A 101,632-nucleotide genomic window follows, 5' to 3' on the forward strand; every position below is an offset into this window, starting at 1 on the left:
GCTGGTAGTCGTAGCTATGCGGTAAATGGGCACGTTTGCACTGGCGGAGTGCAGGTAGGCGGGGCACTTCGAGGGCGGTTGGGGCAGCGCGGAGTGATGGATTGACACTTCTCTCTCTACTACCTCTCCCATCTCTCAAAAATGCAAAAATACAACCTTTTTACAAATTTTTGGTTAGGATTGGTAAATGCGTGCAAATAGGCAACCTTTTTAATGTATTTCATGATAATCTCCTGAAATCACTCCAAATTGATGCCTATCTGCATCAATTTACAATAACGAAGGGGGAAACCCATTCGAAAAGTGCTTTTATGCATTTTTGACCGGGGTAGAGGACATGAGCTTGAGAGTTCTTAGAAAATCAAAACAACCATACTCCATCGGGCAATACATAGGTTACCTCCACTACCTACCTTGCTATATTACTCCACATTCTCCTCCTACTTCACATTACTCCACCTCGCCACATTCTTCTCTTTACCCTCACCACTCTCCAAATTACACTCATAACTCCATATTATGTCCTTATTACTCACTACTCATATGGGGGGGGGAGCCGTCGATGCGCTGCATGCATGAAAAGCATCATTACAGTCGGCGGAATCCGAGACAGTGTCGCAATAGTGATGAAAAGCATCGTTACAGCTGAGTTTCAGGTTGAATGTGTCGGGTACACATGCTGTAAGCATGAAAAACATCACTATACGTGGTTACGCCTATAAAGTATTTTTCTCCAGCAAGTGACATAAAATATGCCCTCAAGAGGAATCTTATGGAGAACAGAATGCCTGTGAAACTGGCAATGACAGAGGTTTCCCTTCTTTTAATGGCAGCAACGAAATAGTTTGCGTAATTTCCGAACAATTATACAGACACCCCTATAATCGTTCGTTTTTCATTGACTTTGGCATGGGGGACTGCTAAACTAAAGACGGTGAAAAAACCTTGATCGACAAGCCGGCCCCAGGCAGGTAACTCGAAATAAGGTCGTTTTTTCATGCCGAAGGGTGGGTTTCCTTCCTGCAGATCACTGCCGAAAGAGACCAGATGTTCCTTTGCGGTGAGTAAGTGAGAGTTAGCTCTCTTGTCTGTTGCCGCGTGTAGCAGTGAATAGAGGTAGTTGCATCACCAGAATCGCCAGAGGGAAAGTGCAATGGACGCTGAACGCTTTAGCGCTTTAATGAAGTCCAACTTTCCTCTGTGGTCTTACAGCCATAACGGCTCATTATGGGTGACTAGTCACCGTACGGAGGTAAGTGCATATGTCAACGGTTGTTGTTGTCGGTACGCAATGGGGAGATGAAGGGAAAGGTAAAATCACGGATTTCTTAGCGGAATCTGCTGAGGTTGTTGCGCGTTACCAAGGTGGTAACAATGCAGGCCATACGATCATTATCAGCGGGAAAAAGTACAAGCTGACGATGATTCCTTCCGGTATTTTTTACAGAGATAAAGCTTGTGTGATCGGGAATGGGATGGTTATTAATCCGGCTGCACTCATTGAAGAAATTAATTACATTCATGATAATGGTTTTACAACAACGAACCTGAATATCAGTGATCGCGCGCATGTTATTATGCCGTATCATTTGGTGCTTGACGGTCTGGAAGAAGATCGTAAAGGTGATAGCAAAATCGGTACGACCCGCAAAGGGATCGGCCCTTGTTATATGGATAAAGCAGCTCGTAACGGTATTCGTATCGCGGATTTGATGGATGCGGAAGAGTTCGAATTGAAGCTTCGCCGTATCGTTGCTGAGAAAAACGTATTGATCGAGCAAGTCTACGGTTCGACAGGTCTTGATGTGGAGCCAATCCTCAAAGAATACCTGGCGTACGCAGAAATCATTCGTCCATACGTGAAAGACACATCCGTTATCCTTAACGAATATATCGACCAAGGTCGCAGAGTGTTGTTCGAAGGTGCGCAAGGCGTTATGTTGGATATCGATCAAGGGACATACCCGTATGTTACTTCTTCCAACCCAACAGCTGGCGGTGTGTGTATCGGTTCAGGCGTAGGCCCGACGAAGATTCACAACATCATCGGTGTGGCTAAAGCCTATACGACACGTGTCGGCGACGGTCCTTTCCCAACGGAATTGGATAATGAAATCGGCGCTTGGATTCGTGAAAAAGGCTTCGAATACGGAACGGTAACAGGTCGTCCGCGTCGTGTTGGCTGGTTCGACAGTGTTGTTGTGCGTCACGCAAGACGCGTTAGCGGCATCACGGGCTTGTCCTTGAACTCCATTGACGTTCTGACAGGTCTAGAAACGGTCAAAATTTGCACAGGCTACATGTACCGCGGTGAGTTGATTGAGCACTACCCAGCGAGTTTGAAAGCTATCTCCGAGTGCGAAGCCGTATACGAAGAGCTTCCAGGTTGGACAGAAGATGTTTCTGAAGCTCGTACGCTGAGTGATTTGCCAGAGAACGCAAGACACTATGTAGAGCGTGTATCTCAGCTTACAGGCATCCCGATCGCAATCTTCTCCGTAGGCCGTAACCGTGAACAAACGAATTTGGTTCGTCCTATCTACGCTTAAATCATAGATAACCTAAACAATCCTCTAGGCTGCTTTCGCAGCTTAGGGGATTTTTCTTTTTGCCTACAGGGATATAATGGCAGGGTTTTCGTCCATACTGGGAGGAGAAGCATATCTAGCCGTAAGCAATGTTAGGAGTGATATAAGTCGTATGAAACTATTAACTTGGTTAAGTAAAATCGTCATAAGTACCGTCCTTATTACATCAATTACGATGTTTACAACATGGTACGTGGTGAACATGTACGTGGAGGATATATTTCGACAATATCAGCTACCCGCGATGGGTAAAAAGATTCAATTTGGTGAATTTGCGTCAAGATTGGCGGGCGAGCTGAATATAGTTAAGGGGAAAGACGGGGGGAAGACGGCTGCAGCAGGAGAAAGCCCAACGACGAAGCCTTCGCCAACTCCTAGTCCCAACCCGTCAGGGGCGTTTCCAAGCCCGAGTTCAAGTCCAAATCCGAATGATCAACAACCTGTAGGCGGAATTAGTTCGTCAAGCGGCGGTGTAGACACACCGACTGTGAATCAAGATGATGCGATAGCCGTGATGGGAAGCGCTCGAACGGAGGAGAGCGAGAAGAAGGAGCTTGTCATGTCCACAGAGGATTTTGCGAAAAAGAAAGAAGCCCTCTCGAGCGATGATAAAATGAAAATATTTTCACTTGTTGTCGCTAAGCTGCCGCAGACTGAGGTGCAGACACTATCCGCGATCCTGGAAGATGGGATTACTACGCAAGAACTTGATGAAGTCAATGCGACACTTAAGAAATATTTGAGCGACAAAGAGCTATCACAATTAACAGATATATTAAATAAGTACTAGGCTCAGGGGAAGTTGCTGACCAATGGATCTCAATCCGTAGCTTCCCTTCTAAGTTTCATGCCTTTTCGTCAATTCTCTTAACTAGCAGGCAAATCAGTTGGGATTTCGTACAAAAAAATAGACTTTTAGCGGCTTCTTTTGGTGGTGGACACGAATCTATCACATGGTGATCGAGTATTTTGTTGAAATAGGCACGGAAAGTGTGTTAAATTTAACAAAAGAAAGACAACATAATGGATATTATGTCTAATCAAGGTTTATTTATGCATCTACGAGTATTACTAGGGATGCAAAACCGTTCAAAGGGAGAAGATCATGACAGGTTTCAGGGGAATGCGTTTTGTCATGGATCTCGTTAAGAGATTCACGCCTAAGCGAGAAAGCTTGACCGGAAATGAATCATTATCAGACAAGCAGCTAGAGGAAGTTCAGCCAGTCGATGTTCAGACATCCACGACACTAACGGTAATCAAACGACATAAATGGTCTCTTGCAGTAGGCGTAGGTGTTATTGCACTTACGGGAGTGATTACGTTTGCCGGACATGAGTATGTAGAAGCGGGCATGGACGAAGTTTATCATGTGATGCTTAACAATCAAGAAGTGGGTATCGTAAGCGATACTAAGATAATTGATGAATATAAGAAGAACAAACCGTTAGATGTTCAGAAGAATTTTCCAGATGTTCATGTCGTGCTCAAAACAGACGGAATCACCTACACGTCTGAAAGGGCTTACAATATGAAAACGGACGATTCTGCTGTTATTTCCTCCTTGGATCAATTGCTCATACCGCAACCTGTGGGTGTGGCACTGAAAGTGGATGGCAAGACGGTAGCGATTGTGAAGGACCAGGCAACAGCCGATCAGATTCTGAATCAAGTCAGCGAACCATTTACACCCAAAGGGAAGAATAGCGAAAAAGTAGCTGCCTTATCTACCGGTCTAGGTGAGGATATCTCAACAGCACCATCCGAGCTTGAAAAGGTGGAATTCGTTCAAAAAATCGATAAAGAGGAAGTTCCTATCGATCCAACGGAGTTAGCCAAGCCAGAAGATGTCGTGAAGACCTTACAAACTGGCAATGTTGCACCAGCGAAGTACACCGTTGTTGAAGGTGACTGTGTTTCTTGTATTGCGAAGAAATTAGGCATCACCAAGCAATTTATTTATGATAATAACCCAGGCATTCAAGATGATAAGCTTAAAATCGGGAATCAATTGGACGTTACCGTGCTGAAGCCAACGCTTTCTGTGAAAACGACGGAGAAAATCGTAAAGAATCAAGAGATTCAATACGATACCGAGTATGTGAAAGACGATTCGATGCGCTTAGGCGTCGTCCAACCGATTTCACCAGGAAAGAATGGGCTTAAGAAAGTAACGATTCAAGTGACGAAGGTCGATGGTTTAATGACCGAAGAGCAAGTCGTGAATGAAGAAATCATTGATCAACCCGTCACTGCCAAGGTGAAAAAAGGGACGAAAGTCATCAAAGGTGAAGGTACAGGGAAGTTCGCTTGGCCTGTTATTTCTCCTAGTATCTCAAGTACATTCGGTTATCGTTGGGGCAAGTTACATAAGGGCATCGACATCACAGGTAACAGAAATATTATGGCAGCAGATAATGGCAAAGTCATCGAAACGGGCTACAAGTCAGATTACGGCAATTATATTATTATTAACCATCTCAACGGATATGAAACACTTTATGGACATTTAAGTCAAATTACTACGAAGTCAGGCACCATCGTCGAAAAGGGCGAGAAAATTGGAATTATGGGGAGCACGGGCGACTCTACTGGTGTGCATTTGCATTTTGAAATCCACAGCAGCGGTAGCTTGGAAAATCCTTTAAAATATTTGAACCGTTAATTAGAGATAAGAGGCAAGGTCGAACCGGACAACTCGGGGGCCTTGTCTCTTTTTCATTCAATGTATGTTAAAATAAAGAAGAGTATGTAGGAAATAACTGGGCTGAAAAAATGGATCTAACTCTGGCAGTGGCACGCGATCAGGCGTGTCAGCGTCAGTTACTTTATAGTAGGCGGTGGTCACATGTTTGGGAAAATTCTCGTGGTGGATGACGAACAACCAATTGCAGATATTTTGAAGTTTAACCTGGAGAAAGAGGGCTACCAGGTCATCTGTGCATACGATGGTGGAAGCGCTGTAGAGCTTGCGTTCTCGGAGCAGCCGGACCTGATCCTGCTTGATCTCATGCTGCCTGTGAAGGATGGCATGGATGTATGCCGTGAGGTGCGTTCTAAGCTCAATACGCCGATTATTATGCTGACAGCGAAGGATACCGAGCTGGACAAGGTGCTGGGCTTAGAGATGGGCGCAGACGACTATGTGACGAAGCCATTCGGCACCAGAGAACTGCTGGCCCGAGTAAAGGCGCACCTACGCAGACAAACAAAGGTGCAAACGGCACCGAACGAGCCGGAGGCGCAGCGCAATGGGATGCGCATTCATGCGCTTTTTATCGATAACGACATGTACATGGTTTACAAGGATGGAACACCCCTTGATCTGACACATCGGGAGTTCGAGCTCATTCAATATTTGGCCAAAAACTCAGGCAAAGTGATGACCCGTGAACACCTGCTGCAAGCGGTGTGGGGATTTGAGTACTTCGGCGACGTACGGACCGTCGATGTGACGATTCGCCGCCTGCGCGAGAAGCTGGAGACAGATCCAAGTCGTCCCGAATATATCATGACGCGCAGGGGTCTCGGCTATTTGATGCGCAGTCCTAAAGCCGGAGGCTTCTGAACATGAAGGGCATCCGCTTCTTTCAATCGATTCAAGCGAAGCTAATTATTATTTATGTTCTGCTGATTCTGATCGCGATGCAGCTCATTGGGGTGTATTTCTATAAGACAGTAGAAACATATTTTAAGAATGATTTCCTAGCATCCCGCAATAGTCAGGTCACGCTGCTTGCTGGCTTCGTTGAATCGTATTTGACGGGGGACCAGGAGAGCAAGAATGCGACCGAGGGTAAGAAAACCTACGCGGATTTAAATGAATTCGTGAGCAATCTTTTTTCCATTAATAATGCGGAAATTCAAATCATTGATGCGAATGGTAACGTGATCTCCACGTCGGTTGCGAGTCATTTGAAGCAAAAAAATACACAGCCGGAAGTCATTCGGGCCCTACAAGGGATTAAGGATAATCAGCGGATCTTCACGGACGAGGATGGGTATCGGAAGGTCATTATCGCAAAGCCAGTCGGCAGCGGAGCTCGTGTCTTAGGGGCGGTGTACATTATTGCCTCCATGGAAGATGTGTACAAAACGATTCGTTCCATTAACCGGATTCTCATTTCGGCGACGTTGATTGCGCTGGGCTTGACTGCCTTATTAGGTGTTCTCCTAACGAGTACGATTACGAACCCTATTAAAGAGATTACGAAGCAGGCAACTGCAGTAGCTGAGGGGAATTTTGATCAACAGGTCATCATTCAAGGGACTGATGAGATCGGGCAGCTGGGGCAGACCTTTAATTTTATGATGAATCGACTGAAAGAGGCGCTCTCGCTCAATGAAGAAGAGAAGGAGAAGCTTGCTTCCATTCTAACGAATATGAATGATGGCGTTATCGCTACGGATGATAGAGGACAAGTCATCGTATTGAATCGCCGGGCGAAGCAAATTTTGCAAGTGGAAGAAGAAACAACGCTAGGATTGGATATATCCGAAGTCATCGGGATTCCGATAGATACGATCCGCGGCTTGGTCACCGGGCAAGTAAATACGACATTGCTGGATATTCAACTGCCTGACGACGAGGATGAACAATTGTCGGTTCGTATTACTTTTACGCCGATTCATAAGCGAGGCGAGGGCCAGCATGGGATCATTGCGGTGCTGCAGGACGTAACGGATCAGGAGAAGCTGGAGCAGGCCAGACGAGAGTTCGTAGCGAACGTGTCGCATGAGCTGCGCACGCCGTTGACGACGATCAAGAGCTACCTCGAGGCGCTCGATGACGGAGCGATCGAGGAGCCTCAGCTCGCCTCACGCTTCATCAGCGTGACACGCAGCGAAACCGAGCGGATGATCCGCTTGGTGACGGATCTCTTGCATCTGTCGCGACTGGATTCGAAGCAGTCGATGATGAGCAAGTCCTCGACGCTCGTCAGCGAAATGCTGGAGGAGGTCGCGGACCGGTTTTCTTTTCAGCTGCAGCAACGGAAAATTCGAATTATGTTACACGTGGAACATGGTGTAACCAGTTTACTGCTTGATCGGGATAAGATTGATCAGGTGCTCGATAATTTGGTATCCAATGCGATTAAATATACCGGTGATGAAGGTACCATTCGCTTGGAAGCTCGCAAGATAGATAAAGAGATGCTGGAAATATCCGTGCAAGATAACGGAATGGGGATTCCGAAGAAGGATCTTTCTCGGATTTTCGACCGGTTCTATCGCGTTGATAAAGCACGCTCTCGCAACATGGGGGGGACTGGTTTAGGTCTGTCCATTGCCCGGGAAATAGTGAAAGCACATGGTGGAACGATTGCCTTAGAGTCAGAGTTGGGTCAAGGAACGCGCGTCGTATTTACGTTGCCTATTAGGCAGGAAGAGGAGGGGGAAGTATGATAGAGAGCCTGAAATCGGTCCTGCTCGTTCTATTGATTGGAACAAGCTTGTATCAGAGCTTTATCCTAGCTTCTTACAGCCCTCCGAAGATCGAGCCGATAAGGCAAAGCAACTATGTACAAACAGAGACGCTCGGTAAGCAAGCGGAGCTATCTGACATGCTATTCCCGGATCAACTGATCATTCACTTAGGAAATCAGCAGCATTCCGTGTTGTACCCAAGTAATTACTACTACACCAGATTGCTGGATAATATTAAGCAACGTAGCTTCAAAGGCTTTCGCAAGACGTCCATGTATCTCGTCAATGTGAACTGGGAAGAAGTTCGGACCAAGCAGCTTGGTGTGGAGATTCGATTCCGGGAAGGGATTCCCTTCTCCATTCTGCAGCAGCTATTCCGAATTGAAGGTGAAATGCCCGTTGAAAATGATAAAATAACGAAGATTTGGATCTACTCCAAAGGGACGAATGATGAGGTTCGCGCATTCTTTTTCACGGATTCGCCAGGTGTTGGTTATGAAGTCATTGGGGCGGATTTCACGAGTAAAGACGTTGAGAATTTCGTGGCCTATGGGGAGCCAAGCAATTTATACAAGACGATGAATGGCGGCGATTATTATCTACCGTTGAAATCGCTCCATCTACCTAGCTTTACATTCACGTATACCCAGCTAACGGCGGATCAATTGAAGCAAAGTTTATTCGTAGACCCTGGCATTACGCGCTATCTGAAGGAACGGGATGGGTCGGAGATCTACACGGATAGCAAGCGTGGCTTTCAACTGAATCGAGACCAACGGTGGGTGACGTATTTCGATCCGGTAGCACCAGCGGCTAGTAAAACCGAGGTGTTGGAAGATTTGATGGCTGGCATCAAATTTATCAATCAGCATATTGGTTGGGACGGCAAATATATGGTAGCCCGCACCCCAGAGAAACAACTGGACAACCAGACGTTCATATTCCGCCAGTACTATGAATCACTTCCGATTGTAACCGCACAGCCAGAAGGTTTTGGAACGATGAACATGCAAGTGCAGAAAGGTGTTATCTCAGGATTCGAACGGTCCATGGTGATTCCTGATCTGAAATCGGGGCAACGCAAAGAGAATGAATTGATGTCAGGCGAAGCCATAGAGCAACGCTTACAGTACTATCAACGTCGCTCTAGCATCGTTTCTATATTCCCAGCGTATCGTCCGGTTATTTCGGATAAGACAGTAACATTAACAAGTACGTGGGCTATAGAGCTGCGTGATGGTACCTATGATTTTATTGAATAAACAGAATGACAGGGATTGGTTGGTGAGATTATGAATTGGAGTAGGGCCAAGACGATTTTGATCGCTTCATTTTTACTGTTGAATATGATTCTCGGCTTCCAGCTGTGGTCCACCAATCGTTCCAATCAGACTGGCGTATCTTTGGATCCATCTAGTACTGTGGAGGATTTGAACCGTGCGCTCCGCAATAAAAATATTCGGCTTACGGACGAGCTTCCATCAGATCCGCCTAAGTTGAAAGTCATCACGGTGAAATATGATGATAGTATCAAGCCGGGCGAGGAGAAAACGCTCAAAACACCAATATACATGAGTGCGCTGCTCGGTAAAGGCGCAAGTAAGGAAGTTCAGACGCTTTCGGAGATTCCTAACTTCACGATGTATCAGCTAGACTCAGCGATTAGTCGAGACGGAATCTATGTATTCTCGCAATTGTATGGCAAGATTCCACTTTTTGATGTGATGGTCGAGTTGAATGAGAAAAATGGAGAAATTACCAGTTACCGTCAAGCTTTCGTTGAAGTAGAATCAGAGGTAGAACAGACGGAGCAGAAGATGATTTCGGCCCAATTAGCGGTCCGCAGCTTGGTGGACAATTATTTAAGCGATGGTTCCATCATTACCGAGGTTCGGTTGGGGTATCACGGACAACCTTATAACTCGCAAACACAGCCTATGTATCCGCACTGGCGGGTAACGATTGATAACGGAGATATTTATTATTTACAAGCCTTCAATGGTGCGGTGGAGAAGGGGGCTGCGCTTACACCCTTTGGTCTGAAAGGTGATGGAGAGGCATCCACTGCTTCTCCAGCCACAGGTGCAAAGAACACGCCGAAGAAGTAACAATAACAAGGAATAACCAACTGGCACACAGGTAGGCATAGAGGAGTAGGGAAGATGGGAATTCGATTTACGGTGTTATCAAGTGGTTCAACGGGGAATGCAACGGTTGTCGACAACGGTGAGGTTAAGCTGCTAGTTGACGTAGGCTTCAGTGCGAAGAAGATGGAGCTGTTAATGAAGGAGCGGGAACTCGCCGCGAGTAGTATTGACGGCATTCTCGTCACGCACGAGCATTCTGACCATATTAAGGGACTCGGTGCGTTCGCTCGGAAATATGATGTGCCGATATACGCCAATGAGAAGACGTGGGTGGAGTTAGATCGTCAAATTGGTGTGATCGCCGAAGGCAACAAGCGTGTGATGGAGACAGGCGGCTTAGAGGAGTTCGGTTCTATGAAAGTGGAATCCTTCGGGATTTCGCATGATGCGGCGGAGCCGGTGGGTTACGTCTTTTATGAAGGCGAACAGAAGTTAAGTGTTGTAACGGATCTCGGATATATGAGCGAAAAGGTGAAGGAAAAGATCTCGGATTCGGATGCCTTGGTTCTGGAAACGAACCATGATGTGGACATGCTGCGCGTGGGGCATTACCCATGGAGCATTAAGCGACGCATTCTCGGAGACAAGGGACATTTATCCAACGAAGCCGCAGGGGAAGCGCTCTGTGATATCATGACGAATAAGACGAAATCTGTCTATATGGCGCACCTTAGCCGTGATCATAACTTAATGGATTTGGCCAGGCTAACCGTGAATAGCATAGTACAAGAGCGAGCGCCCGAGGCGAAACAGCTGCGGCTGATGGATACGTATTTTGACCGTTCTACGAAATGGGATGTATTGGATTCGGAGTAAGTGCAGCGTCGAGTTCCTGGGACTTGAGCTGGATTTCTTGTGCGGTGATAAGACCTTTATCAATCAACACCTGAATGAGAGATGAGAGGACGAGCGACTGGTGATAGTGGCTTTCCTTAAGGTCTGCAAGCTTACCAATCATATTAATTTCTTCAAAATGAGATGGAATACGGTTCATAGTGGCATTCTCCTTTAAAATAAGGTCTACTAAAGTTTCCTAATACTCTAGTAATTCGGTGAGAGATTTGGTTTACTATTATTGTAGGCAAGAAGCGAGTGAAACATTCCTATTATTTGAAATAAACGATTACACCATCCAACTTGGATAGGAGCGTTTATCGAAAAATATAAGAATCGTATAAAGTGAAACAGATACATCTTATATTTTGCAAAAAACCAATCACAGGGCGACGATGTGTTCGAGACCCATCCATGGTTTGAAATAAAGCAAGGCGAGTGAGCTTCAAACCCCGTCAGCGAGGAGGGACCTGAAATGAGTTTGTTTGATGATGATTTTTATTCGACCAAAAGGTCCAGAAGGCGCGAGCCGGTTTGGCGTCCCAAAGGGACAGGGAATTTCACGAGTTTCACAAACATCGCTGGTCGAAGACGGTATGTAGCCCTCATCGCAGGATTCATTGGGGCAATAGGCATGCTCATCGTGGTAGGAATCGTTCACGCTATTGGCGGAAGTACCTCATCAGAAAACGCACTTGCGATTCCTGTAGTGGCCAAAGCGGACGTACATCCGATGAATAGCAATGATTCGGTTGTTGCGGCAACGGACAAAATAAAACCAGCCGTGGTCAGTGTTATCTCTTCAAAGAAGGACGATGCGGGGCAAGAAACGGGCATTGGCATCGGATCAGGCGTCATGTTCGCACGCAGCGGGGATAAAGTTCGCATTGTGACGAATAGCCATGTTGTGGAGAACGGAAACCAATTCGAAATCGTGAACTTCGAAGGCGAGCACCGCAAAGCGACGTTGGTTGGCCGCGATCGGATTACCGATCTGGCTGTATTAGAGGCGGATGGCAAAGATGTGAAAATACTTGCTGAGTTCGGCGATTCCGACAAACTAAGAGCGGGCGAAATGGCGATTGCCGTGGGCAATCCGTTAGGTCTTGGCTTCTCGCCAACCGTGACGCAAGGCATCGTTTCTTCCCCGAAGCGGACGATACCTGTCTCGCTTTCGCGGGAAGGCACCGATTATGACTGGGAAATGGATGTCATCCAAACGGATGCCGCGATTAACCAAGGCAACAGCGGGGGACCTCTGGTCAATATCGAGGGCAAAGTGATCGGCATCAATTCGATGAAGATTTCGGACACAGGCGTTGAAGGATTAGGATTTGCAATCCCGATTAATAGTGTGACACCGATTATTGATAGTCTCATCAAGGACCACAAGGTGAAACGACCGTTGATTGGTGTGTCGACGCAGGAGCTGCAAGCATTTAAAGGGACGGATGTATTAAAGCTACCTGCAGATGTCAAAACTGGAGTTATCGTCTTTGATGTGTCAGGACCTGCGAAGGAAGCGGGATTGAAGGCGCAAGATGTGATCGTGCAGTTGGATGATCGAAAGATTGAGAGCACGATAGGGCTTAGGAAGTATCTTTACAACGAGAAGAAGATCGGCGATAAGATCAACGTGGTGTACTATCGCGGCGGGAAGAAGCTGACGACGGTGTTGACGTTGGTTGAGGCGACGGATAAGTAGTGGAAGCGTAAGTGTAAGAACAGGGTCAAGTGAAAGAATAGAAATCTACAGAGCCGCCAGCGGATGAGAGGTACTAAACATGCATGTCGTTTGTAAAGATCATGTGGAAATAGCCATAGATGAATTTGTTGATGAGTATGAGGAAGCGCCAGATGTGGTGGATTTGCAGAAAACCCACTTTGCCCACTGGGCACCGCCTGAGCACTGCGAGCATTGCCAGTCATTATCACGTTTTCTAATCGTATGAGGGAGGCCTAAGGGCCTCTTTTTTCTTTGTCCTATGCCAGGGGATAGCCCCAAACAAACACGCTAATGTTATTGAGCTTCTTGCATAAGCTCGATAAAATGCTGGGCTGCATTGGATACATGGCGATCCTTCAGCCATATTAATCCGGTTGCTAATTTGAGCTGACTGTCTGCGATTTCATAAGCTTGGAACGCATATTCGCGATGCAATTTAACAATGGATTCCGGTACAATCGTAGTTGCATCCCCAGAGGATACCCAGTCCAATAGCGTGACCATATCGGAACATTCCCCGATTACGTTAGGCTGCAAGCCGCGTTCGGTGAATTGATCGATGATACTATGATACAGCCCAAGCCCCTCTGTACTAGGCAAAATGAGCGGATAACGATGAATATCAGCGTAAGTGAATGCCTGTGATTCCGACGCGAAGGACTTAGCTGTAACGAAATAAAACGGTTCAGATTGCAGCTGGATGACTTCAAAATCACTTAATTCCATCGGGAGCCGGATGATAGCAAGCTCGATGGTATGTTCTCGAATAAGCCGAAGCAGCTGCGCAGATTCATTCTGTTGTATTTTATACGTAACCTCTGGATAGCGGGTTTTAAAAATACGCAGCAATTGCGGCAGTTGGGCCGAGGACAGTGTGTTAACGCCTATTCTTAACTTGCCGCGCGTACCTTTGCCGATCTCTTTTACATCATTCTCCGCTTCCTCGATAAGCTTCGTTAAATGTAGGGCGTGCTTATATAAGGCCTGTCCGGCTTCGGTCAGTTCGATGACTTTACCTGTTCGTAGAATAAGCTCGACGCCGAGCTCTTGCTCCATGAGCTTCAATTGTTGTCCTAGCGGGGGTTGTGTCATGTGCAATCTTTGGGCGGCAGCTGTAATTTGCTTCTCTTCAGCGATTGCGATGAAATAGCGAAGTTGGCGAATATCCATCGTAGTGACGATTCCTTTCCAAACGATAAAAGTATGAAAACCAAAGGATATAGATATTTTTCGTATGCTTATCGATATGATACCATAGAACCCGATAGAAAAGGGGGAGCGTTTATGCTTCGAAAGTATCATTCCAATCCGTATTTACATGTTCTACAATGGTTTATTTTTATGACCGCTAGTTCCGTGGCACTTCCTATCGTAATTGGTGGTCTTTTTCATTTGTCTCAAGACGAAATTGCCTCGTTGATGCAGCGTACATTTTTCGTAGTCGGGCTCAGTTCAATGCTGCAAGCAGCACTCGGGCATCGGTTTCCGATCGTGGATGGTCCAGCAGGCTCATGGGTAAGCGTGTTTGTCATGATGGCCGGTATCTCCGTGAACCAGGGTCACACTGCCAAAGAAGCGCTGCAGGTTCTAGAAGGCGGGCTGCTAATGGCCGGTGTGTTGTTGTTTTTACTGGGCATAACAGGCCTCTTTTATAAACTCCTTAATCTATTTACACCACTGGTGACGAATTTATTCTTGTTCATCTTGTCTTTGCAGCTGAGTGGTGTGTTTCTAAAAGGCATGTTCGGCTTGAAAGCAGGGCAAGGGGCCGTAGATTATGGAACGATTCTGATCTCGTTAGCGGTATTCGGTGGCGTAGTGTTCCTGAATGTAAAAGGGAAAGGATGGACGCGTAACTATGCCGTACTGCTAGGGATTACCGGCGGTTGGGTGCTTCAAGCATTGGCCGTCGGAGGGGGGACTAGTGCTGGATCGGCTTCTGTTGCTTGGATTAAACTTCCCGATATATGGGCGTGGGGATCCCCCCAGTTGAATCCAGGCATGGCTTTAACGGCCGCGCTATTTACACTAATCCTTGTTTCAAATCTTGTTGCAGCTATTACAGCGGCTCAGCAGGCCGTACCGAGGAAGGAACTCCCTGGCAAGGATGTCTACAATCGGGCTAGCCTAATTGCAGGCGTTTCTCACGGACTTTCAGCTTTATTTTCCGCTGTCGGCGTCGTCTCACTCCCGGTTACGGCGAGTTTTATCAAAATGACGGGGCAAACGAGAAGAATGCCGTTCATCATCGCATGTTTGGCACTCTCAGCAATTGCACTTGTCCCTTCGATCGTTCATTTTCTTGCCCAGTTGCCTACGTCAGTAGCCAGTGCAGTCTCATTGGCGACCTTCGTGCAAATGACCAGTAACTCGTTCTCCTCCTTGTCGCGCGTCGTTCAAACACAGCGTCAGTTGACGATTCTGGGAATCGGAATTCTTGTCGGTGCCGGATTCACCCTCATCGCGGCTTCACCTTTGCCTGAGCTTCCTGTAGTCATGCAATATGCGTTTGGTAACGGGCTGTTAGTTGCCACTGTAGTGGTCATGGCCCTTGAGCGTTTCTGGCAGACGGACCACAGATTGATCGTTTCGAACTAAAAGAAAGAGCCAAGTTCCTCTATGGGAGGAAACTGGCTCTTTGTTCTGTTTATCGGGCTTTCAGGTAATCAATCAGAATGTTCTTGAGAATAGTCAACTGCTGCTCGTTGTCCAAATCGGACTCCAGTAGGAGAATGTTTTTCTGCAGTGACAGTTTTTTGGAAAGAGACCGAAGGTGTTAATGATAGTAGTCAAGGTCTCCTTAACCGGAAGATCGGATCGACGATCTGCCTATGGCGCTTCCAAAGCAGCTGTTGTGAACCTCACTCGATATATCGCCGCGCAATATGGCAAAGATAAGATTCGCTGCAGGGCAGGCCATCCAAGTTGAGTCTGGAGTTGGTATAACTCTAGGCTTTTTTGGCGTGAAAGGGTGCTATTGGTACGCATATGCATCGAGTGGTATGATGGGAGGAATGAATGATTACATGAGAGAAAAGAATGAATATTGAATGATTTTGAAAGAGATAAAAATAAATGGGATAAGTGAAGGGGTACGTTATGCATATACAGATACTGACCGTTGGGAAATTAAAAGAGCGCTATCTCGTGGATGGGATCGCGGAGTACGTTAAACGTCTTGGCCCGTATGCCAAGATGCAGATGATTGAGGTGCCGGATGAGAAGGCACCCGAGAACATGAGCCCTGCTGAGGAGCAGCAGGTGCGGGATCGTGAGGGCGCGCGGCTGCTGGCTGCGCTGCGTCCGGATGTGTACGTCGTGGCGCTGGCCATCGACGGCGAGATGTGGTCGAGCGAGCAGCTGGCGAGCTCGCTCGATAAGTTGGCCACCTATGGGCGGAGCCAGGTGGCCTTCGTTATAGGCGGCTCGCTGGGGCTGTCGAGCGAGCTGCTGCGCCGTGCGGATATGCGGCTGAGCTTCGGCCGCATGACGTTGCCGCACCAGCTGATGCGGCTGGTGCTGGTGGAGCAGATTTATCGCGCGATGCGGATAAATCGGGGAGAACCTTATCACAAATGACGCCAATCATAAATAAACAAAGGAATTACAAAAACCGACATGCCGTTACAGACAACGAAGAGAACGGTTTTATAAGTGATTAAACTAACATAAATTCCCAGTTGACATCAATAGAAATAGGTTGTAATTTATAATTACGTTCTTTATAAAGAACATATTTAAAAGTAATAACGAACAGTGTAACATTGTCCATTTTTGCAATCAAAAATATAAGGTGGGAAAATGCTTGAGCGCAATCAGTGGCATTTATTATATGGACAATGAGACTATGAAAATAGAAGATGGCGCAATTTTAATGAAAGGCTTAACGCAATATCCATCCGATGATATTCAAATTTGGCACAGTGACAACATTTTTTTTGGCTGTCATGCACAATGGATTACTCCTGAGTCGGTTGGTGAGAGGCTACCTCGATTTAGTGAAGAAAAGCATTTGGCGATTACCGCAGACGCGATTATTGATAATCGACAAGAATTGTTTGAAAGACTTCAAGTAGATCATACATCAAGAAAGAATATGACAGATAGTGAATTGATTTTACTAGCCTATTTAAAGTGGGAAGAGGAAGCTCCGAAGTATTTAATCGGTGATTTTGCCTTCATGATATGGGATTTGAGGAAAAAGCTGCTTTTTGGGGCTAGAGACTTTTCAGGGACTCGGTCACTTTTCTTTTATCGGGATCCCAATCGCTTCGCCTTTTGTACAACGATTGAACCTCTGCTCAATCTTTCATATGTTTCAAAAAGTATAAATGAGCATTGGTTTGCCGAATTCCTGGTTATACCAAGCATGGTTGATGCCGTAGATACTTCATCTACCGCTTACAAAAATATTGAACAAATTCCTCCTTCGCACAGTATCACCATATGTGATGGGAAAGTCAGACTTTCAAGATATTGCAAAATATCATTTCAAGAGCTGCTGAAGTTCAAGAAAAATGAAGAATACGAAGAAGCATTTCAGGCGGTATTCCAAGAGGCTGTTACAGCTAGAACTCGTACCCATGGCGAGGTTGGAGCACAATTGAGCGGAGGACTAGATTCTGGCGCAGTAGTAAGCTTTGCAGCAAAAGCATTAAGTGGGGGAAATAAACAATTACAAACCTTCAGTTACATACCAGAAGATCATTTTAGAGATTGGACACCCCATAGTTATGCAGCCGATGAAAGACCTTTTATAAAAGCAACGGTAGATTATGTAGGCAATATTTCAGATCATTATCACAATTTTGCAGGGGACAATCCCCTAACTGATCTTGATGATTCCCTGGAGCTTATGGGAGCGCCGTATAAGTTTTTCGAAAATTTTTTTTGGTTAAAAGGAATTCACGAGAAGGCCCATCAAAAAGGGGTAAAAGTACTGTTAACCGGAGCAAGAGGCAATTACTCCATTTCGTGGGGGTCTTGGAACATGACAGTTAACTACTACGCGTCTCTTTTTAAAAGGTTAAGATGGGCGCGACTTTATCAAGAACTTGATCAGTATTGTACGAACTTTAAAACAGGAAAATCAGTCATGCTTCCCGTCGTCTTGAAAAAAGCATTTCCGTCTATTTATCGAAGTTCTTCCCTACATGAGCCTTCTGACAATCAAAATCAAACACTCATTAGTGCATCATTTGCACAAAGAACAAATGTTTTTGCAAAACTTTTGGAAAATGGTATTGATATAACCGGGACGTCAAAAGAAGATCCGTATGAAATCAGGAAAAAGCATTTTGAACAGCTGTATTATTGGAATAAAAACGGGATGGCCACTACGAAACTATCTTTACGTTACTCCTTATGGGATCGTGATCCTACAAATGATTTACGAGTCATACGTTTTTGTCTGGCTGTGCCAGAAGAACAATACGTTCAGGGTGGCTTACAACGATCGCTAATTCGAAGATCAACTAAAAACATGCTTCCTGATAAGGTTAGATTAAACCAACAAGTTCGCGGCATCCAAGGGGCTGATGTCATACATCGTATAGCTTCAAATTGGCATGCTTTTATTGAGGAGCTAAACCAGCTTGTACGTGATCCCAGAGTTTCAGAGATGCTTAATATGGATGTAATAAAAAGGGCAATTACAAATATCGGGCATAATCCCCGCCCAGAACTCGCGTTTGATAACGAATTTAAATTGTTAACACGTAGTTTAATGGTTTATCGGTTTATTAAAAAGTTTACATGAGAGGGGGTGAGTACATGAAAAATAGTTGGGTAGCACCAGTATTGGAAGTTCTTGATGTTAGCTTTACAATGGGTGGACCAGGGAATGCGATCGCTGACAGTTATTGCACGAATAACCAGGATTTCGAAAATCATGACGATATGTCAAATAACAGCTGTCAAATGGGCAGCTAACTTATGCATAGTATCTGTAGCCCTTATACCTTACAAAGTATAGGGGTTTTTTACTAAGTATGACCCAATTAATCACTTAGGGAGAATTGCCTATATGATACATACAAATGAAAAAGCCATGTATAGAGCGTTTGGATTGAACGTAAGCAGCGAAATTAGCTTGCCTGAATTGACGGCTGCAAATCATAAGGACCAAAGTGATATTACGATCGAAATCGATGAGTTATCGCGTTTATGGTCAATATTAGCTGTTCCTAACGAGTCTTTTATCATTAGAGAGAACTTCGTTATGTTTGAAGTCCCTGATACGGCTATCTACGCGATAAAAAATGGAAGCAAGATTACGGTGGAACCTAAGGCGGGTTGTGACGAGGATGAGCTCCGCCTCTATTTGCTGGGGACTTGTATGGGCGCGATCATGATGCAGCGTAAAATTTTGCCGCTGCATGGGAGTGCCGTTGTTATAAATGGCAAGGCTTATGCTTTCGTAGGTGAATCAGGTGCTGGTAAATCTACTTTAGCCTCTGCTTTTCTTAGTGAAGACTATCAACTTTTGAGTGATGATGTAATTCCTGTGACGATATCGCCAGACCATATTCCTTATATTACACCAGCATATCCACAGCAGAAATTATGGTTAGAAAGTTTAAATGAGCTTGGTCTGGAATCAAGTAGGTATCGCCCCGTCATTCATAGAGCTACTAAATATGCCGTACCCGTACCAGCCCAATTTGCTTCGGAGCCAATACCGCTCGCGGGTGTATTCGAACTAGTCAAAACAGAGAATGAACAGATTGAATTAGTTCCAACCCCAAAACTTGAACGATTGCTTACCTTGTTCCGTCATACGTATCGAAATTTTATAATTTCTCCTTCAGGTTTAATGCAATGGCATTTTACTACTACTGCAAGCATTCTCAGAAAAATTGATGTATACCGGTTAAGCCGTCCAGGTACTGGCTTCACAGCTTATGAGCTTGCTTCCTTAGTCATAGAGACAATAGAAAACGAAAAACTGGCCCATTTATCTAGAGGCTTTATATAATAAGCAGGAAGGGAACAAAAATATGAAGCAAACGTTCTACTTTGTAAAAAAACTACATGCCTTTTCAGGGAAAATTTTATATATCAATCTCCTTGCCATGATTTTCATTAGTCTGCTTGAGGGAATCGGAATTTTATTTCTAATTCCAATGATAACGGCAAGCGGTATTGTAAAGTTAGACGCAACAGGGATCCCCCTTTCGCATTGGTTTGAGATATTTCATAAAGTTCCTGCTTTGCTTGAATTACCCCTAATCTTAGGGATTTATGTCTTACTAGTGATTGGACAAACCGTATTTCAAAATCATATATCGATTCGCAACGCAAAAATACAGCATGGCTTTACCAGACATCTACGATTAGAGACCTATGGTTCCATACTTCAAGCCAATTGGGATTTTTTCATGAAAAGTAGAAAATCGGATTTAATCAACTTGTTAACTTCAGAACTTGCTCGTGTTAGTGCTGGGACACATACCTTTTTGCAATTTATTGCATCCATTATTTTTACGTTAGCACAAGTAAGTCTTGCTTTCTGGCTCTCACCTAGGATCACTGTTTTTGTTCTAGTTAGTGGATTGCTGCTGATCCTCATCTCTCGTAAGTTTCTTGGAAGATCGCTAAAGTTTGGTAATTCGACATTCGAATTAGGCCAAAGTTATCTTGCGGGTGTCACAGACCAAATCAATGGAATTAAAGATATTAAGAGTAATCGATTAGAAAGAGCGAGAATGGATTGGTATGTTGCCCTGACCGAACGGATGCGGAATGAACAAGTGGCATATACCAAGTTACAGGCAGGATCCAGTAAAATGTATAAAGTGTCATCGGCAGTATTAATCGCAGTTTTTATCTATATATCTGTCAACTTATTTCGTGCACAGCCTGAACAGTTGTTGTTGGTTATTATCATTTTCTCTAGGCTATGGCCTAGATTTATTGGGATTCAGTCCAGTATGGCGCAAATTGCAGTGGTACTGCCATCCTTTAAGGCATTGGTAGAGCTGCATGAACAATGCGCGGTTGTAAGAGAATTTAAAGAGGGCATGGATCATGAACCAAAAGAGCAGAGGATTCATATGAAACAAGGGATTAACCTTGAGAATGTCTGCTTCCGCTATAATTTGGGGGAACCTGCATATGCTCTTCAAAAAGTTGATTTGCATATTCCCGCTAACCGCATGACAGCTATTGTAGGGCATTCTGGTGCCGGAAAAAGTACCTTAGTAGATGTAGTAATGGGATTGCTGAAACCAGAGAGTGGAAGCGTCATGATTGATGGCATCCCGCTAACAGATGATATCCTATTATCGCTAAGAGAGTCTTTAGGTTATGTTTCTCAGGATCCTTTTTTGTTTAATACGAGTATAAGAGACAATCTGCTCATGGTTAAACCGCATGCACAAGAGGAACAATTGTGGGAAGCTTTACAATTCTCATCCGCTGCTGACTTTGTAAGGAAATTACCACAGGGACTTGATACGCTCATTGGTGACCGGGGAGTCAGGCTCTCAGGTGGAGAAAGACAGAGGTTGATCCTCGCTCGAGCGATGCTAAAGAAACCTTCTATTTTGATTTTGGATGAAGCGACTAGCGCATTAGATAATGAGAATGAAGCAAAGATTCAGGAGGTCCTAGAACAGGTAAAGGGGAAAATGACGATTATTGTGATTGCCCATCGCTTATCGACAATAAGGGATGCTGATGAGGTTATTGTCATGGATGAAGGTAAAATTATTCAAGTCGGAAAATATGAAAAATTGGCAAAAGAGAAAAAGGGTGTATTCAGTTTTTTGGATAAATATGAGTTGATGACTGTCCAAAAAGCAGAAAATTTCAGTTGAGGAGGAATACTGCTAGTTGTTACGCACAACCGATATCTATTGAATCATTGTTTCAACAAAATTATACACCTTGAAAACTTGGAGATCCAAGAGTTTGATGGGCGATATATTGAATATAATTTCTCATTACTTCAAACAAAAATTGAGTTGCAAGAAATCGCAGTCGCTGAACAAGAAGAAATTGAGAGATACGATAACATTATTGATAATCTTAGAGCTATCGCAACGTATAATTCAGAAGCATCTAGAGGCAGAGCGTTAAAGGCTAGAGTTAGATTTCAGGAGAGATTGGAAGCGCGTAGAATTAAAGCGCCATTTGTTGATATTAAGCAACCTACAATTCGTTTTGGTATTGAAAATGAGATTGAGGACACGTTTGTAGTAAATGTTACTAATTATCGTGTTATGTTTGATGAGTTGCTTCTAGACAATGTTAACTTTGAGATAAAATCTACAGATAAAGTTGCCATTATTGGTCCAAACGGTACTGGGAAAACGACTTTACTCCGAGATATCTTTAAAAATAATCATGCTTCAATCAAAATACATGCTGATGTGAAAGTGGCTTATTTATCTCAGAATCAAGGCGAAGTACTAAAGGATTCTAATACAATACTAGAAGAATTCATCGAAGCTGGGTTTAAAACGTATGATGAGGTTAGATCGTATCTTTCAAACTATGGCTTTGAAGGAGAGATCGTTAATCAAAAGATAGCCTCTTTATCCGGTGGAGAAAAGAACATGCTTCAATTGGCTAAAGTTGCTGCCAGTAAAGCAAACGTATTGCTTTTTGATGAACCGACAAGCATTTGGACACCTATACACAAATAGCACTGGAGAAAGCCATTGAAGACTATACAGGTGCGATTCTCATGATTTCTATTCTGTTGTAAATGGTATGGATTATGTGTTAATCATTGACGATAAGACGATTAGAAAAATGAGTATGCGAAAATTTAGACAGATGATTTATGCGAGCCATTTTGATAGAGACTATCTAGAAAATGAACAAAATAAAAAATCACTCGAAATGAAAATAGAATTGGCTTTAAAAGATACTAATTTTGAACTTGCTAAAGTATTGGTTGAAGAGCTAGAAGAGCTGATTAAGTTGCTTTAAATGACAACCTTTGATTGAAATGAAGACCCCACTGGAATTAGTGCGACCTTGTTGGGTGATTCAAAAAAGCCCTTTACTCGATGAGCTAGGGCTTTTTGGGTTCGATTAATAACGAATACCTTCAAATGCGTTTTTTACTAAATTCTCGACATAGCTTTTGTCCAAGATTTCTCCTGTCACAAGCAAACGATAGAAAATCGGCCCGTAAATGAGATCGATGCATATGCCAATGTCGAGATTATTTTTTAATTCCCCGCGTTGAACCCCTTTTTCCAAAAGACCCCTGGCCTCCAGTCGGCGGGGACGGAAAAACCGAGCACGATAGGCCTCCGCCAATCCTGAATCAAACTGCCCTTCGCCTAATAACTCTGTAATGATGGTCCCCTCCCGGCTTGTCAAAAACCCGGTTAAATTCGTGGCGTGAATTAGAATGTCATTAAATGTTGTACCTGTATCAGGGATGGGTAATCTTTCCGTGGCAGCATCCATGAAACCATCCATGACCACGGCGGCCTTGTTAGGCCACCATTTATATATCGTGGCTTTGCTAACTTGGGCACGATCAGCGATTTTATCCACGGTGACGGCCTGAAAGCCATTTTCCAGCAATAACTCGTAAGATGCGGAAAGGATAGACTTTTGAGATTCAATATTCCGCGGCCGGCCTCTTTTTCCATTCATCATCTTCATCCTCTTTCATCCATACATATCTAATCCGATACAAATAAACTATACGTTCAGTATACCAATTATTAAAAAGAAATAAAGTTGCAATTACCCATTTACAAAACTATACGTTCAGTATATTATTTTGTTATATATTTAGCAAACTGTACGTTCAGTATTTAAAAATGAATAAGGAAGGATAGAATTGAAGTTGGCATGAAAACATGAATGTATTGTCTGTAGAACATTATATTTCTATATAAGGAGTTGTCTAAAATGACTACTTTAAAAAACCAAACGAACGAGAAGATTATCCCCTCATGGCTGATCCTGTTTTTGGCTGTCGCATGCGGCGTTATTGCAGCTAATCTTTACTACGCACAGCCATTGGTAGGGATCATCAGTTCTTCCATTGGGCTGTCTGCAAACAGTTCCGGCTTGATCGTGACGTTAACGCAGATGGGTTATGTAGCCGGCTTGTTATTTATCGTACCTATGGGAGATATCGTTGAAAATCGAAAGTTAGTTGTCTCATCTTTACTTCTTACAGGTGTAGCCCTTGCAATAACAGCAGTATCGAAACAAGCTGTGCTATTCTTGATGGCTTCTTTTGCCATCGGAATAGGGTCGGTCGCTGCGCAGATACTCGTTCCTTTTGCATCGTATCTTGCATCCGATTCTTCTCGCGGCCGAGTTGTCGGTAATGTCATGAGTGGTTTGTTGCTTGGCATTATGCTCTCGCGCCCGTTGTCGAGTCTGGTGGCCGAATTCCTAGGTTGGCATGCCGTATTCGCTTTGTCTGCCGCAGCTATTATTATTTTGGCGATCGTACTTTCAAAAGTGTTACCCCAAAGAATGCCCACGGCGGACACACGCTATGCCGCTCTGCTTGGTTCGATGTGGTACTTGCTGCGCACAACCCCGATCTTACGCCGCCGGGCAGCTTATCATGCATTTGTGTTTGCATCTTTTAGCTTATTTTGGACAACAGTTCCGTTACTGTTATCTGGCCCGGTCTTTCATTTTTCACAGATAGATATTGCGTTGTTCGCGCTTGTAGGAGTTACGGGGGCTATAGCTGCGCCTGTGGCTGGACGGTTGGCGGACCGTGGTTGGACTAAACCCGCAACAGGGATTGCACTCGGCACTGTCATCATCTCGATGTTGATACCGCTTATGATCCGCACGGGTTCAATTACCGGAATCGTTATTCTCGTCGTTTCAGCTATTTTATTGGACGCCGGCGTATCCGCAAATCTTGTGCTTGGACAACGTGCGCTCTTCTCACTGAGTCCGGAAATTCGCAGTCGGCTGAATGGCCTTTTTATGGCTATCTTCTTTTTTGGCGGTGCCATCGGATCCGCAATTGGTGGGTGGGCATATGCGACAGGAGGTTGGAGTGCCGTGTTATGGATTGGCATAGCTTTCCCGATTACAGCCGTCCTTTATTTTGCGACAGAGAAAGAGTGAAATGGCAAACCGCAAGGTTTACGCCTAGATGGATCAGAAGTATAATTATGGAAAACATGCGACCTGGCCTAGATAAACGATTCTCACAATAAGAAAGGAACTGATCCCCAGCCATGAACCGATTAATAGATCCATATAGCGATGAGATTGCCCGGATCTTCGGGGATACCTCGGCTCAATTGCAGACGCTTCCGGAGGAACTGAGGGAGCATGCTTTGGCGCTTCTGGGCGGGTGCTATCCTTTGGACAGGAAGGACAGCGAAGGACCTAATATGATCAGCTATCTGCTCCCGTATTGGGTTGGCGAGACCCTGGGGAGTCCGATCGAGCTGTGTCGCGAATTAGCGCTAGGGAATGTATACGGGATGTTGTCCTTTTTTCTCTTGGACGATGTAATGGATGAGAGGAGGGAGGTTCGGCGTTCGCTGGCCCTAAGCACGCTTTTGAATCAACGGTTCTTGGAGGCTTATCAGCGGTGTTTCTCAGGAAACGCTCAACTGTGGGTTTGTTATCATCGTTATTTAGCGGAGTGGGCAGATGCGATGTACCGCGAGGTGGACGAGCCAATGAACCCGCGGGATCCTGGCCGATTGGCCCGCAAGGCTGCCCCGGTGAAGCTGTGCGCCGCGGCATTGTTGCTCCAAGCCGGACGGGCCCAAGAGATTCGGGGTATGGAGACAGCCATCGATTTGGCTCTTGCGGTACTCCAACTCTCTGATGACTGGACAGATTGGCGGGAGGATTTGCCGATGGCATCCTGTAACGCTTTCCTAGTGTTGTTGCGGGAGAACCTTGCATTACATGCAGATGAGGTTTTGGATGAGAGTATGGTGAAACGCAGCATTTATCGTGAGCAGGCTTTAGGAGGGCTTGCGACCCTTGCAAACGATTATGCGGATCGGTTGAATGCCATGAAGGATGCTCCTGCATCTCTCCAGATTTTCGCATCCGCCATCGCTCAAAGCTTGCAGAGCAAGGCAAACGAGATCAGAGATCGTTACGATGCTTTGTTAAATAATGGGGGATTTTCAATTTATTTGACGATTAATGGTTAATACTGGTACAAAATGTCTAGTTCTATGGTAATAGGAAAATGGAAACTATCCTAATATTTGGAAGGTTGTGTTGTCATGTCCATGGATACGTTAAAAGTGAATATCATCAAGAAAGCTTGGGAGGACCCGGATTTCAAAGCACGTTTGCTGGCAGATCCCCGTAGTGCGTTGGAGCAGGACTTCGGACACAGTATTCCTGAAGGTATTGAGTTGCATGTGATGGCAGTAACACCCACTAAGTATGCGATGATTATTCCCCCGAAACCAGAGGAATTGGATGAGTTGACAGCTACTGGGGTACAACCGCAAATGGCTGCTTGGAGCTAGGTTGGAAACGAGAGGGAATCGGGCGAAGGCTTCGGTTCCTTTTTCTTTTTCACGATGGGATGCCAGAGTGGCAATTGTTCGCATCCGCGATCGTTCAAAGCGTGCAGTGCAAGGCGAACAAAATTAGAGAGCATTACGATAGTTTGTTGAATAGTGGCGAATTTAAAATTTATTTGTCGATAAATGGTTAATACTGGTACAAAAGATCTAGTTCCATGGTATGATGAAAATGCAGATATCCTATATTTTGAAGGGTTGTGTTGTCATGTCCATGGATACGTTGAAAGTAAAGATTATTAAGAAGGCTTGGGAAGATGCGGATTTCAAGGCACGCTTGTTGGCAGATCCCCGTAGTGCGCTGAAGCAGGACTTCGGAATTGAAGTTCCTGAAGGTATTGAGTTGAGTGTGCTGGCAGAAACACCAGCTCATTATGCACTAGTCATTCCCCCGCAACCGGAGGAATTGGAGCAATTGAAATCTACTGGGGTACAACCGCAGATTTCTTGGAACTAGGGTTTGAAACGAGAGGGAACCGGACGATTGCTTCGGTTCCTTTTCCTTTTTCACTATGGAATTCCAAGGTGCCCTCCATCACTTCGATGATACGAAAGGTAACCATCAGGCCGAGGCCAGTTCCTTTGGATTTCGTTGAGAAGTAAGGCTCTCCTAGTTTCGCGATCTGCTCCGGTTCCATGCCTTCGCCGTTATCTGCAATGCGGATGACAGCGGTTCCTCCTTCGGTCCAGGCGTTGATGGTAATGTGGCCGTCTTCGTGAAGGGACTCGATGCTATTCTTAATGATGTTGATCAATGCCTGCTTGAACTTGGATGCGTTGCCTAGAATGATTTGAGGTTCGGGCACGTGGACCTCCAGCTCCCCATTGTTTAGCAAGACCAGCGGTGTCATCATGGTTTCGATCTGTGCGAGCTCATGCTGCAAATTCAGCTCTACTAGGGTATCCAGCTCCGGTTTCGCAAAGGTCAGGAAGTCCGTTATAATGCCTGCCGCCCGATCCAGCTCCTGTATGGCCAAGGTAAAGTAGGACTTGTCGTGCTCCACTGATTTTCCCGAGAGCAGCTGCAAAAAGCCTCTTGTGACCTGAAGCGGGTTGCGCACTTCATGGGCAATGGATGCAGCTAGTTCGCTGATGATCTCCATTTTCTCCGTCCGCTGCAGTTGGTGATTATAAAGCTCCAATTCTTTGGAGTAGGATAGGAGCCGGGCATAGTCAGATGCAATGCGGCGGTTCAGGATCATCACCAGGGAGGCGATGAGAATAATGATGCCAAGTTTCCATAAATTTAACATACGGAGCGTATCTATTGCGTACATCAGCAAGAGATCCGTCACACCTGATAGGGCAAGGATCAGAATGCCCAGGGAGAGGATCAGGGAATTGGGATTCTGCATGGCATTCCGAAACGCGAGGATGCTGATGAGAATCAGTTGTCCGATAATGAGCGGTGCACCTAACCAGAGGGTCAGGAACGCGTAGAGAAAATACAAGGGACTTCCGATGATCTTATAACATACCATAACGCAGAAGCTAATCAAATAATAGACAACAAGCCAACGGAACACTCGCTTGATCCATGGATACCGGCCTTCGAATAGGTGGATGACGAAGTACAGCAGGGCAGGAAACATAATATAAATAGACGTATCAAATATAAATACGAAAAAGTGTCCAAGCTCAGGAAAATAGTAGTAAGGCATAGCCGAATAGGTCATGATGAGTATGCCGCTGCACATGACGAATAGGCTAAGCGCCAGGGCGGTACTGCGTTGGGCTCGGTTCAGGTACCAGGAACAGAGAAGCATCAGGAGCGATAGGAAAACGAAGCCTCCCCCTAGCAACAGGTTAGGCAGTTCCTTACGGACGGCTTGCCGGGAGTTTTCGGGAAGCTCGCCAAGCTGGACATCACTGGTGATGCCTGCCCGTTCTTTCGCCGTGAGCCGCAGATATAGATCGCTGGCTATCTCAGTATGGTCGAGCGGCAGTTGGAGAAGGGTGCGCTCAAAGTCAAAGCTGCGATCTACCTGATAGACGGGCTTTCCGTTCTCATAAATCTTTATGTTCATGGCGTACAGGCGTTCAATATACAGTCCCGGTTTGGATAGGTTAGAAGTAGGGGGGACAGTTAGGTGAATCCATGCGCCGACCTTCCCTTTAGGAATAGCATCAAAAGGGTGCTCAACTGTGGCAGACAGCCACTCTCCGTCTAAGTCAGGCGAGGCGTCTTCTGGAGCTCCAGCAGGAATCCATTGCACTCCCCATGTGGTTATTGGAAGATTGGTGGAATCCTTCGCTGAGCTTATGAAGGGATACAGGAGCAATACCAAGAAGGCAGCCCCGCCTAAAGTGAGTAGTAACAAGATCAAGTGGAAACGCTTCATTTGTGCACCTCGTGGGAACAACCCAATATGTCATGTATGCCTATAAATTCGACAAAATAGTGTATTAATCCTTTCGTTGCCGACAAATTTTTACAAATCACACGACATGCCAAAAGACCCACTTCACAACCGTAAACGAACGGATAGAAGAGGGTCTGTATTCAGATTAGGGTATTAAATTCTATCGGCCAGCCAGAATGGCATCAGCCAAGATATCGATCTGATTCTCGACGGCGAAGCTGATCGGTAGATGATGGAAAGTTCTCTATCAGATCCTCACTTTGTATATGAATGGACGTATGAGGCGGTAGGTTTACACAACCGATACCCTCAAGCCTATGTGTATGGTTGTTAATCGTAAGTATAACGGAACGTGCATGTATAAATAATAAACTATAGGTATCCCGATAATAGTGAAAGCCCTCGGTGTGCCCAGCTTCTGTGTACATTGACATAAGTTTGAGAACAGGAAGTCCTGAATGCTCCATAACGAGTGCCAGCTCCTCCTATGATGCTTCTTCTTCATTAATCCTTATTCGAGAAAAGAACCATTCTCTCCTGTAAACCTTCCATAACTTCTTTGGGTACTTCCCTAATCTTGATATCTCCACCTAAGAAAAGCAGCCAATTTGTGATTTCGGTCAATTCATCCGAGTGATGAATGTTGATGAAAGCCTTTAGAATAGCCGTAGACTGGTAAGGGTTCGTGTATGAAATTGACATTTTTAACGGATGGTATTTTTTGAACTGGGCAATCGCTTTTGGACCAAGTTCAAGGATAAGATTGAAGACTTTTTCCTGCTTGCTTAGTTGTTCTATAATCTTCTTCTTGCTTATTCTTTTTTTCTCAGAGTAAGGTGTAACATCAGTGAGATTGTCGACAGGAATAATCCGCCTCTTCTCTTCCTCTAGGTCAAAGCCTTCAATTTGCCAGGAGCTTTTTTCACGATATAAGTGCAACAGATAAATGGGATAAGTCTCTATTTCCCTCCCTACTTCGACGGAAACCACTAAGTAGCTATCCATAATAATGATTTGGATAAGTTGTTCTAACATAGGATGGGGCAGATCTGATAGATCAAGCAGGTCGGGATTGTGGGGGTTGGTGCCCTCAAATAGCAAGATTTGATTTAAGATAACAAGATCATCTTGCTGGTTTTCCGAGATGAGTCCGAGTAATTTTTCCGCTAAAGAGTGACGACTCTTGAGATAGGGGAGTTGTTGATTTCTAGTGGCCATGAAGGCAATAAAAAGGGCTTTGATCTCATTATCGGTAAAGCGAACAGTCGGTAGGACGGAATTTTTCATGACAAAATAACCCCCATCCCTGCCGACTTCAGCGACAAGAGGCATTCCCATCGTTTCTATTTCTCTGATATCTCTAATAGCTGTCGAACGAGAAATATTAAATTCCTGCATAATCTCAGAAATGGTGAAGTGAGCGCGGTTATTGATATACCGCATGATGATGTTAATTCGTTCCACTTTTTTCATTGGGTGTCCTCTAAACAGTATCATTTTTTGACATGGTTTATGGTTATTATAAACGTATCAAGTGAAAAAACAAATCACTTCATCCATGTGAATGCCGGTTGTTAAACAAAATTAGAGGAGGAATGAAAATGAGTACAATTATGAGGAATGAAAAAATGGCGAAAGTAGAGTCCCGCCCATTTGGCCGGGTGGCCGCTTATTGGGCCGTCACAATCCTACTTGCATTCTCAATTGCATTAAGCGGTATCGGGCAACTCATGCGATATGGGGGGAATGTAGATCTAGTGACCGATATTGGTTTTCCGTTATATATCACGAACATTCTCGGAACTTGGAAGTTGCTTGGCGTCATTGCAATCGTAATGCCAGGTTTCCCCCGGCTTAAGGAATGGGCTTATAGCGGTATCTTTTTTCTAATGACTGGTGCGGCCTTATCTCATGTGTTCGCTAACGATTACGGTAATTACGGATTCCATATTATTCTTCCGCTTTTCTATGCCGCGCTTAGTATCGCTTCTTGGGCGCTGCGTCCCCAAAGCCGCAAACTTTAATAAGGTAGTAGAGATGTCATCGGGTCTTCTAAACAGTATCACATTTTGACATGATTTAAGGTTAATATAAACGTATCAAGTAAAAAATATTTCATTAATTTGAAAAAAGGAGATTTAAACATGACAATGTATACACTTGAGGAAAAAGACAGCTTTATCGTTCTAGGTATTGGCACGGAGTTGAAGAGCAATTATACGGATTATGCCGGTATCAACAAGGAGAAGGAAAACTTTTGGAGGGCTGTAGAGCAAGATGGAAGGCTTGACGCATTAAAAGCGATTGCCACGAACGACTACATTTTTGCCGTGAACGAAGCCGTCAATCACAAGATGATGTACTATGCTGGTGTCATGACAGGAGCATCGGTACCGGAAGAACACCGAGTTATTCAATTCCCTAAGGGACAATACCTCGTGGTTAAAGGCGAAGGGAAGACGGCGGATGAGTTGAGTAACAGACTCACTGGTATTGCCTTTGGTCAAGTTCTACCAGAAGCCCAAAATTTCGCCTATGTAGGCGGGCCAAATACAACGGTTGAGATGGGGCAGCGTGACGGCCTCGTCTATGGTGAAGTATGGATTCCCGTTGTTGGGAAATAAGCGAGGTCATGGGAGGGATGAGCGTGTCTCAAATCGTTGATTTTAAAAATGTGTCTACGGTGGGTTTAGAGTCTTCACCAGTAGCAGAAGCGCTTGCTGGTTTACGTGCGAATGAAGCCCGTTACTTTATGAATAAATACCAACATGAATTTTCGGTTATACCCGCTAGCGAAAGTCAGGAGAACCTTGATTATGTGAACCGCGTTTTGAAAGAACGTGATATTGCGTTTGCGGCCAAACCGCTAGAAACGTCGCGTTTTCAAGTGGAGAATATCCAATTTACCTACGTCTTTTATGAAGATGGTCTGGGGATCAATGTCATGTATACAGTTGATGACCCTAAGAAGCGGGCTGTGGGTTTTAAGCTTTCTGAGGGGATGGAAGTACCTAAGGAATTGGAAGAGAAGAAATTTAAATTTGCTAGACAGAAGTCCAAGTTGGCTGGGACAATTCGAGGTTCGTTCTTTGTAATTAAAGGGCAATATTAAAGTAAGCAAAAGCGCAAATAGAAAAAGTCTGAATGAACTCCCACAGCTACGTTGCGGGGGATTCATTCAGACTTTTTTCTATCATATCAATAGACGTTGGACTAGCGTGTCCATGCTTCGCATTTTTATTGATTATGACGAATTGTTTGGCTGGATTAAGATTTCATCATCATCCCAAAACGAAGCCATTTTGAAGTAGGCCCCTTCCCGATAAGATGAAAATAACGACGGAGAAGGGAGGGAAGTGGAACGGCTGACGACCGAGTTAAGCGAACTGGTATAACTAGCGCAGGTGCAACCAAGCAAGTGATTTGCCAATAGGAGAGGAGACGATTGACAATGAGTAACGCTATTTCAATTCGTATGTCCAAGCTTGCGGTATCTTTGATGACAGCTACCCTACTTTCTGCCTGTTTCAATGTATCTTCATTCGTACATGCAACCTCCACCTACGACACGGCTGTACTGGCTGATAACCCCGTTGGATATTGGCCCTTATCCTCCGCGGTAACAGCGGATCAATCCGGTAACGGTATGAACGGTACGTTTACTGGAAGCCCGACCGACACGACGATGCCGAATGGGGATGCAGCTCCGGTATTCAACGGAACAAATCAATATTTTACAATCCCTGACAACGATTATCTGGAGGTTACGCGTACAGGTATCTTGACCGTTGAAGCCTGGATGCGGCCAGATACGCTACAATTTACGAACTATGAGAGCAGCGGCTATGTCCATTGGATGGGCAAAGGGACGTCTGGACAGCATTCTTGGGTGGCTAGAATGTACAATCAGACAAACACTGAAAACCGTCCAAATCGTATCAGCGGATATTCGTTTAATTTAAGCGGTGGCTTAGGCGCAGGCTCCTACTTTCAGGATACGGTGACCGCAGGTCAATGGATTCACTACACATTGGTTATTAACACCGTGAATACGAACACGACGTACCCGACAGGCTACACGAAGGTGTTTAAAAATGGCGTCCTGCGTGATCAAGACAAGCTATCTGACTACAGCATCGTACCCGGAAACGGCACGGCTCCAATGCGGATTGCTACGCGAGATCTGGCATCCTATTTCCAAGGCGCAATCGGCAAAGTTGCTGTGTACGATTATGAGCTGACGCCTACCAAACTGGCTGCGCATTACAGCACGATGACCAATTAAACGATAGCTGCGCACAAGGCAACTAGACAGTAAAAAGGACGATCCCCGAAAACATTTCGGTCAGGATCGTCCTTTTTTAGTTCATACGAGCTCGCCTGAACTCGCTCGGCGTAATGCCCGTATGCTTTTTAAACATGCGGTTGAAGGAGGCAATCGTGTAATAGCCGACAAGCGTAGAGACGTCCTGAATTTTGAGATCCGTCTTCTCCAGCAGCTCCATCGCTTTATTCATGCGCACCGTATTGACATAATCGCTAAAATTAATGTCGGTCTTTTCTTTAAAATACGTCGACAGATAAGCGCCTGTAATGTTGAGCTTATCCGCTAACAAGTCCAGCGATAGATCGCTGCCGAAATGCTCATTGACGTAGTTCGTTACGAAACTGGTAATGTGGTCGGTCGCTTCTTTCTTCTGACGAATATCGAAGGCGGACTGTGTCAGGATTTCCTTGAAAAACTGCTGAAATTGTTCAAGTGTGCGGCAATTCTTGAGAATATCCGCGGGGCTCCTTTTATCATCCAGCAAGGAAATCGGATTATGGCTGGAATAGAGCGTTTTAATAATTAAGTTGACGATTTCCTTGGCAAGGTCATGGATTTGCGCGTAGGAAGCGCCTCGTTTGACGGCGAGCTCTAACGTTTTTGAAACGATAGGAATTGTGATCGCGGGGTTACCGGAAGTCAAGTTCGCCGTAAATTCTTTCATATTAGCCGGTGTGAACCAGAGATCTGGAGGCAGCGTTTCCTTGTCCCGAATGATTTGGACACCTTCCCCAAGCTTCCGTTGTTTGGCTAACAGCAGCGTGTTCTCAAAAGCTTCGTTGAAAATAAACGCATTGTCATGGACAGGACTCACGGCAATGGTGACGGAACAATAGGAAGCATCCAGCTCAAATATTTTTTTGATATCGAGCAGTAGATTGTCTAATATGGAAAGTTCGGAATCGTTTGTAAAAATAATTGTTAGAATTTGATCCTTCTCAATTTGGAAGGTCAAGGCGTCTTTATAGGCCTGAATAAACTGCGATTGAACGAATTCCTTAATGTAATACGAGGCGCGATTAGGATCCATGTCCATGGCGGCTAACTGGTTGTCGATATACATGAGCTGGTAGAGAACGATGACATAGGGTTTTTCGGAATCAATGGATATTTTCGCGTCCTCAATATCGGTGTGAATCATTTTCACCTTATTTAAGTAGGCGTAGTGCTTGAGCAGGGAGTTTTTGCTTAGTAGGTCTCGGTTAATCGTTTCATTGGTCAGAAATAAATCATGCAGCTTCTGGCTTATGACGTTGAACTCGCGAATTGGACTGACAAAGGGAGCGGTTTGGTGACGATCCATCTGTTGAATGGAACTGATGATGGTGGTGAGCGGATTGTTAAACCGTTTGGCAAAGAGAATTGACATGCCGACTCCGATGATAATGGAAAGGAATATTAGCCCAACCATAAACACATTCAGCTTGAAGAACTGTTCGGAAATCGTAGCGAAAGGCACAATCAGCACATAGGTGTTGCCGGTCACTGCACCTTGCTTGTAGAAATAATAATTGGTGCCTTCCAAATAATAGCCGGAGCTGCCAGTATGCGGCTTTAATTGCAGTGGATCCTTCCGACTGGATACGGCGTACGTTGTACCTCCAGCGTCATCAAGGATGTAGAAGCCGGAATCTGCTTGAAAATGGCTGAAGGCCTCAAACATTTGATCACTATCTAGCAAGGCTATGATAGATAAGCCGTCCGTAGCGGCGCTTTTGAAAAGAACGGGATTAAAGTTCCCAAAGCTTCTAGTAGAGAAGCTTGTACTTTCTTGGAATTCCGCAGAAGGGTACACCCGGAAGGAGAGCGAAGATTTTCCGGTTTCCGTTGACCAGAACTGCTCTGGATAAGTGGGGGACGTATAAAATTTGCTGAACATCATTTGCGCATCTCGGGAGCCATCTTTATCGATAACAAAGTCACGGTTCGGAAAGTAATAGATGATGTTATATAAAGAAAGCTGATTGTTCGCTAACACATTTTGCAGCTCGCGTTGAACCTGACTTGAAATAATAAAGTCGAGCTTTTGTGGATTATTTTTGAGCGCTTCGGTATGAGTGTTGAAGTATAGGCTGACCAGCAGGCTTTTGATTAACGAAATATTTTTTTCATAGCTGGCTACGGTCGTCTCGAGATTCAGAGAGCTGTTCTTAATAATTTCTTCGCGAATGCTGCTTCGAAAGAAGGTAAAGGAGGCTACATTAAAGGATACGAGCAGCAAAATGATGATAATGAAACTGATCAATAGTCGGTAGAACAAGGAACTGCTGTATCTTTTTCTAGGGACATAGGTGGTTTGCATGGTCGTCTCCTTTCGCTCCAAGTAGTATGTGGAAATTATAGCATGGTGAAATTCATGGTGTAAGAAAAAATTAACAATTCCTTATATGAATTTTTACGATTCTTATTATTATTCTCGATTTTCAGAAATTTGCGAATGAGTCGATGAGGAAGTGGATAGTCGGCATGGTGTTTTTCCGATACGATGAGCTTGTCGATACAGAGCCTAATAACCAAGGGGCAACCCACATTGAGAAAAGGAGAGATGACTATTGCGTACGAGCCCATCGGCCGCCACGACACAGACGTCTGTTTCGCAAACGAATCTCCGGTCGAAAAGAAGTACCTATCTGAAGCAGTGGAAACGAGGAAAATACTTATTTCTCCTCTTCCTGCCTACCTTGTTATTTTATTTACTTTTTAAGTACGTTCCTATGTTCGGATTAGTTATCTCTTTAAAAAACTACAATTTGTTTAAGGGTGTCTGGGCAAGTGAATGGGTCGGATTCAAGTATTATAAGCTGTTTTGGGAAAATCCCGACTTCTTTAAGCTCATCTACAACACGTTTATGCTCGGGATCTACAGGCTAATCTTTGGCTTTCTTGCACCGATTCTACTGGCGCTGCTCCTGAATGAAGCGAGGCACGCATTCTTCAAACGATTTGTACAAACGGTCAGTTATTTGCCCCATTTTATATCCAATGTGGTGGCGGCGAGCATGGTACTCATGTTCCTTTCGCCTTCCAGTGGTATCGTCAACCACCTGATTCAAGTCTTCGGCTTTGAGCCGATTAACTTCATGGTGATGCCCGGGATGTTCCGTTCGGTCTATGTGATTTCGGAAATTTGGCAGCATGTCGGCTGGGAGACCATCATTTATCTGGCAGCTTTGACTTCGATTGATCCTCAGCTGTATGAAGCGGCAGAAATGGATGGTGCGAGCAGGTGGAGGAAAATAGCGAATGTCACGCTTCCGGGCATTACGCCGGCCATCGTGATCGTCTTTATTCTGAATGTTGGGCATGTCCTCGATATCGGTTTCGAAAAAGTGTTTCTCCTTTATAATCCCGCCATCTATGAAACGGCTGATATTATAAGCACTTATGTGTACCGCACGGGGATCGGTCAGGGCAATTACAGCTATGCGACGGCGATTGACTTTTTTACAGGGATCGTCAGTTTAGTCTTCATATACTCGGCCAACTGGATCAGCCGAAGAGTCGGCGAGACCAGCTTGTGGTAGAAAGGAGGTACGCTTTATGAAAACGAAATTTGGTGTGGCTGACCTACTGATCATCCTTGTGCTGTTTGGGGTGGTTGCTGCAACGCTGTACCCCTTTGTTTATATGTTGGCGGTCTCGTTCAGCGATAGTACGCACATTTTAAAAGGCGAGATTACGCTTTGGCCAAAAGGATTCAACGTGGACATGTACAAAATCGTCTTACACGATCCGCGTATTTCCTCCGCCTATATCAATACCATTCGATATGTACTAGTCGGGACCTTGGTCTCGCTAATTATGACATCCATGGGTGCGTTCGCGATCTCCAAGAAGGAGCTGCCGCATCACAAGCTGTTTACACTGCTCATTGTGTTTACGATGTTTTTCAGCGGTGGTATGATTCCGACCTTCTTGGTCGTCAAAAGCTACGGTTTGGTAGATAGCCTGTGGTCCATGGTATTACCAACGGCCGTCAGTACGTGGAATCTCATCGTGATGCGAACTTTTTTCTCCGCAATGCCCAAAGAGTTAGAGGAATCGGGTAAAATGGACGGATTGACCGATATCGGTATTTTCTTTCGGCTCGTGCTGCCGCTTTCCAAAGCGGTGCTTGCCACCATCGGACTTTTCTATGCCGTTGGCATCTGGAATAACTTTTATTCCGCCTTACTCTACCTGCGCAACCAAGATATGTTCCCACTGCAAGTTGTTCTACGCAATATCGTCTTGCAGGGGCAGATCAACTCAGCTAACGTATCCAGCGTAGGCGGCGATAATTTGGTTGTTGATGATGCCTTGAAGTTTACAACGATCCTTGTTTCCACCGTACCGATCCTCCTTGTGTATCCGTTTCTGCAAAAATACTTCGTCAAGGGGGTGATGATCGGTTCGGTGAAAGGTTAGTTCATATTCAGTAATAAAAAGGCTGTGGGTCTAAACAAAAGAAAAGGGAGATGGGTTCTATGAATAAAACAGTAAAAGGGTTGTCAATTTGTTTAGCTTTGGGACTATCTATGACGGCAATCGCCGGTTGTTCAACAAGTACGAACGAGACATCGACGGCAGCGCCTTCTGCCAGTACGGGGACAACAGCTTCAGCTCCTGCGCAAGTGGTCAAACAAACCTTTAACGTACTCAATTATTCGAATCCAAGCTGGCCTTACAATAAAGATAATATTTCCTGGAAATTAATCGAAGAGAAAACAGGTGTCTCCCTGAATGTGCAGCTGCCGTCCGGGAAGCTGGATGACGCACTAAGCGTTACAATTGCCTCGGGAAACTTGCCGGATATGATGATGACGCAGGACAAAAAGCTGGCAGATAAGTACGGACAGCAAGGTGCGCTGGTTAATATTCTGGATTATGTAAACGAGATGCCGAACTTGAAAAAATGGATGGAAAAGTATCCCGTTGATACGCAAAACACGATATCGTCGGATGGCAAAATGTATATGTTCCCGAATGCGGGAATCGGGGAAACGAATCGCATGATTTGGATGTATCGCGATGATGTATTTAAGAAGCTTGGGCTTTCCGAGCCAAAAACGTGGGATGAATTGTATGCAGCGCTTAAGAAAATAAAAGAAGCTTATCCGAAGAGCTATCCGCTTTCATTCCGGAACGGTTTGCAGCGTCTCTTGAATTTTGCTCCAGCCTTTGGCACCGGTTCTGATGTGTACTATGATTTTGATAAAAAAGAATGGCGCTATGGTCCGCTAGAAGACAATTACAAGCAAATGATTGTGTATTTAAATAAATTTTATAAAGAGGGCCTCATTCCTCCTGATTTCTTGTCTGCAGATACGAAGCTATGGCAGGACCTGATGTCTACGGAGCGAGCCTTCGTTACAGTCGATTACATCGGACGAATTGACTTCTTCAACTCGGCATTACGCAAGGATAAACCGGACTTTAATCTGGCTTTCATGGGAGCGCCAACCGGATTTGCAGGCGCACCTGCCAAAAATGCGTTCACGCAATATTTGGACGAAGGCTTCATGATCGCGACATCTTCGAAAAAAATCAAAGAGATTATGAAGTTCATGGATTTCTTCTATAGTGAGGAAGGTAAGACGCTAGCCAGCTGGGGGAAAGAAGGCGTTACTTACAAAACGGAAAATGGCAAAAAGCAGTTTATTGAGAAATATGCGGATGTTGCGGACATGAGAAAGAAAACCGGTATTTCTACGGACGGCACCTATGCATGGTTCGATTATGATGCTCATCTTTCCCTCTCATCGCCTGAGCTGCAGAAGGCTTATCAAGAAGCGCCGAAATATGATAGTCTGCAGCAGCCTCGTCCAGCTTTCACAAGCGCAGAGATGGAAACCCTCTCTCTTTCCGGGGATACAATTATGAAGAAACGCGATGAGAATATTTCCAAGTTCATTGTTGGTGAACGCAGTCTGGAAGATTGGCCGAAATATGTGAGCGACATGAAAGCGCTAGGTGTTGATAAAATGGTGGACATTTACAAAAAAGCGTATGATCGAGCTTTGAAAAAATAAAGTTGGAGGCTCCCAACTTACTAGAACAAACGACAAGAAACGCCGTTCTTTCAAAAAGAACGGCGTTTTCTTTTTGAGCTTAAAAAGTGACCATCAGTGGAACGCTATGACCGCAATATCGTGTTTGCGACCTTTTTCGGAGATTGATACAGAGCGTTGATGATTGATTATGTCATGTACAAATAATTTTTTCTAGCATATTGCTTCTTATTTTTATATAATACCACCAAATAATAGATGGGGGTGACAGGTGCGTGCAGAAACACTGGATCGAAATAATTGAAGCACAATTGCTTCCGAATTTGCAGATTGCCAGTGAGCGGCCTTATGACCCGATCGTCGTTTATAGTGTCCCTGAGCCTTGGCAGCTAGTTGGAGCGGGTAATTATGCGGCTGTGCTGATGCATCCAAGCTATCCGGATATGGTTGTAAAGGTGTACGCGCCTGGGCGGCCGGGCATAGAGGATGAGAAAGAAATATATCGACGTCTGGGCAAGCACCCAGCTTTTTCCGAATGCCTGCATGCGGGTGATACTTATCTTGCGCTGCGTCGATTGACCGGCGTAACGCTGTATCAAAGTTTGTTGCGCGGCATCCCGATTAAGCGTCAAGTGCTGAACGATATCGATGAAGCGCTGAAGTATGCGGTTAGCCAAGGATTGAAACCACATGATGTACATGGCAAAAATGTGATGCAGCATAACGGTCGAGGCTTGGTTGTCGATGTATCGGACTTCTTGAAAGAGGATGATTGCTCGATGTGGGACGATTTGAAGCGCGCCTACGATCGCTTTTATTTCCCATGGCTGCGCAGGATACCGCTTCCAGAGTTCTTGCTGCACTTAGTTCGGCGAGGCTACCGGAAATACCGCAGATGGGCGCGACCTTCAGGGGAGTTACACAAGAAGGGTATGTAAAATGGTATAATTGAAGGAGCTTGCCGCGGCCAGCTCCTTTTGTATTTTTACCGTTAGGATAGTAAAGTTCCGCTTAAAGCGGGTTGGATAGGAGAGACCATAATGGGAAATACGGATAAGTTTGAAATGATAGCTAATGTATATGACACGCCTGAAAGAATTCAAATTGCCAAGGTTTCATCAGATGCCATTCGTAAATTTGTAAATGACGCAAAGAGTAAGAATGCGATTGATTTCGGGTGTGGAACCGGTCTCGTCGGAATGAGTCTAATAAATGAGTTTAATTCGATGCTGTTTCTAGACACTTCACCAAACATGATTCATCAAATAAATCAGAAAATAGCTGATTTACATATTCAGAATGCAGATACATTATGTTTTGATTTTGAAAAGGAAGGTTTATCGGATTTGCATGCGGACTATATTTTTATGGCGCAGGTTCTACTCCATATTCCGGATGTTGAATTCGTTTTATCCAGATTATTTGCAGTTCTCAATGAAGGCGGACATTTACTAATCGTGGATTTTGATAAAAACGAAAAAGTGGTTTCCGATATAGTTCATAACGGATTTAATCAAGGGAAGCTAACGGACATCATGACTAAGATAGGTTACAAGAATATTCAATCGAAAACGTTCTATCAGGGAAGCAACATATTCATGGGACAAGATGCATCCATGTTTATTCTTGCTTCTCAAAAGTAATCGTTGAATCATTTCCCAAACGCAAACGTTTATATTGAATTCATTTTTGGTATAATAATAGGAAATAGTGATAGAAAACGAGGGATGTAAATGTCGTATGTCGTTGATTTTAAAAATGTGTCCACGGTAGGTTTAGAGTCTTCACCTGTCGTAGAAGCGCTTGCTGGTTTACGTGCGAATGAAGCCCGTTACTTTATGAACAAATACAAACATGAATTTACGGTTGTACCCGCAAGCGAAAGTCAGGAGAACCTTGATTATGTGAACCGAATTTTGAAAGAACGTGATATTGCGTTCGCGGCTAAACCGCTAGAAACCTCGCGTTTTCAAGTGGAAAACATCCAGTTTACCTACGTTTTTTATGAGGATGGTCTTAGCGTTAATGTCATGTATACGGTGGATGACCCTAAGAAGCGGGCCGTTGGGTTTAAGCTTTCTGAGGGGATGGAGATTCCCAAGGAGTTAGAACCGAAATTTAAGTTTGCTAGACAGAAGTCCAAACTAGCTGGAACGATTCGAGGATCATTTTTTGTAATTAAAGGCCAATATGATTTTTAAGAGATATGTGTAAATTAAAGTAGGTATTTCACAGCGCATGTGAGATATCTACTTTTTCACTGCAAAAAAGAAGGAATCCGGTTGAAAAACATAGAATGTTAATATTTGTAAGGTCTATTATGCAGGGGGAACACATCTATGGGATATCGAAATAAGCTTTTAAAAGTGTTGCTTGGCCTCTTTATTGCAGCTTCGGGATTGTGTATGGCTCAGCCACACGTGGAGGCGGCATCTTATTCTTCCTATTGGTATCCACAAGGAAAAGTTGGATTGATGAAGCCAACGATCGTGTTTGAATTTGTAAAAAGCGATATCACACCCGAGTTCAAAAGCTATACGATGAAAATCGATCAAGTCAAAGTAGATGCGCAATGGGACATTGGTAGAATGATCCTGTCTTATACGCCAACGGCGGATTTAAAAGCGGGAGAGCATACCGTTAATATCGTATTGGAACTTAAGGATGATGGCTATTTGCCGCTCGAGAAGAGTTGGACATTTCGTGTTGACGAGAAAGCCATTTCTGAGCTGCCTGGGGCTCCTACAGCCCAGCAATTAGAAGGCATTAAGGCGATTAACGATTACAGGGTTATGCATGGCTTGAATCCCCTTACCTTCAATAAGAACCTAACGTATGCGGCTAAACTGCATGCTCAATATTTAGAAACGAACAAGGTCAGCGAATCTGGGGTATCCATGCATGAAGAAAATAGTAAGCTACCCGGCTATATCGGAAGTAAGCTATATGAGCGTGGGATGTACGCGTCGTATGCTGGTAATTTCTCAGAAGACGTCTCTTACAATGGAAGCTCGCAAGCAACGATTACACAAGCGATTGATGGTCTTTTCGATGCTCCTTATCACCGTACGCCGTTCTTAACGCTGGATGCCATAGAAATTGGTCTTGATAAACAAGGTAATTATACGGTGATTGAATTCGGACTAACGAATGAATGGAACTCGCGATTAGTCGTTTCTCCGGCTCCAGGCGATCCCTATGTTCCGATTGGTTTTGATGGTCATGAATCACCAGACCCGATACGAAACCATGCTGGTACTAAGTACCCTGTCGGATATCCCATCATGGCGCAGCTATCAGGTAGATTTGTTAGAGATGTCAAATTAGTAGAATCCAAGCTGACGGACAGTACGGGCAAGGAGCTGGATCTATTGTTGAATACGCCGCTAGACGATGATCATCTGCAGAGTGAGGTTATGTTAATTCCGAGCAAGCCACTCTCCCCAGATACAGTCTATACGGCATACGTTAAATTGTCCGTCATTGAAGATAATCAACCCAAAATCTATGAAAAGAAATGGGATTTCCGTACGGAACCTATTGCGTATGTAGGGAAAAGTAAATTGCATAACGATTCTACCGCGTATTTGAAGAATATGAACCAACCTGGCAAGTTGCAGCATGTGGTTTCTTTTGGATTAGCAGATAATAAATTCATCTTGGATGATGTTAAGGTGCCAATGAAGCAAAAGCCGATTATTAAAGAAGGAAGCTCCTACCTTTGGATAAGAGATTTAGCAGGGGCACTCGGGGCATCCGTAGAATGGGACGATAAACTGAAGGCAGCTATATATACGAAACAAGGCAGAACCATCACCCTCTTTACGAGCAAAAGTGCTTATGCGCTAAATGGTGTAGAAGTTGCGACGGATTCGCCAGCTATTCTGGACAACGATTCTACGATTATCCCAGTGAGACTGCTATCTGAAGTGCTTGGCGCTAAGGTAGACTATGAGGACAAAACACGAACAGTTAGAATTAGTTATTAGCTTAACTGTCGTTACGAATTTTAGAGAATCCATATGATAGAGATCGTTGATCGTTGACGGTCTCTTTTCTTTTGCCTTGTTATCAGCAGAAAAAGTAGAGAAAAAGATCCCTTTACCGAAAGGCAGAAGGGACCATTGGCATAGATAAAGCCTGAACCGTGAAAGCACATGGTTGGAAATAATAGGATAACGGGCGCAGCACGCCTCACAGGTACAGATCAATCCGGCCTATGTTACAGTAGTCCACCAACTTAAAAACAACGATAAGTACAGTTGTCACTACTAAAAAGTAGATATATATGGGTCAAGTGTCACGCTTTCGTTCTATGTCTTGTTCAAGACGATCTCAGCTAGTAGAGAATATTACCCTAGGTCTTTCGAAACTGGCTAAACACTTAACAACTGGCTAAGATTGGAAGCTATAATCCGATTACAAAATGTGAGGAGAATCGACATGGTCATAACACAACAGTCCGTATGGGAAAAACTAACGGTAGATTCCCGCTTATTAAAACTGGTAGCTGTACTTGGATTCATGATAGTAGGGTTGGTTTGTACATTATCCTTTACAGGTAAAGCTTCTGCTCATGGCTACATGGAATCGCCTGCTAGCCGGTCGCTGCTGTGCCAACAGGGGACAAACGAAGCCTGCGGCGCTATTCAGTACGAACCACAAAGTGTGGAAGGCAAGGGGGGATTCCCAGCGTCAGGACCGGCAGATGGTCAGATTGCGGGAGCGAGCAAATATTTCGAATTGGATGCCCAGACAACCGACCGCTGGAAGAAAGTTGAGATGAAGGGTGGCGACAATTCGTTCACTTGGAAGTTCACAGCGAATCATTTGACGAAGGAATGGAAGTATTACATAACGAAAATCGGCTGGGATCCTAATAAGCCACTTACCCGCGATCAACTGGAATCGAAGCCTTTCTGTACAGTTGACGGCGGCAATCAGAAACCAGATATGACAGTAACCCATAAGTGTAATGTGCCGACAGATCGGACTGGTTATTATATCATTCTAGGCGTGTGGGAGATCGGCGACACGGGTAATGCCTTTTACCAGGCGATTGACGTGAATGTAACACAAGGCGGCACAACGACACCAGATCCAGAGCCACCATTTGTACTGCCTAACTTCCCAGCAAGTGCTTGGTGCTCTACGCATACGGAAAGCACCATAACGATGCAATGGACGGCATCCGCTGGTTCAGCAGGTATTAAGCAATATGAAGTTAGTCGAAACGGCAATGTCATCGGTACAACGACCCAAACCGAATATACCGACACAGGCTTGCCGGCTAACACCACATTTACGTATACGTTGGTAGCGGTGGATAACAAGGGTAATCGTTCGGGTTCAAGTGCCCCTGTATCGGCAAACACGTTGCCTGCAGTTGTAATACCAGTGCCAGATACGCAGGCGCCAACACGACCGACCGGAGTAACCTCCAGTAACTTGACAGAAACGGCTGCTACGCTAAATTGGGCGGCTGCAAGTGACAATGTCGGAGTGACGAAATATGAAGTGTATCGCGACGGTAAACTAATCAGCACAACGGCTTCAAGGACGTATTCAGATAGTGGCTTGAACGCTTCTACCGCGTACTCCTACACGGTTATTGCCTTGGATGCGGCGAATAACCGCTCCACAGCAAGCGCTGCGCTGACAGTTACAACGAAGTCTGCTGTGGTTCCGCCTGCACCGGGAACAGCTGCGGCTTGGGATACCGCCAAGATCTACTTGGCTGGAGACAAAGTCACGTTTAACGGCGTTGAATATACAGCGGGCTGGTGGACAAAAGGTGAACAGCCTGAAGTATCCGATGTTTGGAAGGCTTCTACCAAAGACGCTATGCCAACTTGGAACAATGTGAAAGCGTACAATGGCGGCGATAAAGTCGTGTATGCAGGGCATACCTACCAAGCAAAATGGTGGACCAAAGGCGAGATCCCTGGCAGTGCTGGGGTGTGGGCACTTATCAACAACTAATAGAAGCAAGAGAACCTCTATCCACATGTGGATAGAGGTTTTTTCTATGGATAGGCGTCGGCTTAAAACCGACAAATCGCAATAAGTGCAGCTAACGCGAAGAACACAATGTTCACGCCGATTTCTCGATATTCCTTTCGAGAAACATGGAATAGAGCGCCAAGAAGAACGATTGTGGCAAGCAGCGTGGAGCGTTACGGACTAATCTATATAAATTAAGCAATACGATCTCAGATAGGCAGATAATTACGTTTAAATCAGTAGATGTTATAGTGGATGATCAGATTAATATCGAAGATATAGCTGCAATCGCTAGTCGTTCAGAATGGCATATCGATGTAAATCGAGATGTGTTTTAGGAGATAAAGGAAAAGTCACTTCCATGAAGGAAGTGGCTTTCTTTGCATGTCAATATACGATCTTTCGCTGTGCCCAATAGCTGAATGAAAATAAGAGGGCTTCTGTTATAAGCTTTGAAGCTATGAGCGGTATGCCGATGTTTTCGTGAAACAGGTACATGAACCCGTAGTTCAATAACATGATAATGATAACGAGGGAGAAATACCGGAACAACGATTTGCGGATAGCCGTTCCGTTTCTTTTGGCAAAAACAAATTTGCGATTCATGGTGTAATTGAATATGGAACTGAACAGTCGGGATCCAATGATGGATACGAGCAAATTGGAGGTCATCCCTTGCAGTAAGAACAGCAGTACGAAATCCAAGATCGCGGCGAATCCCGAAGACGCACAAAATTTCAGGAAAGGATAGTAAACTCTAGCAGAATCGGCGAGTGGACGAAAATGCGAAGATTTATTGTCGTCCAGATAGATGGTGTCGATCGGTACCTCGACCAAGTCGTATCCTACATGAGGTGCCTCGAGAAGCATATTCATTTCATACTCGAAGCGATTGCCTGGAATTTGGCATAGCCAATCCAACATCTCGGAGGAATAGCCCCGCAGGCCAGTTTGCGTATCTTGTATGGGTTTACCCGTCGCCAGGGCGTAAACCATCCGCGTCGCCGAATTCCCGATGCGGCTGCGCAGGGGGACTTTGCCGGTGAATTGTCTGCTGCCCAGTACGATATGATTTCGGTGCTCGCGAACGACTTTCGTGAGTCTTAGAATATCTTCGGGCAGATGCTGTCCATCACTGTCGGCGCAAACAACGCCATCACTTCCACCTTGCTGTCGCACATAGTCAAAGCCCGTCTTCAATGCGCTGCCTTTGCCTTGGTTCATCTTGTGCGTGAGCACGGTACAACCTGCTTGCTTCGCTGAATCAAAAATACCGCGGTATTCTTCACTGCTGCCATCGTCAACGACAAGGATCGAATCGTCGCTAACTTCTTTTAGATGATGGATAAGAGAAATTAACCTTTCGTCCGGCTCGTAGGAGGGGATGAGAATGGTCATGGTATCAGTCCTCCTTGCTTAAGATTTAGGAATAAAGATAATGTCGCTTACGCCTCGTTCGTTGCCTTTACCAAGCGGATTATTAACGACTCTGCCCATAAAATACATCGTGGAAGAACCGCCGCCATCGAGATTATAAGCTTCGGTAGCGCCGAGTTCATGGAAAAGATTCGCAAATTCAGTTAACGTCATGCCACGGCTATAGTTGGTTTTTCGTCCGTCGACCACGACAAACACGAAGTGATTCGACGAGATCATCCCAATGCCGGTACGCGGATTGGCATCTTGAATCGATCGGTTTCCGAAGTTTTTATCAATTTGTACAGCGGAGAAATCTCCGGCTATCTCGCCATCCGTGACAAGGGTAGGGCCGAAGGAAAAGGTGTTTGTTGTTCCCTTAGCGAGTAAATCATCTGAAGAGATCTCCTCTTCGTTATAAGCTTGCAAAGTACCGTTGCTGAGTAAGGCGAGGCCATCACGTGCAGGTTCATCGCGGTAAACGGTACCGCCTCTAATGATGACGCCGTCGTTACGAAAGCCGTAATAGTCGCCGTTGATCGCGAATACTGCGTTGTTGCTTGCAGCAATCGTCGAAGTGTTTTCGATGATGTTTGTGCCGAAGGCATTTTTAGCGAATGCTGTGAGCAGGTTCGTGCTATTGTTGAACTTCACATCAGCAACGAAATAGGTGATCGCATCAGCTCCGGAGCCCGTTTGCACTTGTTTGATGCTAATCGTTTGGTTGTCGTCCTTATAATTCCAGTCATCGTATTGCGGTTGTGACGACGCTACTTGTTTCACGGGCAAATCTTGTGTTACAACGTTATTCGGGGCGACGACAACCTCAACGTGCTCGAATAAATAACGATTAGCAAGCCAATAAAGAATCGCAGCGATGATAAGTAGACATATAGCTATGATGGTGATAATTTTGATTTTTTTTCGCTGACGGAATATGATAATCACTCCTCTTCGGGTCATAAAACTATTTTAGTGCGGCAACCTTTAGCGAATCTTAAATGTCAGCAGGTAACGCAAGCGAGTGATTGTTATCACACTTACATAAAGTTCAAAGTGTACAATTTAACCACTAAAGTTTAAAGTTTAAACGTTAAATTTTAAACTTTAAACGCCAAACTTTACATGCTAAACTTCATTTCCTCCCCCAAATCAAAATTGTTAAAAATTCCTAGTAACCGTCTTAAATCGCTTCTATCAACCGAATCTATTTATAGTATCTATTAAGGTTGGGAGAGGAAATAGACATGGCTAAACATGATATTCTTACCACAACTATTCACTTATCCATTGATAACGGCAGCAGTCATATTAAAGGCATATATGACGATTTGAACAACAGCTTTATTTTCCCGAATGTTGTCGCACAACCTTTTGGGGAGCGCTTTTTGCTGATGGAACAAGGAGATCCCTTGGATTTCTTAGATGTGCAAATTACATCGCCAGCGATTGATACAGAGCAATATCGTCATGTCTACGTTGGAAACTTGGCTATTGGTGACGAAGGAATTGTGCATGAAATTGTAGGAGATAAAGCGGTCCAAAAGAAGGCTCAGCGGCCTGAAACCATGGTTACACTTCTAACGGCTGCGGCATATGCCATTGCCACGAAGCATGAGGATGCGATTAAACGCGGTAAGAATCGTATTAAGGCTACGGTGCACCTAGGAACAGGTCTGCCCATAAGAGAAATTACGAAGTTTAGCGAAGAATTCGCACAGAAGATAACAGGTGGTGTTCATTCTATTACGTTTGTTACGACACCAATGTTTAAAGGCGTAACGGTAGAAATGGAGTTTACGCTGCCATCGGATATCAGCATTGACGATGTGTCAGGTGTTTATGATATGGAGGCTACAACCAAGTCACAGCTATCACATAAAGGCTTCGGGATTGCGGATGTTGGCGGTGTCGATATGGATATTGCCTTCTTCAGACCGGGGCTTGATCTGGATCAACGGCATTCAACGGGAGCTAAAATCTACTTAAACGATGCGTTGGAAAGCATTCGTAATGAAATCAACGCCCAAGGAGAAGAGCTAATCTCAAGCACGGCAGAACTGACGATCATGCTAGTCAACAAGGAGTATGAAATTTACGCTGAGGGTAAAGTGGCTTTTGACATGACGAATCTCGTAAACCGTCACATGCGTATCCTAGCCGAAAAGGTGTTAAAATACGCTCGCAACTCGTGGAAACATGTTCGCTATGCCAATGAGTTTTGGTTTATCGGTGGCGGGGCTATCGTTCTGCAACCGTGGATCGAGAAATTAAATGCCGAATTAGGCTTGCCGATTCGATTTGATAAATCAGAGTACAGTCAATTCCGTAATGTGCGCGGTACTTTCTTTTTGCTGGAGCATGCCTTGAAACATACGAATAATGAAGCAGCGGCAAGCATGGAAACCCAGAAGGAAACTGAGGCTGGGAGCGGAGCGGATTGAAGAAACGGAGATCGACTGTTTTGGTGAGTCCGGGTAAGGATGTGACACTATACATTCCGACAGAAACACCGCCAGAGGTCATTGCGTATATGAACCAGTTAAAAGCTGAAGGCATGTTTAGTCATGGCATTATGGAGATTTTGACAAAGCATATCCTTCACGAACAATCGCTAGCTACGTTGGTAGGCGAAGAGGATCCAAATCACACTATCGAATCATTCGTAGAGGATGATCATTTCTATACCGCACCCATGGAACACCAGGAATCTGTGGATATCCCGGTTTCCAACAGACAGAAGAACTTCAGTTTAGAAGATATATTTCGGCAAGCTGGTCGCAATGCTGGCAAGCTTATGTAGGATTTAATGGGTGGGGTGAACTCCGATCATAATGAAAAGGAGGACATCGACATGTCTAACGGACAAGTAAGTGAGGGTACACGTAATTTTACACTGTCGGATGATATTTTCCGTCAACCAGGTCTAGATTTGTGTTCTCAAATGGTCTACATTATTCTGAAAAGCTTTGGCTCTGAGTCCAATTTCCCTGTGATATCGGAGATTGCCATTCTTGGGAGAATGACGGATAAGCAGGCGATGAAGGCGCTGCAAGACCTTGTTGATCTTAAAATCCTTCCGCACAAACTGTTTCGCCGGATGGTTGGCGATTTCCAAGATGACCGACTCTCATGGGCGGCTAAGGGTTTACTTATCTTTTGCAAAGAGAACCCGCATATTCAATTGCATGACCTGCTGGAGTTAACGAGCCAATCGGGAGAGGACGAACACAGCATTCGAAATTCGTTAAAAGAGTTGAGTCAATACGGCTACTTGGATGAATACCCCGAATGGCTACAAATCGTGAACTGAGATGAGTGAGGATGGTTTGGAGCCAAATGAGACACACTAAAGCGTATGCCAAGGCCAACGTGTCTGGTAATCGAACCATCAACGCAAAGAGGTGATCATGTGAGCGGAAGAAATAATAAGCCGGATAATGACGGCCCAGCAGGGCAGCCAGGCAGGCTTGACCAGTATGGTGACAAGCTGGGATCAAGCAATGAGGCAGAGTTTGAAGCGGCAGCCAATCAAGCATGCGACGTTCCCTCGACAGAGGATTTGAGCGATGAAAGGCAGCACGAATAAGGGGTTTCGTTCAAGGTTACAAAGCAAGGCCATCCTACTTAGGATGGTCTGTTTGATGTCTATCATTTATGGTAATTGAAGAAGATTCTTCATGAGCAGAACAAAAGGAGATCCATGGGTTTTGTCGAATCATGTACAAAAAGAGTCGAATGGGAGGCGGAATGATTCCAACGCAAACGTCAAAAATCACTGTACATAACTTACTAACTACGCCGGCGAATCGTTCCCAACGAAGATTAGCCTTTCTCATTGGCGCTATCGTTTGTTTTATTTCTCTGCTCTCCGTTCCCTTAGCTCGAATAAAACTATCGGAATTGCAAGCGTATCAACCTGCGATTCTGTCAACGGTCATTTGTTTCGAGTTCATAACGGCCTACGTACTATATAGTCAATTTCGGATTAACCGGACACCTTCCGTCATCGTGCTTGCTGCGGGGTATTTGTTCTCGGGTGGTATGAACTTGATGTATGTGCTTACCTTTCCAGGGACAGTGACTTCGTCAGGTTTGTTCCATGCTGGCATGCAGACGGCACCATGGATTTATTTGTTCTGGCATGCAGGTTTTCCTGTGGCCATTTTCTTATATATGCTGCTTGAATACAAATGGAAAGATGTACAGCTAAGCCCACAAATGGCCCGGTATGTCTCATCATTGGCCTTGTTGGCTGTTGTTCGTATCATTGGCGCATCTACCCTGCTTGCAACTTATTTTCATGATAGGCTGCCAATCATTTTACGAAATGGGAACCTTCCCCCGCTATTCACCTATGGAATTGGCTTGCCGATTGTTGCGATTAGCTTGATTGCCCTGGTGGTATTCTATCGGATGTCGAGAGGCAGCACGGTAACTGCTGCTTGGCTTTGTGTTGCCTTGTTGGCCTCACTACTCGACGTTACGATTGTTCTATGCGGTGGGAGCAGGTTCAGTGTCGGTTGGTATGTGGCCAAATGGAACACGTTTGTATGTGCGAATGCGGTCCTGTTAGGAATGATTTATGAATTTACTAGGATGTATATAAGCATGACAGAGTTGTATCGCAAAGTGACCGAGAGTGAGAATCAATATAAGGTTTTATTTTGTGAAAGTCAGCAGGCAGAACATCAAATTGCGAAGCAGAACGAAATTATAAGACAAATGCTGGAGTCAAGTCAAGAAGCCATTGTCATGTGTGATGTGGATGGTACGGTTGTTTTTTCGAATCGTCGATTGGAGCAGCTGTTTGAACAACCGTTGGCGAATGGACAGAAGTTAGCTGAGTATTGTGTCAATATGCACGCGGCGCATGGGACGCTGGCCGAAATCATCGAAAGCTATTTCAATGGCCAGTTGGAACCTTTCCGAGAGCGAATTTCAACGGTGACAAGTGATGGGAAAACGAGCTATTACGAATGTTATGTCAGTCCATTATCGGTTGAAATAGATGGGACCCTTCATGGGCATTTATTCGGTTTCTATAACCGCACGGATGAGGTACGGATGGCCTATTATGATGAGCTGACAGGACTTCCTAACCGAAGATTTCTAGGTGAGCGACTAAAGCAAGTATTGGAGCGTGCAAAAGAAACTCATACACTATTTTCGGTGTTCTTTATGGATTTGGATGGATTTAAACAGGTGAATGACACGCTGGGGCATGAGATGGGTGACAGGCTTCTTCAGGAAATTGCTGGCGTTCTTCAAGGGTGTGTAGGAAGCGATGGGATCTGCGCACGGTGGGCAGGCGATGAGTTTATCGTACTCGTAGAGAATATGGAGAGTAAGGAGAAACTAATCGAAATTGCAGATACAATCATTCAGGGAATCCAAACGTTACGTGAGATTGATGGCATGGAGGTCCAGGTGACGACGAGTATCGGGGTGGCCATCTATCCGAAGGACGGAGTCGAGGGTAAAACCTTGCTGCAGCATGCGGACCAAGCGATGTACGAGGCTAAATTGCGAGGTAAAAACAATTGGTGTATTTCCGGAAGTATATAGGGTTTTATTTCTTACTTTGATGCTGTTAGTGACCGTATGGCAGAGAGCGCTATCCTTTCGGGTGGCGCTTTGGTTTAATTCTTATTACACTGATTAATCACTCATTACTTATGAGAGGAGATTTTCACATGGCAAAAAAACGAAACCATTTCGGTCAATCGCCGAACTGATATTATATCGGCCGCAATTGAGGTTTTTGCGGAAACAGGCTATTATCACACGACGACAGCGCAGGTGGCGCAGCGAGGAGGCATTTCACAGTACCAAAGAGGCGTTGATGCTAGGGCACTGGAGGCCTCTTGGGCAAGAATTGCAGAGTCCTTCTGCCAAGTCATTGCCACCGCTTCACCGGATGGATTGGAGAGGGGCTGATCGCAGCCTATGAGGAGATCCTGACTACTCACAAGCCGGAAATGCTGCTTGAGATGCATGCTCAAACGATGCAGGAGGAATCGATCCGCGAGGCGATCCAGGGTGGTTTTAGAGAGATTCGCGGTATTGTGCTCGAAGCTTTCCAGAAGAACGCGATTTCGAATTCAGAGGAGCGGGCGCTGCTCTTTCTTGCGCGGAGCATGCTTTGCAATATTTCTATGGCACTCAGCTTGCCAGAACTGATGAAAAGTTAAAAGGCTGCAGGGCCGAATTATTTTGTTATTGATCAATCACATACTATCTGATATAGTGACATCATAAAGTTAGTGATTGATCAATTACACTTCAAATTGAGGAGATGTTGGATATGGAAAAAGCAATTGTTATTGGAGCTACTGGAGGAACCGGTGCTGCTGTCACGGAGGAATTAGTGAATAGAGGGATTCCTGTCATTGCCTTCGGGCGTTCGCTCGCCAAGCTAGAGCAGTTCGGTGCTCGGTTGGGCCATCCAGCACACCTGACACTTGCCGTAGGAGACGCTTTCTTAGCAGATGATGTGGCAGCCGCGGCCGTAGATGCCGATGTATTGTTCGATCCCAGCCGTCAGCTTTGAGGAGGGTATTGCGGCTACGATTCATCAGTTGAAGAGGTAGGCTTACTTTTCGTTCTATGTGCGGTCTTTCTTATGGCTTAAATGGATATTGTACATCTAATTTCGTGGAAATTTTATTTTCGGAGGTTTAGATGGATTTAATATTTAATACAGCTAATTTGACCCTAGTCGTACAATTTGGAGAAATAAGCTGAAACTAACATGAGGAAATCCATTTATTGGGTAAAATGAAGCAAAAGCTAAATTTAGATGCAAAAAATCTAATTATTTCGCGACCATTACCAGTTCTCCTGAAATGCAAGTGGATGTGAATCAGGATGGTGTTTTTGACCGCGAGGATGTGAGCAGGTTATTGAGCCAGATTTCAAAGGTAATCGAATAAGCGTTGCACTGCTAATTAGCCTACAAACGATTCAAATCGTTTGCCAGGCTTTTATTTTTTGGATCGTATCAAATTCAATCAATTGCTTATAATAAACTCGCATTGTCTCAAACCTACATCATAAGGAGTGTGAGCAACATGTCAGGTCACAAACAGCAAGGACAATCCAGAAAAAATACAACCACACGTACAGAGGACCAGAGCAGTAACAAGGGTGGAAAATGACGCTGATTGTACATGAGGAGGCTGGAATATGCTCGAAAATGTAGAAAGCAATTATGATTGCGCGAATGCAGGAGATGATTTGCACAATTTAATACAGGAACTTGAACAGTTCCAAGGCTCGGAAGAGCAGTGCAATCGTCTAAAAAATCAGATCCAATTTATACAGAATAAATGCTCCATCACGCATGAGCATAACCCTAAGTAAATAAAAGGTCTATGCCTCATATCAGAGGCATAGACCTTTTTAAATTTAACCCTTCGTCATCCGGTTGAGATCGGAAGTGAGCTTATCAAGCTGAAGGAAGCTCTCTAGGATGTCGCTAATGCGACTGTCTTGTGTCGTCATACTTGCGGACATTTCTTGGATGGAAGCCATGTTTTCTTCGGTAATACCAGCAATCGTGACGATCTGGTCCGTAATTCGCGTGTACTGTTGGTGAAGATTCTCCGCGGATTGTTCCACGTGAGCGGACTGACTTTCCAGGAGGCCCGCATCGGTCGCCAGTGCATGCATAACTTGTACAACTTTCTGCGCGGCATCACTGCCATTCGCTACGGATTGCTGCCCCTGTAAGACCTGCGCCGCGGCTTGCGTTGTTTTCGAGCGAATATCCTCGAGAATCTGCTCGATCTGCTCGGTAGATTGCTGCGAGGTTTCGGCCAATTTACGAATTTCGTGAGAAACAACGCCGAATCCTCTACCGTGCTCACCCGCCCGGGCTGCTTCAATGGCGGCATTGAGCGCGAGCAAATTCGTCTGCGTCGAAATATGCTTAATCGTTGCGACGATGTCGCTAATCCTCGAGTTCTGTCTGTCTAGATCGTTCATTAACTGAACGGAAGAATCCATGGTCTCGTGGGCACTTTTCATTTGAATCTCTAAGGACTCTGCTTCTTCACTCCCCACCTGGGTCAGTTGGGCAGAGCTTACGGATAGATCTCTCATTTCCGTTGAGCGGTCTGCCAAGGATGTGACGGATTGCTCGATCTGTTGAATGGATTCGCTGATATCACTAATACTGGATGTTTGCGTTTCTGTGCTTGCGGTAATTTCCCCGAAGGCTAAGGTGACTTCTCTAGAAATGGAGCCCGTAGCTGTCGCATTCTGCCTCAGATTCGAGCTGAACTGTGTAAGTGAGACTAGAGAGGAGGAGACGAGATTAACCAAATCGACAGATTTGTTTTTCTCCAGGACGGCCTGCTCCCGCTCAGAGAAGATATCTTTTTGTAATTTCTCGCTGAATTTCGTAGATACAAATAAAGGCACAGCGATTAACGCAAGGTACATATACATGTTTACCATATCGTTGTCGCCGAAAATCTCGGTTTTATAAGGGCTTAGGAAGAAGTAGGCCGTTAGAACAACACCCATGAAGCTGGAGAAGGCAATCGCGCGTGAGCTGCCATACAACGTCATAATAGCTAAATTCACGTAGACAAGGAGATAGGTTGTGAAGATGGGTCCCGTCAGTATGAGCAACCAGGTCAGTAGGGTGATAATGGCGGATATGATATACATGATGTAGGTGGTAAGCCAACGTTTGTAGGTAAGAATGGTTGCCAATCCGCTAGTCAATGTGCCAACAACGAGAAGGACAATAATCGAATCCATACCTGCAGCAGTCAGGAAATCGACAGCTATGCCAAGGGCCAGCATTCCCCAAATAATATTCACAAGCAGTTTGTTGCGGCGGTGCAATGTCTCTATGTAATTCATCATCCGTCCACCTTTTCCATATAAAGTTACGTTATGATGATAACATGAAACGACAAATTTTTACATGAGTTTAACGAGTACTAAACGGGTACTAATCCAACGCTTCCCGCCATTGGTTTAGCAGTTTTTCATGCAACTGAGCAGCTAGATCAAAGCGGTAAGTGGCAAGGAGATTCTCAAGCTTCACTGGCGCAAGAAGCGGATTCACAGGAATATTGGGCGCTACCGGGAAGGAAAAAGCTGTGTTCATATAATCGGTTTGAACCTCTTTGGAGAGCATGAAATCAACAAGCTGTTTCGCCGCTGCAGGATTGTTGCCTCCCTTCAGGATGGAGACAGCACCAATCTCCCAGCCTGCTTGTGGGGGAATAAACGAGCTTATGTTATAGCCCGAGTTTTTGAAACGCAGCTGGTCGCTTAGGAAGGAGACGGCTGCTGCCACTTCGCCTTCAGCTAAATGCTGTGCACTTGTGTTGCCGGCGAACGTCATGGAGGCGCTTTGCTTCTTCAACGCTTGCATGAGATCAATGGCTGCGCTATCCCCGCGCTGCTGGGCAACCGATGCGAGCAACGTGTAGCCTGTCCCCGACGTCTCGGGGTCGGGAATCTCAATCTTGCCCTTGAGCTCAGGGCGCAGCAGATCCTCGTACCGCTGTGGCAGCGGAAGATTCGCCAGCTGAGGATCTTGTTGCCAGACGGTTTGGTTGACGCCAATGGCAAGTGCACCCATGTAAATGCCGGTCCAATAACCGTCCGTATCTTTGTACTTGGAGGGGATGCTGCCAGCGGAGGCAGATGAATAACGAAGCGATTTACTCTTGTTTTTGAGCTGCTCGTGTAAATCCGCAGGGCCACCGAGCACGACGTCAATACCTGTTTTGCCCAGCGTCAGCAGGTGGTAGCTCGCTTCACCACTGGACATCCGGATGATATCATAGGGTTGATCCGTTTTTTCCTTGAACGTCTCGAGCAGAATTTTCCCTGCATCCTCCTGGAAGATGACGTATACCTTAAGAGGCTGGTTACTTTTCTTCTCCCCGAAGACTAGATATCCAAGGTACACTCCGATACCGACTATGAGCACGAGCAATCCTTTTTTCCACATGGCGAAACTCCCTCCTGAACAGCCGAAAAAGGAAACCAAAGTTTCCCTTTTCAACCTGCAGCTATTTCTTATGTTAAACTAACTTATTTTAATCAAATGAATTTTATCATCAGCTGCACTAATCGTGACATTCCCCTGATATCTTGTCAAACCGATATCATACGCATCGACAATCCATTCTTTCATATCATCATCTAGAATAAAGTATCGTTCCTTCTCGCCGAGGAACATGGAAGATTTCACGAAGCCGCTCACTATAAATTCGCCGGCATTCGTTGCATTAATACGCATGGACTCAGGTCGAATACTGAGCAGCACTTTCTCACCTGACGTCACAGCTTCATCAATCGTCACGCTTGCAGTACGTTTGCTCGTACCATATTCCACAGTGGCTTTGCCATTGGCAAAGTCACGTACAACGGCATCAACGAAATTCGTTGTCCCGATAAAGTCGGCGACATAAGGCGTGCGAGGCTTGTAATAAATATCATGTGGCGTGCCGTACTGATCAATCGCGCCTTTGTTGAAGACAACGATGTGATCGGACATCGATAAGGCTTCCAGTTGGTCATGAGTGACGTAAATGACGGTTAAACCAAGCTCTTGTTGGATGCTGCGCAGCTCCACACGTACTTCTTCACGCAGCTTCGCGTCCAAATTACTTAGCGGCTCGTCAAGCAGGATGATCGGCGAGTTCATGACGAGTGCCCGCGCCATAGCTACCCGCTGCTGTTGCCCCCCGGACATCTCATGCGGATACCGCTCCTCAAGTCCGGTCAGTTTCACTTTAGCCATCGCAGACTTAACGCGATCCTGTATTTCCGCCTCAGGGCGCTTTTGAATATCTAGCCCATAAGCCACATTATCGAATACCGTCATGTGCGGGAACAGGGCGTATTCCTGAAATACCATCGGTGTTCCGCGTTTGTACGGGGGCAAATCGTTGACGAGCTGGCCATCAATCTTGATTTCACCCTCATCAATGGTATAAAAGCCGGCAATCGAGCGCAACAAAGTCGTTTTCCCACATCCACTTGGACCGAGAAATGTAATGAACTTCCCGCGTTCAATCTGCAGATCGATCTGTTTGAGAACGTGGTTGCTGCCAAACACCTTACTTACATTTTTTAAATCTAACAATATATGTGAACTCATGATTCTCACTCCTTAGGACGTAAGTGTTACGTATAGTTAGAAATCGAAAATTTTGACCTTCGAACGGAAAATGAGCTTCATCACACCAAGCGTAGCCAGCGTTGTCCCCATCAAACCGACGGCAACAGCTGCTGCCCAGTAGTAAGTACCGGTCTCTGCATAATTAAAGATGGATACAGCGGCGACGACCCATTTGGGCGTAATAAGAAAGACGATGGTGCTTAGCGTGTTCATATTTTTCATAAATGCATAGACGAAGTTCGCAACGATGGTCTTTTGCAGCATAGGAAATACGATGGTTGTTAATGTGCGGCGGCTGTCTGCGCCAAGATTCGTTGCGGCTTCCTCAATCGATTTATCAACCTGCTTAAAGGAAGCGGTGAGCCCGCGATAGCCGACTGGCATCTGCTTAAGCAGCATGGCGACGATAATGAGAATGGCTGATCCTTGCAGCATAATCGGTCCATTGCTGAAAGCGACGATCAAGGCTAGACCAACGAATGTTCCTGGAAGAGCAATTGGCAATACGGCTGTGAAATCCAGCAATTTTTTGCCGGGGAACGGCTTGCGTACAACAACATAGGCCAACACAAGGGCGAAGCCAACAGCCAGAATAGAACTAATAAGCGACAAGACTAAGCTGTTCATGACAGCAGGGCTGGAGGGGTTAAACACGATTTTGAACATATGATCCAGCGTAAAGGTGTTGTCCCGTCCGAAGTTTTTGGTAAAAGCGAACAGGATGGTGATCGCGAACATGGACAAGATGAAGAGCGCCATCATGCTGTTGAATATGAAAAGGAAGATATCTGTCTTGCGGGAAGTTTTCACCCGGTTGAGTCCTGAAACAGGCTTTCCAGTGATGGTCGAGTAGGAGCCTTTGGACAGCAGCTTGGCTTGAATCATGAATACCAACAGGGCAGGAATAACTAGAATGATACCCATGACGGATGCGAGTCCAGGCTCGTTATTAATAATTTCTCCGTAGATTTCAACAGCCAAGAGAGAGTAATTGCCCCCAATCAGCTTGGGATTCCCAAAGTCAGCAAAGCAATTGATTGCGACGAGTAGAAAGGCATTAATGACGCCAGGAAGTGCTAATTTAAACGTAATAGTACGGAAAAGCTTGAAGCCGTGTGCACCAAGGTTCTGAGCAGCGATTTCCAGGTTTGGCGAAATGGAGCGAAGGACGCCTGTTATGGTCATGTAGGCAAGTGGAAAATACGAAATCGTTTGTACGATCCAGAGGCCCGGCAGTCCGTATAAGTCCAGTTCGACGTTAAACCATGCTTTCATGGTTTGTGATACCATACCTCCTCTGCCGAATAAAAGCAGAAAGGCTAGGCCGGTCATGACAGAAGGCGCGAGGATCGGGAGAAAGGCGATAAAGCGGAAAAACTTTTTCCCCACGATGTTGCTGTAATGAATCGAGTACGCATAAATAAAGCCGCAGATGGTTGCGGTTAGTGCGGATAGGGAGGAGCTGACAACCGTATTGAGCAGAGCCTTAGCATACCGACTTTTGCTGAAAAAAGTTGTCCAATCCGTTGCTCCTGGCAGCGCTATCACATAAATAAGCGGATAAATGACGAAGAGACAGAGAACAGCGAAACTGATGAGGACAAGGATCAGCGATGATGGATCTTTCATCAGTCTGCCGATCGACGAGCCCATACCCTTTTTTTCTATGATCATAAGGGGTTCACGACCACCTTCCAAATTCATTGTGTAGGAGGGCATTGATTAGCATAAGAAGCATGGCTTCAATGCCCTGTACATAGGCTTTTTCCACATAAGAAAGTTTAAGTTTTCGGCTTCCGAAAACGGCTTTCTTATTGGTAATAAAACTTACCTCTTAACGCGGTCGCTCATCTGGAATGGCCTCGTTAGAAGTTTTCTCATTTAAGATCTTTTAGTGCATCTTGCAGCTCTTTACGCTGTTCGGCAGCTTTCCACAAGCTGTAGGTGGTGTTATATTTCGTTGCTTTGATGTCAATGCCGCCTTTAGGGATCGGTACAGTAGGTTTCACGGAACTTGCAAATGCAGACTCGGTGTAAAGAAGTCCAGGTTCATTGGTTAACATGTAATCCATTAGTTTCTTAGCGCCCGCTGTGTTAGCGCCGCCTTTGACGACTGCCAGTCCACCAACTTCATAGCCTGCAGCTTCAGGGACTATACTAACAATCGGGTTGCCTTGATTTTTCATCTTTAACTGGTCGCCAAGGAACGTAATACCGATTGTGTACTCGCCTTTGGCTGCTTTCTGAATCGGCTCGATACCGGATTTCGGTCTTTCTTTAAGATTGGGAAGAAGTTTGGCAACATACTTCAGCATCTCATCTTTCCCCCATACTTGCGCAAGGGAAGCTACAGCTGTATAGGCTGTACCCGAAGTAGCCGGGTCGGACATTCCGATCTCGCCTTTAAATTTCGGATCTAGCAGCTCTTGGAAGGTCTGCGGGTAAGGAGCTGCAGCGTATTTCTCTTTCCAACGCTGTTCGTTGATACCAATAGCGATAGGATTAAGATAGAACCCGGTCCAGAAGCCTTCTTTGTCCTTCATATTGTCAGGAATATCTTTGGCATTCGGCGAAATGTAGGCTTCAAGCGCACCGGCTTTTTTCAGTACCTCATGCGAATCAGCGGGACCGCCCATCAGGAAGTCGGCCTGCGGCTTGCCCATCTCATTTTGTACACGGGTCACGGCCTCACCACTTGGCAGACGAAGGACGTCGTAGTCAATTCCCGTTTCTGCTTTGAATTTATCTAAGATCTTGCGGGCCTCTTCTTCTTGGAAAATGGAGTACACCGTAATTTTACCTTTCGATGTCCCGCCAAAAACACCTGATTTGTACAGGAAGAATCCTGCTATCAGTACAACAACAATGACAGACACGATCATAATGGAACTATTGCTTTTCTTTCTAGCCATTTCATCAACCATCCCCTCGATATGTTAGGAGGCATCACTTAACTTGAAATAGGCTTTATGGTTGGTTTCATCTAACAAATCGAAAACGATGAAGTAAGCGTTATCATACCGGTCAAGATGCAGCCAATGCTTTCCGTTCACCGCTTCGTCGGTCAATTGCACGACATAGTGGCTACTAGGCTGTTCAGCCATGAAGTCGAAATGACTGAAATCGATCAGCCTGACTGCAGATCGCATTTGCAACGTTAGCGCAGACCGATCCGCCTCGGAAAGTGCTGTGAGCAGGCCATCCTGCAAACGGAATACTTGATGGTTCCTGTTTGCAATAACGCCACTTACTGTATCCGCAGTGAGCGTCTTGTCGATGAGCATATTCTGCAGTTTCCGAATTTCAGCGCTAATTTCCAGTGAATTGACCGAGTCTGTTCCGAAGCGAAAGCCGCTGGTACCAATTTGGAATGGGATATCCTCCTGATCCAGATAGGCAATGGAGCCCGTTAACAACAAACGTGAAGCGTTTGCACGCGTTTGCGGCTTTCCCCCGTTTAATATACGGGTAAACGATGCTTTCCACGAAATAAGCTCTTTCGGATCATCAATGGTAATCGTGCCAACGCCAGGATACGTCACGTTCATGCGCATAGGAACACCGTCGAACATATCACGGCTGTTTGCTTCCTTAGGGACGATACGCACTTCATCGACGCCGATACGAAACACATAGGCAAAAATGCCGATCGACGTACAACCAATAACGATTTGTAGTAAGATGAGACGCAACCATGAAAGCCCTTTCTTCTCCTCTTGCATGTAGATTACTCTCCTTTTATCTCAGAAAAATCATCGATTTGTATCAATTTTGTAACAAGCCTTGCGTGAGGGTTGGTTCGTTTTGGAACATCAAAATGACTTCAGTACCTATTTTCTCACGGCTATGTATGGTAATGCTACCGCCTTGCAGCTCCATTAATTGCTTGCAGAGCAGTAAACCAAGCCCGTGGGAATGCGTCGAAATGGGACGCTTCTGATTGTGCTCAGAAGAAGCTAGGAACAGTGCGGCTGTATCTTGCTCGTTTAAGCCTTTGCCGTTATCCGAAATGCGGACATGGCAATGATATTCTAGCTGCTCTAGACGAATATGGAGATGTGTGCATTCACTGTGCTTAATCGCATTTTCAATGACGTTAAACAGGACCTGCTGTGTGCGCTTGGGATCAACGTAGACCTCGCACGGCTCGACCTGCAGCGTTGTCGTAATGGATGATTTATGCAGCGTAGGTTCAAGAATTCGCAGACTATCCGTTAGAATTGCCGCCAGATCTGCGCGCTCAAGCTGTACGCGCCAAGCTTCATCGCCTTTGAGCGATGTTTGCAGCAGCTCTTCAACCATTTGTAACAGACGTGTGCTTTCCTTGCGGATGTAGACATTGCATGTTCGAATATCTTCGACACGCTCCATTTTGTCAATCAGATCGGAGAAGCCAATGATAGAGGTTAGCGGTGTTTTAAGCTCATGTGTCACATTATCATAAAATTTCTTCTGTTTGCTTTGTTCATACTGAAGGAGACCGATATGCTCTTGGAGCGCTTCTGACATTTGATTGAAGTCATCGGCCAGTTCCCGGACTTCATCTTGACTAGTGACAACAATCTTTCGGCTGAAATCACCAACGGTTACTTGCTTTAGCGCCTGTTGGAGGGCGTGCAGGGGTCTCATGATAAAGAAGGAGAAGGAGTAGCTTGCAAGCAACGCGATGAGTAAGCAGCCGAGCGCAACGCCAATAAACCAAGAGCGCATCTCAGATAGCGTTTCTTCGTGCTTATTCAGATCTAGCAGGTAGCGGAATCCGCCTACAATTTTCCCCTCATAGGTGAAAGGAGAGGCATAAATAAGAATTTTGTTGTTCTCACCTTCGGTAATGACAGTTGCCGATTGTCCAGCTAATGCAGCGTCAATATCGCTTCGTTTCATCAAGTCTTCTTTGTTGCCGCTATCGCCGATAATGGTACCCTCCGGATCAAATAGCTGTACTTGGAAGTTGCTGTTAGCCGCAAGGTGGGAGGCAATTAGCGGAGCATAAGTCCCAGAAAAGAGCTGTTCAATACTAATTTTTTTATCGTTAACAATTTTTAAAGCTTCAATGCGGTGCAGACCATAGTACTGGGCCAAGGTTTGGGTATCCCGCTCAATCATGCTTTTACTCAGTGTATAATTCACAACAACATACATCGAGGCAAGCAGCATAATGATCGTTATAGAGTGCTGGATGAACAGTTTGTTGCGAAGCTTCATGGCTTAAACCTCCAGTTTATAGCCCGTCCCATGAACTGTGGCGAGCACGTGGTCGTAGGGTTTGATTTTTTCCCGCAGACGATTGACCATCATATCGACAGACCGCGTCTGTCCGTAATACTCAAATCCCCATACTTGGTCCAAAATGTGCTCGCGGGTAAAAACTTTCTTAGGATTTCTGCATAGCAGCCAGAGGAAATCAAATTCCTTGCTGGTCGTTTTAATAGATTTGCCAGCCAGTTTTAAAGATCGCTCATTTCTATCAATCTCGATCATGCCAACTTGAAGGACGTCAGCAGATTGTGCGGTTGTATCCGATGTTACACGGCGCATGACAGCGCGAATCCGCATAATAAGTTCACGTGTTTCAAATGGTTTAGTTAAATAATCGTCGGCTCCGAGCTGGAAGCCTAGTATTTTATCATTCATTTCATTTTTGGCCGTGAGTACAATGACGGGTATTTCTTTATGAATTTGCTGGAGTGTCTTCAGGAGCTCAAAGCCTGACTGATCAGGCAGCATCAGATCCAGCAAGATGAAATCGATAGGCTCTGAGGCGAGTACCTCAAGACTAGAAGCTACGGTGCCAGCAACAACAGGATGAAACCCCTCTACTTCAAGGCTTAATTTGAGCAGCATTTGAATGCTAGAATCGTCTTCGATAATTAAAATATTCATAGGAAAAGCTCCTTTCCGATTACATTTTGCCTACCTCATTCACTATTAATGAGCATGTTCCTTGTGTATCCATTCTACACAAGGAAAACGACAAGTAAATACGTGAATAAAATGTGGCCCACAAAAACAAGGAGGAATGCACATCAAACATGGGGGGATGGGGGTGGAAGCAGAAGAATGAAAAGGAGCTAAACGCATCTAAGCCGCTTAGCTCCTAAAAATCCACTTATTTAACTGCTGAGAATGAACGATACCAATAATGCTATGAAGGGAGCTGCACATAGAACGACGTTGTCTCCTGCAGCACACTTTTGGCATGAATTTTGCCTTTATGCTGCTCGACAATGGACTTGGCGATGGCTAATCCAAGCCCGTAGCCGCCGTGCTTGCGTGAACGCGATGGATCCGCACGGTAGAAGCGGTCGAAGATCCGCTCCACATGCTCAGGTGAGATACCTTCACCGGTATTGGTCACGGTGAGAAGCGTGTCGCTATGATGTTTCTTGAAGGTGAGCGAAATGGCTCCCTTCGGCAGCGTATATTTGATCGCATTGTCCATAAGAATCATGACAACTTGTTTGATTTGCTCGCTATTGCCGTGCAAGGTTAAGTCGGGCTGAATCTCGTAATCCAGCGTAATATCCTTCTCGAACACGACGGCTTCCATCGTGAGAAGGACACTTTCCACAGACTCACTCACGTTGAATTCGCTGTACAAGATTCCCGCTCTAGTATCATCCATTTCCGTGAGATAGAGGAGGTCGTTGGTGAGCGTCTTCATGCGTTCCGTCTCCGATTTGATGCGATGCAGCCATTTCGATTGGCTATCGATGGTATCCTCGCTATTCGCTAGGAGAACATCCGCATTGGTATTGATGACGGCTAGCGGTGTTTTCAACTCGTGAGATGCATCCGCGATGAATTGTTTTTGTTTCTGGAAGGCCTCGCGGACTGGTGCGATGGAACGATTCGCGAAATAGCGGCTCGTAAAGAAGATAACGATCAGCATCACCAAGCCGACGAGTGTGAAGGTATAGACAAGATTCGTCAGGATGGTCTTCTGAGCCGTAACATCGAGATAAACGACGTTATACCCGGTGTCATTCTTTTGCACCATAAATGCCCATTGGTTGCCATCCAGCGTAAACTGGCCGATATCCGATCTGTTGGTGGAGGCTTCCTTAATAGCTGTTTCGTAGAATGCTGTGTCCATGTCAAAACGGGAGTTTGTTGCTGTGATGTTCCACTGGGCATCTGCTTGCAGCATAAAGGAAACTGATCGCTCGGGTGGTGAATCATTGTAACCCTGAAGTTCTTGCGGGTGATGCCCGCCATCAGGTCCACCCTTCGGACTCCCCTTTTTCCCATCAGGCTTGAGATTGAATTCCGCAACGCGATGCAGCTCCATATCGATGTCGGCCTTTACATTCCCATAGGTGATGAAATAAATCGTAGCGAAAGACAAGAGCATGATACAGGATATGATGACTAGATTCACGATGAGAAATCGGTTGCGCAGCTTGATAAACATCAGGAGGTCACCTCCTCCAGCACATATCCGACGCCTCTAAGGGTCGAGATACGGACAGCCGCGTGTAAGAAAGTCAATTTCTTGCGTAAAAAAGAGATATACACTTCCACGTTGTTATGTTCCACCTCGGAATCGAAGCCCCATAGCTTCTCGATGATCTGTTCTTTCGATGTTACGGCCTGCTTTCTTGTCATTAACAGCTCCAGGAGCTCGCTTTCTTTTAGAATCAGCTTGAGTTCCTTCCCCTTGCATGTCAATTTGAGATTCCCTGTATGCAATTCGATGTCCCCGAACTTCAAAGCATCCTCTGGTACGACCTCGCCCTTGCGTCTTAGTGCCGCTCGTATCCGAGCCAATAGTTCCTCTGTTGAGAACGGTTTGGACACGTAATCGTCGGCCCCGTAATCCAATCCCGCGATTTTATCTGAAATTTCTCCCTTTGCCGTAAGCAGAATAACAGGTGTTGAAATTCCTTTGGTGCGCAATGTCTTGAGAATCGTGATTCCGTCCATTTCAGGCAGCATGATGTCGAGCAACAGAAGATCATATATACCACTTAACGCATTATCCAGCCCGGACTGTCCATCGTGAACAACGTCAACGGAGTAATGGTGTTTTTTTAAAATTTGAGTTAACGCTTCAGCTAAATGTACTTCATCTTCCACGATTAGAATTCTCATGGTCGTTTCCCCCTTAGTGCCCCAAGATGCTTCGAATGGCATGGCTTCATTATAGGCCTGTGAACCTTTAATCAACCTTAATAGTAGCACTACAAGTGCGGATTTACGAAAAGAACAACATTCATTTCGCATTTAAGTTTCACTAAAGGTTCGAGGGCTAAGATACACTCATGGAACAGCGAGCAACACGCAAGGTGAAACAAGAAGGAGGCGCATCACAATGGCGATTGAAGTATTTAATCGGTATGAAAATAAGTATCTGATGGATACGAAAGCCTTTTACACGATCTATAATCGACTGCTCGAATATATGGAAATGGACGCCTACAACAAGAATGAACAATTCTATTCGATCAGTAATATCTACTTCGATACCGAGCATGATTCATTAATTCGAAATTCGCTGGCGAAGCCGAAATACCGAGAGAAGCTGCGAATAAGAGCTTACGGGGTTCCAAACGCAGATGCGAAGGTGTATCTAGAGCTGAAGAAAAAGGTGTTCGGCCTGGTGAATAAAAGAAGAACCGCGCTGAAGCTGAACGAGTCGTATGACTTTGTACGAACCAAGGTAGAGCCAGAATTCAAGGATTATATGAACAGACAAGTCATTCAGGAAATTAAATATTTCCTGCAACGTTATGATCTGGAGCCGAAGGTATATCTGGCGTATGACCGGATTGCGATGTTTTGCAAAAATAACCGAGATTTGCGGATCACCTTTGACACGAATATCCGTTCCAGACGGTATGATCTCAAGCTCGAAAGTGGCGATCATGGCGATCAGCTGATGGGCCGCGGGCAATGGCTTATGGAAGTGAAGGCGGAGAAAACGATCCCGCTTTGGTTGTCGAAGATGCTTTCGGAGCATGACATGTTTCGAACGAGCTTCTCGAAGTACGGCAACGAATATAAGAAAATGCGAAATGAACAGTTAACGGGGGAGAGGATTCAATTATGATCGATTCCATTTTTGCACAAGTCACAGCAGGCACAGAATTAACACTCATGAATGCTTTATTAACCATACTTATTGCAATTGTACTAGGTGCTATGATCAGCTTCATTTATATGAAAACACAAACTAACTACACACAAAGCTTCACGTTAACCATGATTGTTCTGCCAGTTATTGTAGCCATTATTATTCTATTAATCGGCAGTAACATCGCTAGAGCGTTCAGCCTTGCCGGGGCCTTCTCCATCATTCGATTCCGAAGCGCTCCTGGAGATCCAAAGGACATTTCCTTCGTCTTGTTCACAATGGCGGCAGGGCTTGCTTGCGGTGTTGGTTCGTTTGGTTACGCGATACTTTTCACGCTTGTACTGTGTGTCTTGATGTTTGTCCTGAAAGTCACTAATTTTGGTGCGAAGAAGGCTGCACAGAAGTTATTGAAAGTGACGATTCCCGAGAGTCTGGGGTATGAAGAAGCGTTTGCTGAAGTGTTCAAGATGTTCGACATTGCCTATGAATTGAAAAAAGTACGTACAACCGAGTTAGGCAGCTTATATGAGTTAGTTTACGTCGTGACGATTGATCATTTGACGAGTCAGAAAGAGTTCCTAGACGCCATTAGATGCAGAAATGGGAACTTAGATATCACCTTAACGATGAGCCCTACAGCGGCTGAATTTTAAAAACAATGCAACTGAGAGAGGAAGATATTTCTATGAAAAAACCGTTGAATATGAAAGGCGCAGGTGTCCTACTATTATGCGCTGTTGTGTTAGCAGCATGCAATGAAACGACTGATATCGCTTCGACACCAGCTGTAACAACGACTGGAACGACTACGGCTGCTGCAAGTGGAAAAGCAGTGACCACAGATGTCATCCAGAAGGTGGAGTTTGCGGCGGAGGATGCCTATACAGATTGGGCTTCTGCGAATCCGACGAAGATCTCGTTAACGGGTACTAGTGCAACGATTGAGGGTGAAGGGGCAGCGGCGAAGGATGGTAAGATTGCAATTACGAAGGCTGGAACGTATGTCGTTAGTGGAAAATTGACAGATGGTCAAATAACGGTCAACGTGAAGGATAAGGGCGTCGTTCGATTAGTTTTGAACGGCGTGGAGATTTCGAACAGCACGTCTTCCGCGATCTTTGTCGAAGAGGCGGGCAAAGCGATTATCTCCTTACAAGAAGGAACAGAGAACATCGTTTCAGATGGAACTAAGTATGTGTATCCGGATGCAACGACCGACGAGCCGAATTCGGCGATCTTCAGCAAAGACGATCTGACGAGTAATGGAGCAGGGAAGCTTGTCGTGAAAGGGAACTACAACAACGGGATTACCAGCAAGGATAAGCTGAGAATCACGGGAGGCACACTGGATATTAAAGCTGTTGATGATGGCGTGATGGGGCGAGATTTAGTCGCTGTCCAAGCAGGTACATTGACCATCGATGCTGGTGGACATGGCATCAAAACCTCGAACGATAAAGAGGGTGAGGAAGGTTATATCAGCTTTGCTGGTGGAACCTTCACAATCAAATCCGGCGAGGATGCGTTGCACAGCAGCGGAGGTCTTGATGTGAGCGGTGGAGATCTTCACATTAATGCTGGCGACGATGGTATTCACGCCGAGGTATCACTTGCTATCGCAGGTGGTACGATCGATATCACGCAAAGCAATGAAGGGATCGAGGCGCCTGCGGTTCTGATCTCAGGTGGTAAAACCAATGTCGTCTCTACGGACGACGGTGTGAACATTTCCAGCGGCGATGCGGAGTCCGCTGAGAGCGGTGGCGCTCCGGGAGCGGCGACTGGCGCAGCAGGAGCGGGCGCTGGTGCTGGTGCTGGAACTGGCCAGGCTGGGGCAGCACCTGCTGGCGGGCCTGGCGGTGCACCAGGGGCATCTGGCGCGAATTCGAGTAATATGCTGACGATTACCGGTGGCTTCTTATCCGTCGACTCGAAGGGCGACGGGTTGGATTCGAACGGCTCCATCACGATGAGCGGCGGTACGGTGGTAGTCAACGGGCCGATCGAGAACAACAACGGCTCCCTCGACTATGATGGCACGTTCGTCATGACAGGCGGCTTCCTTGTTGCCGCGGGAAGCTCCGGCATGGTACAAGCCACGTCCGACAAGTCGACGCAAGCCGGTGTCCTGATGACATACACCAAGACCCAGCAAGCGGGTGCGCTGGTTCATCTCGAAGATAGCGCAGGTAACGCCATTATCACCTTTGCGCCAGCGAAGAACTATCAATCGGTGTTCGTCAGCTCACCGAACCTGAAGCAGGACGCTTCGTACACGCTTAGCTCGGGTGGATCTTCAACAGGCACCGCTACGAAAGGCTTGTTCGAAGGTGGCACGTACCAAGGCGGGACGAAGGTTGTCGACTTCAAGACGGCGACACTGATCACTTGGTTGTCTGAAACAGGCGTAACTGAAGCTAGAAGCGGGATGATGGGTGGTCCTGGCGGTGGCAGACAAGGCGGAGGTGGAGGCGGCATGCCACCACAAGGTGGTGGACAGCGTCCGCAACGAGCCGCACAGTAAATCGAACGAAGCATCATGTTATGAGGCTGTCCTCACGTAGATCATTACGTGAGGACAGCTTTTTGTTAGTTTAATTGTACCCTCTCCGCCGACGTTCCAATATGAGTAGTGAGAAGTAGTGAGGATAAAGAAAATGGGAAAAGTGTGGAGTAATGTGAAGTAGTAGGAGAAAGTGCGGCAATGAGTAGCAAGGTAGTGGAGGCGACAAATGTAGTGGCCCTGATGACTTTCAAGTCTGAAAAGCCTTAAAGCTTTCAGGTCCTCAAGCTCTCAAGTCCCTCACCCTGTCATAAATGCAAATGAGCATCTTTTGAATGGGTTTCTCCTACGTTATTAGAAATTGATGCGAATAGGCATCAATTTGGAGTAATTTCAGGAGATTATCATGAAATACGTTAAAAAGGTTGCCGATTTGCACGCATTTACTAATTTGCGCCATAAATCAGTAGAAAAGGTTGTATTTTTGCATTTTTTAGAGAAGGGAGAGGAAGTGGAAGTAGAAGGAAGTGGAGAGGGTGATCAATCCTACACTCCACGCCGCCTCGCCGCCCCGAAGTGCCCCGCTTACCAGCAGTCTGCCAGTGCATGCAAGCTGGCCCACAAGCCCACAGGCCCGCATTGCTACGACTACCCTGCCGCTACCCGTGTTGTCTCCACGCCTTCAAACAACCATCTTGCCAGCACGTACATAGCATCCCGCCCACGCCAGCCGCAGCCCGTCCGGAATGCCACCCGCTGACCTTACGTCAACCGCCACTACCACCGTACGAGTGGTTTCAAGCAGACGAAAGGGAACCTAGTTGCGCTAATACGTCAAAATCGGCTATTCTTTGCGTGGAGAGGAACAAGAGTGCGCTAAGTGCGCGATTTTTGGTGTTTTTCGCGTTTTTCGAACAAATAGGACACTCACGTTCCCTTGGACGCCGTTTTTCCCATAGTTCACGGCAAATAGCGTCCCCTCGTTCCCCTTCCCCAGGGTGGGCTTACGCGCCCACTCTTTTGTCATGTCCATAAAAAGCCGTTGACAATTCTAGCGGATACAAATATTCTTATAGTGCACTAGTTCAATAGTGCACTGGTTTGCGGTGTAGAGGAGGGTAGGACGGTGCAACTTAATTTTAATAGCCCGAAACCGATTTATTTGCAGATGGTCGATGAGGTTAAGAAAGCATTGGCTAGGGGCGAGCTATCGCCAGGTGATAAAATCCCGTCCCATAAGGAACGGGCACAAATTTCACAAGTGAATCCCAACACGGTGATGAGAGCTTACCAAGAGATGGAGCGGGTGGGTTTGACGGAAACGTTACGAGGACAAGGTACTTTTATCAAGAATGATCCAGCGATGCTCCTATCGATTCGTTCCGAAATGGCGCAGGCTGCGGTTCATCAATTTATTGAAGAAATGCGCGGCTTAGGCATTGAACCGGACGAAATGGCGCATATGCTTCGGGATACTTTACATATAGAACGCAAGGAGGGATAGACCGTGTCAAGCGAAGAGAATCCGTACATGATTGAGCTCAAGGACATTCATAAGAAGTATTTGTTAAAGCAAGCGATAAGCGGCATCGATCTTCAGATCAAGAAAGGCACAATTGTTGGCTTACTAGGGCCAAACGGGAGTGGGAAATCAACACTGCTCAAGATGATGGCCGGTCTCATCTATCCAACTTCGGGCACGATTCTCGTAGGCGGCAGGAAGCCGGATGTCCACAATAAGCAGCATGTCGCTTACTTGCCTGAGATTGACAATCTCTACGGGTGGATGACAGTGAGGGAGACGCTGAAATTTATCTCGGGATTCTACAAGGATTGGCAGGCGGAAAGAGCAGCGGAGATGCTTGTCAAAATGGAGCTGGATGAGAACCAGAAGGTTCGAAATCTGTCCAAAGGGATGCGGGCGCGATTGAAATTGATTGCAGCGTTGTCTCGGAATGTGCCGCTGATCTTGCTGGACGAGCCGTTCTCTGGTATTGACCCCTCGTCTCGAGCCAAAATTATCCGCTCGATTATTAGTGAGTTTCAATCGGATGAGCAGACGATCTTGCTCTCTACCCATTCCGTGAATGAATCGGAGCCCATGTTCGATGATGTCATTTTTCTGCAGAATGGTCAGGTTAAGATATTCGACTCCACTGAAAATTTGCGCGAGACGTACGGCTGCTCGTTAGAGAACATTTGGGAGAAGGTGTACGGGTAGATGGCACTCTGGAACCTATTCAGGAAAGAAACAAAGAGTATTTTTCCCTTATACGGATTTTTCGCAGTGGGTGTTGTTGCGCTGCACTTAATTGTTTTGTACAAAAGCGCTGAATTCCAAATGGATGCAACGATGGTGCTGACACTCGTATTACCTTACGTATTCTTAGTTGCCTTAGCGATAGGAACCGGCTATTACCAACTCCATGTGGAGTGGAGAACGAACTCGATTTACCTCCTCCTATCCTTGCCGATTCGAGGGTGGAAGGTGCTGGCGGCCAAGTTAGCGGCAGTGGTATCTTTGCTGATTGCAACGTCTATTGTAATTGCAGCAAGCTTTGCGAGCTTGTTACTCCGTGTGGTTTGGGATGAAGTAAGTACAAGTGAGGATTGGTCCGAGATAGGCCCGAGTCTTGTAAATATTGTCCTCAATTTCTACTGGATCGCCATTGTCGTTATGTTGTTTTTGTTAATTGTCGTGCAATTCACGTTCCTATGTGGGCAGCTCGTTGCGAAATTCAAATGGTTTGTGATGGTCAGCGCGTTTTTTGGCATCATTTGGCTAGTCCTTCGAATTAGCCCGTTGTTATCCGACTTACTGTTATGGACACCAGAGATCGTGATTGGACATAAAGAGTCTGATATGGCTTTCTTGCATTCAGGACCCTTTATTGTGCTCGGGTTACTCTGTATAGGGTTAATTGCGCTAAATGGTTTTATTTTCGAGAAAGAAGTGGAGGTGTGAGGATGTCTTTTCGGCAAAAAAGAAGTATTCTTCTCATCTCCGTAGTGATGCTATTCCTGCTCTCGATTCTGGATGTTTCCATCCGTAAGGAAGATACCATTCAAGCTTTCAGTGAGCAATTCGTGAATAACGAGAAGACAGATGCTTATATGGGCGAGAGGCGAGCTGTAACGGCAATCGCGCAGCTTCAATCGGACAATAACAAGCCAGAGATCAAGGAAGTCGTGCTAACAAGTCAAAGAGGTAAAGTATCCGTACAACGTTCGGAGACGTCTACGATTCAGTTACAGGCTACGGTGACAGTAACCGCAGCGAGTACTGAGGCAGCGAATCGCAGGCGTGACGCGGTTAAGGTAGAGCAAGAAATCCAGAATGGACAACTAATGCTCGTTACGACAGCGAATGGAAAGTCCGTTGATCCAGACTATGTATCGATTGATTATGTACTTTCTGTCCCCGATATGATGAGAACGACGATTCAGAATGAAGATGGTGCTGTGCGAATTAGCGGGATTAACGGGGACGTTACGGCTACTTCTACAAATGGTCTCATGGAAATCGTCAATGTAAAAGGAGATCTGAAGGTGAAATCCTCCTATGGCAGTCTATATATGGCCGACATCAAGGGGAATCTTGATCTCGTCAACCGATCTAGTACAGTTAATATTGATCATACGCAAGGTAATTTACTCCTCGATCACCAATCGGGCAAAACGGATTTAACAGACATTACAGGTGAAGTCACAGGAAATGCGAAATACGGGTCCGTGTTCTTTCATGAAATGAAGGGCGCTGTATCCATTGCAGGACAGGGTTCCGATATGAAATTCGACCATATCCAGAGTGACATCCAAGTTGTGTCGGTCGAAGGCGGTAATATGACATTTATTTTGTCCAAAGATGAGGGGTATACGTTGGATGCTGCGGTGAGTAGGGGACGCATTCAATCCTTACTTCCTTTCCCTATCCAAAAGGGTACCGACAACGAAATGGAAACCCGCATGAGCGGTGTCTTGGGAAAAGGGACAAGAAAAATAGTAGCCAAGGTAGCATCAGGCGATATGATTTTTCAAGTTAACTAAGTCGAGAAGGAGGCCTATACATGAGCAGTGAACCTATTGTAAGTCTGCGCGGCGTTACGAAGCGAATCGGGCGAACAACCATTATCGATAATCTAACGTTTGACGTGCCACAAGGGGAGATCTTCGGATTCCTCGGGCCAAATGGAGCAGGGAAGACGACAACAATCCGAATGATGGTCGGATTAATGTCCATCACGCAGGGCGAAATTGTGATTAAAGGGAAGAACATTAAGCATGACTTTGAACAAGCGATCCGCCATGTGGGAGCGATTGTTGAGAATCCGGAAATGTATAAGTATTTAAGCGGCTATCATAACCTCATTCATTATGCGCGCATGGTACCCGGGGTTACGAAGGAACGAATTGACGAAGTAGTCAAGCTCGTGAAGCTGGAGACGCGGATTTATGACAAGGTGAAAAAGTACTCCTTGGGCATGCGCCAGCGGTTAGGTGTCGCGCAGGCGCTGCTGCATAGGCCGTCACTGCTTATTCTGGACGAGCCGACGAATGGCCTTGACCCGGCAGGGATACGTGAGCTGCGTGATTACCTGCGTTATCTGACGCGATCGGAAGGCATCACCGTCATTGTTTCAAGTCATTTGCTCAGCGAGATGGAGTTGATGTGTGATCGTGTTGCCATTCTTCAGCAAGGCAAACTTGTTGATGTGAAAACGATTCAAGATTTCATGGCAGATTCGCAGGATGGAACGCAAACGTACTTAATCGAAGCTACACCTGCGGAGCATGTGCTCGCTGCAATTGCTGGCATGAAGGGCATCAAAGATGTGAAGATTGTTCCGCAAGGCGTAGAGGTTGTGACCGAGAGAGACTGTATTCCTGACATCTTGGCAGATCTGATGCGTAGAGAAATCCGCATCTATGGTGTCCAGGTGCTGCGACAATCCCTAGAAGATCGGTTCTTAGAAATGACAGGAGGTGAACAAGTTGGTTAATTTGTTTCTCAACGAAAATATGAAGCTTTACCGTCGTGTACGTACGTGGATTATGGTCGCTATCATGATTGGCGCCGTTTTCTTAGGCAGTTTCATGGATTGGTACTATGATGACAAATCGGGGGAGACCGATGCTTGGCGAAATAACGTGATCGAACAGAAGCAGGAGCTCGCAGACGCGCTGAAGGAGCCGAAACGAAGTGTAGAGAGCAAGGCAAGCATCGAAAAGCAGATCGCTAGGTATGATTACCATCTCGAGCATAATATTCACCCGGAAGGGGGGACCATGTGGAGCGGAATTAACGATTCGGCGCATTTAATTATCTTAATCACCTTGTTCACCGTTATCGTTGCTGGGGACAGCTTGGCTGGCGAATTCACGACAGGGACCATCAAGCTGCTCTTGATTCGACCTGCGAATCGAACGAAAATTTTAGTGTCTAAATATATATCCATGATTGCATTTGGTTTGTTCTTATTAGTCATTCTGTTCATTGTATCGATTATAGTAAACGGAATTCTATATAAGTTCGGGTTAATCGATCTGCCCCTAGTAACCATTGACGCAGCAGGCCAGGTTGTAGAGAAAAGCATGGTTGCTAATCTATGGAAAACCTATCTGCTCAATGGTGTGTCTACGATTATTTTCGTCACCATGGCTTTCATGATTTCTTCTGCCTTCCGCAGCAGTATCATGGCGATTGGCTTCTCCATCTTTGCTCTATTTGCGGGAGCAATCTTCTTGGAGCTCTTGCAGCCTTACGAATGGAGTAAATACCTATTATTCGCTAATATTGATCTGTCCCAGTATTTGAGCGGTCGCCCGTATCAGACCGGAATGACACTTCAATTCTCAATTATCATATTGAGCATCTATTTCCTCATTTTCAATGTAGTGGCTTGGCTGGTATTCACGAAGAGAGATGTGGCGGCATAAGGCTAGTTATTTGTTAGTAAGGTCTATCCCGCGTTCGTTAAATACCTTTCGTGCTACATCAAGAGCACCACATGCCTTAGGGAATCCTGCGTAACCACCGCAATGCAGGATGATTTCCAGGATTTCCTCGGGTTTTAGCCCAACATTAAGCCCTGCATGAAGATGAAAAGGCAACTGCTCAGTAGCTCCTTGTGTAATCAGAGACGTTATCGTAATCATTTCTCGTTGTTTTAAGTCGAGGATATCTCTCGAGTAGAGGTCGCCAAAACCAAAAGCTACTAATGTATGGCCGAAGTCAGGGAAAAACTCTCCGATTTGTTTAATCATACTGACCCCATGGTCGCCAACCATGGTCTGTAGAGTGTCAATACCAGCTGCATAGCGTTCTTGATTCGTTTTATTCGCCTTCATTATATAACCTCTCTATCCCCTCTTCATCGTTGGAGGAATTTCTTTTGGATCCATAATAATATCAATTACGCTCGTTTGATTGCTTCTAATTGCGTCTTGAATGGCGTGTCTTAGCTCCTCAGCCGTTGTACAACGGTAACCTCTTGCACCAAGAGCTTCACCAAACTTGGCTCCATCTAGTGGCGCCTTGTAAGTAGTCCCCACCGCTCTACCTAAATGGCGTTCCATCCCTTTATCTACCATGTCGATACATTGATTGTTCGCGATCAGAAAGAGCACAGGAGCGTCGTGGTTGACCGAAGTGGAGACCTCCGTCCCATTCATAAACATGCAGCCATCGCCTGTCAAACAAGCGACTGTCCGATGCGGAGCTCCGAATTTGGCCCCAACTGCATAACCAATGGCACGCCCCATAGTGGCGTATACTTCCTCGAAATAAAAAGTACCAGGCACCTTAATGTCAAAATACTTGATAGCATAAAAAGAATGGCTACCAGCATCCCCATAAACTAGCGTATCATCAGGCAATTCTTCACGGAGTATCTCCATAACTTGTTTACCACGCAGCAGCTCACCTGCTACATGGCTAATTTCCATTTCTAAAATATCGGGCATACGCCTTGGTGCTACTGTAATATCGGCGAATGAGAGCAACGCTCGTAGATTACTACGAATGTTTCCGAGTACAGGAGTAGTAGCCACGGATAAAGCTTTCCCTATAAAGCGGGGCTCGTGATCAAAGTGGATAATATGCTTAGGATAGATAGAGGGGGTAAACCCAGGAATCTCCAGATCACTTAGTTGACTCCCGACCACAATCAATAGATCGACTCCCTCACGGAGATAGGCTTCTGAAAGGTCATTCCCACCGAGGCCGTATGGTCCTAGATGTAAAGGGTGATTTGAAAGAAAGACCCCTTTACCTCCTGGCGTTGTTGTTACTGGAAGAGCCCACTTCTGTGCAAAGGCTTCAATTTCTTTGTATGCGCCTAAGGCGTGAAGAGCCCCTCCGATGAATAATAAAGGGCGTTTGGCCTCAGCTAAAAGTGTGGCAACATGATCTAAATTAGAAGCTATGGTTGTAGGATAAGCATCTGGGAGCTTTAATTCAAAGTCATCTATTTGTTCTAATAAGACATCGGCGGGGATGTTTAGATGAACCGGGCCTTTGACACCAGTAAATGCATGCTCCATGGCGTGCTCTAAGTAACTCCTAAGCATCTCTCCACGTTCTACTCGTGCACTGAATTTCGTTACAGATTCGAACATTTTCACAAGATCCGTGCCGAACATTGTACTGTCTTGACCAAGTACTTTTCCAATGTCGCGGATTGGCGGAGAACCCGTCAGGAATAATACGGGAACATTGGAAAAAAGCGCTTGACCCGCCGCTGTTAGCATGTTTATTCCACCTGGGCCGGCTGTGCTAAGTGCAACACCTAGGGCATTCCGTGCTAAAGCATAGCCTGCTGCCGCAAGGCCAGCCCCTTCTTCATGCTTGCTCAGTACAAACGAGATACCCACATTGTCCATCTCTAACACAAGTGGTGTTACAGGCTTACCAGGTATTCCGAACACATGGGTGACTCCCCATTTTGACAAGTGCTTAACTAGAACACTGCTTACAGATGGCATAAGGTCTTGATCCCCCTAAATCTTTATCAGTACAACTTTTTCATTCTAGACATAAGATCCAGAAATGATTTATCGAATTCTTCTCCCGGAAGTGGGGGACTAAAGTAGTAGCCTTGAACCTCATCGCATTTTTGAATTTGCAAGAAGCGAAGCTGTTCTTTCTCTTCTACACCTTCAGCAACGACTTCTAGATTCATACTGTGGGCTATGGCAATAATAATGCTCACAATGTTAGTCCCATTAGAACCATTGCCAATATCTCTGACAAAGCTTTGGTCTATTTTTAATCGATCAATTGAAAAGTTTTTCAGATAATTAAGAGAACTATAGCCGGTCCCGAAATCGTCCATACTTATTTGAATGCCTAAAGAATGCAGGTTACGAAGCATAGGTATAGCATGGTTTACGTTCATCGTCATCGTTTCAGTAATTTCAAGGTCCAAGTACTTAGGTTCTAAACCCGTTTCATCCAACACGTTTTTTACCACATCGACAAGAGCATCATCCAGGAATTCCTGTGATGATAAATTTACGGAGACTCGAAATGGAGGGAGGCCCTGATCTTGCCATTTCTTGTTCTGCATGCAGGCGGTTCGTAAAACCCATCTGTCGATCTGAGTGATCAAGCCTGTCTCTTCGGCAATTGGGATGAAATCGTTAGGCGGTATTAACCCCTTAGTAGGATGCTGCCAACGGACTAGCGCCTCTACACCTTTAATTTCACCGCTTCTAATATCCACTTGAGGCTGATAGTACAATCGGAATTCATTATTCTCAATAGCTTTCCGTAGTGAACTTTCCAAAGCCATTTTCTCGCGTGTCGATATGTTCATATCAGGCGAATACAGAGCATACATGTTTAAGCCGCGATTCTTTGCACTATACATGGCCGTATCTGCTGTTATCATTAAATTCTCAAGGTTATCTCCATCTTTCGGATAAATAGAAATACCCGCACTTGCTGTTAAATGAAATTCGTACCCATTTAAATTGTAGGGCATGTTGAAAATATGAAGGATGGCTTTTACCCGATCTAAAACCTGTTCCTCACGCGTTATGTTAGAGAAGACGAACATAAATTCATCTCCGCCCATTCTGGCTACAAACTCACCAGGCTCCAGAATATCTTGAAGCCGTGAAGCAACCATAATGAGAATTAAGTCACCGCTAGAGTGACCTAACGTATCATTAATAATCTTGAAGCGGTCTAAATCTAAACAAACGATGGCAACCTGATGGTCTGCAGCTTGCGTCTGTTGAATTAATTGGGTAACTCTATTCATATAATATCGACGATTGGGGAGCTTGGTTAAATCGTCATGATTAGCTAAATAATTATAGCGCTCTTCAGCTCTTACCCGTTCAGTAATACTTCTAAATTGTCCAAAGGCGCCTAGTAACTGCTTTTTCTCATCATATAGCGGATAAGCATCGAATAAGCAAACTAGCCGATCTTCTGTAGAACTTTGCTCAAAAGTCATTTGAACGTCTTCGAATGTTTTTCCATTTTGAATAACTTCGTATATATATTCGCCCATGGAGGCTAGTTGTTGAACTTTTGTACCTAACATGTCTTCTTTAGATTTCCCCGTAAATAATTCGGCGTACTGGTTAAAGGTAATAATTTCTCCATCCCGATTCGTCAAAATAATGCCATTACGGGTATTGTCCATAATAATTTGGTTTAAAATATTTAGTTTTCTATTCTGCTTGCGTAATAGGAGTTCTCTTTCAATCGAATCTACCGTAGTTGCTAGCATTGTTAGCAGCATGGGATTCTGGAACTCTTTAGCAGTCATGATGACTAAGCTTCCGAGAAGATCATTGACGTCTGTATAATGGAATGCAACAGCATAGCAAGCGCTTTCGTGCAAGTATTCGTGATAATGATCATCACCAATAAGTTGGATGGGGGACTGGTTATATTTTAAAGCCATATTTACAACATTGGTTCCCATGCTAGCTTCAGTAAATTGCACACCTGAACTAATTCCTAGTTGGTTGATGGTTTTTTTTATCGTTTCATCACCCATCATATGAAGGATGAAACCTGTATCATTGGAAACAGAAAGTAGAAGTGGAGTTCCTTTAAGATGATGAAGAATTTTTTCTCCAAAGAAACTTACGACTGATAAAATTTCTTCATATTCTTCCCTCTTATTCCTCAATTCATCGGGTGATAGAATCTTCTGGGGATATGGAATCTCTTTAGGATTCATGCCTATGTGTTCACAAAACAGCTTGGACTCTTGTATAAATTCAGGTTTATTTGCTGTTATCACGATTAAGCCCCCTAGTTACCGCATTACCTCATTATTACATAAGTATTTAGTAAGTTTCATAAATATTGTAAACGATCCCTAATGCTTTGTCGATAAATGTCTAACATAGTATGAAGATAAAATTACATTTATCAATGGATGGTGAATTATAATTTATAAATTGTAAACATTTAGATAAATACTTTACATTTTTCGATAAAATCCAACAATTTTCGCGTTAGATTTGATAACATAGAACATGAGGAATGAAAGAGGGTTCCTGCATGGGGGTTAGAGCAATGAGTTACAATGCGTATTTATCCGTACTCCTAATTGCCGCGACCTGCTGTTCATTGGTTATTGCCTATCTTTGTTGGAAAAGAAGAGAGCTTCCCATTGCAATCAGCTATGGTTTAGGTGTGTTAACGGGAGCGTTCTACACCTTCGGCTACGCTTTTGAAGTCGTTAGTACATCGTTAGAGCAAATCCGTTTTTGGCTGCGCATCGAATATATCGGGATTCCATTTGGCACCATCTTGTGGTTCGTACTCGTTCTACAGTATACAGGTCGACAAAAATTTGTCAGCAAATGGGTTGTTTCACTCCTCATGATTGTACCGATGATCACCTTTATTTCCCATAATACGAATGAGTGGCATCATTTATTTTATTCAAGTATGAGATTAGATTACTCCGAAGGCTTCCCTCTCGTTATCATGGAAAAAGGACCGCTATACAAGCTGCATGTTGCTTACTCGTATTCATTTTTGGTAGTCGGTATGGGCATGTTGATCCAAATGTTCCGTAAAGCAACACCCCGAATGAAGAAACAAATCGCGTTTATGATTATTGGTTCATGGGGTCCGTACGGCTTTACTTTGATTTATTTAAGCGGCTTATTCTACCTGCCAATCGATATTTCTCCATTCGGCTTTATATTCTCAGGCATCTTCTATTTATGGGGGATCTACCAATTCAATATGCTGCGGTTAGCGCCTTTGGCACTGCAAAAGGTATTCGCCTCCATGCAGGATGCAGTAATGGTGTTTGATTTGGATAACATCCTGACGAGCTTCAACCAGTCAGCTAAGCGTGTTATTGCAGGCATTGATCCGAATTGGATCGGGCAGCCAGCTGGTCAGGTTTTCTCTCAATACCCGGTTCTGCTTGAAAGGGTATTACAGGGACCCTCAATGGAAAGTAAAATTCCAATATCGGGTTTAGCAGATAGGCGATTCTATAATGTTCACATGTCCTATATTCATGATCATGCGCAAAAGCCTGCCGGCAAAATGCTCTTGATAAGCGATGTCACGGAAATGGTACGATCGGAGGAGATTTTACGCGATAATGCTAAGCAATTAAGTGAACTGAATACCTTCAAGGATAAAATGTTTAACGTCGTGGCACATGATATTCGTGATCCATTGGCTGTCCTTATCAATTTAGTAGAAATTATGGAAGACGATTTGCATGATGTCGAGGGGGATTATGAAGAGATTGTACTTGAAATGAGCCAACAGATTCAGAATACGTTTACGTTGGTAGAGAGTTTACTCGACTGGTTTCGGAGTCAGAGGGGTGGCATGATTTTCAAACCAGTTGAACGAGACTTGGCTCAAACCGTACAGACAAACTTGCGCATGATGCAGGTCCGCAGTGAGAGTAAGCAGCTTGAGATGATCAATGAAATTCCTGTGGATACTTTCGTGTACGCAGATAAAGAAATGCTGGATCTCATTATCCGTAATTTGTTATCCAATGCGATTAAGTTCACGGCTATCGGAGGCACAATTCGGTTACGAGTCGCCTATGAAGCAGATGTCGTCGTTGTTTCGGTTAGCGATACAGGGGAAGGTATGACCTCTGATCAGGCGAATACGCTATTAAAAGAGTCCTATCCAGCTTCGTCAATGGGAACCGCTGGAGAACGAGGTGTCGGACTGGGGTTAACCCTATGCAAGGAGTTTGTTCACCTAAATGGTGGGGAAATCTGGTTCGAGAGTGTACCCTTGCAAGGAACTACGTTTTATTTCACTATACCAACAAGACCTGGGGCGTCAGCAAAACTAGCAGGTTATGAGGGAGGGCGAGAGAGATGAAAGTCATCCTGATCGACGATGAGAAGGCGATGCATCTCATCATGAAGCGGATGCTCGCCAAAATGACAGACATCGAAGTTGTGGGTTGCTTCTTAGATGCGAAAGAAGCTTACGCATACTTAACCACACATGAGGTGGATATGGTTTTCGTAGACATTAGTATGCCGCGGGAAAATGGCTTAGAGTTTTCGGAGCGTGTGCGGGCGAGTAGGCGAGCGACTAAAATTGTGTTCATAACCTCACACAAGGAATACGCCTTATCTGCCTTTGATGTATATGCCTTCGATTACATCGTGAAGCCTGTTGTACAGGAGAGATTGGTTAAAACGGTGGAGCGGGCTCGTGCCGAGATAGTGCCAGACATAGATAGGATGGTTACTCCATCCGAATCTCTCATCGATCCACTGACGAATCGGGAATTGGACATCGCTTTAGCCATCGTAGATGGGTTGTCCAATATGGAAATTGCCGAACGGTTCGGACTCACGGAAGGTACGGTAAAAGGACACATCAATCGTTTGTATGGGAAGTTAGGCATCAAACGACGCGTACAAACAGTTGCTAGAATGAAAGAGTTGAGAATGCTGCCGTAATAGGTCTAGCTGCATAGGAATCATGAGCCCATACGTGACAAAAGTATGGGTTTTTCGACATTTATTTTCATAACTATAACTTTAGTTACATTTTATTTATGGGTGTAAAGTCTATAATTGCCAGTAGAAATAGAGTTTCGACAAAAATTGATAGGAGTGAGATTGTTCCATGATAAAGAAAAATCAGGGATTAAGGAAGCTAGTGTTGGGAAGATTATTATCTTTTCTGCTAGTTTTAGCGGTGGTTATCTCACCATTTAGTACGAGCTTTGCGGGTACGGCTTATGCCGATAATGACCCAGCACTTACCGTGAGTGCAGCTGCTAGTGATGACAACGAAGATATAGTCCTGACATTCAACAAACCTGTGACTTTGCTGAATGAGAACTTGATTGAGTATAAAGGAACGTATGATGGTTTCTTTTATGACGATTTTTGTAACGCACCTGATGTGAATGGGGTAACTGTAACGTTACACTTAGATTCCAATTTGTCAGGGGATAGCAACCAAATTCGCATCAAGGCAGGTGCTTTTGAAGATCAGACATCTGATATCATTAGCAATGTGTTCGCTGCACATGATTTGGGTACACCAGAGAATGTTAGCACGGCGATTAACAACGAGCGCGATCTCGTAACGATAACTTTTAACGGGGAAGTACAATCCGTATTGGATTATGTATATAAGTCTGTGGATTATAAACTAGCTCGCGGCGGCGAATATATCCCTTTTACAGCTGCGGATCAGGTTGTACTATCTGGCAATACAATGACTATCCACTTCCAAGTACCTATAACTGAAAAGCCGACGATTAGAATCGCAGCAGAGTCATTGCAATTTGTTGGTGGAAACATGAAGACAAATGCAAGCGATCTATGTATCCGTTTGAATGCAAATCCGATCGAGTTTGAACGGAATGATTTAGATGATGGAAATATAATAACGAATTCAGAGTTAAAGTTGTACCTTTCCCAGGATGCTTTCAGTACGGGAAATACGGATGCTTTAAAGGCAGCTGTAACGATTTCAAAATATAATGAGACTACAAGTGAGTTTGGAGTGTACGCAGCATTAGCTCCAAATGATACCGTTTCTATTGACAATGATGGTTGCAGTAATCTTCGTATTCATTTCTTCGAATCGTTGACACCAGGCAAATATCAGGTGAAGATCGCGGCAAATACGCTGAAAAATAGCAACGGTATCGTAACTGCTGACGTAATCAATTCCGATGAGATTACCGTTGACGATCATAATGCACCTGTTTATCAAGGTTTTGAGGTCAATGCAGACGGTCATGTCGTGACGCTGAATTTTAATAAGGCAATTTTTGTGAATCCGAATGAACAAAATTGTAGTTGGAATTGGGGTTGGGTGTGCACACCTAGACCATTAGCTGAGTTCGTTTATTTTAAAACAAGTGAAAATGGTTTTCAACAACTAACGAATTACGGGACTGCGCAAACAGACGGCAATAAATTAATTATCACCTTAAATTCAGCACTTTCAGGAGCTACAAACAAGATATCCATTTCTGAGAGAGCATTAATGGATGAGGCAGGCAATGTTCTAAACACAGGGATCACAACGAATTATATCGATGTCACTGGCATTGGTGCACCTCAGTATGTTAGTTCAACCATTGACAACCTGAATCACGATTGGAACTTATATTTTGACAAAAATGTAAAGATCAATACAGCATTTGTTGGTGACCTTAAAGCAGCGATTACCCTTTCGAAGGATGATGAAGCTCTCACACCGATAAATACCGTTACATCCATTACGTATAGTGAGAATAAAGTTGTGCTGCATTTCGTCAACGCGTTTGTTGATAGCAATATTCAGCTTCATGTATCAGCCGGTGCGTTTACATCTGAAAACAATGTAGATCTGACAGATGCGATTACAACGGAGCCAATTTCGCCAAATAGTTATTACGAGCCTCAAATGTACTATCAATTCTTGGTATCTCAGCATTCAGTGAAAATATATTATACGACTCGGCAAGGACATCTGGTTGACAATACAATCAATGGAACGGGTTCTCATCTCAAGGATTATGTAACCTACTCAACGGATAAAGGCGTGACGTTCTTACCTCTTCAATTGGAGGATGGCGTTATCCTAGACGAAAGTAGTATTACTGTCTATTTTTCACAGGTCATCGAAGGCAATTTGCAAATTAAAGTTGCCGCAAATGCGCTTAAAGATTCAACTGGCGTAGTATTGACTACTGATACAGTAACGGAAGATCTGAATACAACGAATAAGCCTCCATATTTAACGGGATCGTTTTTCAGCAATGCGACTAGTGTTCTAACATTCGATGAAAACGCAACTTGGAGAAGTAAAATTCAACGTGTTGTGTTAGCAGAGGGTACCTATAACTGGTCTGATCGAACTTTATCGCCAAGTGAGTATACGATTAGTGCGGGGAAATTAACCATTCGTCAAGGAGTTCTAGAGAAGGATTCTTATTATCAGATCAGAATTTACTCAGACGGGTTTAACACTAGCTACACAAATGGAATGAATGCTATGAATAGTCAAGATTCCTACTATATAACGCCAGTGAGAGTAGATACGATTAGTGGAATAACGGCTAAGGTGAAGATTGCAGAAAATGAGGACGGTGGACATTTGCATGTCATTTTCCAATTGATGAATGATCAAACACCGGTTAGCATTGTTGCTGCGGAATCAGATTATTTTAGATCAGGAACATTCACAGCCAACTTTAACGTAGCAGATGCAGCAACGAACGCTAAGTATAAGGTGAGAGCTTTCGTAGTAAGTGAGTATAGCAACAGCCCATTAAGTGTTGGTGTCAACTTAGCGAAGCAAATCTCTGACGCAGAATTTGATGCATGGTTCGGATATCCAAATGAGTCATAAAAACACATTGAAACTGCCCATTCGGGCAGTTTCAACAGTTACAGAAAGTGAGGAAATAAACCAGTGAAACCTTTAAAGCTGATTCTGAGCTCATCCATAGCGCTATCCATAGCATTCGCTAGTACAGCCATAGCGCCTCTATCTGCACTAGCAACACCAGCGCCTCAAGTCACCATCGCGCCAATTACAGCGATAACTTTAGGCGGAACAGTAACGATAACCGGGACATCCGCGAACGCGGAAGTGATCTTGAAGGTGATTGGTCCAACGGGAAGTGTGTTCTTCTTCGATGCTCCTAAGGTTACGAATGGCACATTCACAGATACGTTCATTGTGGGCAGCGGCGAACTTGCAGGGACATATAAAGTGGTTGCAGGTTACGGAGATACGGTAGATACGGAAGATTTTATTGTTAATGCATTACCAACTGGCGGAACCGGTGGAACTGGCGGAACTGGCGGAACTGGTGGGACTGGCGGAACTGATGGTGCAGGAAGTTCCACAAAGCCAAGCAACATCATCACAACCAGCAATGTCCAAATCAATCCCGATGCCATCAAATTCAATAAAGTGACTGTTCCTGACGGGAAGTCGACGACTACCGTGACGATTGATAACAAATTTTTAGGCGATGCGTTTGTTCAGCTTAAAAACCAAGGCAAGACTGAAGAGAAGCAAATCATTGCGATCAAAATCAATGCGGTTGAAACGAACGGAAAGACAACGATTGATATTCCAGCTTCAGTGCTTGTAGAAGGTATGAAGAGCGCTCCCGACGCTCAAATCCGCATTTATTCCGGTAAGGAATCCTACTTACTTCCTTTATCGGTGCTGGATATTGCGGGCCTTGCCAAGTCTTTGGGTACAGATAGCTCCAGTGTAACCCTTCACCTTAACATTTCGGTTATGGGGACGGATCTGGAGAAGCTGATTCAAGAGAGCGCGGGAGAAGAAGGCGCAACCTCGTTAGGGCACTCCGTTGATTTCAGCATTACGGCTGAAAGCAACGGCAAGAAATTCGATGTGAACAATTTCGGAAGCGTCTATGTGGAGCGTCAAATCGTATACACAGGAACCGTTAAGCCGGAGAACGCGACAGGTGTGCTTTATGACCCCGTAACAGGTGAGATTACCTTCGTGCCTACGACATTCACGGTGAATGCGGATGGAACAACAGAAGCGAATATCAAAAGAAACGGTAACAGTATTTATTCCGTGGTTACTTCCTTTAAATCTTTTGAAGATATCAAAGGACATTGGGCGAAATCCGACATCGAATTGCTAGCTTCTAAGCTGGTCGTTAGCGGGGCAACCGATGCAAGCTTTGCTCCTGAAGCGAATATCACACGCGCTGAGTTTGCAACGTTGCTTGTACGTGCGTTGGCCCTTACGTCAAACGCAGGCGCAGCCTCCTTCAAAGATGTAGGCGCTAAGGATTGGTTCGCAGGCGCTGTTGGCGCAGCTGTTCAAGCGAAGCTTGTTAGCGGCTTTGAAGATGGTTCTTTCCAACCGAACGCACCAATCACCCGTGAGCAAATGGCCGTGATGGTAGCAAAAGCATTGAGCGCTGCTGGTAAAACAGTTGAAGGACAAGCTGAATTTTTGAACAAATTTAATGATAACTCACAAATTAGTGATTGGGCGAAGACGTCCGTTTCACAATCCGTGAAAGCGGGGATTATCTCCGGTATGACGGATAGCACATTCGTACCATCAGCCAATGCTAGCCGCGCACAAGCGGTTGTTATGCTGAAGAGATTGCTGCAATATGCGGAATTCATCAACTAAAGAACATAGCCAAAAAGGTCATCTTTGCAGATGACCTTTTTTGTCGTTCTATTCGAAAGGAAGATTTTTGCTCCCTTATGCAGCTTTTTCTACATTAGGTTCTTCAGCTGGGGTAGTCTTTCTAATAAAGAAGGCCAGCACCAGCGCGGCGAGCGTCATCCATGTTGCGATTTCAAAGGAGAAATTGATCCCATATACCGTAGCATGATGCGTAACGTCGGCCATAGCTACGGCGTCTTTTGGATCGATTTTGCCTGCGACAACAAGGTCTTTCGCACGGGAAGTTGCTGTGTTCGTCATAATTGTAACGAGAAGTGCTGTGCCGAGCGCCCCCGCGACATTCCGTAGTGTCTGGGACATTGCCGAACCATGCGCGTTCAGACGTCTTGGCAGTTGATTCAAGCCTGCTGTTTGAATGGGCATCATCAGCATGGACATACCGAACATCCGAAGGGTGTAAATCAGCATCAGATGGGAATACGTAGAATCAACAGTAAGGTGACTGAATTCGTAAGTTGTAATCGTTGTAATCGTCAAACCGATGACAGCCAGCCAACGTCCTCCGATTTTGTCGAAAATAATACCCGTCACAGGGGACATAATGCCCATCAGGATAGCACCTGGGAGTAGCAGTAGTCCAGAATCCAACGGTGAGAATCCACGGATATTTTGCAAGAAGATTGGCAGCAAGACCATTGCAGAAAACATCGCCATCGTAATGATGACATTAATGACAGTGGTTAAGGAGAACATGCTGTATTTAAACACGCGAAGCTCGAGGAGTGGTTTCTCTATTCTAAGCTCACGCCATACGAATAGAAGTAAGGCTACCGCACCAATAATTAAGCAACTAACAACCGTGGCGCTGCCCCAACCATCGGAGCCAGCATCACTAAATCCGTATAACAATCCACCGAAGCCGAGAGTAGAGAAAATGACGCCAAGAATATCGAATTTAGGTGTAGACGTTTTGATCACGTTTTTCATGGAAAAAGCGCCGAAAATCAATGCAAATAAGGATAATGGCAAAATGATATAGAACAGCACACGCCAGGAATGATGCTCAACGACCCATCCAGATAAAGTCGGTCCAATTGCAGGTGCACAGATCATGGCAAGACCCATAAGACCCATGGCTTTCCCACGTTCCGCAACAGGGAAAATCGTTAGGAACACGATCGTCATCAGCGGCATGAGAATACCAGCGCCAATCGCCTGAACGAGACGCCCAGTCAATAAAAGGCTAAAGCCTGGGGAGAAGGCACAAATGATGGTGCCAAGTGCGAAAAATCCGGATGCTGCTAAGAATAACTTTCGCGTCGTAAAGCGAGAAATGAGAAAGGCACTGATCGGGACGAGAACACCGTTCGCGAGCATATAACCATTGATCAACCATTGAATGGTGTTTTCATTGACATTCAAATCCTTCATCATGCTCGGCAAGGCAACATTCAATAAGGTTTGAGCTAAAAGGGCGACGAAAGCCGCGATCAGCAGGGAGGCAACAATCGGGCCTCTTCGTAGGGTATTCGTGACTGCATTACTCATACGTAGAATCTTCCTCCAGTTCTTGGTGCAGGATGCGCACAATTTTTTGGTGAATACGAAGCAAACTGTCGATTTCATCATCGGACATTTGCAAGAGCGGAGACATGCGCTCCACTTGGTTTTCTCGCACACGTTGAAGCAACAGCTCGCCCTTGTCTAGCAGTTTAAGGGTGACCGATCGGCGGTCTGTACTGGATTGTTCGCGGGATACCAGTTGATCTCTGACCATGCGATCGATAATGCCGCTCGTCGTGCTTTTGCCCAATTGAATGCATTCGGCTAACTCCGATAGCGTGATGCCAGGTTTCTCGCTCAGCTTTCGAAGGACGAATGATTGAATCGGTGTGATATTTAAATGCTGGTAAGCTTTACTCATCACCTGGTGAAAGGCTTGTTTGACCTCGCGCGCGGACCGAATGATTTCAAGGGTACGCTGTTGCTGCTGATCGTCCATGTTCATTCATTCCTTCAATTAAATTTCGTGGGCGAATAATTCGTATACGAACTATTATAGAAGCACTGATAAAGTACTGTCAAACTGATAAATTTGGTTGTTTGTCCTAGTTTGTACAGATAGATGGACATCATGCAGTTCATAGATAGTGAAAAAAGCCCTCTCAAAGCGAGGAACGCTCAGATACGGGCTCAATAGGGTAATGTTTGAATAGCCGACCTACAACTGACTCCTCCGCACGCCTGCGTAGGCCATAAGAACCCCGATAGTGAAACATACCAAGGCTGCCATCATAAAGATACCATAACCTTCTTCGACAGAGAGGTTATTGACGATCACCATTGAAGAGTTAGCGAGAACGAATGCGCTGACGATCAAAGCTGGCATCGTCTTCCGAAACATGCCGAAGTACAGTGGGATTAAGGACACACTTGCACAGGTGAAGGCGAAGATGAGCATGCGAATCGCCTCTGCGATCAGCCTATCATGGGTCAACGTTTCGGTCATGTAATGAAAGTGTGAATTGGCAATCAGGAGTGAGATCACCACAAAGATATTGTTGAGTAACTCTGTGGCGAAGGTCCAAGCTCCAATAATGATTAATTTGGCTAAGAAAATCATATTTCGAGGCACGGGGTAAGCGAAGAGTAGAGTAATCGTTTTGTTCCGATACTCATCGATGACCATTCGGGACATGAGCACGGAAGCGAAAATGATGAAGCTAATACCGGAATAGTTCATAATACTCTGGAAAACGCGGTCATAGGTTCTGACTTCATTATTCGGCACGTCACTGCCAATAACCCAGAGTGCTACTAGGAGATTGGTGATCATGGCGCCAAGCAATAGCCCGCGCCACTTCGTTTTCTTCAGTTCCAGCTTAATGAGCTTCCAAAGCATCACGGTTTCCTCCTTCGATGACCCCGAGGAAATAGTCTTCGAGCGAGCGGGTCTTCTTGTTCAGCGCCTCAACGCCAATCTCATGCTGCACGAGTAAGCGATTAAGCTCGACAGGTGCAAGGCGGGGATCATAGATGCGTATGGTGCTGTTATCCATAATTTTATAATTAACGATAGCCAGCTTATCTTCCAGGACAAGCACAGCCCGCGGCACATCCGTCACGACAATTTCTGTATACTCGTTATGCCGTCCACGCACCTGTTCCATGGATACCTCTTCGAGCAGCTTCCCATGGTTAATGACGCCGATCGTATCGGCTAATTGCTCAATTTCCTGTAAAATATGACTAGAAATGAGCAGCGTCATGCCAAATTCCTTGCTCAACATGCGAAATAGATCGCGGATTTCACGAATCCCCGATGGATCCATGCCATTGACGGGCTCATCGAGGATGAGCAACTCGGGCTTCGTACAGATGGCCCGGCCAATGCCAAGACGCTGCTTCATACCAAGTGAGAAATCCTTCACGGGCTTATTGCCAATGTCGGACAGTCCAACGAGATCCAATGTTTCGCTTATAGCATTTTTATCGTAATAGCCCATATATTCGCAGTGCAGCTCCAAATTAGCGCGTGCAGTCAGATGGTCATAGAAGATCGGATACTCAATAATGCTGCCCATCCGTTTCATTGTTTCGTAAGAGTGGGGGGTTAGTGGAGCCCCGAACAATTCAATTTCACCGCTAGTCGGCGGGATTAGATTCGTAAGCATACGCATGACCGTTGTTTTGCCCGCACCATTCGGGCCGAGAAAACCGTAGATCTCCCCGCGACGAACGCGCATGTTGACACCGGAGACAACTTCGGTCTTTTTGTACAATTTAGACAATTGTTTGGTTTGAAGAATGATACTCATCGGATCAGGTTCCTTTCAAAAGCGGATTGTGGGAAAACGGACCGTAAATACGGTCTTCACATGGGGAATACTCTGCAGGGAAATACTCCCTTCCATGAGTTCAACTAACCGCTTTGTAATCGTGAGACCTAGGCCGCTGCCCTGATAGGTCTGGTTTCTGGAGTCTTCCAGCGTGTAAAGGCGCTCAAAGACATTCAGGCGATCTCGTTCGTCAATCCCCTTTCCTTGATCCCACACGTCGATATAAACGCTAGTCTCATCTTGTCGCAACGTGATGCCAATAATCCCGCCATCGTTTCCATAACGGATTGCGTTGGAGAGTAGATTTTGCAGCACACGCCCGAGTGCCTCCGTATTCCCATACGCATAGATCGGCTCTTCGGGTATGGCGACATCGACTTCGAGACCTTGTGACTCAATTAATTCGTAATAGAAAAGAATGCCGTTCCGGCAAGCCTCACTCAGATTGATTTTGGATAAAGGGACAGGTCGATCACCGGATTCCAGTCGCGCTAGATCGAAAAACTGATTCGTCAGATTGAGGATGTCGAGCGTTCTTTCGTGAACCTTGAGGGAGAGACGCTTCCGCTCCTCCTCGCTGGCAGCGTGGTCATGCACGAGTGTTTCTGTCAGGCCGAGCACAACCGTAAGCGGTGTTTTCAAGTCATGGGACATGTTGGCGACCATCTTTTTGATCGCATTTTCCTTGCGGGTATAGTCAGCTTCCACTTTGCGATTCGCATCGAGGAGTCGATTTATGACAATGAGTAAGCGTTGGAGCTGGGTGGATTCGGTATGAAGATGAACCTTCTCTGAAGATTCCTGATCGAGAATATCGGTTAGTTTCGTTTGCAAATAGCGGAGATGACGAGATTGGTCGATTCTGATCTTCCTTTGAACGAAGATAACGATCCCAAGAAGGATACACAGGCTGGGCCATACAATGTCCATATCAGAAATCCCCCATTTTGTAACCAATCCCCCATACGGTCTTAATGTAGCGCGGGTGCGCCGGATCGTCCTCAATCTTCTCCCGTAGGCGGGAAATATGGACCTGAATCGCATTCACATCGTCATAATAAGCGTCATTCCATACCGATCGATAGATTTGCTCCTTGGAGAAGGCGCGTTTGGGATGGGACATCAATAGTTTTAAAATAAGAAGCTCCTTCGCCGTGAGGTTGAGGGTCGTATCATTTTTGGTCACGAGATGCTCATCGGGATGAAGCGTCAGCTCATGAATACGCAACAAGGCTTGCTCAACCTGTGCTGAAGGACTGGCATATTGGGAAGCCCGCCGCAAAATCGCTTTTACACGTGCCGACAACTCAATAAGGGAGAATGGCTTCGCCAAATAGTCATCAGCTCCAAAGCCGAGACCCAATGCTTTCTCAACATCACTATCTTTCGCAGACAAAATGAGTACAGGCACAGTACTTCCGCTCCGTACCTTGCGCAGCACTTCCATGCCATCGACTCCAGGCAGCATCAGATCCAGCAGTATCATATCAAAAGCTTCCTCGGCAAAGAGCCGCAGCGCCGCTTCCCCATCAGGGGCATGTCGAACGGTGAGACTCTCTTTGGTTAAATGGCCCAGGACCATTTCAGCAATTGCCGGGTCATCTTCTACAAGCAAAATGTGATTAGCCATGTCATTTCCACCTTTATGTCATATGCTTCCAGTATACCGCTTTGTCCGCTCATAATGAAACGAATGTAGCTTATATAGAAACATCACGCTTCGCGAACACATACCAAGCTAGAGCGAGGAAGAGCAGCTGATAACAGGCCAACATCATCAAGGAAAAAGGTAAAGACATACTGGCTATGAGCGGTTTGCCATCCACATAACTCAGCAAATTCGTGTTGGCAAAAATCAGAAATTTGGACCATTCAAATTGTTTGAGCACGTAGGCTAATTGCCCGCTGGTCAATAAGAAGAACAAGGAAATCCCGATGGCCATGGAACTTGCACGAAAAACAGAAGAGAACATGAACGCTAGTGTGACCATGACAATCATTTCGATGCCGCTGTAGCCGATAGCTTTCCAGGAGTAAGCCACATTCGAGAACGCAGCCCCGGCATGAAGCTCGGAAGCACCGTCAAATCCGAAAAACATGCCACCTGTAAGAAAAGTGGTCAATAAAAGCAATAGCATTAGACCTAACCCGAACAATAGGACGGTCGTGAACTTGGAAAGTAAGATCGTTGAGCGGCTGAAGGGTCGGATCAGTAGTAATTTGATCGTACCGCCGGAGAACTCGGAGGCTACGATGCCCGCGGCAACGATAATCGTAAACAACGTGACAATATCCATGAGATTTGGAATGGCGGAAAGACACAAGTCTAAGAATTCCCACACATTGTTCACGGTAAGCTCGTCTTGATTTGCATACTTACAGAGAAAGGCTACTGCGATAACAAGAATCGGAATGAAGGCGATCATCACCCAAGTTCCGATTTTGGTGAAGATCTTAATGCCTTCATTTTGCACGAGTTTGATGAAATTAAGCATAGTTGGCAACCTCCGTGAGCTCGATATATTTCTCTTCGAGTGTTTGTGTGTTCGTCTGCGTCTGAAAGTCTGCAAGTGCGAAGGTCGTTCGCAAACGCCCTTCGGTTACGACGCCGAAGCGGTCGCACATTTGCTCCATTTCGGCGAGCAGATGAGAGGATACCATCACCGCGATGCCTTCTTCAGCGGCCAGTTTACGGACGAGCTGGCGCATTTCGCGGATGCCTGCGGGGTCAAGACCGTTGGTCGGCTCATCGAGGATGAGCACGGCGGGCTTATGGAGCAGGGCTTGGGCGATGCCCAGCCGTTGGCGCATGCCGAGCGAGTACGTCTTCACTTTATCGTGAATGCGGGCTGACAGCCCGACTAGCTGCACGATCTGGTCGATGCGGCTCTGTGGGATATTTCCGACCATGCGAGCGAATTGCTTCAGATTTTGCATACCGGTGAGATGCTTGTAGAGCTCCGGATTCTCGATAATCGCACCGACGTGTCGAATCGCTTCCCGGAAGCTTGTGCGAATGCTGTGGCCGCTGATTGCGACATCGCCGTCGCTCATACCGATGAGGCCGACCATCATACGGATGGTTGTTGTTTTGCCAGCACCATTGGGCCCGAGGAAGCCGAATACTTCGCCAGGAAAGAGCTCAAAACTAATCTGATCCACGATGTTCTTATGTCGAATCCGCTTCGTCAGATTGCGTACTTCGACAACGGGTTGAATGCTCAAACGGTTCATATGTGTACCTCCAATAAGTTTCATACGCTTATCTTACTAGACACATCATGCAGGACTCTTTCCTAAATCTTACGAAAGTCTTTCGATGTGGAGGGGGGTAAGGGGTGCGGGTTTCTGAGGTCTCACTCAAAACTTACGCTAAACTCTATAAACACTCTTGGGGGTTCTCCCCCAACGCAACTTAATGGAAAATATGCAGCTAATTCTGCTGATTTCAGCCCAATTCTCTGCTTAACTGGAAAACATACAGCTAATTCGAACACATATGCACCATTGAGCTGGATATAGAGGAATTACCTGTATGAAATCCATCTAATCCAGAAATCGAGGCAAAAATATCGAAAATAGATGGAGGTTTTCCAGCTAATCAGCAACTTGCTGCTCTTTACTTGTATCCCATTCCGCGACCACACACTCCTTCACTTTCTCATCCAAATCTACCTAGACGCTCACATTTTCTCATTTAGATCCTCAGCCCCACTCTAGACTTCACAAGCCCCCCTAAAAGTTCCTCCTTATGGCAAACCCTGCATGTGCAACCCTCACCGGGTTCATACTAATCAAAATGCGTCCTCTAGCGGACGAATGCGCTGATTAGGAGGTGACACCATGCGGAATAGAAGCTGGACGCTCGGTTTGCTAGGCTTATTTCTCGTTTTTTGCTATGTGATGCTTCAATTCCTCCTATCCACCGTGCATATTGGCGGGCTCGTCGGGCAGATGGAGCCGCAGAGCGAAGTGGAAAAGTCGTTCAAACACATTGTGCTCATCGCCCAAGAGCTGGACAACCCATTCTGGCGAACGGTCGAGAAGGGCGCGAGTGAAGCCGCAGCAAGCCGTGGTATGAAGATTGATTACTTGGGTCCAATCCGTATCAATCCAACTGAGCAAACGAGCCTCTTGGAGAAGTCGATTGCAGCGAAACCGGATGCCCTTCTTGTGCAAGGGATTAAGGAGCCGCAGTATGACATGTTGATCAGCAAAGCGATCGATCAAGGCATTCCTGTGGTTACGTTAGATGCGGATGAACCGGACAGCCGAAGACTGACCTATGTGGGCACAGATAATCGGGAAGCGGGAAGACGGATGGGGGAGCTCGTAGTAGGGGCAGCAATCGGCAAGGGGCGAATCGGCGTTATTATCGGGAGTGAGCAGGCAGAGAATCAGCAGCAGCGTTTAGAGGGATTCCGCGCTGCTATTGCGAATATGCCCTATTTTGAAATTATAGATATCCGCGCATCGAATATATCCCGCATTCAGGCCGCGAAGCATACAGAGGCGATGCTCAAACAATATCCCGCCATTCAGACGATGGTGGGTTTCAGCTCCTTAGATGCCCCAGGCATTGTGGAAGGGGTGAAAGCAGCGCATCGGAATGACACGCTCGTGTTCGGCTTCGATGATATCGCAGCGACAAGGCAGGGGATCCGCGAAGGAACCATCAAGGCTTCCATTGTGCAGCAACCACATGAAATCGGTTCTGCAGCTGTCCAGCTACTAGCTTCTCATTTCCTAGGTAGCGCATTACCTCAACAACATGTTATAGGCACCTACATCCTCGATGCGAAGACGCTAACACCTGTGAGTTCCCCGTGAACATACGTCGCATGTTGTTTATTGTGCTGCCTGCGTTGTTTATTTTGAATAATGCCGTGGCTTACTTCATCTTTCATAGTGGCAGATCCGTACAGGAAAGCTATAATGTTATGCTCAATCGGGTATTATTGTACAAGCAAATTGCCGGGCAAACGCAGGACAATCTTCGTGCTATGAACGGCTATATCTTGGACCGAAGCGAGGAGAGCCGGTTGGCCTTTTTACGCCAGAAGGAGGCGTTGGAGGTATTGCAGCAGAAATTAGCTTCACAAAACACGATTCCAGCGACCGATCTCACGTTCCGCAGCTATACCCATATGGTCGATACCTTCATGACACAAGAAGCAGGCGTGATCCAAGCAACCAGCAGCCCAGATCCGCTAGCGTATACAGCCTTTTATGAAGAAGCAGAACGGACAGCGACATTCATACAACAGGAAGGCTACCAGTTGATTGATTTGGAGTTGAGCTACTATCAGCCACTCTATCGGCAAATTTTGATCCAAACGGAGGGGATGAATCAGTGGGGTGTCGTTATTTTCATCCTGACTACCTTGATCAGTATTGTGCTTGCTTATCGCATTTCATGGGGTATCTCGAGACCGATTGGTCAGCTGGCTCAGGTAGCGCAGCAAATGTCCAACGGTGATCTGCATGCACCCATTCCTCACTTGCCTGCAGAGCATGAGTTTGGCGTGTTAGCACGAGCTTTTGGACATATGCAAGATAATCTCAAAGCGCTTATTGTGAAGGAAACGGAAGGATTGGAGAAAGACAAACAGTTGAAAGAAATGGAGCTCGAGGTGTTGCAAAATCAAATGAACCCGCACTTTCTCTTCAATTCCTTGAATGTGTTGTCCAAGCTTGCCCTGTTGGAGGGCGCAGAGCAAACGAGCGATTTGACGGTCACCATGTCGAATCTACTCCGCTATAATTTACGAAAGCTAGATCGACCTGTGAGGCTTAGGGATGAGGTGGAGCACGCCAAGCAATATTTCACCATCCAGCAAGCAAGGTTCCGAAATCGCATACAGTTTGTGCTGGAGATTGACGAGGGCGGACTAGACGTTCCCATACCGATGCTTACGCTGCAGCCGATACTTGAGAATGTGTTCGTACACGGCATCGAGGGAATGGAAGAAGGAGCCGTCATTCAGCTTACGATTACACGAGGGAGCGGTGAAACGCTAGTCGCGATCTCAGATAATGGGGTAGGAATGAGCGAGGAGATCCGTGAAGCGCTGCTTGATGTGGATGGGGAACTTCAGGTTCCCCACCCCAGTGGCCAGTCCACAGGTTTAGGAACACGAAATGTGTTCAAACGATTAGCTTTATTTTATGGACAAAAGGATCTCGTCCGCATTCAAAGTGATCCTGGCCGAGGGACGAAGGTCGTCTTGCGGCTGCCCGCCGATGGAAAGGAAGTTGGAGATGTATCGCTTACTGATCGCCGATGATGAAGCATTAGAGAGAGAAGGCATCGAATGGATCGTCGGACGGATGATGCCAAATACATTTGAGGTCATTCATGCGGAGAACGGCCGTATTGCCATTCAAAAAGCGGACGAGCACCGTCCCCACATCATCCTGATGGATATCCGTATGCCAGGTATTCAGGGATTAGAGGCATTAAAAGAAATCAAAGCGGGACATCCCCAGACGAAAATGGTCTTAGTAACCGCCTATGAGCAATTCGAGTATGCCAGAGAGGCGCTATCCTTAGGGGTTAAGGACTATCTAGTCAAGCCGGCCAAAAGGGATCAGATTGTTGAGCTCCTGCAGCGCTTAGTTGCCGAAATCGAGCAAGAAGGGCGGAAGCGGGAGGGGGAGCTCGCGATGCGGGATAACTATTTTCAGTTGCTCCCTTTGGCCGAAACGGAAATGGCGCTGGTCATTATGTCCGATTCTGTGAATGAAACAGATGCCGGGTATTTGGCTGAAATACTGGAAATCTCCACCGAACAGGGATGTGGGCTAGTAATTGCTCTGCCAGAGTTGGGGCATATATCCGACAAGGAAGTAGGTGCTGCTAAAAAGAAAATCTACGAAACCGTCAAAACCTTCACGAAAGGTTTTCTCAAGAATCGCGTCGGAAGTGTAGTCAGCTCGATGGTGCATTGGCATATGGCCATCTTTCTAGTAGACCGCGCTCAGCTGAATACGGAGGTTTTGCGAGAAGAAGCGGCTTCCCTAGGTGTGAAGCTCGTAGAACATCTGCGGCAAGTACGTAGCATTGATGTGAATATTGGCATCGGATCCATTCGATATGAGATGGAGGGGATCCGAACGTCCTACTTGGAAGCGGTATTTGCAGCGACCTATGATAAAAAGTGGGGCAACCTGCGGTCCTTCGAGGAACTGAAAGGGCTCCCTGCGGAAGGGCAACGGGGTTTGGGCGAACAGCGTACCGCCGACAATTCATCGGAGCGCACCTACGTGGAGCTAGCCATTCGGCGAATTCGCGAGGAGCGTGAACACCAGACGTGGACGGTGCTAGATCGCGCGCTGACTTACATTCATGAGAAGCTTCAGGAGGACATTTCACTCGAGGATGTGGCTGAACTTGTCCACTTGAATCCCCACTATTTTAGCAAAGTGTTCAAACAGCAAACCGGAGAAACTTTTATCGACTATGTCACACGACTGCGTATTGAGAGGGCCAAGGAGCTCATTAGCGAGGGTCAGCTTAGTCTGAAGGAAGTTTGCTATTTGGTCGGATATAAAGATCCGAATTATTTCAGCCGCGTATTCAAAAAGGTAACAGGTGTTACCCCTACGGAGTACCGCACGGGGCAATAAGGGAAAATAGTCCATGCTGATGCAAGGACTATTTTGCTATTTAGGGACAAGAATGTGCTAGCCGGAGGCTGAGGAGAGGCATGAGTCTGAATCGGATTATTTTTATGCTGGTATATCACAAATTAGTGCAGGGAATGGTTCACCAGCTGTCATATTACCCATGCTATAATGAGTCTCGCTTCACACAAAATGTAAGATTAAAGACTCGCATGAAGGTGCGGTAGACGTCAGAAGGGACCATCATTATGAGTGTACAAATAGACAATTCAAGTCAACAAGTTAGCATAAAATTCGTCACGCTTGTCTCTATCGTTGCTGCGCTCGGCGGGCTTTTATTCGGCTTCGATACGGCCGTTGTATCAGGAGCGGTGGGTTTCATGAAGGAACGCTTTACGCTTAGTGAAGTGGAGGTAGGTTGGGCGGTTTCCAGCTTAATTATTGGGTGCATTGTAGGTGCAGCAGCATCTGGTGTTCTGAGTGATCGTTTTGGTCGAAAAAAGGTTCTCATTGCAGCGGCGCTGCTTTTCATTATTGGCTCTATTGGATCTGCGATCCCGGATACGTTCACGGGGTATATTATTGCGCGTATCATTGGCGGACTCGGCATTGGGATCACCTCAACGCTTTGCCCACTGTATAATGCGGAGATCGCACCTGCGAAATATCGCGGCCGACTGGTGGCATTGAATCAATTTGCTACGGTGACGGGGATTTTCCTCGTGTATTTCATCAATACCAGCATTGCGAATCATTCCGATGAGGCCTGGAATATTGCGTCGGGCTGGCGTTGGATGTTCGGCTTCGGGGCATTTCCTGGCTTAGTGTTCTTAGTGCTGCTATTCTTTGTACCAGAAAGCCCAAGATGGTTGATCAAGCAAGGAAGAGCTGCCGAGTCACTTCCGATCCTGCTGCGCATTCATGGAGAAGAACTGGCTAAAAAAGAAGTGATGGAGATCAAGGAATCTTTTAAACAAGAAAATGGCTCCATTCGCCAACTGTTCAGCCCAGCGCTGCGGCTTGCGTTAATCGTAGGTGTGGGTTTGGCCATTCTCCAGCAAGTGACGGGCATCAACGCCGTTATGTACTATGCGCCAGAGATTTTCAAACAAACGGGCACAGGCACGAATGCTGCGCTGACGCAGACGATTCTGGTCGGATTAATCAACTTTCTCTTCACGATCCTTGCGATATGGCTCATCGATAAAGTGGGCCGGAAGGTGCTGCTGCTGGTCGGTTCTGCTTCCATGACGATCTGCTTAGCGGTGATTGGCATTGCGTTCCACACGGGTCACACATCAGGGAATCTTGTACTCGTCTTTATCCTACTTTACGTAGCTTCCTTCGCGGTGTCCTTAGGGCCCGTTGTTTGGGTGATCATGTCCGAAATTTTCCCGAATCGTATTCGCGGCAAAGCCACGGCTATCGCATCGATGGCGCTGTGGATCGCAGATTATGTGGTCTCGCAGACGTTCCCTCCACTGCTTAGCTCTGCCGGTCCAGCGATAACCTTCTGGATCTTCGGCATCCTTTCCTTGGTGACGTTCGTCTTCACCATGCGCGTTGTGCCCGAAACGAAGGGTAGATCTCTGGAAGAAATCGAGTCCCTATGGTCCGCGAAAAAAGCATAAAAGCTTGAACAGAAAGGCCGGGGCCCTAACCTCGGCTTTTTTGGTTATTTCTTGATTTAAACCCGCATCTACAGGTAAGATGAAGCTAGGACACTCGGTTGTACTTTTAATAGGACAAAATGGAGGAGGCATCGCATGATAGCTGATCTGCAACCTGCTCAAGGTGGATATTTGGCCCATTATGAGCGTCATTGGCAGCATGGTGTGAAGGAAGTCTGGTCATGGTTGACGGAAAATGACAAGCTTACGCAGTGGTTTCCCGAGTTAGAGGTAGGCGAACTCCGTGAAGGCGGCATGATAAAGTTCAATATGCCGGACGGGACGGTTATTCCCATGGACATTCTTGAGCTTAGCCAAGATCAGGTGTTGGCTTTTGCGTGGGATGAGGATCGCGTTCGTTTCGAACTTCATGCGGAGTCAGACGGTGGATGTCGTCTCGTGTTCAGTGAGTACTTACATAAGATAACGGAGCACACGCCAAGAGATTTGGCTGGGTGGCATGTGTGTTTAGATGTGATTGAAGCGTTGCTAGCGGGTAGAACGATTGCCTCACGTAAGGATATGTGGAATGACTGGTATGTGAAGTACAAGCAGCTGACAGACACAGTTCTGACGAGTCAGGCGTAATACATACATGGATATGGGGATAACGGAGGCGAAATCATGAAGGCACTATTTATTGGCGGCACGGGCACCATCAGCTCGGCGATTACGAAACAACTGCTAGCCGCAGGTTGTGAGCTATATTTGTTGAATCGAGGCACGCGCAATGCGGACTTGCCAGAAGGTGCGCGTATCCTGCAAGCGGACATTAATGACGAGGAGCGCGTAGCGCAGCTAATCGCGGATTTATCGTTCGATGTGGTCGCAGATTTTATCGCGTTCGAGCCGTCCCAGCTGGAGCGGGATTACCGTCTTTTTCAAGGTAAAACGAAGCAGTTCATCTTCATCAGCTCGGCTTCCGCGTATCAGACACCATTATCTGATTACCGGATCACGGAAGGAACGCCATTATCCAACCCCTTATGGGCATACTCTAGAAATAAAATCGCCTGTGAGGAGTATTTAGTGAAGCAGTACAGGGAACAAGGCTTTCCGATAACAATTATTAGACCGAGTCATACGTATGATGAGCGCTCAATTCCTCTTGGCGTCCACGGGACGAAAGGGAGCTGGCAGGTGGCCAAGCGTATGCTGGAAAACAAGCCTGTGATCATTCACGGTGACGGAACATCGTTATGGACGATGACGCATAATAGTGATTTTGCAAAAGGCTTCATTGGTCTCATGGGCAATCTTCACGCCATTGGGGAATCTGTACATATTACATCGGATGAGACATTAACGTGGAATCAGATCTACGAAGCGATCGCTGATGCGCTTGGCGTGAAGCTTCACGCGGTGCATGTGTCGTCTGAGTTCCTTGACGCTTGCAGTGCACAGGACTACCGTGGAGGCTTGCTTGGGGATAAAGCGAACTCCGTTGTTTTCGACAACGCAAAGTTGAAACGGCTTGTGCCCGAATTCGTGGCTACAACGCGATTTGATCAAGGGATGAAACGGACGATCGCTAATATTTTAGCTAATCCTGAGCTGCAGCGGGAAGATCCGGAATTCGATGTGTGGTGCGACAAGGTCATTGGGGCACTAGAGTCTGCGAAGAAAGCGATTCTCGCGTAAAAGAAGAGGCACCCGGAGGGTGCCTTTTCAAATGTTATGGGGTTTGGTAAGGATGCTTACCCAATATGTGCGTCTAGGAAATCACACTTCACGTGATTTCCCGCTTACCGTTCGCAGCCCGTCGCCCCCGTCCGCCGCCTCTGCCCACCGCTCCCACC

General features: G+C 45.6%; 89 protein-coding genes and 3 pseudogenes. 63 read left to right on the forward strand and 29 right to left on the reverse strand.

Annotated features, from left to right (window positions below; translation table 11 throughout):
• Nucleotides 1-1,262 precede the first annotated feature (1,262 nt).
• From L6I86_RS30215 to L6I86_RS30250, 8 genes are all read left to right on the forward strand, one after another.
• Nucleotides 1,263-2,549 carry an adenylosuccinate synthase gene (locus L6I86_RS30215; protein ID WP_028557210.1) on the forward strand — a complete coding sequence of 429 codons (1,287 nt, stop codon included), beginning with the start codon at nucleotides 1,263-1,265 and terminating at the stop codon, nucleotides 2,547-2,549.
• A gap of 151 nt (nucleotides 2,550-2,700) precedes the next feature.
• Nucleotides 2,701-3,378, forward strand: a complete 678-nt coding sequence (locus tag L6I86_RS30220) for a hypothetical protein (protein WP_236292246.1) — start codon at nucleotides 2,701-2,703, stop codon at nucleotides 3,376-3,378.
• 333 nt (nucleotides 3,379-3,711) lie between these two features.
• Nucleotides 3,712-5,253 (forward strand): peptidoglycan DD-metalloendopeptidase family protein, encoded by a 1,542-nt coding sequence (locus L6I86_RS30225; RefSeq protein ID WP_236292248.1) that lies wholly within the window; start codon nucleotides 3,712-3,714, stop codon nucleotides 5,251-5,253.
• A gap of 183 nt (nucleotides 5,254-5,436) precedes the next feature.
• Nucleotides 5,437-6,156, forward strand: coding sequence for a response regulator YycF (yycF, locus tag L6I86_RS30230; protein WP_056622616.1), 720 nt, complete (start codon nucleotides 5,437-5,439; stop codon nucleotides 6,154-6,156).
• Nucleotides 6,157-6,158: 2 nt separating this feature from the next.
• Nucleotides 6,159-7,994 carry a cell wall metabolism sensor histidine kinase WalK gene (walK, locus tag L6I86_RS30235; RefSeq protein ID WP_236292250.1) on the forward strand — a complete coding sequence of 612 codons (1,836 nt, stop codon included), beginning with the start codon at nucleotides 6,159-6,161 and terminating at the stop codon, nucleotides 7,992-7,994.
• Complete coding sequence (locus L6I86_RS30240) at nucleotides 7,991-9,277, forward strand: YycH family regulatory protein (protein WP_236292252.1); 1,287 nt, start codon at nucleotides 7,991-7,993, stop codon at nucleotides 9,275-9,277. Before walK ends, L6I86_RS30240 begins: the two co-directional genes overlap by 4 nt.
• 30 nt (nucleotides 9,278-9,307) lie before the next feature.
• Complete coding sequence (gene yycI, locus L6I86_RS30245; protein ID WP_236292254.1) at nucleotides 9,308-10,123, forward strand: two-component system regulatory protein YycI; 816 nt, start codon at nucleotides 9,308-9,310, stop codon at nucleotides 10,121-10,123.
• Nucleotides 10,124-10,177: 54 nt separating this feature from the next.
• Nucleotides 10,178-10,978, forward strand: coding sequence for an MBL fold metallo-hydrolase (locus tag L6I86_RS30250; RefSeq protein WP_236292256.1), 801 nt, complete (start codon nucleotides 10,178-10,180; stop codon nucleotides 10,976-10,978).
• Here the strand turns inward: L6I86_RS30250 and L6I86_RS30255 are convergent.
• The gene (locus L6I86_RS30255; RefSeq protein WP_056622608.1) at nucleotides 10,947-11,156 is read right to left on the reverse strand and encodes a hypothetical protein; all 210 of its coding nucleotides are present in this window, start codon (nucleotides 11,154-11,156) and stop codon (nucleotides 10,947-10,949) included. The genes L6I86_RS30250 and L6I86_RS30255 overlap by 32 nt on opposite strands.
• A 315-nt stretch (nucleotides 11,157-11,471) precedes the next feature.
• Here L6I86_RS30255 and L6I86_RS30260 point away from each other — a divergent pair, with 315 nt between their 5' ends.
• Nucleotides 11,472-12,701, forward strand: coding sequence for a S1C family serine protease (locus tag L6I86_RS30260; RefSeq protein WP_236292257.1), 1,230 nt, complete (start codon nucleotides 11,472-11,474; stop codon nucleotides 12,699-12,701).
• A gap of 79 nt (nucleotides 12,702-12,780) precedes the next feature.
• Nucleotides 12,781-12,948, forward strand: coding sequence for a CxxH/CxxC protein (locus tag L6I86_RS30265; protein ID WP_063795715.1), 168 nt, complete (start codon nucleotides 12,781-12,783; stop codon nucleotides 12,946-12,948).
• 68 nt (nucleotides 12,949-13,016) lie between these two features.
• Here L6I86_RS30265 and L6I86_RS30270 read toward each other — a convergent pair whose 3' ends face one another.
• Entirely contained in the window at nucleotides 13,017-13,892 is an 876-nt protein-coding gene (locus tag L6I86_RS30270) for a LysR family transcriptional regulator (protein ID WP_236292259.1), read from the reverse strand.
• A 114-nt stretch (nucleotides 13,893-14,006) separates the two neighbouring features.
• Here L6I86_RS30270 and L6I86_RS30275 point away from each other — a divergent pair, with 114 nt between their 5' ends.
• The 8 genes and pseudogenes from L6I86_RS30275 to L6I86_RS30310 form a co-directional block, all read left to right on the forward strand.
• A complete protein-coding gene (locus L6I86_RS30275; RefSeq protein WP_236292261.1) occupies nucleotides 14,007-15,320 on the forward strand; it encodes a purine/pyrimidine permease in 1,314 nt (437 codons plus the stop codon).
• Nucleotides 15,321-15,543: 223 nt separating this feature from the next.
• Nucleotides 15,544-15,645 (forward strand): annotated as a pseudogene (locus L6I86_RS30280) (SDR family oxidoreductase); the annotation flags it as partial.
• Nucleotides 15,646-15,821: 176 nt separating this feature from the next.
• Entirely contained in the window at nucleotides 15,822-16,301 is a 480-nt protein-coding gene (gene rlmH / locus L6I86_RS30285; protein ID WP_056622595.1) for a 23S rRNA (pseudouridine(1915)-N(3))-methyltransferase RlmH, read from the forward strand.
• Between the two features lie 226 nt (nucleotides 16,302-16,527).
• Nucleotides 16,528-18,480: an asparagine synthase-related protein gene (locus tag L6I86_RS30290; RefSeq protein WP_236292263.1), complete on the forward strand. Its 1,953-nt coding sequence runs from the start codon at nucleotides 16,528-16,530 to the stop codon at nucleotides 18,478-18,480.
• 14 nt (nucleotides 18,481-18,494) lie between these two features.
• Nucleotides 18,495-18,653, forward strand: coding sequence for a paeninodin family lasso peptide (locus tag L6I86_RS36010; RefSeq protein WP_236292266.1), 159 nt, complete (start codon nucleotides 18,495-18,497; stop codon nucleotides 18,651-18,653).
• Nucleotides 18,654-18,747: 94 nt separating this feature from the next.
• Entirely contained in the window at nucleotides 18,748-19,698 is a 951-nt protein-coding gene (locus L6I86_RS30300; RefSeq protein ID WP_236292268.1) for a phosphoenolpyruvate carboxykinase (ATP), read from the forward strand.
• A 22-nt stretch (nucleotides 19,699-19,720) separates the two neighbouring features.
• Entirely contained in the window at nucleotides 19,721-21,541 is a 1,821-nt protein-coding gene (locus tag L6I86_RS30305; protein ID WP_236292271.1) for an ABC transporter ATP-binding protein, read from the forward strand.
• A gap of 3 nt (nucleotides 21,542-21,544) precedes the next feature.
• Nucleotides 21,545-22,661: pseudogene (locus L6I86_RS30310) on the forward strand (ATP-binding cassette domain-containing protein); the annotation flags it as partial.
• A gap of 105 nt (nucleotides 22,662-22,766) precedes the next feature.
• On the opposite strand, the gene L6I86_RS30315 reads toward L6I86_RS30310, so the two are convergent.
• Entirely contained in the window at nucleotides 22,767-23,342 is a 576-nt protein-coding gene (locus tag L6I86_RS30315; RefSeq protein ID WP_236292364.1) for a TetR/AcrR family transcriptional regulator, read from the reverse strand.
• A gap of 261 nt (nucleotides 23,343-23,603) precedes the next feature.
• Between L6I86_RS30315 and L6I86_RS30320 the strand changes: the two genes are divergently transcribed.
• The 4 genes from L6I86_RS30320 to L6I86_RS30335 all read left to right on the forward strand — a co-directional run bounded on the left by L6I86_RS30320 (nucleotide 23,604) and on the right by L6I86_RS30335 (nucleotide 26,693).
• Nucleotides 23,604-24,797, forward strand: coding sequence for an MFS transporter (locus L6I86_RS30320; protein WP_236292273.1), 1,194 nt, complete (start codon nucleotides 23,604-23,606; stop codon nucleotides 24,795-24,797).
• Between the two features lie 113 nt (nucleotides 24,798-24,910).
• On the forward strand, nucleotides 24,911-25,852 hold the full coding sequence (locus L6I86_RS30325) for a hypothetical protein (RefSeq protein WP_236292275.1): 942 nt from the start codon (nucleotides 24,911-24,913) through the stop codon (nucleotides 25,850-25,852).
• A gap of 75 nt (nucleotides 25,853-25,927) precedes the next feature.
• Nucleotides 25,928-26,179 carry an NHLP leader peptide family RiPP precursor gene (locus L6I86_RS30330; protein WP_236292277.1) on the forward strand — a complete coding sequence of 84 codons (252 nt, stop codon included), beginning with the start codon at nucleotides 25,928-25,930 and terminating at the stop codon, nucleotides 26,177-26,179.
• Nucleotides 26,180-26,402: 223 nt separating this feature from the next.
• A complete protein-coding gene (locus L6I86_RS30335) occupies nucleotides 26,403-26,693 on the forward strand; it encodes an NHLP leader peptide family RiPP precursor (RefSeq protein WP_236292278.1) in 291 nt (96 codons plus the stop codon).
• On the opposite strand, the gene L6I86_RS30340 is transcribed toward L6I86_RS30335, so the two are convergent.
• Together L6I86_RS30340 and L6I86_RS30345 are read right to left on the reverse strand one after the other, a co-directional pair.
• Complete coding sequence (locus tag L6I86_RS30340; protein WP_236292279.1) at nucleotides 26,659-28,578, reverse strand: sensor histidine kinase; 1,920 nt, start codon at nucleotides 28,576-28,578, stop codon at nucleotides 26,659-26,661. The genes L6I86_RS30335 and L6I86_RS30340 overlap by 35 nt on opposite strands.
• Before the next feature lie 525 nt (nucleotides 28,579-29,103).
• Complete coding sequence (locus L6I86_RS30345; protein ID WP_236292280.1) at nucleotides 29,104-30,072, reverse strand: helix-turn-helix transcriptional regulator; 969 nt, start codon at nucleotides 30,070-30,072, stop codon at nucleotides 29,104-29,106.
• A 128-nt stretch (nucleotides 30,073-30,200) separates the two neighbouring features.
• Here L6I86_RS30345 and L6I86_RS30350 point away from each other — a divergent pair, with 128 nt between their 5' ends.
• From L6I86_RS30350 to L6I86_RS30365, 4 genes are all read left to right on the forward strand, one after another.
• Nucleotides 30,201-30,623 carry a DoxX family protein gene (locus tag L6I86_RS30350; protein ID WP_236292281.1) on the forward strand — a complete coding sequence of 141 codons (423 nt, stop codon included), beginning with the start codon at nucleotides 30,201-30,203 and terminating at the stop codon, nucleotides 30,621-30,623.
• 120 nt (nucleotides 30,624-30,743) lie between these two features.
• The gene (locus L6I86_RS30355; protein WP_236292282.1) at nucleotides 30,744-31,223 is read left to right on the forward strand and encodes a GyrI-like domain-containing protein; all 480 of its coding nucleotides are present in this window, start codon (nucleotides 30,744-30,746) and stop codon (nucleotides 31,221-31,223) included.
• A gap of 23 nt (nucleotides 31,224-31,246) precedes the next feature.
• Entirely contained in the window at nucleotides 31,247-31,711 is a 465-nt protein-coding gene (locus L6I86_RS30360; RefSeq protein ID WP_236292285.1) for a phage tail protein, read from the forward strand.
• A 339-nt stretch (nucleotides 31,712-32,050) separates the two neighbouring features.
• Nucleotides 32,051-32,884: a LamG domain-containing protein gene (locus L6I86_RS30365; RefSeq protein ID WP_236292286.1), complete on the forward strand. Its 834-nt coding sequence runs from the start codon at nucleotides 32,051-32,053 to the stop codon at nucleotides 32,882-32,884.
• A gap of 76 nt (nucleotides 32,885-32,960) precedes the next feature.
• On the opposite strand, the gene L6I86_RS30370 is transcribed toward L6I86_RS30365, so the two are convergent.
• Nucleotides 32,961-35,228, reverse strand: coding sequence for a helix-turn-helix domain-containing protein (locus L6I86_RS30370; RefSeq protein WP_236292287.1), 2,268 nt, complete (start codon nucleotides 35,226-35,228; stop codon nucleotides 32,961-32,963).
• 328 nt (nucleotides 35,229-35,556) lie between these two features.
• Between L6I86_RS30370 and L6I86_RS30375 the strand changes: the two genes are divergently transcribed.
• From L6I86_RS30375 to L6I86_RS30410, 8 genes are all read left to right on the forward strand, one after another.
• Nucleotides 35,557-36,450 carry an ABC transporter permease gene (locus tag L6I86_RS30375; RefSeq protein WP_056622822.1) on the forward strand — a complete coding sequence of 298 codons (894 nt, stop codon included), beginning with the start codon at nucleotides 35,557-35,559 and terminating at the stop codon, nucleotides 36,448-36,450.
• A gap of 16 nt (nucleotides 36,451-36,466) precedes the next feature.
• A complete protein-coding gene (locus L6I86_RS30380) occupies nucleotides 36,467-37,333 on the forward strand; it encodes a carbohydrate ABC transporter permease (RefSeq protein ID WP_236292288.1) in 867 nt (288 codons plus the stop codon).
• 59 nt (nucleotides 37,334-37,392) lie between these two features.
• Nucleotides 37,393-38,937 (forward strand): extracellular solute-binding protein, encoded by a 1,545-nt coding sequence (locus L6I86_RS30385; RefSeq protein WP_236292290.1) that lies wholly within the window; start codon nucleotides 37,393-37,395, stop codon nucleotides 38,935-38,937.
• A 254-nt stretch (nucleotides 38,938-39,191) separates the two neighbouring features.
• On the forward strand, nucleotides 39,192-39,854 hold the full coding sequence (locus L6I86_RS30390; protein WP_236292292.1) for a serine/threonine protein kinase: 663 nt from the start codon (nucleotides 39,192-39,194) through the stop codon (nucleotides 39,852-39,854).
• A gap of 102 nt (nucleotides 39,855-39,956) precedes the next feature.
• Nucleotides 39,957-40,559, forward strand: a complete 603-nt coding sequence (locus L6I86_RS30395) for a class I SAM-dependent methyltransferase (protein ID WP_236292294.1) — start codon at nucleotides 39,957-39,959, stop codon at nucleotides 40,557-40,559.
• Nucleotides 40,560-40,649: 90 nt separating this feature from the next.
• Complete coding sequence (locus tag L6I86_RS30400) at nucleotides 40,650-41,117, forward strand: phage tail protein (RefSeq protein WP_236292296.1); 468 nt, start codon at nucleotides 40,650-40,652, stop codon at nucleotides 41,115-41,117.
• A 138-nt stretch (nucleotides 41,118-41,255) separates the two neighbouring features.
• Nucleotides 41,256-42,905: a stalk domain-containing protein gene (locus L6I86_RS30405; protein ID WP_236292298.1), complete on the forward strand. Its 1,650-nt coding sequence runs from the start codon at nucleotides 41,256-41,258 to the stop codon at nucleotides 42,903-42,905.
• 454 nt (nucleotides 42,906-43,359) lie between these two features.
• Complete coding sequence (locus L6I86_RS30410) at nucleotides 43,360-44,898, forward strand: lytic polysaccharide monooxygenase (protein ID WP_236292300.1); 1,539 nt, start codon at nucleotides 43,360-43,362, stop codon at nucleotides 44,896-44,898.
• A 408-nt stretch (nucleotides 44,899-45,306) separates the two neighbouring features.
• Here the strand turns inward: L6I86_RS30410 and L6I86_RS30415 are convergent, their stop codons facing one another.
• Both L6I86_RS30415 and L6I86_RS30420 read right to left on the reverse strand, forming a co-directional pair.
• Complete coding sequence (locus L6I86_RS30415) at nucleotides 45,307-46,317, reverse strand: bifunctional glycosyltransferase family 2/GtrA family protein (RefSeq protein WP_236292301.1); 1,011 nt, start codon at nucleotides 46,315-46,317, stop codon at nucleotides 45,307-45,309.
• An 18-nt stretch (nucleotides 46,318-46,335) separates the two neighbouring features.
• Nucleotides 46,336-47,298 (reverse strand): phosphodiester glycosidase family protein, encoded by a 963-nt coding sequence (locus tag L6I86_RS30420; RefSeq protein WP_236292302.1) that lies wholly within the window; start codon nucleotides 47,296-47,298, stop codon nucleotides 46,336-46,338.
• A 284-nt stretch (nucleotides 47,299-47,582) separates the two neighbouring features.
• Here L6I86_RS30420 and L6I86_RS30425 point away from each other — a divergent pair, with 284 nt between their 5' ends.
• The 9 genes and pseudogenes from L6I86_RS30425 to L6I86_RS30460 all read left to right on the forward strand — a co-directional run bounded on the left by L6I86_RS30425 (nucleotide 47,583) and on the right by L6I86_RS30460 (nucleotide 53,700).
• Entirely contained in the window at nucleotides 47,583-48,779 is a 1,197-nt protein-coding gene (locus tag L6I86_RS30425) for a ParM/StbA family protein (RefSeq protein ID WP_236292303.1), read from the forward strand.
• A complete protein-coding gene (locus L6I86_RS30430; RefSeq protein WP_236292304.1) occupies nucleotides 48,776-49,138 on the forward strand; it encodes a hypothetical protein in 363 nt (120 codons plus the stop codon). The genes L6I86_RS30425 and L6I86_RS30430 overlap by 4 nt, the downstream gene beginning before the upstream one ends.
• 51 nt (nucleotides 49,139-49,189) lie before the next feature.
• Entirely contained in the window at nucleotides 49,190-49,648 is a 459-nt protein-coding gene (locus L6I86_RS30435) for a hypothetical protein (protein ID WP_236292305.1), read from the forward strand.
• A gap of 99 nt (nucleotides 49,649-49,747) precedes the next feature.
• Entirely contained in the window at nucleotides 49,748-49,924 is a 177-nt protein-coding gene (locus L6I86_RS30440; RefSeq protein ID WP_236292306.1) for a hypothetical protein, read from the forward strand.
• A 131-nt stretch (nucleotides 49,925-50,055) separates the two neighbouring features.
• Complete coding sequence (locus tag L6I86_RS30445; protein ID WP_236292309.1) at nucleotides 50,056-51,903, forward strand: diguanylate cyclase domain-containing protein; 1,848 nt, start codon at nucleotides 50,056-50,058, stop codon at nucleotides 51,901-51,903.
• A 186-nt stretch (nucleotides 51,904-52,089) separates the two neighbouring features.
• Entirely contained in the window at nucleotides 52,090-52,275 is a 186-nt protein-coding gene (locus L6I86_RS35845) for a hypothetical protein (RefSeq protein WP_338113465.1), read from the forward strand.
• A complete protein-coding gene (locus tag L6I86_RS35850; RefSeq protein ID WP_338113463.1) occupies nucleotides 52,203-52,529 on the forward strand; it encodes a hypothetical protein in 327 nt (108 codons plus the stop codon). The genes L6I86_RS35845 and L6I86_RS35850 overlap by 73 nt, the downstream gene beginning before the upstream one ends.
• A gap of 113 nt (nucleotides 52,530-52,642) precedes the next feature.
• Nucleotides 52,643-52,867: pseudogene (locus L6I86_RS30455) on the forward strand (NAD(P)H-binding protein); the annotation flags it as partial.
• 656 nt (nucleotides 52,868-53,523) lie between these two features.
• Nucleotides 53,524-53,700 carry a DUF2524 domain-containing protein gene (locus tag L6I86_RS30460; RefSeq protein ID WP_236292311.1) on the forward strand — a complete coding sequence of 59 codons (177 nt, stop codon included), beginning with the start codon at nucleotides 53,524-53,526 and terminating at the stop codon, nucleotides 53,698-53,700.
• A gap of 45 nt (nucleotides 53,701-53,745) precedes the next feature.
• On the opposite strand, the gene L6I86_RS30465 is transcribed toward L6I86_RS30460, so the two are convergent.
• The 10 genes from L6I86_RS30465 to L6I86_RS30510 form a co-directional block, all read right to left on the reverse strand.
• Nucleotides 53,746-55,212, reverse strand: a complete 1,467-nt coding sequence (locus tag L6I86_RS30465; protein ID WP_236292312.1) for a methyl-accepting chemotaxis protein — start codon at nucleotides 55,210-55,212, stop codon at nucleotides 53,746-53,748.
• A gap of 91 nt (nucleotides 55,213-55,303) precedes the next feature.
• A complete protein-coding gene (locus L6I86_RS30470; RefSeq protein WP_236292314.1) occupies nucleotides 55,304-56,317 on the reverse strand; it encodes an extracellular solute-binding protein in 1,014 nt (337 codons plus the stop codon).
• A gap of 78 nt (nucleotides 56,318-56,395) precedes the next feature.
• Nucleotides 56,396-57,472, reverse strand: coding sequence for an ABC transporter ATP-binding protein (locus tag L6I86_RS30475; protein ID WP_236292316.1), 1,077 nt, complete (start codon nucleotides 57,470-57,472; stop codon nucleotides 56,396-56,398).
• A 36-nt stretch (nucleotides 57,473-57,508) separates the two neighbouring features.
• Nucleotides 57,509-59,167 carry an ABC transporter permease gene (locus L6I86_RS30480; protein WP_236292318.1) on the reverse strand — a complete coding sequence of 553 codons (1,659 nt, stop codon included), beginning with the start codon at nucleotides 59,165-59,167 and terminating at the stop codon, nucleotides 57,509-57,511.
• Between the two features lie 203 nt (nucleotides 59,168-59,370).
• Complete coding sequence (locus tag L6I86_RS30485; protein ID WP_056622519.1) at nucleotides 59,371-60,405, reverse strand: ABC transporter substrate-binding protein; 1,035 nt, start codon at nucleotides 60,403-60,405, stop codon at nucleotides 59,371-59,373.
• Nucleotides 60,406-60,429: 24 nt separating this feature from the next.
• Nucleotides 60,430-61,215, reverse strand: coding sequence for a DUF3919 family protein (locus tag L6I86_RS30490; RefSeq protein ID WP_236292320.1), 786 nt, complete (start codon nucleotides 61,213-61,215; stop codon nucleotides 60,430-60,432).
• A gap of 43 nt (nucleotides 61,216-61,258) precedes the next feature.
• Nucleotides 61,259-62,698: a sensor histidine kinase gene (locus L6I86_RS30495; RefSeq protein ID WP_236292322.1), complete on the reverse strand. Its 1,440-nt coding sequence runs from the start codon at nucleotides 62,696-62,698 to the stop codon at nucleotides 61,259-61,261.
• Nucleotides 62,699-62,701: 3 nt separating this feature from the next.
• Nucleotides 62,702-63,376 (reverse strand): response regulator transcription factor, encoded by a 675-nt coding sequence (locus L6I86_RS30500; protein WP_236292323.1) that lies wholly within the window; start codon nucleotides 63,374-63,376, stop codon nucleotides 62,702-62,704.
• A gap of 262 nt (nucleotides 63,377-63,638) precedes the next feature.
• Nucleotides 63,639-64,907, reverse strand: coding sequence for a sensor histidine kinase (locus L6I86_RS30505; RefSeq protein WP_236292325.1), 1,269 nt, complete (start codon nucleotides 64,905-64,907; stop codon nucleotides 63,639-63,641).
• Complete coding sequence (locus L6I86_RS30510; RefSeq protein ID WP_056622509.1) at nucleotides 64,907-65,587, reverse strand: response regulator transcription factor; 681 nt, start codon at nucleotides 65,585-65,587, stop codon at nucleotides 64,907-64,909. The genes L6I86_RS30505 and L6I86_RS30510 overlap by 1 nt, the downstream gene beginning before the upstream one ends.
• Nucleotides 65,588-65,807: 220 nt before the next feature.
• Between L6I86_RS30510 and L6I86_RS30515 the strand changes: the two genes are divergently transcribed.
• The 10 genes from L6I86_RS30515 to L6I86_RS30560 all read left to right on the forward strand — a co-directional run bounded on the left by L6I86_RS30515 (nucleotide 65,808) and on the right by L6I86_RS30560 (nucleotide 75,009).
• On the forward strand, nucleotides 65,808-66,545 hold the full coding sequence (locus L6I86_RS30515) for a polyphosphate polymerase domain-containing protein (protein ID WP_236292327.1): 738 nt from the start codon (nucleotides 65,808-65,810) through the stop codon (nucleotides 66,543-66,545).
• The gene (locus L6I86_RS30520) at nucleotides 66,542-67,222 is read left to right on the forward strand and encodes a DUF4956 domain-containing protein (RefSeq protein ID WP_236292329.1); all 681 of its coding nucleotides are present in this window, start codon (nucleotides 66,542-66,544) and stop codon (nucleotides 67,220-67,222) included. Before L6I86_RS30515 ends, L6I86_RS30520 begins: the two co-directional genes overlap by 4 nt.
• 32 nt (nucleotides 67,223-67,254) lie before the next feature.
• The gene (locus tag L6I86_RS30525) at nucleotides 67,255-69,093 is read left to right on the forward strand and encodes a carbohydrate-binding domain-containing protein (RefSeq protein ID WP_236292330.1); all 1,839 of its coding nucleotides are present in this window, start codon (nucleotides 67,255-67,257) and stop codon (nucleotides 69,091-69,093) included.
• A 385-nt stretch (nucleotides 69,094-69,478) separates the two neighbouring features.
• Nucleotides 69,479-69,832, forward strand: a complete 354-nt coding sequence (locus L6I86_RS30530) for a hypothetical protein (protein ID WP_236292331.1) — start codon at nucleotides 69,479-69,481, stop codon at nucleotides 69,830-69,832.
• Between the two features lie 366 nt (nucleotides 69,833-70,198).
• Nucleotides 70,199-70,576: a GntR family transcriptional regulator gene (locus tag L6I86_RS30535; RefSeq protein WP_236292333.1), complete on the forward strand. Its 378-nt coding sequence runs from the start codon at nucleotides 70,199-70,201 to the stop codon at nucleotides 70,574-70,576.
• 3 nt (nucleotides 70,577-70,579) lie between these two features.
• A complete protein-coding gene (locus tag L6I86_RS30540; RefSeq protein ID WP_236292335.1) occupies nucleotides 70,580-71,293 on the forward strand; it encodes an ABC transporter ATP-binding protein in 714 nt (237 codons plus the stop codon).
• Nucleotides 71,294-72,037, forward strand: a complete 744-nt coding sequence (locus L6I86_RS30545; protein ID WP_236292336.1) for a hypothetical protein — start codon at nucleotides 71,294-71,296, stop codon at nucleotides 72,035-72,037.
• A gap of 2 nt (nucleotides 72,038-72,039) precedes the next feature.
• Nucleotides 72,040-73,119, forward strand: coding sequence for a DUF4097 family beta strand repeat-containing protein (locus tag L6I86_RS30550; RefSeq protein WP_236292337.1), 1,080 nt, complete (start codon nucleotides 72,040-72,042; stop codon nucleotides 73,117-73,119).
• Nucleotides 73,120-73,139: 20 nt separating this feature from the next.
• Nucleotides 73,140-74,072 carry an ABC transporter ATP-binding protein gene (locus tag L6I86_RS30555; RefSeq protein WP_236292338.1) on the forward strand — a complete coding sequence of 311 codons (933 nt, stop codon included), beginning with the start codon at nucleotides 73,140-73,142 and terminating at the stop codon, nucleotides 74,070-74,072.
• Entirely contained in the window at nucleotides 74,065-75,009 is a 945-nt protein-coding gene (locus L6I86_RS30560) for an ABC transporter permease (RefSeq protein ID WP_236292339.1), read from the forward strand. Before L6I86_RS30555 ends, L6I86_RS30560 begins: the two co-directional genes overlap by 8 nt.
• A 6-nt stretch (nucleotides 75,010-75,015) precedes the next feature.
• On the opposite strand, the gene L6I86_RS30565 is transcribed toward L6I86_RS30560, so the two are convergent.
• The 3 genes from L6I86_RS30565 to L6I86_RS30575 are packed head-to-tail and all read right to left on the reverse strand — an operon-like array spanning nucleotide 75,016 to nucleotide 79,337.
• Nucleotides 75,016-75,420 carry a carboxymuconolactone decarboxylase family protein gene (locus L6I86_RS30565; RefSeq protein WP_236292340.1) on the reverse strand — a complete coding sequence of 135 codons (405 nt, stop codon included), beginning with the start codon at nucleotides 75,418-75,420 and terminating at the stop codon, nucleotides 75,016-75,018.
• A 12-nt stretch (nucleotides 75,421-75,432) separates the two neighbouring features.
• Nucleotides 75,433-77,055: a thiamine pyrophosphate-binding protein gene (locus L6I86_RS30570; RefSeq protein WP_236292341.1), complete on the reverse strand. Its 1,623-nt coding sequence runs from the start codon at nucleotides 77,053-77,055 to the stop codon at nucleotides 75,433-75,435.
• Between the two features lie 26 nt (nucleotides 77,056-77,081).
• Nucleotides 77,082-79,337, reverse strand: coding sequence for an EAL domain-containing protein (locus L6I86_RS30575; RefSeq protein ID WP_338113464.1), 2,256 nt, complete (start codon nucleotides 79,335-79,337; stop codon nucleotides 77,082-77,084).
• Between the two features lie 278 nt (nucleotides 79,338-79,615).
• On the opposite strand from L6I86_RS30575, the gene L6I86_RS30580 reads away from it, so the two are divergent.
• From L6I86_RS30580 to L6I86_RS30595, 4 genes are all read left to right on the forward strand, one after another.
• A complete protein-coding gene (locus tag L6I86_RS30580; RefSeq protein WP_236292342.1) occupies nucleotides 79,616-81,418 on the forward strand; it encodes a sensor histidine kinase in 1,803 nt (600 codons plus the stop codon).
• Nucleotides 81,415-82,011 carry a response regulator transcription factor gene (locus L6I86_RS30585; protein WP_236292343.1) on the forward strand — a complete coding sequence of 199 codons (597 nt, stop codon included), beginning with the start codon at nucleotides 81,415-81,417 and terminating at the stop codon, nucleotides 82,009-82,011. Before L6I86_RS30580 ends, L6I86_RS30585 begins: the two co-directional genes overlap by 4 nt.
• A gap of 169 nt (nucleotides 82,012-82,180) precedes the next feature.
• The gene (locus tag L6I86_RS30590; protein WP_236292344.1) at nucleotides 82,181-84,910 is read left to right on the forward strand and encodes a hemoblobin-interacting domain-containing protein; all 2,730 of its coding nucleotides are present in this window, start codon (nucleotides 82,181-82,183) and stop codon (nucleotides 84,908-84,910) included.
• 63 nt (nucleotides 84,911-84,973) lie between these two features.
• Entirely contained in the window at nucleotides 84,974-86,698 is a 1,725-nt protein-coding gene (locus tag L6I86_RS30595) for an S-layer homology domain-containing protein (protein ID WP_236292345.1), read from the forward strand.
• 75 nt (nucleotides 86,699-86,773) lie between these two features.
• Here the strand turns inward: L6I86_RS30595 and L6I86_RS30600 are convergent, their stop codons facing one another.
• The 8 genes from L6I86_RS30600 to L6I86_RS30635 form a co-directional block, all read right to left on the reverse strand.
• A complete protein-coding gene (locus L6I86_RS30600) occupies nucleotides 86,774-88,246 on the reverse strand; it encodes a DHA2 family efflux MFS transporter permease subunit (RefSeq protein WP_236292346.1) in 1,473 nt (490 codons plus the stop codon).
• Nucleotides 88,239-88,700, reverse strand: coding sequence for a MarR family winged helix-turn-helix transcriptional regulator (locus L6I86_RS30605; RefSeq protein WP_056622476.1), 462 nt, complete (start codon nucleotides 88,698-88,700; stop codon nucleotides 88,239-88,241). Before L6I86_RS30605 ends, L6I86_RS30600 begins: the two co-directional genes overlap by 8 nt.
• A 219-nt stretch (nucleotides 88,701-88,919) precedes the next feature.
• Nucleotides 88,920-89,600 carry an ABC transporter permease gene (locus tag L6I86_RS30610; RefSeq protein WP_236292347.1) on the reverse strand — a complete coding sequence of 227 codons (681 nt, stop codon included), beginning with the start codon at nucleotides 89,598-89,600 and terminating at the stop codon, nucleotides 88,920-88,922.
• Nucleotides 89,581-90,516 carry an ABC transporter ATP-binding protein gene (locus tag L6I86_RS30615; protein WP_236292349.1) on the reverse strand — a complete coding sequence of 312 codons (936 nt, stop codon included), beginning with the start codon at nucleotides 90,514-90,516 and terminating at the stop codon, nucleotides 89,581-89,583. Before L6I86_RS30615 ends, L6I86_RS30610 begins: the two co-directional genes overlap by 20 nt.
• 15 nt (nucleotides 90,517-90,531) lie before the next feature.
• Nucleotides 90,532-91,467, reverse strand: coding sequence for a sensor histidine kinase (locus tag L6I86_RS30620; protein WP_236292350.1), 936 nt, complete (start codon nucleotides 91,465-91,467; stop codon nucleotides 90,532-90,534).
• 1 nt (nucleotide 91,468) lies between these two features.
• Entirely contained in the window at nucleotides 91,469-92,167 is a 699-nt protein-coding gene (locus L6I86_RS30625) for a response regulator transcription factor (RefSeq protein ID WP_276574916.1), read from the reverse strand.
• A gap of 70 nt (nucleotides 92,168-92,237) precedes the next feature.
• A complete protein-coding gene (locus L6I86_RS30630) occupies nucleotides 92,238-93,032 on the reverse strand; it encodes an ABC transporter permease (protein ID WP_236292351.1) in 795 nt (264 codons plus the stop codon).
• The gene (locus tag L6I86_RS30635; protein ID WP_420851954.1) at nucleotides 93,025-93,771 is read right to left on the reverse strand and encodes an ABC transporter ATP-binding protein; all 747 of its coding nucleotides are present in this window, start codon (nucleotides 93,769-93,771) and stop codon (nucleotides 93,025-93,027) included. The genes L6I86_RS30630 and L6I86_RS30635 overlap by 8 nt, the downstream gene beginning before the upstream one ends.
• Nucleotides 93,772-94,380: 609 nt before the next feature.
• Between L6I86_RS30635 and L6I86_RS30640 the strand changes: the two genes are divergently transcribed.
• The 6 genes from L6I86_RS30640 (at nucleotide 94,381) to L6I86_RS30665 (ending at nucleotide 101,474) form a co-directional block, all read left to right on the forward strand.
• Nucleotides 94,381-95,367 carry a substrate-binding domain-containing protein gene (locus L6I86_RS30640; RefSeq protein WP_236292352.1) on the forward strand — a complete coding sequence of 329 codons (987 nt, stop codon included), beginning with the start codon at nucleotides 94,381-94,383 and terminating at the stop codon, nucleotides 95,365-95,367.
• On the forward strand, nucleotides 95,364-96,824 hold the full coding sequence (locus tag L6I86_RS30645) for a sensor histidine kinase (protein ID WP_236292353.1): 1,461 nt from the start codon (nucleotides 95,364-95,366) through the stop codon (nucleotides 96,822-96,824). Before L6I86_RS30640 ends, L6I86_RS30645 begins: the two co-directional genes overlap by 4 nt.
• Complete coding sequence (locus tag L6I86_RS30650) at nucleotides 96,799-98,166, forward strand: response regulator transcription factor (protein WP_236292356.1); 1,368 nt, start codon at nucleotides 96,799-96,801, stop codon at nucleotides 98,164-98,166. The genes L6I86_RS30645 and L6I86_RS30650 overlap by 26 nt, the downstream gene beginning before the upstream one ends.
• 245 nt (nucleotides 98,167-98,411) lie before the next feature.
• Entirely contained in the window at nucleotides 98,412-99,794 is a 1,383-nt protein-coding gene (locus L6I86_RS30655) for a sugar porter family MFS transporter (RefSeq protein ID WP_236292358.1), read from the forward strand.
• Nucleotides 99,795-99,929: 135 nt separating this feature from the next.
• Nucleotides 99,930-100,421, forward strand: coding sequence for an SRPBCC family protein (locus tag L6I86_RS30660; protein WP_236292360.1), 492 nt, complete (start codon nucleotides 99,930-99,932; stop codon nucleotides 100,419-100,421).
• A gap of 36 nt (nucleotides 100,422-100,457) precedes the next feature.
• The gene (locus L6I86_RS30665) at nucleotides 100,458-101,474 is read left to right on the forward strand and encodes an SDR family oxidoreductase (protein ID WP_236292362.1); all 1,017 of its coding nucleotides are present in this window, start codon (nucleotides 100,458-100,460) and stop codon (nucleotides 101,472-101,474) included.
• The last annotated feature ends 158 nt before the right edge of the window (nucleotides 101,475-101,632 follow it).

The sequence above is a fragment of the Paenibacillus allorhizoplanae genome (assembly GCF_927798215.1).
GTDB classification, from domain to species: Bacteria; Bacillota; Bacilli; order Paenibacillales; family NBRC-103111; genus Paenibacillus_E; species Paenibacillus_E allorhizoplanae.

What these genes read in the sequence shown, in the direction of transcription:
- L6I86_RS30215 (WP_028557210.1), top strand. Translation starts at nt 1,263, where the DNA reads ATGTCAACGGTTGTTGTTGTCGGTACGCAATGGGGAGATGAAGGGAAA.
- L6I86_RS30220 (WP_236292246.1), top strand. Translation starts at nt 2,701, where the DNA reads ATGAAACTATTAACTTGGTTAAGTAAAATCGTCATAAGTACCGTCCTT.
- L6I86_RS30225 (WP_236292248.1), top strand. Translation starts at nt 3,712, where the DNA reads ATGCGTTTTGTCATGGATCTCGTTAAGAGATTCACGCCTAAGCGAGAA.
- yycF (WP_056622616.1), top strand. Translation starts at nt 5,437, where the DNA reads ATGTTTGGGAAAATTCTCGTGGTGGATGACGAACAACCAATTGCAGAT.
- walK (WP_236292250.1), top strand. Translation starts at nt 6,159, where the DNA reads ATGAAGGGCATCCGCTTCTTTCAATCGATTCAAGCGAAGCTAATTATT.
- L6I86_RS30240 (WP_236292252.1), top strand. Translation starts at nt 7,991, where the DNA reads ATGATAGAGAGCCTGAAATCGGTCCTGCTCGTTCTATTGATTGGAACA.
- yycI (WP_236292254.1), top strand. Translation starts at nt 9,308, where the DNA reads ATGAATTGGAGTAGGGCCAAGACGATTTTGATCGCTTCATTTTTACTG.
- L6I86_RS30250 (WP_236292256.1), top strand. Translation starts at nt 10,178, where the DNA reads ATGGGAATTCGATTTACGGTGTTATCAAGTGGTTCAACGGGGAATGCA.
- L6I86_RS30255 (WP_056622608.1), bottom strand. Translation starts at nt 11,156, where the DNA reads ATGAACCGTATTCCATCTCATTTTGAAGAAATTAATATGATTGGTAAG.
- L6I86_RS30260 (WP_236292257.1), top strand. Translation starts at nt 11,472, where the DNA reads ATGAGTTTGTTTGATGATGATTTTTATTCGACCAAAAGGTCCAGAAGG.
- L6I86_RS30265 (WP_063795715.1), top strand. Translation starts at nt 12,781, where the DNA reads ATGCATGTCGTTTGTAAAGATCATGTGGAAATAGCCATAGATGAATTT.
- L6I86_RS30270 (WP_236292259.1), bottom strand. Translation starts at nt 13,892, where the DNA reads ATGGATATTCGCCAACTTCGCTATTTCATCGCAATCGCTGAAGAGAAG.
- L6I86_RS30275 (WP_236292261.1), top strand. Translation starts at nt 14,007, where the DNA reads ATGCTTCGAAAGTATCATTCCAATCCGTATTTACATGTTCTACAATGG.
- rlmH (WP_056622595.1), top strand. Translation starts at nt 15,822, where the DNA reads ATGCATATACAGATACTGACCGTTGGGAAATTAAAAGAGCGCTATCTC.
- L6I86_RS36010 (WP_236292266.1), top strand. Translation starts at nt 18,495, where the DNA reads ATGAAAAATAGTTGGGTAGCACCAGTATTGGAAGTTCTTGATGTTAGC.
- L6I86_RS30300 (WP_236292268.1), top strand. Translation starts at nt 18,748, where the DNA reads ATGATACATACAAATGAAAAAGCCATGTATAGAGCGTTTGGATTGAAC.
- L6I86_RS30305 (WP_236292271.1), top strand. Translation starts at nt 19,721, where the DNA reads ATGAAGCAAACGTTCTACTTTGTAAAAAAACTACATGCCTTTTCAGGG.
- L6I86_RS30315 (WP_236292364.1), bottom strand. Translation starts at nt 23,342, where the DNA reads ATGAATGGAAAAAGAGGCCGGCCGCGGAATATTGAATCTCAAAAGTCT.
- L6I86_RS30320 (WP_236292273.1), top strand. Translation starts at nt 23,604, where the DNA reads ATGACTACTTTAAAAAACCAAACGAACGAGAAGATTATCCCCTCATGG.
- L6I86_RS30325 (WP_236292275.1), top strand. Translation starts at nt 24,911, where the DNA reads ATGAACCGATTAATAGATCCATATAGCGATGAGATTGCCCGGATCTTC.
- L6I86_RS30330 (WP_236292277.1), top strand. Translation starts at nt 25,928, where the DNA reads ATGTCCATGGATACGTTAAAAGTGAATATCATCAAGAAAGCTTGGGAG.
- L6I86_RS30335 (WP_236292278.1), top strand. Translation starts at nt 26,403, where the DNA reads ATGAAAATGCAGATATCCTATATTTTGAAGGGTTGTGTTGTCATGTCC.
- L6I86_RS30340 (WP_236292279.1), bottom strand. Translation starts at nt 28,578, where the DNA reads ATGAAGCGTTTCCACTTGATCTTGTTACTACTCACTTTAGGCGGGGCT.
- L6I86_RS30345 (WP_236292280.1), bottom strand. Translation starts at nt 30,072, where the DNA reads ATGAAAAAAGTGGAACGAATTAACATCATCATGCGGTATATCAATAAC.
- L6I86_RS30350 (WP_236292281.1), top strand. Translation starts at nt 30,201, where the DNA reads ATGAGTACAATTATGAGGAATGAAAAAATGGCGAAAGTAGAGTCCCGC.
- L6I86_RS30355 (WP_236292282.1), top strand. Translation starts at nt 30,744, where the DNA reads ATGACAATGTATACACTTGAGGAAAAAGACAGCTTTATCGTTCTAGGT.
- L6I86_RS30365 (WP_236292286.1), top strand. Translation starts at nt 32,051, where the DNA reads ATGAGTAACGCTATTTCAATTCGTATGTCCAAGCTTGCGGTATCTTTG.
- L6I86_RS30370 (WP_236292287.1), bottom strand. Translation starts at nt 35,228, where the DNA reads ATGCAAACCACCTATGTCCCTAGAAAAAGATACAGCAGTTCCTTGTTC.
- L6I86_RS30380 (WP_236292288.1), top strand. Translation starts at nt 36,467, where the DNA reads ATGAAAACGAAATTTGGTGTGGCTGACCTACTGATCATCCTTGTGCTG.
- L6I86_RS30385 (WP_236292290.1), top strand. Translation starts at nt 37,393, where the DNA reads ATGAATAAAACAGTAAAAGGGTTGTCAATTTGTTTAGCTTTGGGACTA.
- L6I86_RS30395 (WP_236292294.1), top strand. Translation starts at nt 39,957, where the DNA reads ATGGGAAATACGGATAAGTTTGAAATGATAGCTAATGTATATGACACG.
- L6I86_RS30400 (WP_236292296.1), top strand. Translation starts at nt 40,650, where the DNA reads ATGTCGTATGTCGTTGATTTTAAAAATGTGTCCACGGTAGGTTTAGAG.
- L6I86_RS30405 (WP_236292298.1), top strand. Translation starts at nt 41,256, where the DNA reads ATGGGATATCGAAATAAGCTTTTAAAAGTGTTGCTTGGCCTCTTTATT.
- L6I86_RS30410 (WP_236292300.1), top strand. Translation starts at nt 43,360, where the DNA reads ATGGTCATAACACAACAGTCCGTATGGGAAAAACTAACGGTAGATTCC.
- L6I86_RS30415 (WP_236292301.1), bottom strand. Translation starts at nt 46,317, where the DNA reads ATGACCATTCTCATCCCCTCCTACGAGCCGGACGAAAGGTTAATTTCT.
- L6I86_RS30420 (WP_236292302.1), bottom strand. Translation starts at nt 47,298, where the DNA reads ATGACCCGAAGAGGAGTGATTATCATATTCCGTCAGCGAAAAAAAATC.
- L6I86_RS30425 (WP_236292303.1), top strand. Translation starts at nt 47,583, where the DNA reads ATGGCTAAACATGATATTCTTACCACAACTATTCACTTATCCATTGAT.
- L6I86_RS30435 (WP_236292305.1), top strand. Translation starts at nt 49,190, where the DNA reads ATGTCTAACGGACAAGTAAGTGAGGGTACACGTAATTTTACACTGTCG.
- L6I86_RS30445 (WP_236292309.1), top strand. Translation starts at nt 50,056, where the DNA reads ATGTACAAAAAGAGTCGAATGGGAGGCGGAATGATTCCAACGCAAACG.
- L6I86_RS30460 (WP_236292311.1), top strand. Translation starts at nt 53,524, where the DNA reads ATGCTCGAAAATGTAGAAAGCAATTATGATTGCGCGAATGCAGGAGAT.
- L6I86_RS30465 (WP_236292312.1), bottom strand. Translation starts at nt 55,212, where the DNA reads ATGAATTACATAGAGACATTGCACCGCCGCAACAAACTGCTTGTGAAT.
- L6I86_RS30470 (WP_236292314.1), bottom strand. Translation starts at nt 56,317, where the DNA reads ATGTGGAAAAAAGGATTGCTCGTGCTCATAGTCGGTATCGGAGTGTAC.
- L6I86_RS30475 (WP_236292316.1), bottom strand. Translation starts at nt 57,472, where the DNA reads ATGAGTTCACATATATTGTTAGATTTAAAAAATGTAAGTAAGGTGTTT.
- L6I86_RS30480 (WP_236292318.1), bottom strand. Translation starts at nt 59,167, where the DNA reads ATGATCATAGAAAAAAAGGGTATGGGCTCGTCGATCGGCAGACTGATG.
- L6I86_RS30485 (WP_056622519.1), bottom strand. Translation starts at nt 60,405, where the DNA reads ATGGCTAGAAAGAAAAGCAATAGTTCCATTATGATCGTGTCTGTCATT.
- L6I86_RS30490 (WP_236292320.1), bottom strand. Translation starts at nt 61,215, where the DNA reads ATGCAAGAGGAGAAGAAAGGGCTTTCATGGTTGCGTCTCATCTTACTA.
- L6I86_RS30495 (WP_236292322.1), bottom strand. Translation starts at nt 62,698, where the DNA reads ATGAAGCTTCGCAACAAACTGTTCATCCAGCACTCTATAACGATCATT.
- L6I86_RS30500 (WP_236292323.1), bottom strand. Translation starts at nt 63,376, where the DNA reads ATGAATATTTTAATTATCGAAGACGATTCTAGCATTCAAATGCTGCTC.
- L6I86_RS30505 (WP_236292325.1), bottom strand. Translation starts at nt 64,907, where the DNA reads ATGTTTATCAAGCTGCGCAACCGATTTCTCATCGTGAATCTAGTCATC.
- L6I86_RS30510 (WP_056622509.1), bottom strand. Translation starts at nt 65,587, where the DNA reads ATGAGAATTCTAATCGTGGAAGATGAAGTACATTTAGCTGAAGCGTTA.
- L6I86_RS30515 (WP_236292327.1), top strand. Translation starts at nt 65,808, where the DNA reads ATGGCGATTGAAGTATTTAATCGGTATGAAAATAAGTATCTGATGGAT.
- L6I86_RS30520 (WP_236292329.1), top strand. Translation starts at nt 66,542, where the DNA reads ATGATCGATTCCATTTTTGCACAAGTCACAGCAGGCACAGAATTAACA.
- L6I86_RS30525 (WP_236292330.1), top strand. Translation starts at nt 67,255, where the DNA reads ATGAAAAAACCGTTGAATATGAAAGGCGCAGGTGTCCTACTATTATGC.
- L6I86_RS30530 (WP_236292331.1), top strand. Translation starts at nt 69,479, where the DNA reads ATGAAATACGTTAAAAAGGTTGCCGATTTGCACGCATTTACTAATTTG.
- L6I86_RS30545 (WP_236292336.1), top strand. Translation starts at nt 71,294, where the DNA reads ATGGCACTCTGGAACCTATTCAGGAAAGAAACAAAGAGTATTTTTCCC.
- L6I86_RS30550 (WP_236292337.1), top strand. Translation starts at nt 72,040, where the DNA reads ATGTCTTTTCGGCAAAAAAGAAGTATTCTTCTCATCTCCGTAGTGATG.
- L6I86_RS30555 (WP_236292338.1), top strand. Translation starts at nt 73,140, where the DNA reads ATGAGCAGTGAACCTATTGTAAGTCTGCGCGGCGTTACGAAGCGAATC.
- L6I86_RS30565 (WP_236292340.1), bottom strand. Translation starts at nt 75,420, where the DNA reads ATGAAGGCGAATAAAACGAATCAAGAACGCTATGCAGCTGGTATTGAC.
- L6I86_RS30570 (WP_236292341.1), bottom strand. Translation starts at nt 77,055, where the DNA reads ATGCCATCTGTAAGCAGTGTTCTAGTTAAGCACTTGTCAAAATGGGGA.
- L6I86_RS30580 (WP_236292342.1), top strand. Translation starts at nt 79,616, where the DNA reads ATGAGTTACAATGCGTATTTATCCGTACTCCTAATTGCCGCGACCTGC.
- L6I86_RS30585 (WP_236292343.1), top strand. Translation starts at nt 81,415, where the DNA reads ATGAAAGTCATCCTGATCGACGATGAGAAGGCGATGCATCTCATCATG.
- L6I86_RS30590 (WP_236292344.1), top strand. Translation starts at nt 82,181, where the DNA reads ATGATAAAGAAAAATCAGGGATTAAGGAAGCTAGTGTTGGGAAGATTA.
- L6I86_RS30600 (WP_236292346.1), bottom strand. Translation starts at nt 88,246, where the DNA reads ATGAGTAATGCAGTCACGAATACCCTACGAAGAGGCCCGATTGTTGCC.
- L6I86_RS30605 (WP_056622476.1), bottom strand. Translation starts at nt 88,700, where the DNA reads ATGGACGATCAGCAGCAACAGCGTACCCTTGAAATCATTCGGTCCGCG.
- L6I86_RS30610 (WP_236292347.1), bottom strand. Translation starts at nt 89,600, where the DNA reads ATGCTTTGGAAGCTCATTAAGCTGGAACTGAAGAAAACGAAGTGGCGC.
- L6I86_RS30615 (WP_236292349.1), bottom strand. Translation starts at nt 90,516, where the DNA reads ATGAGTATCATTCTTCAAACCAAACAATTGTCTAAATTGTACAAAAAG.
- L6I86_RS30620 (WP_236292350.1), bottom strand. Translation starts at nt 91,467, where the DNA reads ATGGACATTGTATGGCCCAGCCTGTGTATCCTTCTTGGGATCGTTATC.
- L6I86_RS30625 (WP_276574916.1), bottom strand. Translation starts at nt 92,167, where the DNA reads ATGGCTAATCACATTTTGCTTGTAGAAGATGACCCGGCAATTGCTGAA.
- L6I86_RS30630 (WP_236292351.1), bottom strand. Translation starts at nt 93,032, where the DNA reads ATGCTTAATTTCATCAAACTCGTGCAAAATGAAGGCATTAAGATCTTC.
- L6I86_RS30635 (WP_420851954.1), bottom strand. Translation starts at nt 93,771, where the DNA reads ATGAACCGTTTGAGCATTCAACCCGTTGTCGAAGTACGCAATCTGACG.
- L6I86_RS30640 (WP_236292352.1), top strand. Translation starts at nt 94,381, where the DNA reads ATGCGGAATAGAAGCTGGACGCTCGGTTTGCTAGGCTTATTTCTCGTT.
- L6I86_RS30650 (WP_236292356.1), top strand. Translation starts at nt 96,799, where the DNA reads ATGTATCGCTTACTGATCGCCGATGATGAAGCATTAGAGAGAGAAGGC.
- L6I86_RS30655 (WP_236292358.1), top strand. Translation starts at nt 98,412, where the DNA reads ATGAGTGTACAAATAGACAATTCAAGTCAACAAGTTAGCATAAAATTC.
- L6I86_RS30660 (WP_236292360.1), top strand. Translation starts at nt 99,930, where the DNA reads ATGATAGCTGATCTGCAACCTGCTCAAGGTGGATATTTGGCCCATTAT.
- L6I86_RS30665 (WP_236292362.1), top strand. Translation starts at nt 100,458, where the DNA reads ATGAAGGCACTATTTATTGGCGGCACGGGCACCATCAGCTCGGCGATT.